General features: G+C 38.4%; 114 protein-coding genes and 1 tRNA gene (1 of these 115 cut by a window edge). 99 read left to right on the top strand and 16 right to left on the bottom strand.

What is annotated here, in order from left to right; translation table 11 throughout:
- Positions 1–130: 130 nt before the first annotated feature.
- From upp to fabZ, 23 genes are all read left to right on the top strand, one after another.
- Complete coding sequence (upp, locus tag MMB68_RS19205; RefSeq protein ID WP_013059810.1) at positions 131–760, top strand: uracil phosphoribosyltransferase; 630 nt, start codon at positions 131–133, stop codon at positions 758–760.
- 22 nt (positions 761–782) lie between these two features.
- Positions 783–1,934, top strand: a complete 1,152-nt coding sequence (gene wecB, locus MMB68_RS19200) for a non-hydrolyzing UDP-N-acetylglucosamine 2-epimerase (RefSeq protein ID WP_277549254.1) — start codon at positions 783–785, stop codon at positions 1,932–1,934.
- Positions 1,935–2,001: 67 nt separating this feature from the next.
- Positions 2,002–4,194 carry a S8 family serine peptidase gene (locus tag MMB68_RS19195; RefSeq protein ID WP_277549253.1) on the top strand — a complete coding sequence of 731 codons (2,193 nt, stop codon included), beginning with the start codon at positions 2,002–2,004 and terminating at the stop codon, positions 4,192–4,194.
- 297 nt (positions 4,195–4,491) lie between these two features.
- Positions 4,492–4,713, top strand: a complete 222-nt coding sequence (locus MMB68_RS19190) for an AtpZ/AtpI family protein (RefSeq protein WP_013059807.1) — start codon at positions 4,492–4,494, stop codon at positions 4,711–4,713.
- A gap of 6 nt (positions 4,714–4,719) precedes the next feature.
- The gene (locus MMB68_RS19185; RefSeq protein ID WP_013059806.1) at positions 4,720–5,091 is read left to right on the top strand and encodes an ATP synthase subunit I; all 372 of its coding nucleotides are present in this window, start codon (positions 4,720–4,722) and stop codon (positions 5,089–5,091) included.
- A gap of 18 nt (positions 5,092–5,109) precedes the next feature.
- A complete protein-coding gene (gene atpB / locus MMB68_RS19180; protein WP_013059805.1) occupies positions 5,110–5,820 on the top strand; it encodes a F0F1 ATP synthase subunit A in 711 nt (236 codons plus the stop codon).
- Between the two features lie 90 nt (positions 5,821–5,910).
- A complete protein-coding gene (gene atpE, locus MMB68_RS19175) occupies positions 5,911–6,123 on the top strand; it encodes a F0F1 ATP synthase subunit C (RefSeq protein ID WP_013059804.1) in 213 nt (70 codons plus the stop codon).
- 102 nt (positions 6,124–6,225) lie between these two features.
- Complete coding sequence (locus MMB68_RS19170) at positions 6,226–6,744, top strand: F0F1 ATP synthase subunit B (protein ID WP_013085463.1); 519 nt, start codon at positions 6,226–6,228, stop codon at positions 6,742–6,744.
- Positions 6,741–7,286: a F0F1 ATP synthase subunit delta gene (locus MMB68_RS19165; protein ID WP_028411987.1), complete on the top strand. Its 546-nt coding sequence runs from the start codon at positions 6,741–6,743 to the stop codon at positions 7,284–7,286. Before MMB68_RS19170 ends, MMB68_RS19165 begins: the two co-directional genes overlap by 4 nt.
- A 15-nt stretch (positions 7,287–7,301) precedes the next feature.
- Positions 7,302–8,810, top strand: a complete 1,509-nt coding sequence (atpA, locus tag MMB68_RS19160; RefSeq protein ID WP_013085461.1) for a F0F1 ATP synthase subunit alpha — start codon at positions 7,302–7,304, stop codon at positions 8,808–8,810.
- Between the two features lie 105 nt (positions 8,811–8,915).
- Complete coding sequence (locus MMB68_RS19155; RefSeq protein ID WP_013059800.1) at positions 8,916–9,773, top strand: F0F1 ATP synthase subunit gamma; 858 nt, start codon at positions 8,916–8,918, stop codon at positions 9,771–9,773.
- A 36-nt stretch (positions 9,774–9,809) separates the two neighbouring features.
- Positions 9,810–11,231, top strand: coding sequence for a F0F1 ATP synthase subunit beta (gene atpD / locus MMB68_RS19150; RefSeq protein ID WP_013059799.1), 1,422 nt, complete (start codon positions 9,810–9,812; stop codon positions 11,229–11,231).
- A gap of 26 nt (positions 11,232–11,257) precedes the next feature.
- Complete coding sequence (locus MMB68_RS19145) at positions 11,258–11,662, top strand: F0F1 ATP synthase subunit epsilon (protein ID WP_028411988.1); 405 nt, start codon at positions 11,258–11,260, stop codon at positions 11,660–11,662.
- Positions 11,663–11,936: 274 nt separating this feature from the next.
- Positions 11,937–12,173 carry a DUF1146 family protein gene (locus tag MMB68_RS19140; RefSeq protein ID WP_013059797.1) on the top strand — a complete coding sequence of 79 codons (237 nt, stop codon included), beginning with the start codon at positions 11,937–11,939 and terminating at the stop codon, positions 12,171–12,173.
- Between the two features lie 160 nt (positions 12,174–12,333).
- Positions 12,334–13,074, top strand: coding sequence for a YwmB family TATA-box binding protein (locus tag MMB68_RS19135; RefSeq protein ID WP_028411989.1), 741 nt, complete (start codon positions 12,334–12,336; stop codon positions 13,072–13,074).
- Between the two features lie 31 nt (positions 13,075–13,105).
- Positions 13,106–14,410, top strand: coding sequence for a UDP-N-acetylglucosamine 1-carboxyvinyltransferase (gene murA, locus MMB68_RS19130; RefSeq protein ID WP_028411990.1), 1,305 nt, complete (start codon positions 13,106–13,108; stop codon positions 14,408–14,410).
- A 161-nt stretch (positions 14,411–14,571) separates the two neighbouring features.
- Positions 14,572–15,594, top strand: coding sequence for a stage II sporulation protein D (gene spoIID, locus MMB68_RS19125; protein ID WP_277549252.1), 1,023 nt, complete (start codon positions 14,572–14,574; stop codon positions 15,592–15,594).
- Positions 15,595–15,755: 161 nt separating this feature from the next.
- The gene (gene spoIIQ, locus MMB68_RS19120) at positions 15,756–16,586 is read left to right on the top strand and encodes a stage II sporulation protein SpoIIQ (RefSeq protein WP_016765919.1); all 831 of its coding nucleotides are present in this window, start codon (positions 15,756–15,758) and stop codon (positions 16,584–16,586) included.
- Positions 16,587–16,861: 275 nt separating this feature from the next.
- Positions 16,862–17,125, top strand: a complete 264-nt coding sequence (gene spoIIID / locus MMB68_RS19115) for a sporulation transcriptional regulator SpoIIID (protein ID WP_013059792.1) — start codon at positions 16,862–16,864, stop codon at positions 17,123–17,125.
- 186 nt (positions 17,126–17,311) lie between these two features.
- Positions 17,312–18,313 carry a rod shape-determining protein gene (gene mreB / locus MMB68_RS19110; protein ID WP_013059791.1) on the top strand — a complete coding sequence of 334 codons (1,002 nt, stop codon included), beginning with the start codon at positions 17,312–17,314 and terminating at the stop codon, positions 18,311–18,313.
- 110 nt (positions 18,314–18,423) lie between these two features.
- Complete coding sequence (locus tag MMB68_RS19105; RefSeq protein ID WP_221785868.1) at positions 18,424–19,248, top strand: flagellar hook-basal body protein; 825 nt, start codon at positions 18,424–18,426, stop codon at positions 19,246–19,248.
- Positions 19,249–19,271: 23 nt separating this feature from the next.
- A complete protein-coding gene (locus tag MMB68_RS19100) occupies positions 19,272–20,093 on the top strand; it encodes a flagellar hook-basal body protein (protein ID WP_221785867.1) in 822 nt (273 codons plus the stop codon).
- Positions 20,094–20,176: 83 nt separating this feature from the next.
- A complete protein-coding gene (fabZ, locus tag MMB68_RS19095; protein WP_013059788.1) occupies positions 20,177–20,611 on the top strand; it encodes a 3-hydroxyacyl-ACP dehydratase FabZ in 435 nt (144 codons plus the stop codon).
- A 29-nt stretch (positions 20,612–20,640) separates the two neighbouring features.
- Here the strand turns inward: fabZ and MMB68_RS19090 are convergent, their stop codons facing one another.
- A complete protein-coding gene (locus MMB68_RS19090) occupies positions 20,641–21,063 on the bottom strand; it encodes a helix-turn-helix domain-containing protein (RefSeq protein ID WP_277549251.1) in 423 nt (140 codons plus the stop codon).
- Between the two features lie 523 nt (positions 21,064–21,586).
- A complete protein-coding gene (locus MMB68_RS19085; protein WP_221785865.1) occupies positions 21,587–22,024 on the bottom strand; it encodes a YwpF-like family protein in 438 nt (145 codons plus the stop codon).
- Between the two features lie 96 nt (positions 22,025–22,120).
- On the opposite strand from MMB68_RS19085, the gene ssb reads away from it, so the two are divergent.
- Entirely contained in the window at positions 22,121–22,483 is a 363-nt protein-coding gene (ssb, locus tag MMB68_RS19080) for a single-stranded DNA-binding protein (RefSeq protein WP_221785864.1), read from the top strand.
- Positions 22,484–23,019: 536 nt separating this feature from the next.
- Here the strand turns inward: ssb and MMB68_RS19075 are convergent.
- From MMB68_RS19075 to MMB68_RS19065, 3 genes are all read right to left on the bottom strand, one after another.
- Positions 23,020–24,066 carry a C40 family peptidase gene (locus tag MMB68_RS19075; RefSeq protein ID WP_221785863.1) on the bottom strand — a complete coding sequence of 349 codons (1,047 nt, stop codon included), beginning with the start codon at positions 24,064–24,066 and terminating at the stop codon, positions 23,020–23,022.
- Between the two features lie 297 nt (positions 24,067–24,363).
- Positions 24,364–26,994 (bottom strand): DEAD/DEAH box helicase, encoded by a 2,631-nt coding sequence (locus MMB68_RS19070; protein WP_221785862.1) that lies wholly within the window; start codon positions 26,992–26,994, stop codon positions 24,364–24,366.
- Positions 26,987–28,549, bottom strand: a complete 1,563-nt coding sequence (locus tag MMB68_RS19065; protein WP_221785861.1) for a replication initiation protein — start codon at positions 28,547–28,549, stop codon at positions 26,987–26,989. The genes MMB68_RS19070 and MMB68_RS19065 overlap by 8 nt, the downstream gene beginning before the upstream one ends.
- A gap of 241 nt (positions 28,550–28,790) precedes the next feature.
- On the opposite strand from MMB68_RS19065, the gene galU reads away from it, so the two are divergent.
- The 3 genes from galU to MMB68_RS19050 all read left to right on the top strand — a co-directional run bounded on the left by galU (position 28,791) and on the right by MMB68_RS19050 (position 31,978).
- Positions 28,791–29,675 carry a UTP--glucose-1-phosphate uridylyltransferase GalU gene (gene galU, locus MMB68_RS19060; protein WP_029319374.1) on the top strand — a complete coding sequence of 295 codons (885 nt, stop codon included), beginning with the start codon at positions 28,791–28,793 and terminating at the stop codon, positions 29,673–29,675.
- A 245-nt stretch (positions 29,676–29,920) separates the two neighbouring features.
- The gene (locus MMB68_RS19055; RefSeq protein ID WP_014457779.1) at positions 29,921–31,204 is read left to right on the top strand and encodes a nucleotide sugar dehydrogenase; all 1,284 of its coding nucleotides are present in this window, start codon (positions 29,921–29,923) and stop codon (positions 31,202–31,204) included.
- A gap of 66 nt (positions 31,205–31,270) precedes the next feature.
- Entirely contained in the window at positions 31,271–31,978 is a 708-nt protein-coding gene (locus MMB68_RS19050) for a WecB/TagA/CpsF family glycosyltransferase (RefSeq protein ID WP_277549250.1), read from the top strand.
- 36 nt (positions 31,979–32,014) lie between these two features.
- Here MMB68_RS19050 and MMB68_RS19045 read toward each other — a convergent pair whose 3' ends face one another.
- Together MMB68_RS19045 and MMB68_RS19040 are read right to left on the bottom strand one after the other, a co-directional pair.
- Positions 32,015–33,544: a flotillin family protein gene (locus MMB68_RS19045; protein ID WP_221785859.1), complete on the bottom strand. Its 1,530-nt coding sequence runs from the start codon at positions 33,542–33,544 to the stop codon at positions 32,015–32,017.
- 20 nt (positions 33,545–33,564) lie between these two features.
- Positions 33,565–34,098 carry an NfeD family membrane protein gene (locus MMB68_RS19040; RefSeq protein WP_013059777.1) on the bottom strand — a complete coding sequence of 178 codons (534 nt, stop codon included), beginning with the start codon at positions 34,096–34,098 and terminating at the stop codon, positions 33,565–33,567.
- Between the two features lie 628 nt (positions 34,099–34,726).
- On the opposite strand from MMB68_RS19040, the gene MMB68_RS19035 reads away from it, so the two are divergent.
- Positions 34,727–35,779, top strand: a complete 1,053-nt coding sequence (locus MMB68_RS19035; RefSeq protein WP_153252761.1) for a glycosyltransferase family 4 protein — start codon at positions 34,727–34,729, stop codon at positions 35,777–35,779.
- Between the two features lie 38 nt (positions 35,780–35,817).
- Here MMB68_RS19035 and MMB68_RS19030 read toward each other — a convergent pair whose 3' ends face one another.
- Both MMB68_RS19030 and MMB68_RS19025 read right to left on the bottom strand, forming a co-directional pair.
- Entirely contained in the window at positions 35,818–36,816 is a 999-nt protein-coding gene (locus MMB68_RS19030; RefSeq protein ID WP_221785858.1) for an LCP family protein, read from the bottom strand.
- 196 nt (positions 36,817–37,012) lie between these two features.
- The gene (locus MMB68_RS19025; protein WP_221785857.1) at positions 37,013–37,648 is read right to left on the bottom strand and encodes a YigZ family protein; all 636 of its coding nucleotides are present in this window, start codon (positions 37,646–37,648) and stop codon (positions 37,013–37,015) included.
- Between the two features lie 439 nt (positions 37,649–38,087).
- Here MMB68_RS19025 and MMB68_RS19020 point away from each other — a divergent pair, with 439 nt between their 5' ends.
- The 15 genes from MMB68_RS19020 to cudC all read left to right on the top strand — a co-directional run bounded on the left by MMB68_RS19020 (position 38,088) and on the right by cudC (position 49,978).
- On the top strand, positions 38,088–39,236 hold the full coding sequence (locus tag MMB68_RS19020; RefSeq protein WP_025752518.1) for a sensor histidine kinase: 1,149 nt from the start codon (positions 38,088–38,090) through the stop codon (positions 39,234–39,236).
- 77 nt (positions 39,237–39,313) lie between these two features.
- A complete protein-coding gene (locus MMB68_RS19015; RefSeq protein WP_013059772.1) occupies positions 39,314–39,997 on the top strand; it encodes a response regulator in 684 nt (227 codons plus the stop codon).
- A 423-nt stretch (positions 39,998–40,420) separates the two neighbouring features.
- Entirely contained in the window at positions 40,421–40,852 is a 432-nt protein-coding gene (gene fliS / locus MMB68_RS19010; RefSeq protein ID WP_221785936.1) for a flagellar export chaperone FliS, read from the top strand.
- A gap of 119 nt (positions 40,853–40,971) precedes the next feature.
- Positions 40,972–41,409: a YaaR family protein gene (locus MMB68_RS19005; protein ID WP_221785856.1), complete on the top strand. Its 438-nt coding sequence runs from the start codon at positions 40,972–40,974 to the stop codon at positions 41,407–41,409.
- 106 nt (positions 41,410–41,515) lie between these two features.
- Complete coding sequence (locus MMB68_RS19000) at positions 41,516–42,361, top strand: DegV family protein (RefSeq protein WP_221785855.1); 846 nt, start codon at positions 41,516–41,518, stop codon at positions 42,359–42,361.
- Between the two features lie 79 nt (positions 42,362–42,440).
- Positions 42,441–43,949 (top strand): ATP-dependent helicase ComFA, encoded by a 1,509-nt coding sequence (locus MMB68_RS18995; protein WP_260507026.1) that lies wholly within the window; start codon positions 42,441–42,443, stop codon positions 43,947–43,949.
- Positions 43,950–44,140: 191 nt separating this feature from the next.
- A complete protein-coding gene (locus tag MMB68_RS18990; protein ID WP_260507025.1) occupies positions 44,141–44,638 on the top strand; it encodes a ComF family protein in 498 nt (165 codons plus the stop codon).
- A gap of 61 nt (positions 44,639–44,699) precedes the next feature.
- On the top strand, positions 44,700–45,113 hold the full coding sequence (locus MMB68_RS18985) for a TIGR03826 family flagellar region protein (protein ID WP_221785853.1): 414 nt from the start codon (positions 44,700–44,702) through the stop codon (positions 45,111–45,113).
- Positions 45,114–45,272: 159 nt separating this feature from the next.
- Positions 45,273–45,527: a flagellar biosynthesis anti-sigma factor FlgM gene (gene flgM / locus MMB68_RS18980; protein WP_014457790.1), complete on the top strand. Its 255-nt coding sequence runs from the start codon at positions 45,273–45,275 to the stop codon at positions 45,525–45,527.
- 21 nt (positions 45,528–45,548) lie between these two features.
- Positions 45,549–46,010 carry a flagellar protein FlgN gene (locus MMB68_RS18975; protein ID WP_223260217.1) on the top strand — a complete coding sequence of 154 codons (462 nt, stop codon included), beginning with the start codon at positions 45,549–45,551 and terminating at the stop codon, positions 46,008–46,010.
- An 18-nt stretch (positions 46,011–46,028) separates the two neighbouring features.
- Positions 46,029–47,552, top strand: coding sequence for a flagellar hook-associated protein FlgK (flgK, locus tag MMB68_RS18970; protein WP_221785852.1), 1,524 nt, complete (start codon positions 46,029–46,031; stop codon positions 47,550–47,552).
- Positions 47,553–47,554: 2 nt separating this feature from the next.
- On the top strand, positions 47,555–48,436 hold the full coding sequence (gene flgL / locus MMB68_RS18965) for a flagellar hook-associated protein FlgL (RefSeq protein WP_221785851.1): 882 nt from the start codon (positions 47,555–47,557) through the stop codon (positions 48,434–48,436).
- 81 nt (positions 48,437–48,517) lie between these two features.
- On the top strand, positions 48,518–48,940 hold the full coding sequence (gene fliW, locus MMB68_RS18960; RefSeq protein WP_221785850.1) for a flagellar assembly protein FliW: 423 nt from the start codon (positions 48,518–48,520) through the stop codon (positions 48,938–48,940).
- 24 nt (positions 48,941–48,964) lie between these two features.
- On the top strand, positions 48,965–49,195 hold the full coding sequence (gene csrA, locus MMB68_RS18955) for a carbon storage regulator CsrA (protein WP_013085431.1): 231 nt from the start codon (positions 48,965–48,967) through the stop codon (positions 49,193–49,195).
- Positions 49,196–49,423: 228 nt separating this feature from the next.
- Entirely contained in the window at positions 49,424–49,978 is a 555-nt protein-coding gene (cudC, locus tag MMB68_RS18950; RefSeq protein WP_221785849.1) for a choline uptake/conversion transcriptional regulator CudC, read from the top strand.
- A 42-nt stretch (positions 49,979–50,020) separates the two neighbouring features.
- Here cudC and MMB68_RS18945 read toward each other — a convergent pair whose 3' ends face one another.
- Both MMB68_RS18945 and betB read right to left on the bottom strand, forming a co-directional pair.
- On the bottom strand, positions 50,021–51,223 hold the full coding sequence (locus MMB68_RS18945; RefSeq protein ID WP_057239926.1) for an iron-containing alcohol dehydrogenase: 1,203 nt from the start codon (positions 51,221–51,223) through the stop codon (positions 50,021–50,023).
- A 21-nt stretch (positions 51,224–51,244) separates the two neighbouring features.
- A complete protein-coding gene (gene betB / locus MMB68_RS18940; RefSeq protein WP_176526477.1) occupies positions 51,245–52,735 on the bottom strand; it encodes a betaine-aldehyde dehydrogenase in 1,491 nt (496 codons plus the stop codon).
- Positions 52,736–53,363: 628 nt separating this feature from the next.
- Here betB and MMB68_RS18935 point away from each other — a divergent pair.
- Entirely contained in the window at positions 53,364–55,076 is a 1,713-nt protein-coding gene (locus tag MMB68_RS18935; RefSeq protein WP_221785848.1) for a high affinity choline transporter 1, read from the top strand.
- Between the two features lie 37 nt (positions 55,077–55,113).
- Here the strand turns inward: MMB68_RS18935 and MMB68_RS18930 are convergent, their stop codons facing one another.
- Positions 55,114–56,511, bottom strand: a complete 1,398-nt coding sequence (locus MMB68_RS18930) for an amino acid permease (RefSeq protein WP_013059755.1) — start codon at positions 56,509–56,511, stop codon at positions 55,114–55,116.
- A 331-nt stretch (positions 56,512–56,842) separates the two neighbouring features.
- On the opposite strand from MMB68_RS18930, the gene MMB68_RS18925 reads away from it, so the two are divergent.
- The 5 genes from MMB68_RS18925 to hpf all read left to right on the top strand — a co-directional run bounded on the left by MMB68_RS18925 (position 56,843) and on the right by hpf (position 61,022).
- Positions 56,843–57,523 carry a YpmS family protein gene (locus MMB68_RS18925; protein ID WP_221785847.1) on the top strand — a complete coding sequence of 227 codons (681 nt, stop codon included), beginning with the start codon at positions 56,843–56,845 and terminating at the stop codon, positions 57,521–57,523.
- A gap of 202 nt (positions 57,524–57,725) precedes the next feature.
- Positions 57,726–59,522, top strand: a complete 1,797-nt coding sequence (gene fliD, locus MMB68_RS18920; protein WP_221785846.1) for a flagellar filament capping protein FliD — start codon at positions 57,726–57,728, stop codon at positions 59,520–59,522.
- Between the two features lie 16 nt (positions 59,523–59,538).
- The gene (gene fliS, locus MMB68_RS18915) at positions 59,539–59,940 is read left to right on the top strand and encodes a flagellar export chaperone FliS (RefSeq protein WP_216888984.1); all 402 of its coding nucleotides are present in this window, start codon (positions 59,539–59,541) and stop codon (positions 59,938–59,940) included.
- Positions 59,941–59,942: 2 nt separating this feature from the next.
- Positions 59,943–60,281 carry a flagellar protein FliT gene (fliT, locus tag MMB68_RS18910; protein WP_221785845.1) on the top strand — a complete coding sequence of 113 codons (339 nt, stop codon included), beginning with the start codon at positions 59,943–59,945 and terminating at the stop codon, positions 60,279–60,281.
- A gap of 189 nt (positions 60,282–60,470) precedes the next feature.
- Positions 60,471–61,022, top strand: coding sequence for a ribosome hibernation-promoting factor, HPF/YfiA family (hpf, locus tag MMB68_RS18905; protein ID WP_013059750.1), 552 nt, complete (start codon positions 60,471–60,473; stop codon positions 61,020–61,022).
- 71 nt (positions 61,023–61,093) lie between these two features.
- On the opposite strand, the gene MMB68_RS18900 is transcribed toward hpf, so the two are convergent.
- On the bottom strand, positions 61,094–61,498 hold the full coding sequence (locus MMB68_RS18900) for a GNAT family N-acetyltransferase (protein ID WP_277549263.1): 405 nt from the start codon (positions 61,496–61,498) through the stop codon (positions 61,094–61,096).
- 226 nt (positions 61,499–61,724) lie between these two features.
- On the opposite strand from MMB68_RS18900, the gene secA reads away from it, so the two are divergent.
- The 6 genes from secA (at position 61,725) to cccB (ending at position 68,938) form a co-directional block, all read left to right on the top strand.
- On the top strand, positions 61,725–64,241 hold the full coding sequence (gene secA, locus MMB68_RS18895; protein WP_013059748.1) for a preprotein translocase subunit SecA: 2,517 nt from the start codon (positions 61,725–61,727) through the stop codon (positions 64,239–64,241).
- A gap of 99 nt (positions 64,242–64,340) precedes the next feature.
- Positions 64,341–65,439, top strand: a protein-coding gene (gene prfB, locus MMB68_RS18890; RefSeq protein WP_115655064.1) for a peptide chain release factor 2 whose coding sequence is annotated in 2 segments (ribosomal slippage) — positions 64,341–64,403 and positions 64,405–65,439 — 1,098 coding nt in all. Because the reading frame shifts where the segments join, the coding sequence is not laid out codon by codon here.
- A 305-nt stretch (positions 65,440–65,744) separates the two neighbouring features.
- A complete protein-coding gene (locus MMB68_RS18885) occupies positions 65,745–67,478 on the top strand; it encodes an alkaline phosphatase D family protein (protein WP_372452300.1) in 1,734 nt (577 codons plus the stop codon).
- Between the two features lie 26 nt (positions 67,479–67,504).
- Complete coding sequence (locus MMB68_RS18880) at positions 67,505–67,723, top strand: twin-arginine translocase TatA/TatE family subunit (RefSeq protein ID WP_016765885.1); 219 nt, start codon at positions 67,505–67,507, stop codon at positions 67,721–67,723.
- Between the two features lie 59 nt (positions 67,724–67,782).
- Complete coding sequence (gene tatC, locus MMB68_RS18875) at positions 67,783–68,499, top strand: twin-arginine translocase subunit TatC (RefSeq protein ID WP_221785843.1); 717 nt, start codon at positions 67,783–67,785, stop codon at positions 68,497–68,499.
- Between the two features lie 124 nt (positions 68,500–68,623).
- Positions 68,624–68,938 (top strand): cytochrome c551, encoded by a 315-nt coding sequence (gene cccB, locus MMB68_RS18870; protein WP_221785842.1) that lies wholly within the window; start codon positions 68,624–68,626, stop codon positions 68,936–68,938.
- A gap of 25 nt (positions 68,939–68,963) precedes the next feature.
- Here the strand turns inward: cccB and MMB68_RS18865 are convergent, their stop codons facing one another.
- Entirely contained in the window at positions 68,964–69,500 is a 537-nt protein-coding gene (locus MMB68_RS18865) for a flavodoxin family protein (protein WP_221785841.1), read from the bottom strand.
- A 338-nt stretch (positions 69,501–69,838) separates the two neighbouring features.
- On the opposite strand from MMB68_RS18865, the gene ftsE reads away from it, so the two are divergent.
- From ftsE to MMB68_RS18830, 7 genes are all read left to right on the top strand, one after another.
- On the top strand, positions 69,839–70,525 hold the full coding sequence (gene ftsE / locus MMB68_RS18860; RefSeq protein ID WP_014457812.1) for a cell division ATP-binding protein FtsE: 687 nt from the start codon (positions 69,839–69,841) through the stop codon (positions 70,523–70,525).
- Positions 70,515–71,405, top strand: coding sequence for a permease-like cell division protein FtsX (gene ftsX, locus MMB68_RS18855; RefSeq protein ID WP_014457813.1), 891 nt, complete (start codon positions 70,515–70,517; stop codon positions 71,403–71,405). Before ftsE ends, ftsX begins: the two co-directional genes overlap by 11 nt.
- Before the next feature lie 160 nt (positions 71,406–71,565).
- On the top strand, positions 71,566–72,774 hold the full coding sequence (locus tag MMB68_RS18850) for a murein hydrolase activator EnvC family protein (RefSeq protein WP_221785840.1): 1,209 nt from the start codon (positions 71,566–71,568) through the stop codon (positions 72,772–72,774).
- Positions 72,775–72,947: 173 nt separating this feature from the next.
- Positions 72,948–74,387: a S41 family peptidase gene (locus tag MMB68_RS18845; RefSeq protein ID WP_013059738.1), complete on the top strand. Its 1,440-nt coding sequence runs from the start codon at positions 72,948–72,950 to the stop codon at positions 74,385–74,387.
- Between the two features lie 162 nt (positions 74,388–74,549).
- Positions 74,550–75,740 carry a PDZ domain-containing protein gene (locus MMB68_RS18840; RefSeq protein ID WP_221785839.1) on the top strand — a complete coding sequence of 397 codons (1,191 nt, stop codon included), beginning with the start codon at positions 74,550–74,552 and terminating at the stop codon, positions 75,738–75,740.
- A gap of 26 nt (positions 75,741–75,766) precedes the next feature.
- Complete coding sequence (locus MMB68_RS18835; protein ID WP_013059736.1) at positions 75,767–75,991, top strand: DUF2198 family protein; 225 nt, start codon at positions 75,767–75,769, stop codon at positions 75,989–75,991.
- Between the two features lie 316 nt (positions 75,992–76,307).
- Positions 76,308–77,222 carry a proline dehydrogenase gene (locus tag MMB68_RS18830; protein ID WP_277549262.1) on the top strand — a complete coding sequence of 305 codons (915 nt, stop codon included), beginning with the start codon at positions 76,308–76,310 and terminating at the stop codon, positions 77,220–77,222.
- Positions 77,223–77,286: 64 nt separating this feature from the next.
- Here the strand turns inward: MMB68_RS18830 and MMB68_RS18825 are convergent, their stop codons facing one another.
- Entirely contained in the window at positions 77,287–78,948 is a 1,662-nt protein-coding gene (locus tag MMB68_RS18825) for a sigma-54 interaction domain-containing protein (protein WP_277549249.1), read from the bottom strand.
- Positions 78,949–79,284: 336 nt separating this feature from the next.
- Here MMB68_RS18825 and uvrB point away from each other — a divergent pair, with 336 nt between their 5' ends.
- From uvrB to MMB68_RS18700, 25 genes are all read left to right on the top strand, one after another.
- The gene (uvrB, locus tag MMB68_RS18820) at positions 79,285–81,264 is read left to right on the top strand and encodes an excinuclease ABC subunit UvrB (RefSeq protein WP_055991626.1); all 1,980 of its coding nucleotides are present in this window, start codon (positions 79,285–79,287) and stop codon (positions 81,262–81,264) included.
- Positions 81,265–81,270: 6 nt separating this feature from the next.
- Positions 81,271–84,147, top strand: a complete 2,877-nt coding sequence (gene uvrA / locus MMB68_RS18815; RefSeq protein ID WP_277549248.1) for an excinuclease ABC subunit UvrA — start codon at positions 81,271–81,273, stop codon at positions 84,145–84,147.
- A gap of 87 nt (positions 84,148–84,234) precedes the next feature.
- Positions 84,235–84,546 carry a hypothetical protein gene (locus MMB68_RS18810; protein ID WP_221785836.1) on the top strand — a complete coding sequence of 104 codons (312 nt, stop codon included), beginning with the start codon at positions 84,235–84,237 and terminating at the stop codon, positions 84,544–84,546.
- A 39-nt stretch (positions 84,547–84,585) separates the two neighbouring features.
- Entirely contained in the window at positions 84,586–85,677 is a 1,092-nt protein-coding gene (locus tag MMB68_RS18805; RefSeq protein ID WP_057244835.1) for a DUF4097 family beta strand repeat-containing protein, read from the top strand.
- Positions 85,678–85,718: 41 nt separating this feature from the next.
- Positions 85,719–85,913 (top strand): PspC domain-containing protein, encoded by a 195-nt coding sequence (locus tag MMB68_RS18800; RefSeq protein ID WP_013059728.1) that lies wholly within the window; start codon positions 85,719–85,721, stop codon positions 85,911–85,913.
- A gap of 2 nt (positions 85,914–85,915) precedes the next feature.
- Positions 85,916–86,281, top strand: coding sequence for a phage holin family protein (locus MMB68_RS18795; RefSeq protein WP_221785835.1), 366 nt, complete (start codon positions 85,916–85,918; stop codon positions 86,279–86,281).
- A 191-nt stretch (positions 86,282–86,472) separates the two neighbouring features.
- Positions 86,473–87,408, top strand: a complete 936-nt coding sequence (gene hprK, locus MMB68_RS18790) for an HPr(Ser) kinase/phosphatase (protein WP_013085404.1) — start codon at positions 86,473–86,475, stop codon at positions 87,406–87,408.
- A 16-nt stretch (positions 87,409–87,424) separates the two neighbouring features.
- Positions 87,425–88,258 carry a prolipoprotein diacylglyceryl transferase gene (gene lgt / locus MMB68_RS18785; RefSeq protein WP_221785834.1) on the top strand — a complete coding sequence of 278 codons (834 nt, stop codon included), beginning with the start codon at positions 87,425–87,427 and terminating at the stop codon, positions 88,256–88,258.
- Positions 88,259–88,318: 60 nt separating this feature from the next.
- The gene (gene ppaX, locus MMB68_RS18780) at positions 88,319–88,966 is read left to right on the top strand and encodes a pyrophosphatase PpaX (RefSeq protein WP_071269862.1); all 648 of its coding nucleotides are present in this window, start codon (positions 88,319–88,321) and stop codon (positions 88,964–88,966) included.
- A complete protein-coding gene (locus MMB68_RS18775; RefSeq protein WP_144633527.1) occupies positions 88,963–89,490 on the top strand; it encodes an acyltransferase in 528 nt (175 codons plus the stop codon). The genes ppaX and MMB68_RS18775 overlap by 4 nt, the downstream gene beginning before the upstream one ends.
- 183 nt (positions 89,491–89,673) lie before the next feature.
- A complete protein-coding gene (locus MMB68_RS18770) occupies positions 89,674–90,855 on the top strand; it encodes an ATP phosphoribosyltransferase regulatory subunit (protein WP_043977360.1) in 1,182 nt (393 codons plus the stop codon).
- Positions 90,855–91,487 (top strand): ATP phosphoribosyltransferase, encoded by a 633-nt coding sequence (hisG, locus tag MMB68_RS18765; RefSeq protein WP_013059721.1) that lies wholly within the window; start codon positions 90,855–90,857, stop codon positions 91,485–91,487. The genes MMB68_RS18770 and hisG overlap by 1 nt, the downstream gene beginning before the upstream one ends.
- Before the next feature lie 15 nt (positions 91,488–91,502).
- Complete coding sequence (gene hisD, locus MMB68_RS18760) at positions 91,503–92,771, top strand: histidinol dehydrogenase (protein WP_264408671.1); 1,269 nt, start codon at positions 91,503–91,505, stop codon at positions 92,769–92,771.
- A gap of 75 nt (positions 92,772–92,846) precedes the next feature.
- On the top strand, positions 92,847–93,431 hold the full coding sequence (gene hisB, locus MMB68_RS18755; protein ID WP_277549247.1) for an imidazoleglycerol-phosphate dehydratase HisB: 585 nt from the start codon (positions 92,847–92,849) through the stop codon (positions 93,429–93,431).
- Complete coding sequence (hisH, locus tag MMB68_RS18750; protein ID WP_221785832.1) at positions 93,432–94,079, top strand: imidazole glycerol phosphate synthase subunit HisH; 648 nt, start codon at positions 93,432–93,434, stop codon at positions 94,077–94,079.
- A complete protein-coding gene (gene hisA / locus MMB68_RS18745; protein WP_221785831.1) occupies positions 94,066–94,800 on the top strand; it encodes a 1-(5-phosphoribosyl)-5-[(5-phosphoribosylamino)methylideneamino]imidazole-4-carboxamide isomerase in 735 nt (244 codons plus the stop codon). The genes hisH and hisA overlap by 14 nt, the downstream gene beginning before the upstream one ends.
- A complete protein-coding gene (gene hisF, locus MMB68_RS18740; RefSeq protein WP_221785830.1) occupies positions 94,800–95,558 on the top strand; it encodes an imidazole glycerol phosphate synthase subunit HisF in 759 nt (252 codons plus the stop codon). Before hisA ends, hisF begins: the two co-directional genes overlap by 1 nt.
- Positions 95,555–96,178 carry a bifunctional phosphoribosyl-AMP cyclohydrolase/phosphoribosyl-ATP diphosphatase HisIE gene (gene hisIE, locus MMB68_RS18735; protein ID WP_013059715.1) on the top strand — a complete coding sequence of 208 codons (624 nt, stop codon included), beginning with the start codon at positions 95,555–95,557 and terminating at the stop codon, positions 96,176–96,178. The genes hisF and hisIE overlap by 4 nt, the downstream gene beginning before the upstream one ends.
- A 181-nt stretch (positions 96,179–96,359) precedes the next feature.
- The gene (locus MMB68_RS18730) at positions 96,360–97,862 is read left to right on the top strand and encodes a tetratricopeptide repeat protein (protein WP_264408670.1); all 1,503 of its coding nucleotides are present in this window, start codon (positions 96,360–96,362) and stop codon (positions 97,860–97,862) included.
- Positions 97,863–97,973: 111 nt separating this feature from the next.
- The gene (gene trxB / locus MMB68_RS18725) at positions 97,974–98,927 is read left to right on the top strand and encodes a thioredoxin-disulfide reductase (RefSeq protein WP_013059713.1); all 954 of its coding nucleotides are present in this window, start codon (positions 97,974–97,976) and stop codon (positions 98,925–98,927) included.
- Between the two features lie 303 nt (positions 98,928–99,230).
- The gene (locus MMB68_RS18720) at positions 99,231–99,689 is read left to right on the top strand and encodes an 8-oxo-dGTP diphosphatase (RefSeq protein WP_013059712.1); all 459 of its coding nucleotides are present in this window, start codon (positions 99,231–99,233) and stop codon (positions 99,687–99,689) included.
- Between the two features lie 41 nt (positions 99,690–99,730).
- Positions 99,731–100,624 carry an RNase adapter RapZ gene (rapZ, locus tag MMB68_RS18715; protein ID WP_013059711.1) on the top strand — a complete coding sequence of 298 codons (894 nt, stop codon included), beginning with the start codon at positions 99,731–99,733 and terminating at the stop codon, positions 100,622–100,624.
- Complete coding sequence (locus MMB68_RS18710; protein WP_013085391.1) at positions 100,621–101,607, top strand: gluconeogenesis factor YvcK family protein; 987 nt, start codon at positions 100,621–100,623, stop codon at positions 101,605–101,607. Before rapZ ends, MMB68_RS18710 begins: the two co-directional genes overlap by 4 nt.
- 33 nt (positions 101,608–101,640) lie before the next feature.
- The gene (gene whiA, locus MMB68_RS18705; RefSeq protein ID WP_013085390.1) at positions 101,641–102,585 is read left to right on the top strand and encodes a DNA-binding protein WhiA; all 945 of its coding nucleotides are present in this window, start codon (positions 101,641–101,643) and stop codon (positions 102,583–102,585) included.
- 25 nt (positions 102,586–102,610) lie between these two features.
- Complete coding sequence (locus tag MMB68_RS18700) at positions 102,611–102,868, top strand: HPr family phosphocarrier protein (protein ID WP_025752593.1); 258 nt, start codon at positions 102,611–102,613, stop codon at positions 102,866–102,868.
- Between the two features lie 33 nt (positions 102,869–102,901).
- On the opposite strand, the gene clpP is transcribed toward MMB68_RS18700, so the two are convergent.
- On the bottom strand, positions 102,902–103,489 hold the full coding sequence (clpP, locus tag MMB68_RS18695; protein WP_013059707.1) for an ATP-dependent Clp endopeptidase proteolytic subunit ClpP: 588 nt from the start codon (positions 103,487–103,489) through the stop codon (positions 102,902–102,904).
- A gap of 220 nt (positions 103,490–103,709) precedes the next feature.
- On the opposite strand from clpP, the gene MMB68_RS18690 reads away from it, so the two are divergent.
- From MMB68_RS18690 to MMB68_RS18635, 12 genes are all read left to right on the top strand, one after another.
- Positions 103,710–103,781: transfer RNA gene (locus MMB68_RS18690), tRNA-Arg, on the top strand.
- 201 nt (positions 103,782–103,982) lie between these two features.
- Complete coding sequence (locus MMB68_RS18685) at positions 103,983–104,657, top strand: hypothetical protein (RefSeq protein WP_221785828.1); 675 nt, start codon at positions 103,983–103,985, stop codon at positions 104,655–104,657.
- Between the two features lie 286 nt (positions 104,658–104,943).
- A complete protein-coding gene (rpoN, locus tag MMB68_RS18680) occupies positions 104,944–106,254 on the top strand; it encodes an RNA polymerase factor sigma-54 (protein WP_028409645.1) in 1,311 nt (436 codons plus the stop codon).
- Positions 106,255–106,266: 12 nt separating this feature from the next.
- Positions 106,267–106,515 (top strand): glutaredoxin family protein, encoded by a 249-nt coding sequence (locus MMB68_RS18675; protein WP_221785827.1) that lies wholly within the window; start codon positions 106,267–106,269, stop codon positions 106,513–106,515.
- Positions 106,516–106,648: 133 nt separating this feature from the next.
- Positions 106,649–107,677 (top strand): sugar-binding transcriptional regulator, encoded by a 1,029-nt coding sequence (locus MMB68_RS18670; RefSeq protein WP_221785826.1) that lies wholly within the window; start codon positions 106,649–106,651, stop codon positions 107,675–107,677.
- Positions 107,678–107,723: 46 nt separating this feature from the next.
- The gene (gene gap / locus MMB68_RS18665; protein ID WP_013059702.1) at positions 107,724–108,731 is read left to right on the top strand and encodes a type I glyceraldehyde-3-phosphate dehydrogenase; all 1,008 of its coding nucleotides are present in this window, start codon (positions 107,724–107,726) and stop codon (positions 108,729–108,731) included.
- A 309-nt stretch (positions 108,732–109,040) separates the two neighbouring features.
- Entirely contained in the window at positions 109,041–110,225 is a 1,185-nt protein-coding gene (locus MMB68_RS18660; RefSeq protein ID WP_217028886.1) for a phosphoglycerate kinase, read from the top strand.
- Between the two features lie 175 nt (positions 110,226–110,400).
- Positions 110,401–111,156 carry a triose-phosphate isomerase gene (gene tpiA, locus MMB68_RS18655; RefSeq protein WP_013085385.1) on the top strand — a complete coding sequence of 252 codons (756 nt, stop codon included), beginning with the start codon at positions 110,401–110,403 and terminating at the stop codon, positions 111,154–111,156.
- On the top strand, positions 111,156–112,688 hold the full coding sequence (gene gpmI / locus MMB68_RS18650; RefSeq protein WP_116074735.1) for a 2,3-bisphosphoglycerate-independent phosphoglycerate mutase: 1,533 nt from the start codon (positions 111,156–111,158) through the stop codon (positions 112,686–112,688). The genes tpiA and gpmI overlap by 1 nt, the downstream gene beginning before the upstream one ends.
- Positions 112,689–112,712: 24 nt before the next feature.
- A complete protein-coding gene (gene eno / locus MMB68_RS18645) occupies positions 112,713–114,008 on the top strand; it encodes a phosphopyruvate hydratase (RefSeq protein WP_221785825.1) in 1,296 nt (431 codons plus the stop codon).
- A gap of 209 nt (positions 114,009–114,217) precedes the next feature.
- Positions 114,218–114,451, top strand: a complete 234-nt coding sequence (secG, locus tag MMB68_RS18640) for a preprotein translocase subunit SecG (protein WP_014457843.1) — start codon at positions 114,218–114,220, stop codon at positions 114,449–114,451.
- Positions 114,452–114,718: 267 nt separating this feature from the next.
- Positions 114,719–115,343, top strand: the 5' portion of a protein-coding gene (locus MMB68_RS18635; protein WP_221785824.1) for an alpha/beta hydrolase. 116 nt of this gene lie beyond the right edge of the window; only the first 625 of its 741 coding nucleotides appear in the window; its start codon is at positions 114,719–114,721; its stop codon lies off the right edge, out of view.

Genomic DNA, 115,343 nt, shown 5'->3' with positions numbered 1-115,343 from the left:
ACTTTTTTCTGTAAAATGAATGCAATGTATAAATTTAATTAGCAAGAGATATGTTTTTACTAGTACGTACCATTCAATTCGTTGAATGGTATTTTAATGTGTACATCTTTATATATAAGGAGAGATATCAATGGGCAAAGTATACGTATTTGATCACCCGCTTATTCAACACAAATTAACTTACATACGCGATGTAAAAACGGGAACGAAAGAGTTTCGTGAATTAGTTGATGAAGTGGCAAGCTTAATGGCTTTTGAAGCGACACGTGATTTACCGCTAGAAGACGTTGAAATTGAAACACCGGTTTGCAAAACAAAGTCAAAAGTTATTGCAGGGAAAAAGCTTGGTATCGTTCCAATTCTTCGTGCTGGTATCGGCATGGTAGATGGATTTTTAAAACTAATGCCAGCTGCTAAAGTTGGACACGTTGGCTTATATCGTGATCCAGAAACATTACAGCCTGTTGAATATTATGTAAAGCTGCCTAATGATGTAGAAGAGCGTGACTTTATTGTAGTAGATCCTATGCTTGCAACGGGAGGGTCAGCTGTAGAAGCAATCAACTCTCTTAAAAAAAGAGGCGCTAAAAACATTAAATTTATGTGTTTAATTGCTGCGCCTGAAGGCGTGGAAATCGTAAAAGAAGCACACCCTGACGTAGATATTTACATTGCGGCATTAGATGAAAAATTAAATGACCATGGATATATTGTTCCAGGTTTAGGTGATGCAGGGGATCGTTTATTCGGTACAAAATAATTTGTAGATTCGGGTGATGAACATGAAGCAGCCAATTAAAGTAATGACGATATTCGGGACAAGACCAGAAGCAATTAAAATGGCCCCTCTAGTGCTAGAGCTTAAAAAGCGACCGGAGGAGTTCGAAGCGATTGTTACAGTAACGGCTCAGCACCGTGAAATGTTAGACCAAGTATTGAGCATTTTTGACATTCAGCCTGACTATGATCTTAACATTATGAAAGATCGCCAAACCCTTATGGACGTAACGACTAGAGGATTAGAAGGTTTGGACGACGTAATGAAAAAAGTAAAGCCGGACATCGTACTTGTACACGGAGATACGACTACGACGTTTATTGCCGGACTGGCAGCTTTTTATAATCAAATTCAGGTGGGACATGTTGAAGCAGGTCTGCGCACATGGAATAAATATTCTCCATATCCGGAAGAAATGAACCGTCAGCTTACAGGCGTTCTCGCTGATTTGCACTTTGCTCCGACAGATAAGTCTGCAGCTAATTTGCAAGCGGAGAATAAAAAAGAAGAGCGAATCTTTGTGACTGGAAACACAGCTATCGATGCGTTAAAAACGACAGTAAAAAAGACATATGAGCATGAAGTGTTAACGAAATTGGGAGATGATCGTCTTATTTTATTAACGGCGCATCGTCGAGAAAATTTAGGCGAACCAATGAAAAATATGTTCCGTGCTGTTAAACGTATTGTGGATGAACATGAAGATGTGCAAGTTGTGTATCCTGTTCATTTGAATCCGGTAGTTAGAGAAACAGCAAACGATATCTTAGGAAATGACCCACGCATTCATTTAATTGAACCGTTAGATGTAATTGACTTCCATAACTTCGCTGAGCGCGCTCATATTATTTTGACAGATTCGGGCGGTGTTCAAGAAGAAGCTCCTTCATTAGGCGTACCTGTATTGGTACTTCGTGATACAACAGAGCGACCGGAAGGAATTGAAGCAGGAACGCTCAAACTAGCAGGCACGGAAGAAGAAACGATTTATACGCTAGCAAAAGAGCTGTTAATAGATGAAGACGTATATAAGCAAATGTCACAAGCATCGAATCCTTACGGAGACGGCTTAGCTTCTAAACGCATTTGTGATGCTATTAGCTACTATTTCAACCGCCGTGAAAACAGACCGGAAGCTTTTAATCCGCTTTCGTAAGATTTCTAAACACCTTTCACATGAAAAGCGTCTCTTTGAGACACGATAGTGTGAGAGGTGTTTTTTTATGTGGATTAAATGGTTAATGATTAGCTTTATATTGGGAAGTGGAGGAGGGCAAATGTCGCTCAATCCGACATTTCCTTCTATAAAACAAGAAATGAATCATCAGGAAAAATCAATCATTGTGATGATTAAAAAAGAAAAATTCACGAAATTTAAAAGTCAGCTACAAAAAAATTATCCTAATATAAAGATTAAGAGCGAATTTCACACAGTGTTTACAGGACTTTCATTAAACGGCTCCATCTCGGATTTGGAAAAACTATCTCAGAATCCATCTATTATTAGTTCACATTCTATTAAAAACTATCAGGTTACAGAAGAAAATAGCGTAACGTTCATTGGCTCAGAACAGGTAAGAGGCTTGTTTGATACTCACAATCAGCGCTTAACAGGAAAAGGGATCAAAGTAGGCGTTATCGATACGGGGGTTGATTATTCTCACCCTGATTTAAAACAAACCTACAGAGGGGGTTACGATGTAATAGATGAAGATTATGAGCCGATGGAAACCACTCGTGAGCAAGGAGAACCGACTCTGCACGGTACTCATGTAGCTGGTATTATTGCAGCGAATGGGAATATTAAAGGCGTAGCACCCCAAGCGGAAATCTATGCATACCGAGCTCTTGGACCTGGAGGAGCTGGAACGTCTGAAAGTGTTATTCTAGCTATCGAAAAAGCAATTCAAGATGATGTAGATATTATTAATTTATCATTGGGAAATGATGTGAATGGCCCTGATTTACCAACAAGCTTAGCGTTAGATCGAGCTGTTGAAAAAGGAATTGTAACGGTTACATCCAGCGGCAATTCAGGTCCAGGTTTATGGACCGTGGGCTCTCCAGGTACAGCGGGAAAAGCTATTTCTGTTGGCGCTTCTGTTTCCCCGACAACAGTTCAATTTCTAACAATCGGATTTAATAAAGACAAAATTATGATGGCGCCAGTAGAAGGGTCTCGTCCATGGACGTTTAATCAAACGCTGCGTGTAATAAATGAACAATACTCCAAAGAGCAAAAGCATGCGTTGGGTAACGTCATTTTGCTAAAAGCAGAAGGAAATGCGGTTGAAAAAAAGATTAAACAAGCTGAACAGGCTGGAGCAAAAGCTGTTCTTTTATATAGCCCGACTGAAAAAAGCATAATCGGTAAACTACAAGAGTCAGTAAATATTCCAGTGATATGGGTAAGTAAAAAAAGCGGTGATACCATTAATCAACACATTCAGTCTCAACAGCCATACTTACGCACTGGCAAGCAAGTGGTGCAAGACTTGCTCACATCTTTCAGTTCAAGAGGGCCTGTAACGACTACTTGGGGAATCAAGCCGGACGTCGTCGCACCTGGTTACTTCATTAATAGTACAGTTCCTGGGGGATATGAACGCATGCATGGAACAAGTATGGCTGCGCCCCATGTAACTGGAGCGTGCGCTCTTATTTTACAAGCTCACCCCAACTGGTCTCCTGAACAAGTCAAAGCTTCATTGATGAACACAAGTAAAGTAATGCAGCAGCTAAATGGCCAAACGTATCGTGTATATGAACAAGGAGCCGGGAGAATTCAAATAGCAAAAGCTGTCACAGCAGACTCTTTATTTTATCCATCTTCTTTATCTTTCGGTATTTTTACGCGCCCATCAAAGAAAGTCTTATCATTTAAAATTGATAACCAGTCTGATAAAGCAAAAACGTATCGCTTAAACGTTCCAAAAAGGGATGAAGGAGTGAACTGGGATGTTCCATTACCCGTCACAGTGCAGCCCCATCAGACAAAAGAAATAGCTGTCACTTTATCGGTGCAGCCCCGTTTTAAAAATAAAGGTATATATGACGGATATTTGGAAATAAATGATTCACGTGAAACATTTTCGCTTCCTTATATGTACATGGTTAGCATTCCAGATTATCCTCGTGTCATGGGATTGCAAGTAGCAGCGGAAAAAGAGAAAAATACGTATAGCTATGAACTGTTTTTGCCTGAAGGAGCAGATCAGTTAGGCGTTGCTCTTTTTGATAAGCAGTCTTTACAGTTTGTATCGTATTTAGATGTTGACGTTGATGTAGAAAGAGGCATGAGAAAACGAAAAATAACGATTGATGAATCGCTTGTACCAGGGTCGTACCAAATATTTGCATTTGTGAAAAAGCATAGACAAGAGCAGGTTGTACACAGTACAATAACGATTGAATGAACCTCTTTAAATGTTTTCATTTGAAGAGGTTTTATGTGTGGCAGAAATGTGAACAATAAGAAGAGATTGTGAAGTTTTTAGCTTAAACACATTGACATTAAATATACGCTATTGTATGCTTACAGGGAATATAAATGATAAGGTTTTCAACCTGTGAAAACCGTTGATATTTCTGCGTATTTTATTAGCTGTTTTTACCTTTTTTAGCAATTTTTTTTGCCTTTCTATCATATATTGAGCTATAAAAACGATAGAGAATTCGGAAAAAAGAAAATTTTGCAAAAGGGGTATGAGCTTATGAAAGATCGCAACCGTCATCCTTTGCAAGCGATGGCATTAGTGTCAATCATTCTATCACAGTTAGCAGGTTCAGTCTTAATTGGCTTATTCTCTGGAAGATGGGCTGATCAATGGCTTGACACCGAACCACTATTTTTGATTTTAGGCCTTCTTTTAGGGCTAGCAGCAGGTGTTTTTATGATGCTGCGGACAGTCCACCATTTTTTTTCAGGAGATTAATAATTCATGCAGGATTTGCAGCACGTTTTTCCAAGACTTCGTTCATACATATTGTATTTGTTAGCATTATACGTTCTCGGCTGGGGATTTACAAGTTATAAGGCTGTTTTTGCAGGTTTAATTTTAGGAACCGCCCTGAGTTTGTATAATTTGTGGAACTTAGTAAGAAAGTTTGAGCAGTTTGGACAGGCGTTGGATGAGGGGAAAAAGCCCCGTTCAATTGGGACTGTTGTAAGATTTGCAACAGCTGCTCTCGCAGTTGTGATTACCATCTCTTATCCAAAAACCTTTCATATTATTAGTGTAGTTGTGGGATTAATGACGTATTATGTTGTCATTATCATAGATTTAGTTGTTCAAAATATGCGTAGAAGATAGAAAGAGAGGTGAACACAGTTGGGTCATGAATCACCAACTATAGAGTTTCTAGGCCTTACTTTTAGTCAAAGTAACTTGCTTATGGTTACCGTAGCTTCTGTTATTGTATTCTTAATTGCAGTTTTATGTACTCGTACTCTTGCTATGAAGCCAAGCGGTGCACAAAACTTTATTGAATGGGTCTTAGATTTTGTTAAAGGACTCGTTAATAGCAATATGGATTGGAAAACAGGTGGCCGCTTTTTGACGCTAGGTGTAACTTTACTTATGTACATTTTTGTGTCAAATATGTTGGGTCTTCCATTTGCCATCGTGATTGACCATAACTTATGGTGGAAATCGCCAACCGCTGATCCAGCAATTACGCTGACGTTAGCCGTTATGGTAGTTGTACTATCACATTATTATGGTATTAAAATGCGAGGTTTCTCTGCATACACGAAAGATTACTTCAAGCCAATGGCATTTTTATTCCCGCTTAAGATTATCGAGGAGTTTGCCAATACGTTAACGCTTGGCCTTCGTCTTTACGGTAATATTTATGCTGGGGAAATTTTGTTAAGCTTGCTAGCTGGTTTAGCAACAACAGGCTTCCTAGGTACAATTGGAGCTGCTATCCCAATGCTTTTATGGCAAGGATTCAGTATTTTTGTAGGCGCAATTCAGGCCTTCATTTTCACAATGTTAACGATGGTTTATTTATCTCACAAAGTGAGTAGCGACCATTAATTTATAAAGCTTTGTTCAAGTAATACCCAATTTGGACAAAACAAAACTTAGTTAAACAAAATCATATATATTAAGGGAGGACTTTATAAAATGGGTTTAATAGCATCTGCAATTGCGATTGGTTTAGCGGCACTAGGTGCTGGTATTGGTAACGGTCTTATCGTTTCTAAGACGATTGAAGGCACAGCTCGCCAACCAGAAGCACGTGGTACATTAACTTCAATGATGTTCGTTGGGGTTGCCTTAGTTGAGGCGCTTCCAATTATCGCCGTAGTTATTGCATTCATGGTACAAGGTAAATAATAATGTGTTACATGTGGCGAAGATCATTCAAAAGAACCTTCGCCATTACTTTATGTCTTTAAGAAGTAAATTATATATGTGGAGTCTCTGAAGGGAGTGAACATGGCCGTGTCGAACATGTTTGTGTTAGGAGCAGCAGGCATTAATGGTGGAGATATTCTTTTCCAATTAGTGATGTTCCTTATCCTACTTGCGTTACTTCAAAAATTCGCGTTTGGTCCTGTAATGGGAATCATGAAAAAACGTGAAGAGCATATTGCCGGTGAGATTGATGAAGCAGAAAAGCAAAATGAGGAAGCGAAGAAGCTTGTTGAAGAGCAGCGTGAAATCTTAAAGCAATCTCGTCAAGAAGTGCAAGTAATGATGGAAAACGCTAGAAAGTCTGCAGAAGATAAAAAAGAAGAAATCATTGCAGCAGCACGCGAAGAGTCTGAGCGTCTAAAAGCTGCAGCAAAACAAGAAATCGAACAGCAAAAAGATCAAGCAGTTGCTGCGTTACGTGAGCAAGTTGCTTCATTATCTGTTTTAATTGCGTCGAAAGTTATTGAAAAAGAACTTTCTGAACAAGATCAAGAGAAGTTAATTCATGAATATATCCAAGAAGTAGGGGATGTACGATGAGTCAACCAGCTGTAGCCAAGCGCTATGCACTAGCTCTTTTTCAATTAGCAACAGAAAAACAGATGATCGATGAAATGCAAGACCAGCTACAAATCGTTGAAGAGGTGTTTGCTAAAACACCTGAATTAATGGATGTATTAACTCATCCAAAAATTACAATTGAGCGAAAAAAACAGTTTGTAAGTGAGGCATTTGCTGAACTTTCACCAACTGTTCAACATACGGTTCTTCTATTATTAGAGCGTCACCGCATTCAAATTGTTAGCCAAATGGTGCAAGAGTATCGTTTCCTAGCGAACGAAGTACGTGGCGTGGCAGACGCAACTGTTTATTCTGTCAAACCTTTAAGCGCAGATGAGAAACGAGCAATCTCGCAATCATTTGCTTCAAAAGTTGGAAAACATACGTTAAATATTTCAAATGTAGTAGATAAAAGCCTAATCGGCGGCGTGAAGCTTCGCATTGGTAATCGTATCTATGATGGCAGCATTAGCAGCAAATTAGAAACGATCCACCGAGGACTTCTTGCACACAGATCGTAGATAGGGGTGAAATTCATGAGCATCAAAGCTGAAGAAATTAGTGCGCTGATCAAGCAGCAAATTGAAAACTATCAGTCTGAGATTAAAGTGAGTGATGTAGGTACTGTTATCCAAGTTGGGGATGGTATCGCACGTGCTCATGGCCTCGACAATGTCATGGCTGGAGAACTGGTTGAATTTTCAAATGGTGTCATGGGAATGGCACAAAACTTAGAAGAAAACAATGTAGGTATCATTATTTTAGGACCATATACAGAAATTCGTGAAGGTGACGAAGTTCGCCGTACAGGACGCATCATGGAAGTTCCAGTAGGAGAGCAGTTAATCGGTCGTGTTGTTAACTCATTAGGTCAGCCAGTAGACGGCTTAGGCCCGGTAGAAACAACAAAAACACGTCCAATTGAAGGTGCTGCACCTGGCGTTATGGATCGTAAATCAGTACATGAGCCGCTTCAAACAGGTATCAAGGCGATTGACGCACTTGTGCCGATCGGCCGTGGACAGCGTGAGTTAATTATCGGTGACCGTCAAACGGGTAAAACATCGGTAGCAATCGATACAATCTTAAACCAAAAAGATCAAGATATGGTATGTATCTATGTAGCGATTGGCCAAAAAGAATCAACAGTTCGTAACGTAGTAGAGACATTACGTAAACACGGTGCTCTAGATTACACAATCGTTGTAACAGCATCAGCTTCACAACCAGCTCCACTATTATTCTTAGCACCATACGCTGGAGTAACAATGGGTGAAGAGTTTATGTATAACGGTAAGCACGTACTTGTTATTTACGATGACTTAACAAAACAAGCATCAGCTTATCGTGAACTTTCATTACTATTACGCCGTCCTCCAGGTCGTGAAGCGTACCCAGGGGATGTATTCTATCTGCACTCTCGTTTATTAGAGCGTGCGGCAAAGTTATCGGACGCAAAAGGTGGAGGTTCATTAACAGCTCTTCCATTTATTGAAACGCAAGCAGGAGACGTATCTGCTTATATCCCAACGAACGTAATTTCGATTACAGACGGACAAATTTTCTTACAGTCAGATCTATTCTTCTCAGGCGTACGTCCTGCGATTAATGCTGGTCTTTCTGTATCACGTGTAGGGGGATCTGCACAAATTAAAGCGATGAAAAAGGTAGCAGGTACACTGCGTCTAGACCTTGCATCTTATCGTGAGCTTGAATCGTTTGCTCAGTTCGGTTCTGATCTTGACCAAGCAACTCAAGCAAAATTAAATCGAGGAGCGCGTACAGTTGAAATCTTAAAACAAGGTTTACACAAACCGCTTCGCGTAGAAAAACAAGTAGCTGTGCTTTACGCATTAACAAAAGGCTTCTTAGATGATGTTCCAGTATCAGATATTACACGCTTTGAAGACGAGTACTTAACATGGTTAGAATCAAACCGTAAAGAAGTACTTGAATCAATCCGTACAACTGGTGGCCTTCCTGAAGCTGGCGTATTCGAATCAGCACTTGAAGAATTCAAGAAAACATTTATTGCATCTGAATAATATATTGTCAGCATGGTATGTTAAGACAATCTTTCAATAAGGTGAAGGTGAACATTTGTTCACCTTTCATACCACGTGATCTTCTAAAACAAGGTGGTGAAACCTTTGGCATCATTACGTGATATACAAACTCGAATCACATCGACGAAAAAAACGAGCCAGATTACGAAAGCAATGGAAATGGTTTCAGCTGCAAAGCTGAATAGAGCGGAACAAAATGCAAAATCGTTTGTTCCATATATGGAAAAAATTCAAGAGGTAGTCTCAAGTGTAGCCCTAGGCAGCAGAGGCGCTTCACATCCAATGTTAACTGCGCGCAGCGTGAAGAAGACTGGTTATATCGTAATCACTTCAGATCGCGGTCTAGCAGGAGCATATAACAGTAATATTTTGCGAAAAGTATCTCAAGCTATTGAAGAACGCCATCAATCACCTGATGAATACGGTGTGATTGCAATTGGACGAGTAGGGAGAGATTTCTTCGTAAAACGCGGTATTCCGGTTTTGCTTGAAATCACAGGCTTAGCAGATCAGCCAGCTTTTGCTGACATTCAAGGAATTGCTTCACAAACAGTTCAAATGTTTGCGGACGGTACGTTTGATGAACTTTACTTATACTACAATCACTTTATCAATACGATTTCACAAGAAGTGACGGAGAAGAAGCTATTGCCTCTAACAGATCTTCAACCTTCTGGTAAACTTGTTGGTTATGAATTTGAACCATCACAAGAAGAGATTTTAGAAGTATTACTTCCTCAGTATGCAGAGAGTTTAATTTACGGCGGCCTACTTGATGGAAAAGCAAGTGAGCATGCTGCTCGTATGACAGCGATGAAAAGTGCAACAGACAATGCAAAAGATCTTATCAATAATCTTACATTGTCATATAACCGTGCACGTCAAGCGGCAATTACCCAGGAAATTACGGAAATTGTTGGCGGAGCGGCAGCGTTAGAATAGAAAGTTTAATGGAAAAGCAAGTTAGGAGGGAACACGATGACAAAAGGACGCGTTACTCAAATCATGGGTCCAGTTGTAGACGTAAAGTTTGACAACGGACACCTTCCGGCAATTTATAACGCCCTTAAAATTTCACATAAACCGAGCAGTGCAAGTGAAGTTGCAATCGAATTAACATTAGAAGTTGCGATTCACTTAGGTGATAACACAGTTCGTACAGTAGCAATGTCATCCACTGACGGCTTAGTTCGTGGATTAGAAGTAGAAGATACAGGTGCAGCAATCTCAGTACCAGTTGGTGACGTTACGTTAGGTCGTGTATTTAACGTATTAGGTGAAAAAATCGACTTAGACGCCCCAATCGATGCAGGTGCACGTCGTGATCCGATCCACCGTCAAGCACCAAAGTTCGAAAATCTATCTACACAAGCTGAAATTCTTGAAACAGGTATTAAAGTAGTAGACTTATTAGCTCCTTACATTAAAGGTGGAAAAATCGGTCTATTCGGTGGTGCCGGTGTAGGTAAAACAGTATTAATTCAAGAGTTAATCAATAACATTGCTCAAGAGCACGGCGGTATTTCGGTATTCGCTGGTGTAGGTGAGCGTACGCGTGAAGGTAATGACTTATACCATGAAATGACAGACTCTGGTGTTATTAAGAAGACGGCTATGGTATTTGGACAAATGAATGAGCCGCCTGGTGCACGTCAGCGTGTTGCATTAACAGGATTAACAATGGCAGAATACTTCCGTGACGAACAAGGTCAAGACGTATTATTCTTTATCGATAATATCTTCCGTTTCACACAAGCGGGTTCAGAAGTATCAGCATTACTTGGCCGTATGCCATCAGCAGTAGGTTATCAGCCAACATTAGCGACAGAAATGGGTCAGCTTCAAGAGCGTATCACGTCAACAAGCGTAGGTTCTGTAACATCGATTCAAGCGATTTACGTACCAGCCGATGACTATACGGATCCAGCTCCAGCGACAACATTTGCTCACTTAGATGCAACAACAAACTTAGAGCGTAAATTATCAGAGATGGGTATTTACCCTGCGGTAGATCCATTAGCATCTACATCTCGCGCTTTATCTCCTGAAATTGTTGGAGAAGAGCACTATGCAATTGCGCGTCAAGTTCAACAAACGTTACAGCGTTATAAAGAGTTACAAGATATCATTGCAATCCTAGGTATGGATGAGTTATCTGATGAAGATAAACTTGTTGTACAACGTGCTCGTCGCGTTCAATTCTTCTTGTCTCAAAACTTCCACGTAGCAGAACAATTTACAGGTCAAAAAGGTTCTTATGTTCCTGTAAAAGAAACTGTTAAAGGATTTAAAGAGATCTTGGAAGGTAAATACGATCATTTACCTGAAGATGCGTTCCGTTTAGTTGGTCGCATTGAAGAAGTTATTGAAAATGCGAAACGTATGGGAGTAGAAGTTTAATTTAAGGGACATAGGAGGTTTTTTAAATGAAGACAATCCATGTCAGTGTAGTGACTCCTGATGGCCCAGTTTACGAATCAGAAGTGGAAATGGTAAGTACCCGAGCACAGAGCGGTGAGCTTGGTATTTTACATGGCCATATTCCGATGGTTGCTCCTTTACAAATTGGAGCCGTCCGCTTGAAGAAAGCAAGCAGTACAGAACTTGTGGCTGTTAGCGGAGGATTTCTTGAAGTAAGACCTGACAAAGTAACAATTCTTGCACAGGCTGCTGAAACAGCTGAAGCGATTGACGTAGCTCGTGCAGAAGAAGCGAAAAAGCGCGCTGAAATGCGCCTTGATAGCAAACAAGACGACGTTGATGTTAAGCGTGCTGAAATTGCCTTAAAACGGGCAGTCAATCGTTTAGATATTAGTCAACGTAAGTTCTAAAAAAAGCCCTCTCAAACGAATGAGAGGGCTTTTTTGCTCTATTATATAAAAGAGGAAGAGCAAATAGCATTCGTCTATGATTATATATTCTATTTAACTAAGCGTATCCGTCTTCTTTATTTTTCTTAATAATGGAAAAGGATCTTAAAATAGGGAATAAAATAAATGTTTTTCATGTTACCGTTTACGAATTTGCATAAGTGTGCTTTAATATGAAAAGAAGAGACGATGATCGTCTCTTCTTTTCATATGGTGTTTAAAAGGAGTGCTTTTATTGTTTGGAGGAATTGAGCAGCAAACGTTACTAACCATGATTTCACATTTGATTTTTATTGTGATTACTTGGTATGCTTTGCAAGGCTTTCAAATTGAAAAGCTGATGAAACCTAATCATGTGTTTCAAGCAAAATTAATGCTTATTTTATTGACCATTACTATTTCATCAACAGTAAGTAATTTCTTTTTGGATTATTTATTTTGGTCACAGCGCATTCCCTCATTTTTTCAATGATTGGCAGGCTATGAGTCTATGATAAAATAGACGTTCATTCGTTGAAGATATACGAATTTATACGCTAATGTATGTCGCTATGTCTAAATATGACGACCCTTTTCATGTATGTATCATCGCCTTCTGGAAAGACTGATGAGTACGGAGAGGGAGTGGCGAAATGTTTAAAAAAATTAGTGTCTTTTTGGCTATTTTCATTACTGGCTTATTCGTATATCATGGAAGTTATGTGAGCAATGCCCAAAACAATGAAACTACTATTGAGAAGATTGTTCACACCTTAAATAAGCAGCATGTTTCGTTAACTGAAGTATCGTTGTATGCAAGAGAAGAAGTAAAAGCTGTTACTGACCAAAAAACCTTTTATTCGCAAGCTGAAAGTATTAAAAGTAATTTTAGAGGTTTTAAATGGGAAGTGAAGAGGGAAAGAGACCTATGGAAAGCAATAGGTACACGCAAAAGTGAAGATGTGAACGAAGTCATTCTGTTAACTTATGCGATCGATGAACACAGCAATGCGTACATATCGTATCATGTAACGGGACAAGGTTTAAAAGAAAAAAATATGACCCATTTTCAAAATGTATTTCAGACAAATTATGAAAAAATTTTCCTGTCAGAACCCATAATTTTCTCTTGTGCAACAGGGGAAATCAATGATAAGATGGAAAGTGTTTTGTCTGTTGAAATTCAAGACCTATTACGAGCTTTCAATGCTAAACCAGTGGAATCTCTAGTGGAAGAGTCATTTACCTCTGTTTCAGCATATACTGGACTGTGGAAAGAAGCTCTTCAAACGAAAAAGCAGGAAATGAACTTACAAATTGCATTACGCAAGACAAGAATGGGCGGTCAAACAACCATAGTTGTTGGCACACCTATCATTACGTCTGAATATTAATATAGAGAAAATGGACGCGGAGGGGAATACCTTGGAAAAAATCATCGTCCGCGGTGGAAATAGATTAAGCGGTACAGTTAAAGTTGAAGGAGCAAAAAATGCCGTTTTACCTATTATCACTGCAACCTTATTAGCTAGTGAAGGAAAAACAATTCTAAATGATGTACCAGCTCTCTCCGATGTATTTACGATTGGCGAAGTTTTAAGACATCTGAATGCAGAAGTAGATTTTGAAACAAATCGTGTAGTTGTAGATGCATCAAGAGAGTTAAAAACAGATGCACCTTTTGAATATGTAAGAAAAATGCGCGCTTCAGTACTTGTAATGGGTCCTTTATTGGCGCGTATGGGTGAGGCTCGTGTAGCTTTACCTGGTGGATGTGCGATTGGATCAAGACCGATTGATCAGCACCTTAAAGGCTTTGAAGCAATGGGTGCTAAAGTTCAAGTAGGAAATGGTTTTATTGATGCAAAAGTTGAAGGAAGACTAAAAGGTGCTAAAATTTATTTAGACTTCCCAAGTGTAGGTGCCACAGAAAATATTATGATGGCAGCAGCATTAGCGGAAGGCACTACAATTATGGAAAACGTAGCAAAAGAACCTGAAATTGTCGACTTAGCAAACTTCTTAAACGCAATGGGCGCTAAAGTTCGCGGTGCAGGAACTGGTACGATCCGTATTGAAGGTGTTAATAAATTATATGGTGCAGAACATGCAATTATTCCAGATCGTATCGAAGCTGGAACATTCATGGTAGCAGCAGCTATTACAGGTGGAAACGTACTTGTACGCGGTGCAGTAGCAGAGCACATCAGTTCACTTGTTGCTAAAATGGAAGAAATGGGTGTTGAAATTACTGAAGAAGGCGACGGCTTACGTGTTGTAGGACCTGAAAAGCTAAAATCAGTAGATATTAAAACAATGCCTCATCCAGGGTTCCCTACGGATATGCAATCTCAAATGATGGCATTATTATTAGCAGCAGAAGGCACAAGTATGATTACAGAAACAGTTTTTGAAAACCGCTTTATGCACGTAGAAGAGTTTCGCCGCATGAACGCTGATATTAAAATTGAAGGACGCTCTGTTATTATTAACGGACCTTCTCAACTACAAGGCGCTGAAGTAGCAGCAACAGATCTTCGTGCAGCAGCAGCGTTAACATTAGCAGGACTTGTAGCAGACGGTTATACGCGTGTAACGGAATTAAAACACCTTGATCGTGGTTATGTAAATTTCCACAATAAATTAGCCGCTTTAGGCGCTGATATTGAACGTGTAAATGACGAAACAAAGCAGGTAGAACAAACTCAACAGGCTTCAGACGTCAAGTAAATATGTCATAAAAAAGCATCTCATAGCGAGATGCTTTTTTTGTCGTTGGACGACCCTTATGGCCGGTTTGCTGTCATAAAAGGTTGTCCACCTCCATACATATGGAATATAGGGATATAGGTGTTCCTTGTCAAAATAATAGATATGGAGGCTAGGCGTTCATGAAACAAGCAAAGCCAATCGTCGTACTAGGAGTCATCTTTTTTTTCGTTGTGTTACTCATCCCAACACTTCTCGTTGTTCCTTTTACTGAAAAGACAGATGGAAAGCTACATGAAAATGTCAAACAGACCCCAAAAACCGAAAAACTACAAAAAGTGACAGCGTCTCCTCTTGATGTCAGTGTTTATCGTACGGAAACGAAAAAAGTAGAAAAACTGCCGCTCGAAGACTATCTTGTAGGGGTAGTAGCAGCTGAAATGCCTGCTACTTTTGAACTTGAAGCACTTAAGGCTCAAAGTTTGGCAGCCAGAACCTATATTGTGCAAACTATGATGAATGGAAATAGTCATCTTCCCCAAGGAGCGGATGTGACTGATACCGTAGAGTACCAAGTATATTTAAATAAAGATGAGCTAAGAAGCGGATGGAACAAAGACTATGATTGGAAAATCAAAAAAATTCAAGAAGCAGTGAAGGACACCCAAGGTCAAATTCTTACGTATAAAAATAAGCCAATTAATGCTACGTTCTTTTCTACCAGCAATGGTTACACTGAAAATTCAGAAGCGTATTGGAAGAATTCCATTCCTTATCTAAAAAGTGTAGCTAGTCCATGGGATAAAAAGTCTCCTGAATTTACAAATCAGAAAGTAATGTCTGTTGCTAGCTTTGAACAGAGGCTTGGAGTGAAATTAACAAACAGTGGATCAGTAGGTGAAATCGTCTCTAGAACACCGGGGCAGCGCGTAGATTACGTAAAGATAAACGGTAAAGAACTGTCGGGAAAAGATGTTCGGGAAAAACTGGATTTATCGTCAGCCGACTTTCATTGGACAAAAAAAGGGAATGAAATTATCATCAATACAAAAGGATATGGACATGGTATTGGGATGAGTCAGTACGGAGCAAATGGTATGGCACTGGAAGGAAAAACGTATAAAGATATTGTTACTCATTATTATACAGGTGTTGCGATTACTCCTAACGATCAGTTTGTTGCACAATTGACAGCTAAACGCTAATTCAACGACCCTTATAGCAGGGTCTTTTTTATGTTTTTCACTTTTTTTAAATAAAATGTATATTTTAGATTCATCTGTTGAAAAATAATCGAAAAAAATTTTTTATCGCTGTGTATATATTCATTCAATTGTGTTCAGACTGATTGCTGAGGTGATGATATATGAGAGAGGAAGAAAAGAAACGTACTTCTCCAAAATCGAAAGTTCAAAAATTAGTTAGAAAGCGTTGGGTGTTCCCGGCTATCTATTTAGCGAGTGCAGCAATTATTCTTACAGCAGTCCTTTGGTTTCAAGCTAATGGAAATGATATTAGCAAAGAAGACAAAAGCGGCTATAGCCAAGACGGTACGGCTTATCGAGACGACGCTGTAGAGGTAAATGCTTCGCTTGAAAATTTAAAAATGCCAGTTGCTAGTGAAGCATCAGCTATCGTGAAAAAGCCTTTCTACGACGATCAAGCATCTGAAAAACAGCAAGAAGAAGCACTAGTTTTCTACAACAATACGTATCATCCAAACACAGGTGTTGACTTAGCTGTTAAGGGAGATAAATCATTTGATGTTGTAGCAGCAGCTAGCGGTACAGTAACAAAAGCAACAAAAGATCCTTTACTAGGTTATGTAGTAGAAATTGATCACAAAGACGGTTTAGTCACACAGTATCAATCTCTTGAGAAAGCTGATGTAGAAGTAGGAGATATTGTTAAACAAGGCCAAACGATCGCAAAAGCTGGAAAAAGCTTATATAATCAAGAAGCAAAAACACATGTGCATTTTGAAGTTCGTAAAGATGGTGTAGCAATTAATCCAAGCAGTTATTTTGGAAAATCTGTTAGTTCTATCAAAGAAGTCAAAGCAGCTGAAGTGACAGAACCAAAAGACGACTCTTCTTCTGAAGAATCAAAGGATAGCGAAAAATCATCTGATGAAAAGACTAAAGAAGATAAAGATTCAAAACACCCTTCAACAGATACGTCTAAACCAAATGCATAAAGCAAGGCTATAAATACGAAAAGAAGCTTGGCAAAACCGAGCTTCTTTTTTTATGAAATTTTTTAAAATGGGATGCATTATGTTAAAAAAATAAATAAAAAACACTAAATTTTCAAAAAAATATAAGAAATCACTTGTCCTTACTGACTTTTCTAGCATATATCTGCACACAAGCTAATAAACTGTTACAAACCTATAAAGAGAATGTTAGAAAAGGGATAATATATACATTCCCTTGGATACTTCTCATATCCAATTTGGGGAGGGCGAGTAGTGTGCACGATTACATCAAAGAGAGAACTATCAAGATTGGAAAGTATATTGTAGAAACAAAGAAAACAGTTCGTGTAATTGCGAAAGAATTTGGCGTTTCGAAAAGTACTGTCCATAAAGATTTAACAGAGCGTCTACCAGAAATAAATCCTGAGTTAGCAAATGAAGTAAAAGAAATTCTTGATTATCATAAATCTATTCGGCATTTGCGTGGAGGAGAAGCAACAAAATTAAAGTACAAAAAGGAAGAAGAAACTGTAAAATGAAAAAATGCCCAATATTGCCTTTTTTATAGAGGTAGTATAGGGCATTTTATTTTTTGGATAAAATAGGTATATAATAAATATTTTTGCTAATAACAACATACATATACAAATTGTGATAAAATAGTAAATTAGGAAAAAAGAATGGGTATCATGCAAAGATATGTAAATAGAAGGAGGATTTAAGGTATGTTAGCAAAAGACATTGGTATCGATTTAGGTACAGCTAACGTCTTAATTCACGTTAAAGGCAAAGGAATTGTGTTAAATGAACCGTCTGTTGTGGCGATTGATAAAAATACAAATAGAGTGCTAGCAGTAGGGGAAGAAGCGAGACGTATGGTAGGAAGAACGCCCAGTAATATTATTGCCATTCGTCCACTAAAAGATGGTGTTATCGCTGACTTCGAAATTACAGAGTCTATGCTCAAACACTTTATTAACAAATTAAATGTAAAAGGTTTTTTATCCAAGCCTCGCATTTTAATTTGTTGTCCAACAAATATTACCTCTGTTGAACAAAAAGCCATTCGCGAAGCTGCTGAAAAAAGCGGTGGAAAAACCATTTATTTGGAAGAAGAACCAAAAGTCGCGGCTATTGGCGCTGGAATGGATATCTTTCAGCCGAGCGGAAATATGGTCGTAGATATTGGTGGAGGTACAACCGATGTGGCCGTCCTTTCAATGGGCGATATCGTAACAGCAGCTTCTATTAAGATGGCTGGTGATCGTTTTGATGCCGAAATTTTGCAGTACATTAAGCAAAAATATAAGCTCTTAATCGGAGAGCGTACAGCAGAAGAAATTAAAGTGAAAATTGGTACGGTGTTTCCTAAAGCTCGTAATGAAGAGCTGGACATTCGTGGGCGAGACATGGTTTCAGGCCTCCCTCGTACAGTTACTGTTTATTCTGAAGAAGTGGAGGAGGCACTTAGAGAGTCTGTCAGCGTCATTGTACAAGCTTCGAAAAGTGTATTAGAGCGTACACCTCCCGAACTTTCTGCCGATATTATAGACAGAGGCGTTATTTTAACTGGCGGTGGAGCATTGCTTCACGGTATGGACCAGCTGTTAGCGGAAGAATTAAAGGTGCCTGTGCTAATTGCAGAAAATCCAATGGGTTGTGTAGCTGTTGGAACAGGTATTATGCTCGATAATATTGATAAACTATCTCGTCGCAATATTGTTTAAATAAAGACTCCTCTATTGGCTCGTTTCATACAGAGGAGTCTCTTCTTTTATTTATTATACTCTGTGAGCTGGCTATAACGAACAACGTTTACTTGTAAGGAGGATGAAGTATGTTTAAAGGGTTTTACACGGCAGCAGCGGGTATGCTGTCTCAGCAGCGTCAAACTGACTTATTAACGAATAACATAGCAAATGCTAATACGCCAGGATTTAAAGCAGATCAAGGTACGTTAAAGGCATTTCCTGATATGTTACTGCAGCGAATGGAATCTGAAGATTTACCTACTGACCGTAGCATCTCTGTTCAGAACAAAAAAGATATAGGTGCGATTAATACGGGCGTGTATATGCAAGAAACAGTTCCAAATTTTACACAAGGTGATTTTCAGCAAACGTCTCAATCAACTGATATTGCATTGATGGAGCAAAATATGCCTACAAAAGAGGGCGGATTATTCTTTGTGGTAAAAAGCCCTGATAATACGCCTCAATATACAAGAAACAGTAATTTTACATTAGATGAAGAAGGTTTTTTAACTACGTCTACCGGAGCTTATGTATTAAATACAAATAATCAGCCAATTCAACTAAAAAGTGAAAACTTTACAGTTGATTCACAGGGTAACGTAACAGAAAATAATCAGCAGATTGCACAAATCGGTATTGCTTATGCTAGTGACTTACAAACGATTAAAAAGGCAGGGAATGGATTATATGAAACCCTTAACAATCAGCCCCTGCCTTCAGCACGGAATAATCCAGGAGTTTCTTATCAGTTAAAGCAAGGATTTGTTGAACGTTCCAATGTAGATGCTGCTCAAAGTATGACTGATTTACTGACGGCTTACAGAGCTTTTGAAGCAAATCAAAAAATAATGCAAGCTTATGATAGAAGCATGGATAAAGCGGCAAATGAAATTGGGCGTGTGCGCTAAAAGCAACAGGGGAGATGAGAAGGATGAACCGTACAATGATAACAGCGGCTAATACGATGGGACAGCTGCAGCAGCAGCTTGATGTCATTGGTCATAATCTATCTAATACAAATACGACAGGATATAAATCAAGAGATGCTTCATTTAATGATATGCTGTATCAACAAGTAAACAATCAAGAAGATAAAGGAACAGAAAAGCGGCTTACGCCAGCCGGAATTCGGCAAGGTACAGGCGCTTATTTAGATCAAACGAGCTTGAATATGACGCAAGGTGCTTTTCAGAACACAGATAAACTATTAGACGTAGCTGCATCAAATCCAAACGTTTATTTTCAAGTTGCCGTAAACGATTCCCAACAGCCTGTACAATATACGCGAGATGGTTCTTTTCATCTTAGCCCTGAAGGCCCGAACAATGTTAAATTAGTAAACGGTTCTGGTCAGGATGTGCTGGGGGAAAATGGTCAAGCTATTATTTTCAGTAACGCGTTCAAAGATATACAAATTGATGGAAGTGGAACGATAACAGTTACTACGAATACAGGCGTTGACCAGTTTACCCTTGGGTTAACAAATGTCCAAAAACCGCAGGTGCTAGAAGCTAAAGGAGAAAATCTATTTGCCTTTCCAGCTGGGATGAACCAACCGAATATGTTTACAGATTTGACTGGGAAAGCTCGAGGAACAGCAGGCGTAGAGCAAGGGAAATTGGAACAGTCAAATGTAGATTTGAGCAAAGAACTCACTGATATGTCCATTGCTCAACGTGCGTATCAATTTAATTCCCGCTCTATTTCAATTGCAGATCAAATGATGGGCTTGGTGAATGGAATCAGAGCTTAAGCAAGTAGTTGCTTCTCAATTGAGCATTCTGTATATTGATAATAGTATCGTATGTTACATGCGGTTTGAAAGGAGACTTATTTATGCTTGATATTGAACAAATTAAAGAAATTATTCCACACCGATATCCATTTTTATTGGTCGATCGTATTTTAGAAGTGGAAGAGGGAAAAAAAGCAGTTGGTTTAAAAAACGTATCTGCCAATGAAGAATTTTTTAACGGGCATTTCCCTGACTATCCTGTGATGCCAGGGGTTTTAATTGTAGAAGCTTTGGCTCAGGTAGGAGCAGTAGCTATGCTAAAAAAAGAAGAAAACCAAGGACGTTTAGCATTTTTTGCAGGCATTGACAACTGCCGTTTTAAAAAGCAAGTAAGACCCGGTGATCAACTGCGTTTAGAGGTTGAAATTGTACGTGCGCGTGGATCTATTGGCAAAGGAAAAGGTATCGCAACTGTAGATGGAGAGTTAGTCTGCGAAACAGATATTATGTTTGCTTTAGGCGATAAAAAAGAATAGTACATAAGAGCTGCTGATGCAGCTTTTTTTTATTGGCGCTGCAAAGCAGAAAAAAGTTTCTTTAATAAAGGTATAATATCCGTTAGCAACTCTTTTTGAAGAGTTGGTGACAGAGATGAAAATTGTAAGAGCACATGTTTCAATAAGGGCTGTTTATCTATGAGGGTTAAAATGGTATAGTCTTGTGAATCCGATTCACGTTTTCTTGTTAAGTAAAGAAGTTGGAAGTCATGTAAATAATCTTGTTTATAAGAGGAAGGCTCAATAAGTTGGTCCAGCGTAATTTGAAAACAATTACATAGAGATAGAAAATCAAAAATGGAAGGTGTTTGTTTCGAACATTCCCATTTTGAAATAGTTGTACGAGAAACATTCAACTGATTTGCTAATTCTTCTTGTGAAAACCCTCCTTTTAGTCTGAAATGTTTAATTTTTTCTCCCAAATTTTTCATATGCATCACCTGATTTCGTAAAGATAAGTATATGTCTTATTGTTCGAATGTAGTTCATGTTCTTTGTAACATGCTGAATTTGCACAATATGAAACATATACACTTTACCTTCTGTAATAAAGGGAATAAAACCTGTTTTTATTTCTTTTTTTTCTCTAAAAAGATTCATTTTTCTGCATAGATATAAAAAAAAGAACAAAAATAGAGGTTTTTATAGTAAAAAAATCCTATTTTTTGTTCGGTATATTGAAAAAAATGGTTGAATAACGGGGAAAAATGCATTAATATACGAATTACAAAGAAAAAGGAGTGAAAAAATGACAAATTTTTATTTGAAAAGGCAAGGCGCTCGCATAAGAGATAATCGCTTCAAACGTTCTAGGTGTGCTCATTTATTTTTAGGAAAAAAAGAAAGGTACCTCTCCAGTGAGTTCTCTTTTCTTTACCCTTCTCATGGACCAACGAAAAAGACCGCAAACAATAATCCTCTCTTTTAAATCCAGACACCTTGAGATGACTTGACTTATTTTTTAGATGTACTTTTTATCGGTCTGTTTCGAAGCTGCAGTTTGAACTGTTGAAGTAAATCTTGACCTGATAACCCTTGGTTAATTAAATCCTCTAAGAGCATTTCAGCATAATGGAGTCTCCGTTCTTTTAAAACACCTTTCATCAACAAACTAATACGATTTTCACCAATTGAAGTGATGGAAGCCACGGTAGCTATAAAGGTAGCCGGATCATTTGTTTCTTTCGTAATTTTAGCTTCTACCGTCACTTTTCGTTTATCTTTCAACAAAACATGAAATTCATCGTACCATTTCTTATCGATAACTGCTTCTAAAATCCAGTTATTTTCGCCGTCTTCTTTATTAATAATAAGGCCATTAGTTAGTGAGACAGACTGACGTTTTTCTTGATCATCAACCAATTGAAATGACACAAGTTTAAATGTTTTCATTGATGTTTCCTCCTTTACGTAAATAGTAGGTTATCCATATTATAACATGAATGAGCTTAAAGATTCCCATTATTCAATCAGTTGGAGTGGTAGGCTATGATTAACCATATTGTTCTTGTAGGAAGACTGACAAAAAAACCTGAGCTTCGATATACCCATGAAGGGATTGCAGTATCTACTATTACTTTAGCAATTAATCGAACGTTTCGAAATGTTGAAGGTGAATATGATGCTGATTTTGTCAACATTACTCTGTGGAGAAAAAATGCAGAAAATACGGCTGCTTACTGTGATAAAGGAGCGGTTATAGGTGTGGTAGGGCGTGTACAAACGCGCACATTTGAAAATAATCTTCAGCAACGAGTATATATGACCGACGTTGTGGCTGATGCTGTTAAGTTTTTAAGTGGAAAGCCATCCAGTTCTTCTTCATTTGATTCAAATCAACAAGAAGAATAAAGTTATCTAGCATGAAAGGGGGTGATTAATTCAGCTAAGGTTCTAAGTCCTCTTATCTATCATAATAGAAGATAGATCCTCTTTAAGAGCAAGGCTCTTTCTATATTCTCAAGAGAGAAAATTAAAGTATTTACTATCCCCGAACTATTCCTCTATTTCAGCCGTTAAATCATTTAACGGTTTTTTTCTGTATATAAGAAATTGAGACGTAACTGAATCAATGCAATTTAAAGACAAACAAATGGGATGAGCTAGTATAGGTCACTTGTTACACCACTGTTGATTTCCGTGCAAGACTTCGCTTTCCGCAGGCGGCCGATGAGCCTCCTCGTCACTTGCGCACGGTCTCATCTATTCTGCTTTTCTCGCAGGAGTCTTCGCTTTGCCCTCCACTTAACAGCTAGAAGCACCTACACATATGAAACCTACGTCTACCCTACCAATGAAAAGATCCGAACGAGTTTGATTCTCCATCAAGAATTAAACTCGTTCGGATCTTCCTTCAACTAACATAATTTTGTTTCAGCTTCTATCAATTATTTAGAAAATCTTTTTGCACCTAAGTAGCGCTTGCTCCAGTAGCTGTTATCTAAGCTTGCAATGGTTACACCCGTAGAAGATCCAGCATGAATAAATTGACGATTACCAAGGTAAATGCCCATATGTGTAGGACCGCTAGAATATGTATTAAAAAACACTAAGTCTCCAGGCTGTGGATTACTCACGGGTGTTGATACACTCCAATAACCAGCCGTCGTATAGCGCGTTGTAGAAATTTGTTGTTTCGTTACGTAATAAATGAATCCGCTGCAGTCAAAACCAGAAGGAGTTGTACCACCCCATTTGTAAGGAACACCTATATAACGTTTTGCATCTGAAATCATTTGCGATACATTTAATGTTCCGTTAGAAGTTGAAGGTGTAGATGTACTTGGTTTTGTTGTTGGCGTAGTTGTTTGGCTGCTTTTTGATACCTTTAATTGTTGATTTACATAAATCGTATTAGACGTTAATCCGTTTATTTGTTTTAGCTCACTGATGCTCATGTGAAATGTCGAAGCTATTTTAGATAGGCTATCTCCACGCTGAACTTTGTAAGTTCCGTTTGCATCCTTAGAAGGAGTTTCTGCTGGTTTACTCGTAGTTGGAGTTGATGCGCTATTGCTTCCATTTACTTTTAACGTTTGGTTAATATAAATAATGTTAGAAGAAAGAGCGTTCAAACGTTTTAATTCTTCTACGCTCATATTAAAACGAGTAGCAACTTTCCAAAGGGTATCGCCGCTTTGAACTTTATAGGTTGAACCAGTAGCAGGAGCTGAAGGCTTTTCTTCCTTATTAGATGGTTGAGAGGTTGAAGCAGAAGGAATCGATAACGTTTGTCCTACACGAATTGTATTTGAAGATAACTTATTTACGCTTTTTAAAGCTTCTACCGTTGTATGGTATTTGGTAGATAATGACCAAAGTGTATCTCCAGCTTTCACTTGAACAGTTGAAGCAGATGCTTCAGCTGAAGCTTGATATAAAAATGTCCCGCCAACAATGGCGCCTAGAGATAAAGCGAGCTGCCTTTTTTTCATCAATAAATCCCCCTAATTATGTAAATATTTCGTGTTTATTTTTCCAATATGTCTATTAAATTACAAAAATATTATATGTATAAATATGCTGGAATTTAAAGAGAAAGTAAAGGGTCTTTTTCGCTATAAAAATACCTTTTTATTCAAAAAACGCTATTTATTGTGCTTTTTGTATCTTTATTAGTAGCTGTAGAATGATTTACACTTATTTTTTTGTGTCGAATGATCTAATAAAAAAAGAGGACAAGTAAAAAAGTCCTCTTTTTAGTAACGTTTTAACACATTTTATAATTTTTCTTATTCATTTCTGTACGCAAGAAGCTCTTGTAGTTCTTTATTAGAAAGTTCTGTTACCCATTGATCTCCTTGGATGAGTTCATTGTTTAGATGTTGTTTTTGATTGATCACTTCATCAATTTTTTCTTCAATCGTTCCTCTTGTAATAAACTTATGAACATGAACAAATTTATTCTGCCCAATTCGATGAGCCCGATCGGTTGCTTGGTTTTCAACGGCTGGGTTCCACCATCGGTCAAAATGAATAACGTGATTTGCAGCTGTTAAATTCAATCCAGTTCCACCTGCGCGAAGAGAAAGGATAAAGATGGCTTTTTTTCTTGCTTGAAATTGAGCAACCATTTCATCTCTTTGTTCTTTTGACAAACTTCCGTGAAGAAATAAAACCGGCTCGTTGATTTCTTTTTCTAAGGTTCTTTGCAGCATGAGTCCTGTTTCAATATATTGAGTAAAGATTAAACAGCTTTCTTGCTGTGTGCGAATGCTCTCTACGAGTTCAATAATCTTTTCACTCTTATGAGATCGCCTTACCGTTTGTTTAGATGGACTTTCCTTTAAGTACAAAGCTGGATGATTGCATAATAATTTTAGCTTATTTAGTGTTTGCAAAATCATGCCTTTTCGTTCAAATCCTGTTTTTTCCTCTGTTTCTTGAAGCATTCCTTGAACTAGCTCTTGGTAAAGTGAAGCTTGTTCCGCTGTCAGCGGGATATATTCTTTTTGTTCTTGTTTATCAGGCAGTGAGCGGGCGATGTTTTTATCTTGTTTTGTTCTTCTCAATAAGAAAGGTTGAATGAGTGCTTTAAGCTCAACAGCTCGTTCAGGTTTCTCGCCTTTTTCAATGCCGGCTACAAATCGGTTTTTAAATGAATTGATTGTTCCTAAGTAACCAGGATTGATGAATTCAAATAATGACCATAGTTCCAGCAGACGGTTTTCAATTGGAGTTCCAGTAAGCGCAATTTTGTGTCTTCCTTGCAGCTGACGGATGGCTCTCGCCTGTTTAGTCTGCGGGTTTTTAACATGTTGTGCTTCGTCTAAGGAAATGCTGTTCCACATAAACCCTTTCAACAATTCGACATCTAAAAGAGCAACTTGATAAGTCGTGATCACAACGTCAGTACTTTCACATATCTTCTCAAATGCGTATCCGTTGGTTCTTTTCGGTCCGTAATGAACATGAACACGAAGAGAAGGGGAAAATTTTTGTAATTCTTTTTCCCAGTTTCCAATTAAAGAAGTTGGGCAAACGATAAGAGAAGGAGAGCTATGTAACTGATGAATATTTGTTAAATAACTAATCAATTGAATGGTTTTACCTAGCCCCATGTCATCTGCTAGACATCCTCCTAAGTTAAACTTTCTTAGAAACATGAGCCAATTCAAACCTTGCTGCTGATAAGGTCTTAATGCACCTTTAAATTCAGAGGAAGGCAGCACTTCCGGCAGCCGTTCTAAATCCGTTAAGGATGTAATAAATGATTGAAAGGAAGCGGGGAGTTGGAACTCAACTTTTACCTCTTCTTCATCAGTTTTACTGTCTGCCAAGTAGGTTAGCTTCGTTTTTAAAATTTCATGAATTGAGACGCCTTTTTTACTAGCTTCTTTAACAATTTTCTGCGCTTGTTTAATTAATCTAGAATCCAGTCTAATCCACTGTCCGTTAATAGATAATAATCGGCGTTTTTGTTCGACTAATTTCCGAAACTCTTCTTCTGAGAAAGTTTGATCGCCAATAGAAAATGACCAGCGGAAGCTGCTGATAGCTTGTTTACCAAACAATGCAGATGAAGTATTTTCTATAGCGCCAGATACTTTTATGGTGGCTTTTTTTAATGATTCCCACCAGCTTGGCAAATGGATAGAGACGCCTTGTTTAATCAATGCTGCACTATCTTGAGTTAGAAATTCCCATACTTCCTCATCTGTTAGGACAGACTGAATAAACGCTCCTTTTTGGTATAAAGTAGGAGCCAATGTTTTCCATCGTTCGTGTTCGTAAGCGATATATGACTCGTAGTGATTCCACTCTTTAGGAAGCGTTCTTCCCAGCATAAAAGGTTCTTTAGCTTCATCGTGGGGAATCACGAATGTTTCAGCCGTCCATACATCTCCATCGGTCGCTGGCTCTACAATACGCAATGAAAGGTCAAAGGGAGGATTATAGCTCTCGCCTTCTATGCTTATTAAAAAGTCCTTTCCTTCTTTTTTTAATAGGCTCTCTTTAATTTGTGCTCGCCACTCTTGCTCATCAGCTTGTGAAAGCGATCCAGTCATTTGTTTTTTTAAAGGAAGAGAATGAAATTTCCCTTGGATAATCCTCTTTGTCATATCGACTGCAATTTGCTGATAAGCTTCCGCTGAAGCGGACAAAGCCGGTTTCAACACATGCTGTTGAATAGGTAATTGTATGAAAGTGAACATTTGCCATGCAGAAAGAAGAATTCCTTTTTTTCCATTAATCTCAACCTGTGTAGCTTCGCTTCCGTAATAGGTCTGTTCATGCCATAGAAACAGCGCATCTTTCCATGTATCAGGGAGCAAAATTTGGCCGCTAGGTGATACACAGTAGAGAAAAAAGTCACCGTGTACAGGTTCGACTTCAAGTGTTAAATGAAACAAATCAAACATTCAGTAAATCTCCTTTTTCTAATAGTTGTTGAAACGCGCGCTGTTTCTTCGTTTTTATCGCTAATTCTTCCATATAATGTTCCCATAGTAGAGAGCGATTCATTTGTAGATAAAGTCTCTTTAATTCTTGTAAGTAGATATAGGCTTCTTGATAACTGCTTTTCTTTTTTTCATAAATCAGCTTTGAAATCATTTGATGATAAAGAGGAATAACCAGCTTTTCATCTTTTTGTTTTAAGGCTTCTATCGTTTGCTCGTCATATTTGATACTGTCATATTGAAGAAGCACCTGTAATTCAACCCACTTTTTCAATTGGTCAGAAGCATATAGAAAATCACTGTATTCAATAAAACTATAGGGAAGTAATGTTTGCAATGCTTCAGTATACAAAGTTTGGTCGTTCGTTAAGTCTTTATAGTGCTGAAATAAATTTACAATCATGGAGACCATGTTTCGGCTTCCTTGATAAGTAGTCGGAACGGTGCGTACGTAATCTCCTATATAGGTCATTATATAAGAGCCCCACTGAGCAAAGCGGTCAGTTTCTTTTTCGTGCAATAAATCATTTAACCAAGGAATAAGATAGGGAATCATTTGTAGTGTTTCATCGCTCAAACGTTCTTTTGCTTCGCCATCTTTTTCTTGAAGGAATAAAAGATAGGAAAGAGCTGTATTGTTTATAAAAGAACCGTGCTTAGCTTTTAATTCGCTTTCCTCAGTTTTTCGCCACTTTTCTAACGTGAAGATTTTTTGCCAAATAACGCGATAAATCTCAATACGTTCATATTGTAAAGGCATATCTTTATGCAATAATTCTCGGATGTATGGGATGCTGTCCTTTACAATAGATAATGCATCTCCATCGTATTTCATTTGCTTTAATGAATCAGCGGTAGCATAAATTTCATTTGTTATTTTGTAGACGTGACTATATACAAATGATTCCTCGATGTTAGTAGAAAGCTGATGTGCCTGTAATTGAGCTGATAGTTTATAGAATGTATGAACCGCTCCATACATACAAAATAAAGCATAAAGCAATGGATGCTCAGGAGCCTTTTTCACTAAAGAACGGTAATAGTACTGATAATATTCGTGATAAATGGAACGGTCATTTTCGTTCCGCCCCTGCATAAAAAGCGTATACTGCTCCTCAAAAGTTTGTCTCCACTCTTGAAAAGTTGCCTTCGGCTTTTTTAACACTTGTTTGGCAGATAGCATAGTCAAAGCTGCTTTTTCATGGTTTCGCCATTCTTTGAATAGGGGCGCAAGCGGTTCTATTAATGAATACATATAAAAAAACGCTGCAAAGCAGTGTTCACAAAATCCGTTATACTGACAAGAACAGGTACTTTCAGGGAGCAGCTGCTTGTTTAGTTCAACATAAAACGAATCGATTTTAACGTTTAATATCTGTTCATCATTGTGCAAAATGAAGAATGAATGGGTACGGTAAAGGTCTAGTCCTGCTTGGGCATTCGTACGATAGCGTGCATCACTGTACGGGAAATGATGTATAAATTGGTGCTGTAAGTGATCTGAAAACGAACTCATAATCCCATTCCTTTCTATACATAAGTGGAGCATAAAATTATATTTATAAGTGATTAATTTTCTTTTCATTATAAATGATAAAAATAGAATTATACAAAATCTTTTGTTATGATAAAGCAGAATCCAACATGACTCTTTATAAAAAGAAATGGATTCAACATGACTTTGTGTACATACTCAATCGCAGACTTACTATACTATAACCAATAAGCACGATTGACATTGACAGGAGGAAAAGTAAGTGAAAATTCGTAAAGCTATTATTCCAGCAGCTGGATTAGGGACACGCTTTTTGCCGGCTACAAAAGCACAGCCTAAAGAAATGCTGCCAATTGTAGATAAACCAACGATTCAATACATTGTGGAAGAAGCAGTAGCATCAGGTATTGAAGATATTCTAATTGTAAGCGGTCGCGGAAAACGAGCAATCGAAGACCATTTTGATAAATCATATGAGTTAGAAGAAACATTAGCCGCAAAGGAAAAGTGGGACATGCTCGAAGAAGTGCAGGGAATTTCGAATTTGGCTAATGTTCACTACATTCGTCAAAAGGAACCTAAAGGATTAGGTCATGCCATTCACTGTGCAAGAAGTTTTATCGGAGATGAACCTTTTGCTGTTATGCTAGGCGATGATGTAGTTCAATCAGAAACACCTTGTTTGAAACAGTTAATGGACGTATACGAAAAATATGAATGCGCTGTAGTTGGTGTACAAGAGGTGCCTAGAAAAGAAACTTCAAAGTACGGAATTGTAGGTCCTAAAGGAGAGCCTCTTGAAAAAGGATTATTAGACGTAGAAACGCTCGTTGAAAAACCGAATCCAGAAGAGGCCCCTTCAGGCTATGCAATTATGGGGCGCTATATTTTAACACCGGAAATTTTTGATATCTTAAGCAGAGAAGAGATTGGCGCAGGAGGAGAAATTCAATTAACAGATGCTATTTTACGTCTGAATGAATTCCAACGTGTTCTTGCTTATTATTTTGAAGGAAAACGTTATGATGTTGGAGATAAATTTGGATTTATTAAAGCAACAATTGATTTAGCTCTGCAAAGAGAACCGCTGCGAGAAGAGTTAGTGAGCTATTTTAGAGAAATTGTCGAAAAAGAAGGGCATATGTAAAATATATTTACTAAGGGAACTATTGGGAATCATGGAGATTTTCAATAGTTCTTTTGGGTTAGAGCCCGTTGTACAAAAGATGGTTATATCGTTTATTGATGAATTCTCATAAAATGTTACATAATAATAAGTAAAAGAAATTATTTCATGTTTTTATATAAATGCTATCATGAAATGACATTTTTCGATATAATATCAGATAGGTTTTATTTATTAAGCATGTCATATAAAGGAGATTTTCTGCAATGACAAAGAAATTGTGTGTAGTTGGTTTAGGATATATAGGTTTACCGACAGCTGTTATGTTTGCCAATCACGGCCTATATGTACATGGTGTCGACGTAAATGAAAAAGCAGTAGAATTAATTAAAAATAAGCAGCTTCATATAGAAGAAAACGGCTTACAAGAACGTTTAGAATCAGCAGTTGACAACGGCCACTTCACGGTAGGCACAACAGCTGAAGAGGCGGATATTTTTATTATTGCTGTACCATCACCAATTAATGAAGATAAAACGGCAAACTTGAACTATGTTCGAGAAGCGACAAAATCAATTGTTCCTTACGTTCGTAAAGGAAATTTAGTTATTTTAGAATCCACAGTTCCTCCGCGTACAGTAGAAGACGTTATGCTACCTGTGCTAAAAGAAACTGGTTTAGAATTAGGCAGTGAGTTATTTGTTTCTCACTCACCTGAACGTGTTATTCCAGGAAAGGTATTTGAGGAACTAGTAAATAATGACCGTATTGTCGGTGGTATTAACGAAGAGTCCAGTCGCTTGACTGTTGAGCTTTATAAAACATTTGTAAAAGGAAATATTCACGTAACGGATGCTACAACAGCTGAAATGGTGAAAGTAATTGAAAACACATATCGTGATGTGAACATTGCCTTTGCAAACGAGCTGGCAAAAATCAGTGAAAAAATTGGTGTAAATGCGTGGGAAGCGATTAAATTAGCGAACTATCATCCACGTGTAAACATCCACTTACCAGGTCCTGGTGTAGGCGGCCACTGTATTGCTGTTGACCCTTGGTTCTTAACGGAGCTTCAGCCAGAACTTGCGAAAATTATTTCTCTTTCTCGTCAGACAAATGATTCAATGCCTGAATATACAGCGTTAAAAACGAAAAGCCTACTAGATGAAAAGGGCATTCAACATGGACGTGTAGCTGTTTTAGGTTTAGCTTTTAAAGGAAATATTGATGATATGCGTGAAAGTCCATCAACGGATGTGCTTCATCACTTAGAAAAGCTAGGTGTTGATTACACAGCATTTGATCCTCATATCAAAGAGAATAAAATCGAACGTCAAACGCAAAGTTTGGATGAAGCTGTTGCACATGCGGATGTGATTCTTATTTTAACAGATCATAATGAGTTCAAAGAGCTTCTTCCATCAGCTGTTGAAAATCATATGCGTACAAAAGTTATTTTTGATACGAAAAACTGCATTCAGCGTGATCAATGGAAAGCAGCAGGCTTTGACGTAGTGTTACTTGGTGATTCAAAAGTTTCTACTTTATAAAAAGACGGGCTGAACAGCCTGTCTTTCGTTTGTAAAAAACTAAAAAATCAACATACGGGTGATTTAATGAAGGAAAACATCTTAGGAATAGACGTTTGTAGCGACACGTACGATGAGCTAGCGGTAAAGTTACTTCAGGATATAGATAAAGGCCGAAAATCATTTATTGTAGCAATCAACCCTGAAAAAATTATGAAAGCACAAGAAGACAAGGAATTAAAGTTACTATTAAACCAGGCGACTTATCAAATTCCAGATGGAATCGGTGTGATTTTAGCTTCAAAGCTCAAAAAGGGACGTATTCGTGAGCGTGTAACGGGTATTGATATGATGCTGAAGCTGTGCAAAGAAGCAACAAATAACGGTAAAAGAATTTTTTTATACGGAGCCAAGCCTGGCATTGCAGATGAAGCCAAAGCTAAGTTGGAAGAGATGTTTCCAGGGATTTTAATTGTTGGAACATTAGATGGCTATGAAAAAAATGAAGAAGTCATTGAACGTACGATTAATGATTCAGGAGCAGAAATTGTGTTTGTCGCTTTAGGCAGTCCAGCGCAAGAAAATTGGATTATTGCTCATAAAGAGAAACTTAATCCTTCTGTTTATCAAGGCGTAGGCGGCTCGTTTGATGTTATTTCAGGACGCTTGAACCGGGCACCGGCTGTTTTTCAAAAATTTGGTTTAGAGTGGCTTTATCGACTCTTAAAAGAACCATGGAGATGGAAGCGTCAGTTAGAATTGCCTAGGTTTCTTCTTAGAGTGTTAAGAGGTTAAAAAAGCATGCGGATTATATCCGCATGCTTTTTATTTTTAGATATCTTCTTTTTTGTTTTGTTGCTTGATTTCATCCGTTAGTTCGTGCAAGCTTTGTCGCACATTTCCTTTTCCAGAAAAGTTTTCAATCAATTCCTTTACATCTATACCTGAGGATGCTTTCAGCGATTCTTGAAGAGAAGACATTAAGTTTGTTGCATAACCAGTCACTTTATTAGCTCCGCTGCTTTCACCGTTGCCTCCTGTATCCACAACCGTAATTTTATCAATATTTGCTAAAGGACTTGCAACTTGTTTTGCATATTCAGGAAGCATTTTGATAATCATATCTAAAATAGCCGCTTGACCAAACTGCTCGAATGCTTCCGCAACTTTTTGTTTAGCTTCTGCTTCTGCTAAACCTTTTAAGCGGATAATATCAGCTTCAGATTCACCTTGGGCACGCTGAGCGTCAGCTTTTGCTAAACCATCAATTCGAACGCGTTCAGCTTCAGCTTTAGCCATTGCTTCAATTCGATATTTGTTGGCGTCTGCTTCAGCAAGCTGTTTTGCTTTTTCAGCTTCTGCGGATTGCTCAACAGAGTAACGATCTGCATCTGCTTTCTTCTTTACTTCAGAATCGTATTGACGTTCACGACGAAGAATTTCTTTTTCTTCTAATTCAATTTGTTTCTGGCGTTCAATAATGCGGATTTGCATTTCTTGTTCTGTTACATCTTGTTTTGCGCGAGCCGTTTCTAGATCATATGCTTGGTCAGCACGAGCTTTGGCAATATCTTGTTCGCGACGATATTCAGCGGTTTTTAACTGATTCATCTTTTCAGCTTCCGCGATTTCTGTATTTCGCTCAAGCTCCGCTTTTTGGGCATCTTTATGAGCCTCAGCACGCTTGATTCTTGTTTCTTTTTCAGCTTCAGCTGTTGCAATGTCAGCATCTCGCTTAACTTGAGCAATACGAGGTTTCCCTAGAGATTCTAGATAGCCGTTCTTATCCCGAACGTCTTTAATTGTAAACGATACAATAATTAACCCCATTTTAGCTAGATCTTGTGAAGCTACGCGCTGTACTTCTTGAGAGAATTTTTCACGGTTTTTATAAATTTCTTCTACCGTCATAGAACCAAGAATCGAGCGAAGGTGACCTTCTAAGACTTCTCTAGCTTCGGTTTCACGATCTTCTTTTGCTTTGCCTAAAAACTGCTCAGCGGCCGTTGCAATTTCTGAAATAGAACCTCCAATTTTGATGATTGATACCCCATCAGCCATAACAGGAACACCTTGTTCTGTATATACTTCAGGTGTAGATACTTCCAGTTTGCTTGACAGCAAGCTCAGAGGCTCAGCCTGCTGAAAAACTGGCAGCACAAACGTACCGCCGCCGCGAACAATTTTAATGCGGTTTCCGGATTCATCGACGTGCACGTTTTTATTTCCTAGATAGCTTCCTGTTACAATTAACGCTTCATCCGGACCTGCTGTACGGTATTTTGTAATAAATACGGCAATCAGCGCAATTAATAAAAAAACAACAATTCCAACGACAACTAATATAGGTGTTGAAAACATAAAACTCCCCCTAATACTATTTATAATGAGTGATTGGTCATAACTTCTTCATAAATCACAACGAGTGCGTTGCCCCTTTGTATATCTACAACAAGCACTTTGCTGCCTAAAGGTATAGCAGTGTTTTTAAAGCTGGCAGCGGGTTTGGAGATAGTGCCGCTAACCCCTTCGATAAATACTTCTCCATAACCATCTGCAGGAACGGAAGTAATAATGGTACCAAGTCTTCCTTTTAACGAATCTTCAGTAAAAGCAAGAGATTCTTCAGCCGATGATAAAGGAATTAATACAAAAACGTTGAGCAAAATAACGAGTAGAAGGGCAATAAGAGCGGAAATTGAAATAATCCAATAATTTTGCAATGACGTATAGGTGAACAAATATCCACTGGCACTAAAGAATGTTAAAAAAGAAAAAAGAAGAGTGGGGTTAAAAAAAGGTATCGCTTCAGATAATCCATCTAACAAATCGCTAAATAAAATGTATAAGAAGGTGAGACTTCCGCAGATAATTAATCCATACAAATACACTGTTTGAACAGATAGACCAAACATAGTTCATTCAACACCCCCTTTATGTAAGATAATTGATGCTGTTTCTACTATGTATTACGAACCGTATCGAAAAAAGTTTCATTTTTTTGATTAAATTCCTTTTTTGTTTAATTTTACCTCTGTCTATTTCATTATATTTTAACTTTTAAATGATATAAGATAAGGACAACGATTCAGTGAATGTGGTTTGAAGTAGTGGACATGCATAGGTCAAAAGTTTGTTCATATAATGAGTGGGGCTATGTGAAATAAAAATAAAGGTTTAAATATGCTTAATAAAAAGGAAAAAGAGTTAGAGATGACGAATAAATTAGACGAAAAGGGGGGAGTTCGCTTATATTTTAATAAAGTATAGTAAAGAAAATGTTCTACATAAAACAACCACATAACAATAAAGTAAATCAGCTGTTTATACACCAAAAAATACAGTTTTTTTCTATTGATAGTTTGTAAATGTGCTAATTTTTGAGAATAAATTTCTATTTAAGTAGTAGAATCATTGTGATATAATCCATTTTGGGAATAAGTAAGTAATTATTGTGATACGCAATTTGAAATACTATCCAATTATATAAAGTTGGATACATTTTTTATGGTTTTGGTTAACATAAACCTGAGGAGGGTCTCCATGCTATATTTGACCTTGTTTATTTGTTTTATTACATCTATTCTGATCACTCCGCTGGTTAAGAAGCTGGCGTTTAAAATAGGTGCAACGGATAAACCAAATCAACGAAAAGTTCATCAAAAAATTATGCCTCGCCTTGGAGGTTTGGCGATATTTTTTAGTTTTCTTATTGGATACCTCGTTTTACAGCCTGACAGTAAATATGCGCTGCCGATTTTAATCGGAAGCATCATTATCATCATTACCGGTGTCTTGGATGATATGATTGAGCTATCCGCTAAAATCAAATTAGGCGGTCAGCTAATAGCGACATTAATTGTTGTTGTATACGGTGGAGTCCAAATTGACTTCATTAACTTGCCGTTTGGCGGAAAATTAGAATTCGGAATGTTAAGTATTCCAATTACGGTATTATGGATTGTAGGAATTACCAATGCTATTAATTTAATTGATGGATTGGATGGATTAGCTGCCGGCGTTTCCTCTATTGTATTGATTACCATCTCGGGTATGGCTATTATGATGGGCAATGTGTTTGTGACAAGCATGGGTTTCATCGTATTGGGAAGTACGCTCGGATTTTTGTTTTACAACTTTCACCCCGCTAAGATTTTCATGGGTGATACCGGTGCACTATTTTTAGGCTATATGATTTCTGTATTGTCTCTGTTAGGCTTTAAAAATGTAGCGGTCATTTCCTTCATTGTTCCAGTTATCATTTTAGGGGTGCCAATTTCAGATACATTCTTTGCTATTATTCGCCGAATCGTAAAAAATCAACCGCTATCGGCTCCTGATAAATCCCATTTGCATCATTGTTTGTTGCGCTTAGGGTACAGCCATAGACAAACGGTTTTAATTATTTATGGAATGAGTGCGATATTTGGTTTAGCGGCAGTTATCTTCTCAAAGGTACAAACAATGTGGGGGTCTTTTCTTGTACTAGCTATCCTCCTTGTAGCGATTGAAATTATCGTTGAAAAGATAGGGCTAGTTGATAAGACATACAGGCCAATCCTCAATATGGTTCGTGGGCTTCGTTTGAAAAATTAATTAAAAAGACCTCTTGGATATCCAAGAGGTCTTTTTAATTATTCTGTTGTATCTGAAGTTGATTCAATGCCTAAGTGCTTGCGGAGCTTTTCACTTACTTTTTCCACTGAATCATTATCTAGTTTGAAGTAGTAAACGCCGTTAATTTTTTCATCACTACCGTTTAAGTTAATGGTTTCAATATCAACTTTTTTCGAAGCATAATCATAAAACGAAAGCATTTCACCAAACATTAAGTTCGTTTTCATATTATCGCCGACCGCTTCAATAAGATTGCCATATTTATTTAAGGACCCGATGGATGCAGCTTTTTTAATCATAGCTTCGATCAACTGCTGTTGTCTTTTTCCACGCTCAATATCGTTGTCTTGTTTTCGTGTTCGAGCAACGGCTAATGCTTCTTCACCGTTTAAATGTTGATTTCCTGGTTTTAAGACAATGGCATTATGACGATCTTTTGAGTCCTTTTCACTCATCGCATAAGGTACATCAAAATCGATTCCTCCAAGTGAGTCTACAATGTCTGTGAAAGCTTTAAAATTCACTTTAACATAGTAATCAACAGGAACATTAAACAGCTGTTCTACCGTTTCTACAGTTGCTTTTGGACCTCCGTAAGCATGCGCATGAGTAATTTTATCTTTTTTGTTCACTTCAGGTATATAAACCCGCGAATCTCGAGGTATGCTTACAAGCTTTACGGTTTTATTTGTTTCGTTAAAGGTTGCCAAAATTAAAGCATCTGTACGGGCTGAATTTCCGAATTTCCTGGTTTCACTATCATCTACGCCCATAAATAAAATGGATATATCATCTTTTTTGGGATCGATTTTACGATCACGCATAGGAGAATTATCGCGATCTCCGAGTCCTTCATAAGAATCAGAAGCTACTGTTTTAGCTTTAACAAATAAATAAGAGCCATAAGCGGTTGCAGAAAGCCCTAAAATAAGGATAGGTAACAGAAAAAATGTAAAAAGCCTTCGTTTTCTTTTCCGTTTGTTTACTCTTTTTTGAAAACGTCTATATTGAGCCATACGGTTTCTCCTTTTATTCGTATATTCGAACACTTATTGTGACACTTAGTATGTGTTATAAATTGGAATGTATGAATCAAACTCGTCAAAGCTATGCATCTGTACGAGGTTTTTTACTCATTGACAAGTAGCGCAACCATCAGAATAGTTGCGCTATTTATCAATTGTACAATGTTTTTTAATGAGAGTAAATAATTCATTCTACATCTTCTTCTAAATAGGTCGTCTCACCTGCTCGAATATCTGCTTGGCCGTTTGTTAGCTCGGTCATCCATTCAGTAAATGCTTCTGTTTGAGCTTCCTCTACAAATGTTTCAATCTCTACCATATCTGCGTAGTGGATTTCTTTTAATAGATAAACGGAACTGCGAAGCTCATTTTCTAATTTTCCAAGCCATGTATAGTCGACGGTTGTATGCATAACCGCCATGAGAGTTCGTTTCACTGTACCTAGTTCATTTAACGCTTCGGAAACAGATTTCCCATATGCGCGCACCAAGCCACCTGCGCCCAATTTAATGCCTCCGAAATAGCGCGTAACGACGACCACCGTATCTTTTAAGCCTCTTTTTTTGAGCACTTCTAACATTGGTACGCCTGCTGTTCCACTTGGTTCTCCATCATCGTTTGCTTTTTGAAATTGATCTCGTTCTCCAATTAGGTAAGCTGAACAGTTATGAGTAGCACTCCAGTGCTGTTTTTTAATGTCTTGGATAAATTGCTGAGCTTCTTCCTCAGTTGTTACACGTTTCATATGACAAATGAATCTAGATTTTTGAATAGTGATTTCATGTGAACCTTCTTGTTTTACGGTATAATATTGTGATAACAATCAAAAAATCCTCCTTAGCGTTATAAATAGAAGAAAAACGGGTATTTACGTACTGTTTACTTGCTATTAGTATAAAATGTTTATGAAAAGACATCAATTAATCAAATTCAATATCACTTGAACAAGCTATACAGAATATACGTTATAATAAAAGAGTGTGCAGGCTTGTATAGCTAAATAATGAAATGATTTAAACAGGCAGTTAGTCACTGTTGAAGAGTGAGCGTAAATGGTAATCTATTCAAATAACGCGAGTCAAGCGTCGATTGATGTCGAGTTTGAGGGTACTAAAAACAACCGTTACTTTTTGGATATAAAAAGTCAGATAGGGAGAAAATATGGATCTTATCCTCACAATTCAGATAGGTCATACGAATACTATATATAGCATGAACGTATAGACATTTCTCCGAATGTGAGTATAGTTTGGGGTGAGTAAATGTCGAAACATAAATTAACAAGCAAGGCACTTGATGAAATTTTTGAGAAGATTATTGGCACAGTGGGAGATAGTAAAAATGAAGTCTATCGCCTTTCTGAAGATGCCAGACAAGAATATCAGCAAATTAAAGAAGAGTTAGAAGTGTTAAAAGGAAAAGTTCTTGAGACGATAGAGCAAGGCGATAAATTGGAAACTCAGGCAAGGTTGGCTCGAAAGCGTTTGTCAGATGTGAGCAGACATTTTCAAATTTATTCAGAGCCTGAAGTAAAAGATGCTTATGAAAAAGCACACGAGTTACAAACCAAGCTGTTGATGAATCAGCAAAGCGAATATCAGCTGCGTAATCGTCGAGATGAACTAGAAAGACGCTTGCTTACATTGGAAGAAACGATTAAACGTGCAGATCACTTAGTAGGTCAAATTTCCGTTGTGTTAAATTATTTAACAAGTGATTTAAAACAAGTAGGGGAAATAGTAGAAGATGCTATTCAAAAAGAGTATTTTGGCTTTCGAATTATTGAAGCTCAGGAAGAGGAACGGAAACGTTTGTCAAGAGAGATTCATGACGGCCCAGCTCAAATGCTTGCAAATGTTATGATGAGATCGGAATTAATTGACCGAATTTACCGGGAACGTAGTGCAAAAGAAGCAATGGAGGAAATTCGGGATTTACGAAAAATGGTTCGTTCTGCCCTATACGAAGTGCGTCGAATTATATATGATTTAAGACCGATGGCACTTGACGACTTAGGTCTAATTCCGACGCTGCGTAAATATCTTGATACAATCGAAGATTATAACGAAGGCAAGCCTCGGATTACGTTTATTTCCATTGGACAAGAGAAGCGAACTGCTTCAAAATTGGAAGTAGCACTGTTTCGTCTAGTGCAAGAAGCTGTAACGAACGCATTAAAACATGCAGACGCGACGGAAATCCAAGTGAAGATAGAGTTTAACAATGAACACGCTATTTTGCTTGTCAAAGATGACGGCTGCGGTTTTGATCAAGAAGAGAAAAAAGAGAATTCGTTCGGCTTAATAGGAATGAAAGAGCGTGTTGATTTATTAGATGGGACTATTTCTGTTCATTCGAAAATTAACCAAGGCACGCTTGTTATGATTAAAGTACCGATTATAGCCGCTTAAAAAGGCAGAGATATGTATATAAATAGGGGTCAATATAGAGTAAAACATTTGTTGTTCGATTTGGGGAGGAATCAAACATGCAGACAAGAATTATCATAATCGACGATCACCAATTATTCCGTGAAGGAGTAAAAAGAATTTTAGATTTCGAAAAAGATTTTGAAGTAGTTGCAGAAGGTGACGACGGTAGCGAAGTTATTGACCTTGTAGAAGAACATCAACCTGATGTTGTAATCATGGATATTAACATGCCGGCTGTAAATGGTGTAGAAGCTACGAAAAAGCTTGTAGAAGTAAATCCGGACGCTAAAGTTATTATTTTATCTATCCATGACGATGAGACATATGTAACTCATGCCTTACAAACAGGGGCACGAGGCTATCTGCTAAAAGAAATGGATGCGGATGCGTTAATTGAAGCGGTGAAAGTAGTTGCAGAAGGTGGTTCATATTTACACCCTAAAGTAACACATAGTTTAGTAAAAGAGTACCGTCGACTAGCAGCTCAAGGACAATCGTCTTCTTATCCGCACGAACCAATTGAGATTCGCCGTCCACTACATTTGTTAACACGTCGTGAGTGCGAAGTGCTACAACTGTTAGCTGATGGTAAAAGTAACCGAGGAATCGGAGAAGCATTATATATTAGTGAAAAAACCGTTAAAAACCATGTAAGTAATATTTTGCAAAAAATGAATGTAAATGATCGTACTCAAGCTGTTGTTGTGGCAATCAAAAACGGTTGGGTAGAAGTAAGATAAGTTCAAAAGTCCGATATACCACTAGGTATATCGGACTTTTTTTTTCTTTTTATAACTTCTTTTGAAATTGTAGGTAAAAAGTCATGTTTAATGAGAGAGGGAAACAACCGATAAGTTAAGGAGAGAAAATATCTTTTAGGAAGGAAAAGGATGATACCTTTACACATTTACTCGTCCTTTAACTTCACTTAACCATAAAGGAAATCTTAAGGGTCCTACAACCTTCGACGAAAGCATCCATACCTCAAAACAATGTCCATCAAGTTGATGCATGCTCTTGTAAAAAAAGGTCTTTAATACATTCGGATACATATGAGGTCGTAGAAGAATTTATTCAAACCTCAACGGGTGTCCTTTAAAAAATTTAAAAGTTAGCTTTTAGTGGAATAAATAGAAAACTGATTTAAAGAAGACAAGAAGGTGATGAAGCTGAATTTTATAACGGAAGAATTAATCTATCATAAATCTCCGCAAGAGCTAACAGCTATGATGTATGAAAAATTTATTCAAAATATTGATGACGCTGTTATAGCAATTCAACACAGCGATTATTTTACAGCGAATGAAAAAATTAAACAGTGCAACGATATTTTATATCGGCTAGGAATTGGTTTAACATATCAAGCAGGTATCATTGCAGAGCAGTTAGATATCTTATACAACTATATGTCTGAGCGATTAATTAGGGCTAATTTTAAAAAAGATACGTTTATTTTATGTGAAGTTCAACAAATGATGAAGAAGCTTTCTAACGCTTGGAATGAAGTGTTAAAAGCGACGCCTAAAGTTACCTCTTCGCTCCGAAAAAACAAGCTGTCTTCTTATGAACAGCACATAAGTATCATTCTTAGCTAAAGGATAATCATCACATCCACGCATCAGATGCCTCTCGAAACTTTCAGCTAATCAAGCTAGCGCATCTAAAAGTCTAAATTGAATGGATTGTATACTAACAGAGAAAGGAGAGATACATAGTGGAGGTACAGCGAATTAACAGTCTTTCTTCTTCCGTGAATCTCATTAGAGAAAAAGAAGTAAGTGGTTCGGTTTCATTTACAGGAGTAATGGCCAAGAAACAAAAAGAACTAACTCATGAACATTTAACTCAAGTGATAAATAAAATTGAAGAACAGGGAAAGCAGTTAGTGAAAAGTCAAACTATTGATTCTTTGCGGAAATACAAGACGCTTGTGAAGCAGTTTATGAACGAAGTCGTTAAAAATGGTTTTGAACTTCATGAAGAAAGAGGATTTAATCATAGAGGAACGACTAAAGTATATAAGTTAGTGAAAGAAGTGGATACGAAACTAGTTGACTTGACAAATGATATCCTTCGAAAAGAAAAAGACAGTTTAAATTTACTCAAGCGGGTTGGAGAAATTCAAGGTTTGTTAATTAATATGTATACGTGAGGGAGCTTTTACTAATAGGTAAACCTCTCGTTACATGCATTTTAATCCTAAATGTTGTAGAATAGAGTGAAATTATTTTATATAACAAAGGATGGATCCCTATCTTATGAAAACAGCAATTATTACAGATAGTACCGCCTATATATCAGAGGAAATTCGATCAAACTATCATATACATATGGTACCGCTAAGCGTTATTTTCGGTGAAGAAACATATCGTGAAGAAGTAGATATGACTGCAGATCAATATTTTGAAAAAATTAAAGAAGCAAAAAATCTTCCAACCACTTCTCAGCCTGCTATCGGAGAATTTGTAGAGTTGTTTGAACAGTTAAAACGAGATCAATTCGATGCTGCTATCGTTATTACGTTATCTAGTGGAATTAGTGGAACGTATCAGGGTGCTTTGACAGCAGGTAGCATGGTAGAAGACTTTGATGTGCACGTATTTGATTCAGAAATCAGCTGTATGGTTCAAGGCTTTTATGCGATTGAAGGAGCCGAGATGGTCGGATTAAATAAACATCCTGACGAAATCATTGCCCGTTTTGAAGAGATGAAACTATCAATGCGTGCGTATTTTATGGTAGATGATTTATCTCACTTGCAGCGTGGAGGTCGCCTAAATGCTGCTCAGGCTATTATCGGAAGTCTGCTTCAAGTAAAGCCCGTGCTCCATTTTGAATCTAAAAAAATTGTTCCGTTTGAAAAAATTCGTACGCGTAAGCGAGCATTAAAACGAATCACCGAGCTTCTTGATGAGGATGCAAAAGAAAACGTACCTATGAAAGCTGTAGTTATTCATTCTAATCGTGAAAATGAAGCAAAAGAAATTCAACGAGACTTAGAACAAGAATATCCTCATATTGAATGGAGTCTTTCTTATTTTGGCGCTGTCATTGGCACGCATTTAGGTGAAGGTGCCATCGGTATAGGCTGGTATAAAAAGTAACTGAAAACCAAATCATTTGATTTGGTTTTTTTGCAGGAAAAAACACCTTTTTTTGCGTATATAGATGTGTACGATAAACATGGAAAGGAATGAAGATATGCTTTTTACTGTTAAACAAGAATTGCTAAATCCCGTTCAAGTACCTAGCCCAGCTGCTTTTCCTCTCTCAAAAATCAATACGTGGAGAACTCCACCTTTAAATCCTTCATATCCCTACTCTTTAGATCTTCAGCGCTCTCTAAGCGGAAAGCAGCTTCTACTAACCCAGATTCCCTATCCTTTATCTCTCATTCATGAACATTATCTAAACGGATATATTTCCTATCAAAAAGCACTTACCCAAAAAGAAAACGGATATAAATGCAACCGGTGTGGAAGTGATAGCCCCTTTTATTTTGCTTCATTTCCATGCAGTAGATGTCACCAGGACTGCTACTATTGCCGAGCATGTATCGTAATGGGCAAAGTAAGTGAGTGTACACCCTTTATAAACTGGGAAGGACCAGCAAGTAATGTCATGCCAAAAAGCAGCGTGATGAATTGGAAAGGAACGCTGTCTAAAGCTCAAGAACGTGCTTCAAATGAACTCATTCAAGCTATCAAAAAGGATGAAGAGCTGTTAGTTTGGGCTGTTTGCGGAGCAGGAAAAACGGAAATTTTATTTAAAGGTATTGAAGCAGCGTTGAACAGCGGAAAGAAAGTCTGTATTGCTACTCCAAGAACAGATGTAGTGATTGAGTTAAAGCCAAGAATTCAATCGGCATTTCCGGATATGTCTGTGCTGGCTATGTATGGAGGCAGCGAAGACCGTTTTCATGAATCCTCTCTTATTATTTCCACCACTCATCAACTTCTGCATTATTATCAAGCATTCGATGTGCTGATTATTGACGAAGTAGATGCATTCCCGTATTCGACAGAGCCTATGCTGCACTATGCTGTTGCAAAAGCAGCTAAACACGCTGCATCAAAGATTTATTTAACAGCGACTCCAAGTGAATCATTAAAAAAAGACGTTGAGCAAGGAAAAAAACAAGTAGTTAAAATTCCAGCCCGCTATCACCGAATGCTTATTCCTGTTCCTCGGTTTGAATGGTGTGGCAATTGGAAGAAAAAAATGAAAACAGATACTTTGCCTGCTAATGTTGAGAAATGGCTGAAAAAAAGAATAGATGAAGGGAAACAATGTTTTATCTTCGTCCCGCAAATTAAGTGGATTGCTCCGATCACAGACATGATTCGAAAGCTGACCGAAAAGGTAGACGGTGTCCATGCTGAAGATTCCCAGCGAAAAGAAAAAGTAATGAAATTTAGAGAAGGGCAGCTAGTTATTCTAGTAACGACAACAATATTAGAGCGAGGCGTAACGGTTCCCAACATAGATGTTGCAGTATTGGGAGCAGAAGAAACGATTTTTACTGAAAGTGCTCTTGTTCAGATTTCAGGAAGAGTAGGGAGGAGTGCTCAATTTCCAACGGGCGACGTGGTCTTTTTTCATTATGGGCAATCTCTGTCTATGCGAAAAGCAAAAGAACATATTAAATATATGAATGCTCTAGCTTGTAAAGAAGGGCTGATTGATCAATGACAATATGTCTGATTTGTTTTGAACCTCTTGTCTCTTCATTCGATTGGAGGTCATTGTTAAAACCTTCTTCAATGGACAGGATTTGCACTGTTTGCTTGCAAAGATGCTCTATCATTAGCAGTAGCATTTGCAGGGGGTGCGGCCGCTCCCTTGCAGACCTGGCTCCTTCTCATTATGAGCTAGACACATGTATGGACTGTCAGAAGTGGAATAATGCTTCTTTTTCTAACCGTTCTCTTTATACGTACAATGATTTTATGCAAAGCATAATAGAACGTTTTAAATTTCAAGGAGATTATGAAATTATCCAAGCATTCAAGGAGCAGTGGTATAAGTTCTATAAAAAAGAATGTAATCCAAAAGCTATACTAGTTCCTATACCTTTAACGGACGAAAGATTATATGAGAGAGGGTTTAACCAATCCTTAGCGCTAGCTGAGCTTCTCAGTGACAATATAGAAATACCTCTTATTCGCTGTTCAGGAACAAAGCAATCAAAGAAAAATAGGCGAAGTCGGCTGACAGAAAGGCTGGAATTTAAAGTAGTCGATTCCTCAAGGGTTACGAATCAAGAATTTCTCTTAATTGATGACATTTATACAACGGGAGCAACCGTGCGCCAAGCGGCAAATTGTTTGCAGGAAGCTGGGGCACGTTCGGTTCGTTCGCTCACTTTAATTCGTGCATGAAGATGTATAATTTCAAACTTTGACCGATAGTAAAATAAAAAACAAATGAGGAGTTTCGAATATGGGAACGTTAGATAATTGCAGGGAATGCGGTCATTTATTTGTAAAAAATGGATCAATAAACATGTGTAAATCATGTTTTGACAAAGAAGAAGCTCTGTTTCAACGTGTTTCTTCATTCTTGAAGAAAAGAGCAAATCGTACAGCAACGACTTACGAAGTGATGAAAGAAACGGGCGTTTCAGATTCGTTAATTCATCAATTTATTCGACAAGGTCGCTTAGTACTAACTAATTTTCCAAATATAAGCTATCCATGCATGCAATGCAACGCTCAGATTCGAGAAGGGAAACTTTGTCATTCATGCTCTCAAGAAATTAAACATGGGTTAGAAAAGCATAATCGTGAGATGATTCGTTCAAATGAAGAGCCGACGCGTCCCACCTATCGTTCTAACGAAAGGAAAAAAGAGTAAAAGTGTGCTGAGTGTTTGCAGGTTCTCTATCTATAGACCTATGTTTAAGGTGGACTGTGAAAATGGTCTCAACTTCCTTGCCGATGCTAAAGGTTTGGGTGGAAATTCCGATATAATGAATAGAGATAACGGATACAAATATAAAAAGAGGTGAGAGAGATGAAGATTAACCCATCGAACTTATTTGGAATAAATCCGTACAAAAAACAATCAGAAAAAACAGAACAGGTCTCTAAAAAGAATCCACAAGATCAGATTCATATTTCATCTGAGGCGAAGAAACTTCAGGGAAATGAACCATCTCCAGAAAGACTTGAAAAATTGGAGAAACTAAAACAGCAAATTAACAGCGGAACATACGAAATTAACGGAAAAGAAATTGCTAAAAGTATTGTAGATTTCTATAAAAAATAAAAGGACTGACATTGATTGAACGTGCAAGAAATTCAAACGATACTAGAAAAACAAGTAACGCTTCACAAAAGTTTGTCTGTCATTGTTAAAGAGAAAACGAATTTTATTATTAAACAAGATGTAAAGGCATTGACGGCTTCTTTGCAAAAAGAGCAATCTCATATAGCTGCTATTTCTGCACTGGAAACAAAACGTGTAGAAGCGATGGAAAAAAGCGGGCATGCTGCTCGCTCTATTGAAGAAATAGCAGGCTCATTCTCTGAATACTCCATCTTGATACCCTTTCAAAAACAGCTAATAGATATCATTCAAGATATAAAGTATGCAAATGACTTGAACAATCAGCTGCTCACACAGTCTTTGCAGCTGATTCATACCGAACTAGACCTTCTTGTTCCATCGAAACGAGAGGATTCGTTCAATTACACAAAAACAAATAATAGATCGTTTCAGTCCAACTCTATTTTTAATTCGAAGGTATAAAGAACGGAGGAAAGCAGAATGAGTTCAACATTTCATGGTTTGCAGGTGGCTAAACGAGGAATGGATGCCCAACAAGCGGCTCTTTACACGATTGGCCATAACGTATCTAATGCAAATACGCCGGGCTATACGCGTCAGCGAGTAAGTTTAGAAACGTTCCCAGCTTATCCAGCCCCAGGGATGAATCAGACTGGAACTGCGGGTCAAATAGGAATGGGAGTAGAAGCCAGCACGGTAGAGCGAATACGTGATACATTTTTAGATACCCAGTATCGAGATGAAACCATTAAAGTGGGGTATTGGGATGCACGCGCTGGTGCTCTTGAAAAAATGGAGGAAATTATGAATGAACCTACTGAAGATGGACTTTCAGCTGTTTTTAATCAATTTTTTGAGTCCATTCAAGATGTAGCTTCACACCCTTCAGAAGCAGGAGCCAGGTCTGTTATTATTGAACGAGCTGAAGCAGTAGGCGATACTTTCTCTTATTTATCTACTTCTCTAAAAACGATTCAAGGTGATTTACAAAACGAGCGTGACGTAGCCGTAACGCAAGTGAATTCTTTGCTAGAGCAAATAAATAACGTGAACCAACAGATACAAAACGTAGAACCGAATGGCTATTTGCCTAATGATTTGTATGATGAAAGAGATCGGCTGCTAGATGAGATTTCTAAATTTATGCCGGTTTCTTTAGAGTATACAAAAAGCAGCGGAAACGCTTCTGCAACGTCAGAAGGAGTGGTAACGGTTCAGCTTCAAACGTCTCAAGGGCCTATTACTCTTTTAGATGGGAAAACTCATCAAGTAAATGCCATCAGTTTGACAACAAATCAAGATTCCTATGTAACGGAAATTCATATAGGGGATGAGATACGAAATCCCGAGTCATTTCCTCAAGGAAAACTTAAAGGGTTAATTGAGGCTTCTGGATATATAGATAATAGTGGTGATAAAACAGGTGTTTACGCTTCAATGATTAATGATTTAGATGAAATGGCATATGAATTTGTGAACTGGTTTAATGATAAGCACCAACAAGGTGTCACGCTAGATGGTGAAACTGGTATGTCCTTTTTTAATGAGATTTCTCAGAAAGAAGGAGCTGCAACTAGAATTGTTATTGCTGATAAAATCAAACAAAACACAAACAATATTGCTGCTGCTTCTTCGGCCTCCTCTGGAGATGATGGAACTGGCCGCAAAGGAGATGGACAAAATGCTCAGCTATTGTCTCAATTTCGTCAAAAGGTGCTTATTAATTCCGGGAATCAAGCTGTTTCCCTAGATGGCTTTTATCAATCTGTTATTGGCCAAATGTCAGTAGATGCTCAACAAGCCAACCGCTTAAAAAGTAATTCAGAAACTCTCCAGGGAGCTGTGGAGCAAAGGCGCCAGTCTACCAGTGCAGTTTCATTAGATGAAGAGATGACCAATATGATTCAGTTTCAGCATGCATATAACGCTAGTGCCCGTATGGTGACTATGATTGATGAAATGCTTGATAAAATTGTAAACGGTCTTGGAACTGGAGGAAGGTAAAGATGCGTGTCACACAAGGAATGTTAGCGGCTAATTCGTTAAAACAGATTAGCAATAGCTATAATAAGCTGGAAACACTTCAAAACCAATTATCAACGGGGAAGAAAATTACTCGTCCTTCAGATGATCCGGTAGTGGCTACTAAAGGAATGGCTTATCGTTCTAATCTTTCTGAAGTAAATCAATATAAACGTAATTTAACAGAAGCTCAGTCTTGGTTTGATAGTTCAGAATCTGGACTTGAACAAGTCAACTCTATTCTTCAGCGCACCAAAGAGCTGGTTGTGCAGGGGTTAAACGGTACGAATGAAAGTGATGACCGCCAAGCAATTGCACGTGAAATTGAACAGTTAAAGCTGGATTATATGCAAGTAGGCAATACGCAGGTGGCAGGAAACTATATCTTTAACGGTGTAAATGTAGGAGCAGCGCCTATAAGTGAGAATGCAAGCGGTATGATAGAATCGAATATTAACCTGGATCCTTTTTCAGTTGAAGTCTCAAAAGGTATCCAGCTGAGAGTCAATATTCACCCTGAAAACATTTTCGGACAAGGTGCATTCGACTTAATGAACAATGTTCAAACAGCTTTTGAGCAAAATGATGTAAACTCACTAAAAGATCTTTCTACACAGGTAGACACGCAGCTGTCTACGCTATTAGCGGAGCGATCTGAATTGGGAGCAAGAAGCAATCGGCTTGAGCTGATCGAAAACCGCCTTGATTCACAGGAAATTACAGCTACTAAGATGCTTTCAAATAATGAAGATGCAGATATTGAAAAAGTCATTACGGATTTAACCGTACAAGAAAGCGCGCATCGTGCTGCTTTGGGAGTAGGGGCTCAAATTATTCAGCCTACGCTGCTAGATTTCTTGCGTTAAAAAGTTCCTTCTAAACAGAAGGAGCTTTTTTACAATGAAAAAAGATAACAAGAAAAAATCAATTAGCAAAGGTGTGATGAGATGAAAATTTCAACAAGCTATCATGGAGATATAGAAATAGATAATCAGCAAACACTGACATTCAATCAAGGGATTCCAGGTTTTTTGGATGAAACTGAATTTGTTATTTTACCACTTCCGGAAGCCGAAGCTTTCCAAGTTCTGCAGTCTATTCAAACCAAAGAACTCGCTTTTATTATCACGGATCCATTTCAGTTTTTTTTAGATTATGATTTTCAACTAGAACCTCAGGAAATTGAAAAGCTTCAATTACAACAAACGGAAGATGCAGCTGTTTACGTAATGCTTACGATGTCAGATTCTGTGGAAAAGATAACGGCTAATTTGCAGGCTCCTGTTATTATTAATACAAAGCAACAGCTTGCTAAACAAGTGATTTTAATGAATACAGCTTATGAAACGAAGCACAGATTATTTGAGTAAGAGGAATAGATAAGGAGTGAGTCCATGCTTGTTTTAACACGAAAGTTAAATGAAACAATCAAAATAGGTGATGAAATTGAAGTGACCGTCCTTGCAGTTAATGGTGATCAAGTAAAGTTAGGAATTCAAGCTCCAAAGTCTGTAGATATTCATAGACAAGAGATTTATGAAGAAATACGTAACGAAAATAAAAGTGCTTCTCAAATTACACTGCATGCTATTGATATGCTGAAACAATTACCAAAAAAGAAATAAAACGATCAGTTTGAAAATAATCAAAAATATACGGTATAAATAATATCTAAATCGGGAAAGATAAACATATAGTATTCCCCACTATGTCTTAAGCCTTTCTCTTCAAGAGAAAGGCTTCTTTTTTATCAAAAAAATTGAACTGAATTTCTGTTTTTTTCCTTTTTATCGTGTATCATTAAATTTATTAAGTATAATTCAAATAAATTTAACAAAAGAGGAGAAGAGTAAATGAGTGATGTTCAAGAGTATCATGATTTATTAAAAGAAGCGGAAGATGTGGTTGTCAGCGCTTTAGCTGATACGATGGATTTATATGGGGTCACACCTTCAGTAGGAAGGCTGTATGGTATGCTTTATTTTATGGATGAGCCTGTTACATTAGATCAAATGAGTGAAGAATTGGGTATGAGTAAACCAACGATGAGTACATCCATTCGTTCACTGCAAAATATTGATATGGTTCACAAAGTGTGGAAAAAAGGTGTTCGAAAAGACTTATATGAAGCAGAAAAAGATTTTTCAAAGTCCTTTTTTTCATTTTTCTGTAAGAAGTGGCAAAGAGAAATTTCAGTTAATTTAGAGGCAATCGAAGAAGCGGAAAACAAGCTGCAGATTCTTTTAAACGATGAGAATGTACCTGAGGAGATCACAGTAAAAGCAAAGCGTAATTTAACGCAGATTAAAGAGTCAAAACAGTATTATTATTTCTTGAAAAAAGTAGTGAAAGTTTTTGACGACCGAAGAATCATTGATATTTTAAATGAAGAATTAGCGAAAGAGTAAATAAAAAAGGCTGTTGAAAAATCAACAGCCTTTTTATTATTTTTACACGGTTAACGGTGTAGCTTCAAAACAGCGGTTATAAATCCATTCGTAACTTTTTACCGTTAAATCACGAGGGTTACCAACTGTTTGTGGATCATTAAATGCTTCTTGAGCTAAGCGAGAAACGGCTTCTTTTGGAACACCTTGTTCTTCTAAAGAAGGGATTTGTACATCTTTAACTAGTTGATATACTTCACGAACAGCTGCTTGAGCTGCTTCTTCAAGCGTTAATTCATGTGTATTAACTCCTAAAGCTTGAGCTATACGCGCAAATTTTTCAGGCTCGCCCATCCAGTTATATTCCATTACAGGACCTAGCATAGCTGCTACGCAAGGGCCATGGGCAATTGGATAAATGCCTCCTAATGTTTGTGCCATCGCGTGAGCTGCTCCTGCAGATTCACTTCCATATGAAAGGCCAGCAAGCATAGCCGCATGCGCCATTCCATAGCGTGCTTCGATGTCCTGTCCATTTGCAACTGCACGTCGTAAGTATTTTCCAACGTACTCAATAGCCAATAAAGCAACAGAGTCTGTCATTGGTTGTGCAAAGTGACATGTATAACATTCAATTGCATGAGCTAATGCGTCAATTCCTGTACCGGCCGTAATATGTGAAGGCATAGATACGTGCAGTTCTGGATCAATAATTGTTAAGTGAGCAGCAATTAAAGGTCCACCTGTATTAAACTTAAACTCACGAACAGGATCTGTAATGACAGCCCATTGTGTGACTTCACTTCCTGTACCCGCAGTTGTAGGAATGGTTGTTAAAGGAGGAATACGTTTTGTTAAAGGTTTTTTTCCTTCAGCTGCTTCATAATCTAAGACGGGAGCATTATGAGCTACTTCTACACCAATAGCTTTTGCCGTATCCATTGAGCTTCCGCCTCCAACAGCTACTAGTCCGTTGCATCCATTTTCTTTGTACATTTTTGTGCCGTCTGCTACTACGTGAATAGAAGGGTTGGCTTCTACTTGGTCAAATAAAACAACGTCTACGTCCGCTTCTTTTAAACTAGCGATTACAGGGTCTGCTAAGCCTACTTTTTTTACACCAGGATCTGTTACTAGTAAAACCTTAGATACACCTAGGTTTTTTACTTCTTCTCCAGTATGCTTAACAGCACCAATTCCATGTTTTACAACCGTTGGCATCTCAAAACTTTTTAAACGTTCCATTCTTTCAAATCGCATAAACATCTTTACATTCCCCCTTGAATTTTATTGAAACCAGCGCATTGGCTGTGGATTTGTATTCGTATAAATATGTTTAATTTCCGTATATTCTTCTAGCCCAATGTGGCTAAGCTCTCTTCCAATCCCAGATTGCTTATATCCTCCCCAAGGAGCCTGCGGGAAGTAGGGATGATAATCGTTAATCCAAGTTGTTCCCATACGGAGTGCTTTTACTACACGTTCAGCTCGATTCATATCACTTGTCCAAACGGCTCCAGCTAATCCATAGATTGTATCGTTAGCAAGTGCCACCGCTTCTTCTTCGGTGCTGAAGCGCTCAATGGTCATAATTGGACCAAATGACTCTTCTTGGACAACTTTCATATCTCCATGACAGTCTGTAAAAATAGTTGGTTCAATGAATAAACCTTTTTGTAAAGACTCTTGAGTTGGACGCTTGCCGCCTAAAATAAGGGAAGCACCTTCTTGTTTGCCAAGCTCAATGTAATGCTCTACTTTAGCTAGGTGCTCTTTTGAGATAACAGGTCCCATTTGAGTGGCTTCATCCATGCCATCTCCTAGCTTAATTTTTTTTGCTTGTTCAATAACTGCTGAAACAAATTTATCGTGAATATCATCTTGAACGAGTAATCTCGCACCAGCTGAACAAACTTGGCCGGCATGAAAGAAGACCGCATTTAATGCATAGTCAACCGCAGTGTCAAAGTCAGCGTCAGCAAAGACGATATTCGGATTTTTTCCACCGAGTTCAAGAGCAATTTTTTTAAAGTTGCCTGCGGCAGCCTGCATGACTTTACGTCCAGATACACCGCCACCTGTAAAGGAAACTAAATCTACTAAGTGACTTTCTGCCATTTCTTGTCCAACAGTCGCACCCGGGCCGAGTACAATGTTAATGACGCCTGCTGGAAAGCCAACTCTTTCAAAAATTTTCATCATATGAATAGTTGTTAAAGGGGTGATTTCGCTTGGTTTAATAACAATTGTATTCCCAGCAGCAAGTGCCGGAGCCAATTTCCAAGAGGCTTGCAATAAAGGGTAATTCCAAGGAGTAATTTGGCTGCATACACCTACAGGTTCGCGGACAACGCGGCTAACAGAATCGGGATTAGGTGACTCAATCATCTGTCCACCATCTTTATCTGCTAATCCAGCATAGTATTGAAAGACATCAGCAATCCCATCCATGTCTGCTAGGCTTTCAACGAGGGTTTTTCCAGTATTTAAGGTTTCGAGTTTAGCGAGTTCTTCTCGATCATTACGAATTTCTTCCGCTACTTTAAATAGTAAAGAACCTCTTTGGGCCGCTGTAAATTTAGACCATTCACCTGCATCAAAAGCTTTTCTAGCTGCTTCAATAGCTTCTACAGTATCAGCACGATTTCCTTCTGTAACAACAGCGATAACCTCTTGATTAAAAGGATTTATAATCTCTCTTTTCTCGCCGCTGCGTGCTTCAACCCATTCGCCGTTTATGTGCATTTTTTCAAGCGTAAGTGTTTGTTCCAATAGCATCGACCTCCAAATAATAGAATTTGTTAAATTTATATTTAACGTTCTTAACAATTCGAATTATAGCATCGGTTATTTAATTTAGTCAAATCCTAAAACTCTAAATGTTCTGAATTCATTAGAGTATCTTCTCTGTAAGAGACTAATCATTCGGATATTAAGAAAAAATTTAATAAAAAGTGATAAAAAATCACTGATTGCTATGTCCCTTGATACCAAAGGTTTTTTTGTGTATGTGCTATGAGAATATTATTCTTTTTTTATATGAAAACACTCAAACTTTTTTGACAATATCCTAAACATTCAGATATATTAACCATAGTACTATATCTGCTTGCATACAAACCTTGAAAAACAAAGGATTTTGAATGTGGAAATTAAGAAAGGAGTTTAGATGGAAGATGAAAATAATTATGATTTCTTAGCAAAATATTAAAAAAGGTCAATTTAAATTATTTTAATATAATTATATAAACGTAATTTCTCCCCTTCGCATTGGTATTTATAATCCAACTATTTATATTTTATTCTAAAAAATCTATTTTTAGGTTTAATTGTATGCTGGTAGGAAAAAGGAATAGAGGACAATTATGTCTTTAGATTTCTTTATCAATTTAAAGGATGTGAGACGATGCAAAATGCTAAAAAGCCATTTCGTTCAGACACACAACAAGCCAGGCCTGAAAAGTCGAATGAGACTTCTGACTTTTCAGGGAAATCAAAGAGGAACAACCGTCTACTAACCCCCTTATGGACAACTATTATAGGATTTTCCATCTTTATGGTTGTCGCATTTATCTATTCTCTCTATAATCCAGATCTCTATTGGCCAGGCCTCATTTTAATGTTCATTATGTATGGTGTTATTTATTTTATTGGTGCTCGAGCCGCTGCAAGTAAAAAAGGAAAATCAGATGATATGCTTGTTGCAGGAAGATCTATGCCGCTATGGATTTCAATGTTCACAATGACCGCCACTTGGGTAGGTGGAGGGTATATTGCTGGAACGGCCGAAACCGTTTATTCCTCAGGGCTGACATGGACTCAAGCGCCATGGTGTTATTCAATCAGCTTGATTTTAGGCGGTATCTTTTTTGCTAGAAAGATGAGAAGGTTTGAGTTTATGACAATGCTCGACCCTTTAGAATCTCGTTTCGGTAAGAAAATGGCTACGGTTCTTTATTTTCCAGCTATACTGGGAGAGCTGTTTTGGAGCGCAGCTATCTTAACTGCTTTAGGAACAACATTCGGTGTGATTTTAGGCCTCAGTTTTTCAATTTCCATCATTCTTTCCGCACTTATTGCCATTGCATACACCGTGATTGGCGGCTTGTGGGCAGTAGCACATACCGATATCTTACAGCTTTCTATTATGTTTTTAGGACTATTTCTGGTGCTTCCCTTTGCATTTTCGAATACGGGAGGAGTGGGAGCTGTTTTTTCTACTTATTCAGAAGGCATGACTGGTTCTCTTCATTTATTTCCTCCATTAAAAGGCTGGGAAGATCCGAAATGGGGAAATACATATTGGCAATGGTGGGATAGCACATTCTTACTTATTTTTGGTGGTATTCCATGGCAAATTTATTTTCAGCGCGTGTTATCTGCTAAAAATGAAAAAGCAGCAATGTGGCTATCTATTACAGCCGGCATCTTTTGCGCGCTAGCGGCATTGCCTCCAGCTTTAATAGGAATGATAGGTTATAGTGCAGACTGGTCTTCATTTGGAGCGTCAAGCCCTGAGAGCGCGTCCATGATTTTAACGTATGTATTTAAATACTTAACGCCTGATTTAGTAGGAGCGATTGCGCTTGGAGGACTAGCTGCTGCCGTCATGGCTGCAGTAGCAGCTTCGTTACTTTCAGCTTCGGGAATGGCAGCCTGGAACGTGTATCGTCCGATTGTAAAACCAAATGCGACACAGGCGCAGTTAGATAAAGTTATTAAACGTTCAATCATTATTATTGGAACCGGAGCAACTCTAATTGCTTTAAACTCTGAGAGTGTTTACTCTTTATGGTATTTATCAGGGGACCTAGTGTATTGCATACTTTTTCCGCAGTTGGTTTGTGCTTTATTCTTTAAAGGAGCTAACTGGTACGGATCTTTGGCTGGGTTCATTGTGTCTCTTGTTCTGCGAATTGGTGGAGGAGAACCATTGCTTCATTTAAAGGCACTGCTTCCGTACCCGATGATTGAAGACGGAGTGGTCATGTTTCCGTTTCGTACATTTGCGATGGTAGGCGGGTTGTTAACTATTTTTATCGTTTCTTACACGACGCGACGTATTTGCCCTCCTCAGCCGCTTCGAAATCTTCATCGTGACATATCGGTTGAGAAATAATCAAAAGCAAAATAAAAAAGCCGCAGATGCGGCTTTTTTATTTTGCAATATTTTCTGACTCGGAAAATTGATCGTCAGGTCGCTTGTTGTTTGTTTTTTTGATGAACGAGTATGAAAGAAGAACCACAGCGGTTAATCCAAGAGTTAAGAAAAACTGTGAGCGCATCGAATCGATAAATGCCATTGATAAGAAGATTACGGTAATAACAGCAATTGTTACGTATGTTAAATACGGGAACAACCACATTTTCATCCCTTTAATTGGCTGGTTTGCTCGATTCATTTTCTTGCGCAGGCGTAAATGAGAAATAGCGATAGCTAAGTACACAATAAGAGCAATGGCTCCTGATGCATTAACTAAGAATAAAAAGAGTTTATCCGGCGAAACGAAGCTAAAGATAGCACATACATATGCAGCAGCTGTGCTAATCCATACGGCTCTTGCCGGCACGCCTGATTTGCTTACTTTTGCTAAAGCGCGAGGAGCTTGTCCTTTTTGAGCTAATGATAAAATCATTCGTGAGTTCGTATACAAAGCAGAGTTCAAGCAAGACAAAACGGATACTAATACGACTAAATTCATAATTTGTGCAGCTGCTGGAATATTGACCATTTCTAACATTGTTACATATGGACTTTTTAGTAAATCAGCTGAGTTCCAAGGTAAAAGAGTTACTAAAATAGCAACTGAACCAATATAGAAAATTAAAATTCGCCATACGACACTGCGAATAGCAGTTGTGATAGCTTTTGCTGGATTTTCTGATTCACTAGCTGCAATAGCCGCAATTTCAGCTCCAAAATAAGAGAAAATAACGGTAATAACTCCTAAAAAGATAGAGTTCGTACCTTTTGGCATAAAGCCTCCGTGGCCCGTTAAATTAGCTAGACCAGGTGAAGATGTACCTGGGATCAATCCGAAAATAATAGCTAAACCGATTCCCATAAAGGCAACGATTGCCACAATTTTAATCATAGCAAACCAATATTCAAATTCTCCAAATGATTTGACAGAGAACAAGTTTGTTAAAGTTAATGCAAAGGTTAAAATTAAGCTTAAAAGCCAAATTGGTACGGAAGGGAGCCATTCATGAACAATTGCTCCTCCTGCAGTGGCTTCAATCGCAATGACAATTAGCCAGAAAAACCAGTAAAGCCATCCAACAGCATAACCTGCCCACGCGCCAATTCCTTGCTGAGCATATGTTGCAAATGAGCCTTTATCTGGGTTTACCATAGCCATTTCACCGAGCATACGCATCAATAGAACGACTAGCAGTCCGGCTGCTGCATATGAAACTACTGCTGCTGGGCCTGTTGCGTTAATAACGGATCCGCTTCCTACAAACAAGCCGGCTCCGATAATACCTGCAATGGAAATCATGGAAACGTGACGTTGCTTTAACTTTCCGTGTGATTCTGTTTTGTTTCCCATCGTATTCACTCCTTTAAAATTATCGAAAGACTATTAGAAAATAAAGTAAATTCTGAAAATATAAATAGAAATTCCTCCCCTTACCTTTATAATAAGCAAGAAGTATGCCAATTATCAAATTCCTATAAAAATCGACTTTAAGTTACTAAAATTGACGCATTTTGAGTCGGAAAAGACTCGTTTTATTCACTATAGACTTATTCACCATTTGGGATGTCGGGTATATACGTACATTTTATACAAGTTTTCGACATACATCTTATTTATCTTGTATGATAAAAGAGAAATCGGTATTATATTCCAATAAGAATGTTTGAGAGGGTGCGTGTGTTTGAGAAAATTTATAGCTGTTATTTTTCTATTTATTATCCTTTTAGTTGGGTTGTATTTTTTCATTAGTCCAGTCAGAAATATTGAAAAACTTGATCAGACTGCTTCATTATCTTCACTGGCACAAGAAAAGTCCGCTCATGCGACGTCGCTAGAACTGAACGGAGGCTCTCCTATTTTAGGGTACCGATTAAGCGAGAGCGATGTTAATGATTATTTGCGCAGCTACCTTTACGAAAATGATGAAACGGTTGACGGAGCAGAAGCCGAGTTGCTTCCAGAACATATAAAATTTTATATTAATAAACATGTAGTATCTTTTATGGAATCACAGTTTGTAGTTGACGTAACACCAAATGCCGAAAATGGAAAGCTTGTTTTAAAGGTGAATAGCGTGCATCTAGGAAGAATGCCGATTCCGATGTCTCTTGTATGGGATCGCTTAAATATTAATAAGGCTTCTGATGTCACGGTCGATAAAGAAATGAATGAAATTACTCTGCTCAATAATTTGCCAGATTCCATTTCGTTTGAGCAAGCAGATACAACGGATGAATATATAAATTTATCTGCCTCTGTAACCATTGATTCGTTACGAGATATTATAAATCTAGCACCATACCTTATTCCTAAGGATATTCAAAGGAATTTATCCCAGAAATTGAACTTGTTTGGCCAATAATAAAAAGCTCACTTATTGTAGAAAAATAAGTGAGCTTTTTCTATCTTACACCATTTGACCTATGAAAAAAATGTTTGTTTTACCGATACAAAATAGAGAAGTGTTGAACCTATGAACGAATAAGGAAATTCGAAAAAATGTACTCATATTTTATGGCTAACAGTTGATGAATAGATGAATAAAAAAACGGTGGTGATGGTAAGTGGTAAGAGTAAGTGGGTTAGCAAGCGGAATGGATATTGATCAAATCGTCAGTGATTTAATGAAGGCTGAACGTATGCCTATTGATAAAATGAAAAAACAAAAGCAAACGTTAGAGTGGCAGCGAGATGATTATCGCTCTATGAATTTGCTGTTATCAGAATTTAATAATCTTGCTTTTAATATGACCTTGCAGTCTTCTTATTCGTCTAAAACAGTATCTTCAGCAGATGAAACGAAAGTAAAAGCAGCAGCTACTTCCTCAGCAGCAAATGCCTCTTATACTCTTTCAAACGTGACAATGGCGACTGCTGCGCAAAATATCAGTAGTGGGAAAATTTCAGAAGGCACTATTGACCCTACTAAAAGTTTATGGGAGCAAAAAACCTTGCTTGGCAGTGCGTGGAGTGGAAAAGAGGTCAAGCAACCTGATATTACAATAAGTGCTGATACAAAGACTGCCAAGTTATCCAAAGGAGCCATTTTTGAGGGAAGCCTGCCTTCTTCTATTCAAGTGAAAAATGGGGAATCTTCTCAAGAATTTAATATAAAAACTACAGGCGATCCTACTTTAATAGGAGAGAATGATGTATTCGTTAATATGAATACGGGCGAAATGACATTCGGTTCCACGTTAGCAAACGGTAGCACTGTTCAAGGATTTACGTATAAGCAAAATGTCCTCCAGTTTTCTATTACAACGTATGACAGCAATGGAAAAGCAACAGGAGATAAGGAAGACGGCAGTATGTCATTTGAATTTGATGGTTCAGCGTCATTAAATACTGTTTTGACCCAACTTAGTAATTCAAAAGTAGGTATTTCAGCCTTTTACGATGAAGGAACAGATAAAGTTGTCTTTACTCGCAAAGACACAGGAGATTTGTCAAAAACCGGTGGTGCAGGCGGTCAAAAGATGGTGTTCTCAGGAGAGTTTTTAACAAGTTTCTTAAAATTAAATACTCAAAAAGAAACCGGCGGAACAGATGCAAAATTTACGCTAAACGGTCTAGAAACAACTCGTAAGTCCAATACATTTACAACGGGAGGCGTTACCTATACTCTCCAAAACAATTTTACAGGAGATGTGCGCGTTAACGTAAGCAATGATACGCAGAAAGTATTTGATACAATTAAAGATTTTGTGACCAAATACAATGAACTAATTGAAAAGATTAACGGAAAGATTACGGAAGAAAGAGACCGGAACTATCAGCCTTTGACTGATGAAGAAAGAGAAAAACTAACGGATAAACAAGCTGAGCAGTGGGATGATAAGGCGAAAAGCGGTTTGTTAAAAGGAGACTCAATTTTATCAAGCGGTCTAAACCAAATGCGTTCTAACTGGTATGCCTCTGTATCAGGAGTGAGCGGAGCATTTTCGCAGCTAACCGACATCGGTATTTCAACTAGTGCAAACTATAGCGATCGAGGCAAGCTAGTAATAGAAGGTGACGGGACTAAATTAAAAGAAGCAATTGAAAAAGATCCGCAGTCTGTCATGGACTTATTTATGAAAAGTGGAAGTACAACAAGTGAAAAAGGGATTGTACGACGTTTACGAGATACGATTACTCAAACCGTATCCAAAGTTGAGCAGCGCGCTGGCCGTTCAACATGGACAAGTGAACAATTTTTGCTGGGGCGGAATTTAAAAAGCGTAAACAGCCAAATCACTAGTTTTGAAAGCAGGCTCACACAGGTAGAGGACCGGTATTATCGTCAGTTTACAGCAATGGAAAAAGCCATTCAAAATGCAAATGCTCAAAGCGCGCAGTTATCGCAATATTTTAGTTAAGAAGGAGTGAACGTTTATGGCAGCAAATAATCCGTATCAAGCGTATCAGCAAGGAGCTGTTCAGACTGCTTCCCCAGGAGAGTTAACGCTTATGCTGTATAACGGATGTTTAAAATTTATTAAGCTTGCACGAACAGGCATACAGGAAAAAAATATTGAGCTGAAAAATACGAATCTGTTAAAAGCACAAAATATTATTCAAGAATTAATGATTACCCTTGATACAAACGTGCAAGTTGCTAAGTCTATGATGACTATGTATGACTATATTAACCAGTGTTTAATTGAAGCAAATACAAAAAATGACACAGCAAGCTTGGATGAAGCCGAACAATATGTAACAGAATTTCGCGATACATGGAAGCAAGTTGTGCAGCTTCACCGCCAGCAAGTCCATGGAAGCGGCGGTCAAGCATAAATATGATTAACGACCTATATCAGCTAACGGATGAGATTTATCGGCTTATTCAAACATTTTCTGACAAAAATCGAGAAGAAGGTATTCAAAAGTTAGAGTATCTTCTATTAAAAAGAAGTGACCTCATAGAGAAACTGCCGCCAAAAAGTAGGGATAATGAATCGATGGGTAAGAAAATTGTCGAAATGAATAAGGAAATTGATCAAAAGCTGATCTTAATTCGGCATCAAATTATGGTAGATCTCCGTTTGTTAAAAGCGAAAAAAAAGCATAATAACAGCTATGTAAACCCTTACGAAACAAAAACGTTTGACGGGATGTTTTACGATAAAAAAAATTAATTTTGTGTAAAAAAATACAACCCTTCTTCTTATGAAGAAGGTCTATTTTTTTGGTTTTTTCATAAACTTTTCTCAGGTTCCAAAAATTTTCACTAAATTTTCTAAAAATTTTAATAGTTTAGGAAGGGATTGTGTCGGGTATTGTAGAAATGTAGAGGTATAGCAATGGATTAAAGGAGGAGTTCGAACATGATGTATAACATTCGCGGTGAAAACATTGAGGTGACTCCAGCAATTAGGGAATACGTAGAGAAAAAGCTTGGTAAGTTAGAGCGTTATTTCGACGAAACACCAACTGCTGACGTAAATGTAAACTTAAAAGTCTACAATAACGATCAAAAAATAGAAGTCACAATCCCAATGAATGATCTCGTATTGAGAGCTGAAGAGACACACAGTGATTTATACGCAGCTGTCGATCTTGTCCTAGATAAATTAGAGCGTCAAATTCGTAAACATAAAACAAAAGTAAATCGAAAAATGCGTGAAAAAGGCGCTGAGAAGTATCTGTTCGCAGCATTAGAAAGCGAAGCGAACGTAGCTGTTGCAACTGAAGAAGATGAATTAGAGCTAGTTCGTACAAAACGATTTAATTTAAAACCAATGGATAGCGAAGAGGCTATTTTGCAAATGAATATGTTAGGACATAGTTTCTTTGTATTTACAAATGCTGAAACAAATATTACGAACGTTGTGTACCGAAGAAAAGATGGACGATATGGATTGATTGAACCAAACTAAGACTATAGGCTCTCTTAAACAAGAGAAGTAAAGAAAAAGCAGCGTGCCTCCGCACGCTGCTTTTTAGCTGCTTAAAAAAATAGTTCCATGACTACATAGCACGTAGAAGATTTGGTGAATACACGCGCCGTTTTTTTCACGTTGAACGCCTGATAAAAAGAGACTTTATTTTCTCGTGCGTTACACCAGATCTTTCGTACCCCAAGGTTCTTGGCTTTGAGAAAAACTTCCTCTAATAGACGACTGCCATATCCTTTTCCTTGTTCTTCCTTGAGAGTAGCAAATTTTCGAAATTGAGCTTCATCACCTGTTATAAATAAGGAAACAACTGATTTTAACTCTCCTTCTTCAAACAGTCCATAGTGAATGCCTGATGGATCATCTTTCAGCTGAATATAACTGAAATCTTTATCAGGCCACATGACGGTATGTCGGAATTCCCAAGCTTGTTCTTTTGTAATTGATTGAACGTTTATTCTACATTCCCCTTTTCTATTGTAAGAGTGAGGAAGGGGGAATCACAATAGAAAATAACTCGTTAATAGAGTAGTACTCGCAAAGAGACAGACGAAAAAGGGTACAAGTTGCTACTTGTTTAGCTGCAATGTTACAATTTTACTCAGAATGTTTTATAATGAAAGATACAGATATGAATGAAAATAGTATAAAATGTACTGATTATAAATAGAGGAGCGTTTTAATATGCTTGGATTATTTAAAAAAGTGTTTGACGGCAATCAACGCCAAATCGGCCGTTTAGAAAAAATGGCAGACCAAATTGATGCGTTAGGTCCTGAAATAGCGTCTTTAACTGACGATCAGCTTCGTGAAAAAACAGCTGAATTTCAACAACGCTACCAAAATGGCGAATCGCTCGATAACCTATTAGATGAAGCTTTTGCGGTTGTACGTGAAGCGGCGAAACGTGTGTTAGGCATGTATCCGTACAAAGTTCAGCTAATGGGAGGTATTTCTCTGCATGAAGGGAATATCTCGGAAATGAAAACGGGTGAAGGTAAAACGTTGACAGCTACTATGCCTGTATACTTAAATGCTATTACAGGAAAAGGTGTACATGTAGTAACAGTCAATGAATACTTAGCAAGCCGTGACGCTAGTGAAATGGGTCGTTTATATGAATTCCTAGGCTTGAAAGTAGGATTAAACTTAAACCATTTAACGCGTGAAGAAAAACAAGAAGCATATGCCGCGGATATTACGTATAGTACAAATAATGAACTAGGATTTGACTATTTACGTGATAACATGGTGCTTTACAAAGAACAAATGGTTCAACGTCCGCTTCATTTTGCTGTAATTGATGAAGTTGACTCTATCTTAATTGATGAAGCACGTACGCCGCTTATTATATCCGGCAGCGCGCAGAAATCGACTGCTCTTTATATTCAAGCTAATGCATTCGTTCGCACGCTTGATAAAGAAACCGATTTTACTTTTGATATCAAAACAAAAAGCGTTCAGCTAACCGAAGAAGGTATGTCAAAAGCAGAGCGCGCATTTGGCATTGAAAACTTATTTGATATTTCACACGTAGCGCTAAACCATCACATCAATCAAGCGCTCAAAGCACATGTAACGATGCAAAATGATGTGGATTATGTAATTGATGAAGATCAAGTGGTAATCGTTGACCAATTTACTGGTCGTTTAATGAAAGGAAGACGTTTTAGCGACGGCTTGCATCAAGCTATCGAAGCTAAAGAGAATGTTGAGATTCAAAATGAAAGCATGACGTTAGCTACGATCACATTCCAAAACTACTTCCGTATGTATGAAAAATTATCAGGTATGACGGGTACAGCTAAAACGGAAGAAGAAGAATTCCGTAATATTTACAATATGCACGTTGTTGTTATTCCGACAAACAAGCCAATTTCACGTGATGATAAAGCAGATTTAATTTATAAGTCAATGGAAGGCAAGTTTAATGCGGTAGTAGAAGATATTGCCGAGCGCCACGCAAAAGGACAGCCTGTTCTTGTTGGTACAGTTGCGATCGAAACATCTGAAGTTTTATCAGCGTTATTAAAGAAAAAAGGCATTCGCCATCACGTGTTAAATGCAAAACAGCATGAGCGTGAAGCGGATATTATCGAGAATGCGGGTCACAAAGGTGCGGTAACAATCGCAACAAATATGGCCGGTCGTGGTACGGATATTAAACTAGGTGAAGGTGTCGTTGAAGCTGGCGGTCTTGCTGTAATTGGTACAGAGCGTCATGAATCACGCCGTATTGATAATCAGCTCCGCGGACGTGCCGGACGTCAAGGGGATCCAGGGGTATCTCAATTCTATCTATCCATGGAAGATGAATTAATGCGCCGATTTGGTTCAGATAATATGATGGCAATGATGGATCGTCTTGGTATGGATGACTCACAGCCAATTCAAAGTAAAATTGTAACAAGAGCTGTTGAATCCGCTCAAAAACGTGTTGAAGGTAATAACTTTGATGCGCGTAAACAATTGCTTCAATATGATGACGTGCTTCGTCAACAGCGTGAAGTTATTTACAAACAGCGCTTTGAAGTGCTTGATTCAGACAATCTGCGTGCGATTGTAGAACGTATGATTGAATCAACGCTACAGCGTGTGGTTGAAGTAAACACACCGCGTGAAGAATTAGAAGAAGAATGGAATTTACAAGCGATTATTGATTACGTAAATGCTAATGTTCTTGAGGAAGGCGAAGTTACAGAAGAAGATCTTCGCCGTAAAGAGCCTGAAGAAATGGTAGAACTGCTGGTAGATCATGCAAAAGCTCGTTATAATGAAAAAGAAGAGCAGCTCCCTGAGGAACAAATGCGTGAATTTGAAAAAGTTGTTGTTCTTAGAGCAGTTGATTCTAAATGGATGGATCATATTGATACGATGGATCAGCTTCGCCAAGGTATCCACCTTCGTGCGTACGGCCAAACAGATCCTCTTCGCGAATATCAAATGGAAGGTTTTGCGATGTTTGAAAATATGATTGCAACCATTGAAGAAGAAGTGACGAAGTATATCATGAAAGCAGAAATTAACAACAACCTTGAGCGTCAAGAAGTAGCGCAAGGTCAGGCGGCTGTTCATCCAAAAGAAGGAGACGCGCCGGCTAAGAAGAAGCCAAAAGTAAATGCGATAGAAGTTGGCCGAAATGATCCTTGTATCTGCGGAAGTGGCAAAAAGTATAAAAACTGCTGCGGTAAAGAATCATAAAGTAAGAGTCAATTAGTATAGAATGAACTAGTACAGGAAGGAAATGAGTCTTCTCATTTCCTTCCTGTGCGTCAAAAATAAAATAGAGGTGTTCAACTCATGGATTTAGTAGAAATTAAGCAAGAACTTGACAAAACAGCTAAGCGATTAGCGGACTTTAGGGGGTCTCTTTGACCTCGATACAAAACAAGCTCGTATCGATGAATTAGATGAGACTATGGCTGATCCAAATTTTTGGAATGACCAGCAGGCAGCTCAGACTGTTATTAATGAAGCCAATGGTTTGAAAGATGCAGTAAATCAATTTAACCACTTGGATGAAACATATGAAAATTTACAAGTGTCTTATGAACTTGTAAAAGAAGAATACGATGAAGATTTAGCAGAAGAACTAGTTAGTGAATTAAAAGAGCTTATATCAGGCATGAATGACTTTGAATTACAGCTGCTTTTAAGCGAGCCTTATGATAAAAATAATGCCATTTTAGAACTGCACCCAGGTGCTGGTGGAACAGAATCACAGGATTGGGGTTCAATGTTACTACGTATGTATACGCGCTGGGCGGAGAAAAAAGGTTTCAAAGTAGAAACGCTTGATTACTTACCTGGAGATGAAGCTGGTATTAAAAGTGTAACGCTTTTAATTAAAGGTCATAATGCGTACGGGTATTTAAAAGCTGAAAAAGGCGTTCATCGTCTCGTTCGTATTTCTCCGTTTGATTCATCAGGCCGTCGCCATACGTCATTCGTATCGTGCGACATAATGCCGGAATTTAACGATGAAATTTCAATTGATATTCGTACGGAAGATTTGAAGGTTGATACGTATCGTGCAAGCGGTGCCGGAGGTCAGCATATCAATACAACAGATTCAGCTGTTCGTATTACTCACCTCCCAACTAATGTAGTCGTATCTTGTCAGACGGAACGTTCACAAATTAAAAACCGTGAGCAAGCAATGAAGATGTTAAAATCTAAGTTGTATCAATTAGAAATTGAAAAGCAGCAAGAACAGCTAGCTGAAATTCGCGGAGAACAAAAAGATATTGGATGGGGAAGTCAAATTCGTTCGTACGTATTCCATCCGTATTCATTAGTAAAAGATCACCGCACAAATACGGAAGTCGGAAACACGCAAAGCGTAATGGATGGAGATCTAGATCCGTTTATCGATGCGTATTTACGTTCTCATATTTAATCAAAAGGCAGCATACTTAGGTATGCTGCCTTTTTTTAGTTGTTAGGACTTTGTAAAATTTGGATGAAGAAAAACGAGCGTAAAGAACTATTGTTAAAAAGAAAATTAAGAAAATACAGAAATTTAAAGGTTACTGTCGTCAGTTCGCTTATTTTGTCAATGAAATAAAATGGTTAAAAATACCTGTTTTGCGATAAGAGCTTCTTTACAATCCTTTATACCCCTTTTACAAACAGAATTTATAATTTGAGTTAAATCATTAGGAAGGGGCATGTGCAGTGGAAAATAAATCGTTAAACGAATTAATAGAGCAAGTGAAACAGAATAGCTTTTCTTCGCGTAAAGGATTTGATAGACGGCGTTTTTTACAAGGAGCTGGAAAAGTAGCGGGAGTATCACTTGGCTTAACAATTGCTCAGTCTATCGGTTTAAATGCAGTAGAAGTTTCAGCTGCAGCGCCTAAATTTTCAAGTTATCCGTTCACTCTAGGCGTCGCATCAGGAGATCCTTTAGCAGATAGTATTGTTCTTTGGACAAGATTAGCACCAGACCCGTTGAATGGCGGGGGAATGCCTAATCAACCCGTTCCAGTAAAATGGGAGCTTGCCGAAGATGAAGACTTTCATCGAATTGTCAAACGTGGAACAGAAGTGGCTAGACCTGAACTTGCTCATTCTGTTCACGTTGATGTAAAAGGATTAAAGCCGAGTCATATTTATTATTATCGATTTAAAAGCGGTCATGAGTTAAGCCCGGTTGGAAAAACAAAAACACTTCCTTCAGCAAATGCAGAAGTAGCCAGCATGACGTTTGCATTCGCTTCGTGTCAGCAATATGAACATGGGTACTTTACAGCTTATGAACATATGGTTAAAGAACAATTAGATTTTGTCGTTCATTTGGGTGATTACATCTATGAATATGGACCAAACGAGTACGTGGCTGCAAGCGGAAACGTTCGTACCCACAGCAGCGCAGAAATTCAAACGCTGCAAGACTATCGAAACAGGCATGCTCAGTACAGGTCAGATGCCAATTTGAAGTCTGCTCATGCTGCTTTTCCGTGGATTGTGACGTGGGATGATCATGAAGTAGAAAATAATTATGCAAATGTAATTCCTGAAAAAGGCCAATCAGTAGAAGCATTTATCCAACGCCGCGCGGCAGCTTATCAAGCTTATTACGAACACATGCCTTTGCGTCAAACATCCTTGCCTCACGGAACGGATATGAGATTGTATCGTGATTTTTCATATGGCAAACTAGCTTCTTTTCAAGTGTTGGATACGCGTCAGTACAGAGATGATCAAGCAAACGGAGACGGAACAAAGCCGCAAACGCCAGAATCTCTTGATCCCAAACGTACGCTATTGGGGAATGAACAAGAAAAATGGCTATTTACTAATCTTGAAAAGTCAGCGTGTCATTGGAACGTACTGGCTCAACAAATTTTCTTTGCACCAAGAAAATTTGGAACGGCTGCTAAGCCTACATACAGCATGGATGCATGGGATGGGTATACGGCGAATCGTCAGCGCGTCATTGATTTTATTGAACAGAAAAAGTTGGACAACGTCATTGTATTAACTGGAGATGTACACGCTAACTGGGCTTCTAACTTATACGCGGATTTTGCTAACCTTAATTCAAGAATTATTGGTGCAGAGTTCATCGGCACCTCCATCACTTCCGGAGGGAACGGAGCAGATAAACGAGCTGATACGGATAAAATTTTAAGTCAAAATCCACACCTCACATTTTTTAATGATTACAGAGGATATGTAAGGTGTACGGTAACTCCTGATATGTGGCAAGCCGATTATCGCGTTGTGCCTTTTGTAACAGAGCCTGGTGCAGAAATTTCAACTCGAGCTTCCTTTCAATACAAAAAAGATGGAAAAGGTATGAGGGAAGTTGAAGTAAATAACGTACCGCGTGGACTAAAGATTTCTAAGGAAGTAGAGGAAGATCGGATGCGGGCACACGGGAAAGCACATGAAAAACAAGAGTTGAAAAAGAAAGAAAAAGTCCAGCAGTAAACTGAGTAAGAAAAAGGAGGTCAAATATGTTTTCTAATATTGGAATCCCTGGTTTGGTTATTATTTTAGTCATTGCCTTAATAATTTTTGGACCGTCTAAGCTGCCGGAAGTTGGAAGAGCGTTTGGACGAACATTAACTGAATTTAAAGGAGCAGCAAAAGGGCTCGTATCAGATGATGAAAGTGTTAAAGAAAAGCAGACCGCAACCGTTTCTGAACAAAAAGGGAATGAATCCACATCGTAAGTAAGGAAATAGACGAGGAAACTCGTCTATTTCTACTTGTCAGAAAGGAGAGAAAGACAATGGGAGAAATGAGCTTGATGGAGCACCTTGAAGAATTGCGTGTTCGTATTATTAAAACACTTTGTGCATTTGTAGTTTTACTTATTGTCAGTTTTGTATTTGTACAAGATATTTATCAGTGGCTAGTGAAAGATTTGGACGGCAAGCTTGCGGTACTTGGACCAAGTGAAATCGTATGGATTTATATGGTGATTGCATTTGTTTTTGCGCTTGCTTTTACACTTCCGGTAGCTGCTTATCAAGTATTTCGGTTTGTTTCACCCGGGTTAAAAAAGGAAGAATATAAGGTTCTGATTACCTTCATTCCATTCTTTTTTCTTTTGTTTGTAAGCGGGCTGGGATTCGGTTATTTTGTTTTATTTCCAATGGTTTTAGCATTTTTAATGGGCCTGTCGAATGATCATTTTTCACTAATGTTTACGGCGGAGCATTATTTCCGTTTTATGCTTAATCTGTGTTTACCGTTTGGGTTTTTATTTGAAATGCCTTTAGTTGTTCTATTCTTAACGCGCTTAGGGGTTTTAAACCCTTTAAGATTAGCTAAAGCAAGGAAGCTCTCTTATTTTGCTTTAATTGTGATATCCGTACTTATTACTCCTCCTGATTTTATTTCGGATATTTTAGTCATTGTCCCGCTTCTGCTTTTATATGAGCTCAGTGTGACAATTTCACGCGTAGTATACAAAAAACGTTTAGGAAACGAATCAATTGCTTAATCGTATACATAAGTGTGATGAGAGAATTCATGAAATTGAAACAAAGTCCTTGTAAACAGAGTGTTTTAAACATTCTGGAGTAGGTTATAATAGAGTGAAAACTCTACAGCAAGGGGGAAAAGGCTTGAAAAAAGTATTACTGACGTTAACAATCGGTCTAGCGCTTGTTTTGTCCGCGTGCGGCGGAGGAAGCTCTAAAAATGAATCTGCTGGTAAATCTTCAGCGAGTGCAGAAGACATTGTGAAGAAAAACTGTACAGGCTGTCACGGAGTAGATTTAGGAGGAGCGAATGGACCAAGCTTGCAGCATGTAGGCAGCAAGCACTCAGAAGCTGAAATTGAAAACATTATTAACAATGGTCAAGGCGGTATGCCAAAAGGACTAATTAATGAAGAAGATGCAAAAAAAGTTGCCGCTTGGCTGGCAAAGAAAAAATAAGACGGGTATCCGTCTTATTTTTGTGTTAAAGCTGCTTTAATTCTTGGTTTAAGACAATGGCTTGCTGTTGAGCTTTGACATCTTTTGCTATGTCTCCAGGTGCATTGGCTTCTCCAATGATGTATCCGCTAAAGGAAGAGCCAATAAAATCGACAATGTATTGAAATTGCATAATAAGAGGAAGAGCTTTTACAGATGCGCCTGTGCCCCCCACTACTAATACATACACGCGCTTATTTTTCATTTGTTCTTTAAAGTTGATTGTCGAATCTCTAAGACTTTCAGACCAACGATCCACAAAGTTCTTCATTAATCCGCTCATACCGTACCAGTAAAGAGGCGTAACAAATAAAATAGTGTCGTGCGCTGCCATCTTTTTCGCTATATCATAATAATCATCTTGTTGATTGGTAAACCCAAGTTCATCGTGACGCATATCAGTAATGGGGTTAATGGTGTGCCGGCGCAAGTAAACTTCTTCCGTATTGATATCCTTTAAGACTGCTTTAGCTAATTCCTCCGTATTTCCGTTTTCTCGTGAACTTCCATAAATGGTGATCATGTTATCTCTCCTCATCGTTTTTCTTATCTATCATACCTTGTTTGTAAAAAAAGTAGACATGAATGTGCTTTGTCTAACGACATTTGTAAAAAATGAACAGCAAAAAACAACAGAATTAAAAATAAGGATAAATTCTCATACCCTGCTAAAAATATCCTACTTATGTCATATTTGAAATAAAAATGTAATATTTTTGAGGCTTATTTTCACGAAGAGTGATGTTATAATGAGAAAGCGCGTGAGAAGAGTCGAATTTTTGGTTTGAATTGTAGAGTTTTGTCGTATTTTGACAAGTTTTACATAGTATTAAAATAACACACTTGATTAGGTGATTACTTATGATTGAAATGCAAAATGTATATAAAACGTATCCGAACGGTGTAAAAGCAATCAATGGCATTAGCATCAAGATTAATCAAGGTGAGTTTGCTTATATCGTAGGACCAAGTGGAGCAGGAAAATCCACTTTTATTAAAATGATGTATCGTGAAGAAAAGCCTTCTTCAGGAAATATCATTGTAAACGGTGCAAATGTAGCAAAAATAAAAGATAGCAAAGTTCCTATCTTTAGACGTCATATTGGGGTAGTCTTTCAAGATTTCAAGCTGCTTCCAAAATTAACGGTCTATGAAAATATTGCTTTTGCACTAGAAGTAATTGAGCAAAGTCCCGAAGAAATTAAAAAGCGAGTGCTAGAGGTGCTAGAGCTTGTTAAGTTAAAGGGTAAAATGGATTCTTTCCCTGATGAATTATCTGGAGGCGAGCAGCAGCGTGTGTCTATTGCGCGTTCAATTGTGAATAGTCCTAAGGTGGTCATCGCCGACGAACCGACAGGGAATCTTGATCCGGAGACTTCGTGGGAAATCATGGATATCTTTGAGGAGATTAATAAACGCGGTACGACTATTTTAATGGCAACGCATAACCGTGAAATTGTAAATACAATTCGAAAGCGCGTAATTGCGATTGAAAATGGAAATGTTGTGCGCGATGAAGTAAGAGGTGAATACGGATATGAAGGCTAGGACATTCGGTCGCCACTTACGTGAAGGATCTAAAAGTTTAGGAAGAAACGGCTGGATGACATTCGCATCTGCAAGTGCTGTTACCGTGACGCTCTTGCTTGTAGGCGTATTTTTTATGTTGATGATGAATTTAAACCACATTGCTAAATTGATTGAAAATGATGTGGAAATTCGCGTTCACGTTGATGCTGCAGCGACAGCAGATGATCGAAAAGCAATGAAAGAAAAGCTAGATGCAATTAAGCAAGTTGATACGGTGACATTTTCTTCTAAAGATAAAGAGTTAAAAGATTTAATTAATAGTATGGGTGATGAAGGACAAGCTTTTGAACCGTTTGAACAGCAAAACCCATTAAATGATGTATTTGTTGTTAAAACAAAAGAGCCGACTGATGTCGCAAAAGTAGCTAAACAAATTGAGAAATATCCGTATGCAGCAAAAGTTCAATACGGACAAGATCAAGTTGAAAAGTTATTTAAAGTGCTGAAAGTAGCTCGTAATATCGGAGTAGTGCTGATTTTAGGGCTTCTATTTACAGCGATGTTCCTCATTTCAAATACAATTAAAATTACGATTGTAGCTCGCCGTGAAGAGATTGAAATTATGCGCTTAGTTGGAGCTACAAACTCCTTTATTCGCTGGCCGTTCTTTATTGAAGGTCTGTTTTTAGGAGTGCTTGGTTCTATTGTGCCAATTGCAGTTATTATCGGTGTGTACAGCGTTTTATATAATGAAGTTCAACCTAAGTTTGATGGATTCTTTGAACTTTTACCTGCCTTTCCATTCGTGCTTCAAGTGTCGCTATTATTACTAGTGATCGGCGGTCTAATTGGGATGTGGGGAAGTACATTATCCATCCGTAAGTTCTTACGAAAATAAGAATAGATTTTTAACATAATAGATTACAACAACCTCACATTTGATGTTTATCAAATGTGAGGTTGTTGTGTAATTACACATAAAAATAGAAAAAAGTGCTAATGGGGGTCTTGCTAATGCCCGTTTATACGGGGAAATATGTGCAGATGGGGAGAAACAAATGACACGTAAGACATTAGTAATGACAGCAGCAGTTTTAGTTGGACTAAGTGCGGCTTGGATAGGTAATGAAAAAATTGCTTATGCAGAAAGTGCCAGCACTACTAAACTCAGTGATTTAGAGAAAAAAAGTGATGATGTGAACCAAAATATTAATCAAAATAAAGAGAAATTAAAAGAGGTTCAAGAAAAGCAAAAAAACGAAGAAGCTGAGATTGCGCGCTTGGATTCAGAGGTCGGACAAACGAATGCAGATATCCGCAGCCGTGAATCTGAAGTAGAAAAAGCAAAGCAAGACATCGAAAAGCTGAAAAGCGAGATTGACGTTGTAAAAAAACGAATTGAAAAACGAAATGAGCTATTAAAAAAACGTGCTCGTGCTTTACAAGAAAATGGCGGGTCTGTGGATTACATAGATGTACTGCTAGGCTCTGAAAGCTTCGGAGACTTTATTAGCAGAGTGAGTGCGGTTTCGACAATTGTAGGGGCTGACCGCGATTTGTTAATGCAGCATGAAGCCGATAAAAAGGCAAAAGAAGAGAAAGAAACAAAAGTTCAAAACAAGCTAACGGAAGTAAATCAAGCGCTTGAAGAGCTTAAAAATCTTCGTGCGCAGCTGCAAAAACAAGTGGATGAAAAGAATCAGCTCATGCAAACGCTCAAAGATCAGGAAAAAGAATTTAATGAAGAAGCAGTTGGATTAGAAGAGCAAGCTTCTATTTTAGCTGATCAAAAAAATGCAGCACAAGCTCAACAGCAAGAAATTGAAACAGCCGGGGCAACAGAGGAGGCACCCCCTGTTACAAGCGGGTCGTTTATGAGGCCGGCAAAGGGCCCGGTAACATCTCATTTTGGGTATCGAGAAACGTTTGGAAGAGGACACTACGGTATTGATATTGGAAAGCGAGGAGAAAGTGTGCCAGTTGTAGCCGCAGCAAGCGGAAAGGTAATTAGAGCATATCATTCTTCTTCTTTTGGTAATGCCGTATTTATTCGTCACAATGTAGAAGGTCAGACGTGGGTTACAGTTTATGCTCATTTAGAGAGCTACAGCGTCTCAAGCGGTCAATCTATCAATAAAGGTCAACAATTAGGTTATATAGGGAACACAGGACGTTCGTTTGGTGCTCACCTGCATTTTGAATTGCATAAAGGCGATTGGAAAGGCAAAAGTTCCGCTGTAAACCCTGAAAGTTATATTAAATTTTAAGTTCCTAGCATACGTGGTACAAGCTCAACATATAGTTTAACAAAAAGGCATCGCACTTGATTTGTGTGGTGCCTTTTGCTACAAATAACACATGCATCCTTTTTATTACATAGTTTTGGTTGTATCTATTATAATAAGAAGAGATGGCTTAAGGTTGAGGAGGATGAAAGAACTTGAATCGGAAAATCGTTGCACTATTAATGGCACTCTCCTTAGTTGTTGGAGCAGCAGGTACATATTTTGGCATTCAGTATGCAAATGCTGGAACGGTCAGTACCCCCCTTACAACTTCTTCAAATGATAGTAAAGTGGAAAAGGAAGAGCTAGACAAGATCAAGCAAGCTTATGAACTGATATCTTCAAAATATTACAAAGATGTAGATGACAAAAAATTATTAGATGGCGCAATCCAAGGAATGGTACAAACCTTAGGAGACCCTCACTCATCTTACATGGATAAGAAAACGGCACAGCAATTCACGCAGTCTCTTGATTCATCGTTTGAGGGAATTGGCGCTGAAGTAAGCATGGTAGATGGAAAAGTAACAATCGTAGCTCCGTTTAAACAATCTCCTGCGGAAAAAGCAGGATTAAAACCAAATGATCAGATTTTAAAGATCGATGGTAAAAGTATCGCGGGTCTGGAATTGAATGAAGCAGTATTAAAAATTCGCGGTAAAAAAGGCTCTACCGTGACATTAGATGTTCAACGACCGGGCGTGAAAGAAACGATGAAAGTAAAAGTTGTAAGAGATGAGATTCCAATTGAAACCGTCTATTCTTCTGTTAAAAATGTAAACAATAAAAAAATTGGCTACATGGAAATTACGTCATTCTCTGAATCAACGGGAGACGAATTTACGAAACAGTTGAAAAAACTTGAAAATAAAAATATTGATGGCTTAGTTCTAGACGTTCGGGGAAATCCTGGTGGCTATTTAACGAGCGTTGAAAAAATGCTTGATAAATTAGTAACGAATAAAAAGCCATATATCCAAATTGAAGATCGTAACGGTGAACGTCAAAAAGTGGTTTCTTCAATGAAAAAGCAAAAGGATTATCCAATTGTGGCCTTAATTGATGGAGGAAGTGCATCCGCTTCTGAAATTCTTGCCGGGGCATTAAAAGAAGCAGGAGGATACAAGCTAGTTGGTGAAAAATCCTATGGAAAAGGAACGGTTCAACAAGCTGTTCCAATGGAAGACGGCAGTAATTTAAAATTAACGTTCTATAAATGGCTAACGCCTGATGGAAACTGGATTAACGAAAAAGGTATAAAACCAACAGTAGAAGTCAAGCAGCCGGATTATTATTATGCAAATCCAATTCAAGTTGATAAAAAGCCATTAACACGTGATATGACAGGTGACCAAGTTAAGAATGCTCAAGTGATGCTAAAAGGCCTTGGCTTTGAACCTGGACGTACAGACGGATATTTTAGTAAAGAGACAGAAACAGCTGTAACTGCATTCCAAAAAGCCAATAAGCAAAAAGCTACAGGTGAAATCGATGAAGATACAGCAGCGCTTTTACAAACAAAACTTCTAGAAAAAATTAAATCAAAAGATGAAGATCGTCAGCTTCAAACGGCTTTAAAGCTAGCTAGTCAATAAGAAGTAGAAAAAGTTCCGTGCTTTTCCAAAGCGCGGAACTTTTTTAGTAAAAACAACATTGTCGGTTAGTGATGCATTTTGATAAAATAAAGAAGCCTATGATACATAACAATCAATCGTAAATGTTGTAATAAAAATGTGAAAAATACAGGTGGTGAAAAAATGGATTTTGCATTAGAGCTCTTAAAAGGTATCGGGCGTTTGTTTTTACATCCGTTAACTTATTTATTTCTGCTCGTCTCGTTTTTTGTAGGTCTTTCTCGCGTCAAGAGAGAGCGTCAGAATTTTCATGTTCGCGTGTTTGATTTTATTTTAGAAGCAAAATATTTATTTTTTCCAGGTATCATTATTGGGTTGATTTTATCCGTTGTTACCGTGTTGCTAGGTGTCTATGTATCTATAGGAATGATTGTACTTGTAGCTGTTTTAACTTTTATCATAAGCGGCCCTTGGACGTTTAAATGGCTTTCTCCTTCTTACACCGTAGGACTGGCTGTGCTTGCAACCTTGCTTATTCCGGCATCTGGTTTCGGTGAAGGATTTATTCAAACGTGGTCTGTGCAAGCCCATAACGCAGATCTACCTTCCCTGACTATTTTAATGTCTCTGCTTGTATTAGCAGAAGGATATTTAATTTGGAAATTTGGAGCAAAAGGTACGTCTCCAGCCATTGTGAAAAGTAAAAGAGGGCAGGAAATTGGGGCTCATTACTCTCAAAAATTATGGGTAGTCCCGCTTTTTGTCTTAATTCCAGGCAGCGCCATTACGTCTGTGTTTCCATGGTGGCCTGTGTTATCTATTGACGGAACATCATTTAGCTTGTTTTTTGTTCCTTTTGCTATCGGTTTTTATCAGCGAATTCAAAGTATGGTGCCGTTTAAATCTATTGAATTTACCGGTAAGCGTGTATTAGCATTAGGCGTGGGATTAACGATCATTACGATTGCTGCCATTTTTTATCCTCTTGCCGCTGTAGCTGTTGTTATTCTAGCGATCATAGGAAGAGAGTCGATTCGTTTGCAACAGCGTCGAAGCGATGAAAAAGCGCCCGCACTATTTACTAAGCGCACACAAGGTTTGGTTGTATTAGGAATCATCCCTCATTCTCCGGCAGAGAAAATGGGTTTGAAAGTAGGAGAAGTGATTATTAAGGTAAATGGAATCGCTGTATCTGAAGTCCATAAATTTTATGAAGCATTACAAGTTAATAACCGTGCTTTTTGTAAGCTAGAAGTTATTGACGAAAATGGAGAAGTTCGCTTTACTCAGCGAGCATTGTATGACAACGAACATCATGAACTAGGTATTTTGTTTGTACACAATTATACAAAACGTGATTCACAAGCTGGTTAAAAGACGGATAAAAAGGAGAAATGTTTGTGGAAGTCAAAACGATTGCCGCAGTTTTTCTACCCGCCATATTGCTTGTTCTGTTTGCTAGAGTAACATATAACTTATATGTTGCCACAGCGCTGACGCTTTTGTTGATAGCTGTTTCTGTATATAAAGGGTACGCAGATTATCCGCTTATTATTTTAATAGATTTACTTTCAGCAGCCATCGGTTTTATATATGCAAAAAGCATGCTAGCAGCTGGAAAATAAAGATTGTTGGTTTGATGATAAGTTAATCGCTTGTTATTAAACTGTACACAAAAGCTCTCTGCACAACGTGGAGAGCTTTTTTATGTAAAAAAATGAGTTAGAACTTATAACAATATTGTTCCGGTTCATTTAACGAGCGAGTATAATCAAATTAATTAGACAAATATGTTTATGAATGAAATATTTTAAACACTTATGTATAAATTCATTTAAATAGGTGTACAGAAATGTGAGAAGGGTATAGAAAAATAAAATTATTAATCTGAAAATTTAGTTTATTTTTTGATTTTAAAAAATAAAAGGAGGTTTAGGATTGATGGAAGTATTAATGAGAACGATGTTTCAGTCGCTTGGCAAAAATCATTCAATGAACAAATTAGCTAAAAAGTATGGATTGAGGATGGGGGCAGCTCGTTTTGTTGCTGGAGACTCAACCGAATCAGCAATTCAAACATCTAAGGAGCTTAACAATAGTGGAAAAGTTGTTACACTCGATTATTTAGGAGAATTTGTTTTTACAGAAGAGGAAGCCAGGTTGTCTACTGCCATGTGCATTCAGACACTAGAAGCCATTGCAGAATCGGGAGTTCAATCAAATTTATCATTAAAGATGACTTCTTTAGGGTTGGATATTAGCAAAGAGCTTTGTATGGAAAATATGCGCAGAATTTTACACATGGCCAGAATGAATAATATTTTTGTTCGAATTGATATGGAAGACTACTTGCACTGCCAAATCTCCCTTGATATGTATAAAGAATTACGCAAAGAGTTCGATAATGTTGGAATTGTGATTCAAGCGTATCTTTATCGTACAGAACAAGATATGAATGACTTACATCAATATCAAGCCAATTTACGTCTAGTAAAAGGAGCTTATAAAGAATCACCAGAAGTATCATTTCCAGAAAAGAAAGACGTAGATGAAAACTATAAAAAAATCATTAAAATGCATTTATTAAATGGTCACTATACAGCTGTAGCAAGTCATGATGAAGAAATGATTCAGTACACAAAACGATTAGTAAGAGAAAATGGTATTTCAAATGACCAATTTGAGTTCCAAATGCTTTATGGAATTTGCGTAGAGCTGCAGGATCGTCTAGTAAAAGAAGGATATAAAGTAAGGGTTTATGTTCCTTACGGCATTGATTGGTTTGGGTATTTCATGAGACGCCTAGCCGAACGCCCTGCCAATGTATGGTTCGTATTAAAAAATTTCTCCAAATAAGTTCAGTCAAAGAAACATAAAAAATTCGACACAAGTACTCTGAGCTTCGTGTCGAATTTTTTAATTAGTTTAATCCGTATTCTTTGATTTTGTTATAAAGGGTGCCGCGTGAAATGCCAAGCAGATCTGCTGCTGCACTTTTATTTCCATAGGTTTTTTGAAGAGTCTCTTCTATTAGCCTAGCTTCTTGAAGAGACTCTTCTTCTTTTTGAACTTCTGTGAAAGAACTTGCATCTTTCAGATTGTCAGGTAGGTGCGTAAGGGTAATCAACGACTGATCGCTTAGAAAAATCATTCGTTCAATCGTATTTCTCAGCTCGCGAATATTGCCTGGCCAATCGTATTGCATAAAGGCTTCGAGAACTTCAGAGCTAATGAAAGGAGCCTTCTTTTTATACTTCTTGCTGAATTCCTGTACAAATTGCTGAGTCAATGCTTCGATGTCTTCTTTATGGTCTCGAAGCGGCGGAATAATAATGTTGATGACGGTCAGCAGATAGTAAAGATTTTCATGGAATTCACCGGCTTTTAGCAACTCTTCCAAAGGCGTCGTGGTAGAGGCTATAATTCGGGTTTGAACTTGAATTTCTTCCGTGCCTCCAACGTGATAAAAGGATCGTTCTTCCAAGTAACGGAGAAACTTAACTTGAATTTCAAGAGGCATTTTATCAATTTCTTCAATAAATAAAGTCCCGTTGTGAGCCTGCTCCAGTTTTCCCGCAATGGTTGTTGGATCTTCTGAAAAGACATCTTTTTGATGACCAAAGAGCTCAATTTCCAGGAGTCCCGATGGAATAGTGGCGCAATTTAAAGATAAAAAAGGTTCTTTATGTTTAGATCCCCCGTAGTGGATGGCCTGAGCCAGCATTTCTTTCCCAGAACCAGGTTCTCCTGTTAATAAAATAGGCATATCTGTAGATGCCACTTTTTTGGCAATGTCAACGGCTTGCTTAATTTCAGGACTGATACCCGCGAAAGAAGAAAATGGATTATCTTTTGGAATGAGAAGAGACACATCAATTTCTTCATTTAATCTTACAATATTGGTAATGTCGTGTTCAGTTGCGACTCCACCTATGACTCGATTGTTTCTTATAATAGGAGATGCATTGATGAGCACGTGAGTTTGTTCATTAGGACGATGATACGTTCCGCGTACAGGGCGCCCTTCATTTAGAATCGTATGTAGAATGATTGATTCATCTTTGAAATGCTCTCCGATTTTTCTACCCATAATATCATCTCTCTGAATCTTATACGTATGTTCCGCAGCAGTGTTCCACAAGATTACATTTCCTTCATTATCGACCGCTGTCACTGCATCATTAATGGTTTCTGCCAATGTATCAAAATAGGAAGCTAATATCTCATTTTGGCTATGCAAATGTGTAATCCACTGTGAAGGTGTTACAAGTCCTATTGTGGTTTCTTGGTTTTCTGCTTGAATGAGGACTGGTCTGTTCCAGTTTGTGTTGGCTTGTAAATTGGCTAACGTAGAAGTAGAAGATGAAGGCCAATTTGTATCCGTTATTACTTTTTTTATGGAAGATGCCTCGTCATGACCCGTTAACAGGTATCGTTCATCTTTTTGTATTACATAAAAGGTACTTGCTGTGACTACAACGAAGTCATAGTTTGAAAGTTCAGATTTCACTTTAGCTAAAGAAGTTGATTCTTCAACTGTTATAAAGGAGTTATTTATAAGAACTTGATCAACGCTTGCCATACTAAACCCCTCTCAGTACATATTTTTTATACTGTATCATAATTTAGAAATTGGCGCAAAAGCCTATCTTTTTCAAACAATTACGCAGCTTACTTTCTTTTATTGCTTTCATCCAAAGAGTTGTATTCCCTTCGAAAAGGGTAGTATAAGAATTTAGTGGGTAATAAAGTAACAGGGTAAAAAATAAAAACAAACAAACACTATATAAGATTAATACTCATTAGTTTCATTTATGATTATAAAGTGATAAAATACGAATATCAGTTCGTGTTTTCGGTTTTTACATATCGTAATAAAAAATAGATAAAACAAGAAAATGGAAACGGAGGCCTTCATTTGAAAGATCAGTTTGAATTAGTATCCCCATATCAACCGCAAGGTGATCAGCCAAAGGCAATTGAAAAGATTGTGAAAGGAATTAAAGAAGGTAAGCAGCATCAAGTTTTGTTAGGTGCTACAGGAACGGGAAAAACCTTCACCATGTCTAATGTTATTAAGGAAATAAATAAGCCGACATTAATTATGGCTCATAACAAAACGCTTGCTGGTCAATTGTACAGTGAGTTTAAAGAGTTTTTCCCTAATAACGCAGTTGAATACTTTGTCAGTTACTACGATTACTATCAGCCTGAAGCTTATGTACCTCAAACAGATACATTTATTGAAAAAGATGCAAGCATTAATGATGAAATTGATAAACTTCGGCACTCGGCAACTTCTGCTCTTTTTGAACGAAAAGATGTCATTATTATTGCCAGCGTGTCCTGTATTTATGGATTAGGGTCTCCGGAAGAATACAAAGAAATGGTCGTATCTCTTCGAGTAGGAATGGAAAAAGAGCGGAATCAGCTGCTTCGTACGCTAGTGGATGTACAGTACGAAAGAAACGATATTGACTTTAAGCGCGGAACGTTTCGCGTTCGCGGCGATGTTGTGGAGATTTTTCCTGTATCTCGAGATGAACACTGTATTCGCGTCGAGTTTTTCGGAGATGAAATTGACCGCATTCGAGAAGTTGACGCTCTAACAGGAGAAATTATTGGAGATCGTGAACATGTAGCTATCTTCCCGGCATCCCACTTTGTCACGAGAGAAGAAAAAATGCGTGTTGCTATTCAAAACATTGAAAAAGAATTAGAAGAACAGCTAGAGAAGCTAAAAGAAGCAGGAAAGCTTTTAGAAGCGCAGCGCTTGGAGCAGCGCACGCGCTACGATCTAGAAATGATGAGAGAGATGGGCTTTTGTTCGGGAATCGAGAACTACTCTCGTCATTTAACGCTTCGTCCAGCTGGTTCTACACCTTATACACTGCTGGACTTCTTCCCGGAAGATTTCCTTCTTGTTGTGGATGAATCACACGTTACGATTCCTCAAGTTAGAGGAATGTATAATGGAGACCAAGCGCGTAAACAAGTATTAGTAGACCATGGTTTCCGCCTGCCGTCTGCATTAGATAACCGCCCGCTTAAATTTGATGAATTTGAACAGCATATTAACCAAATTGTTCATGTTTCTGCAACACCAGGTCCTTACGAACTTGAGAAGGCACCTGATGTGATTGAACAAATTATCCGTCCAACGGGATTATTGGATCCAAATATTGAAGTTCGACCAATTGAAGGACAGATTGATGATTTAATTGGAGAAATTCACGACCGGATTAAGCGAAATGAACGAGTGCTCGTTACGACGTTAACAAAGAAAATGTCTGAGGATTTAACGAACTACTTAAAAGAAATTGGCATTAAAGTTCAATACCTTCACTCTGAGGTGAAGACGCTCGAGCGTATTGAAATTATCCGAGAGCTGCGGCTTGGAAAATATGATGTGCTTGTAGGAATTAACTTACTTCGTGAAGGTTTAGATATTCCGGAAGTTTCGTTAGTAACCATATTAGATGCCGACAAAGAAGGATTCTTGCGTTCAGAACGATCGCTTATTCAAACCATCGGACGTGCTGCGCGAAATGCTAATGGACATGTCATTATGTATGCAGATCGCATCACAAACTCCATGGACATTGCTATCAATGAGACCAAGCGTCGTAGAAGTATTCAAGAAGCTTACAATGAAGAGCATGGTATTACACCGACAACGATTCAAAAAGAAGTTCGAGGCTCAATTCGTGCAACAGTAGTAGCAGAAGATACAGAAACGTATGAAGAAGCACCGGCATTTGATAAGCTCAACAAAAAAGAAAAAGCAAAGCTCGTAGAAGAAATGGAACAAGAAATGAAAGAAGCAGCCAAAGCGCTTAACTTTGAACGCGCAGCTGAGCTTCGTGACTTGATTCTAGAATTAAAAGCGGAAGGGTGATAAAACATGGCGATGGAAAAAATCGTGGTAAAAGGTGCACGAGCCCACAATTTGAAAAATATCGATATTGAAATCCCGCGAGACAAATTAGTGGTATTAACAGGGTTATCAGGTTCTGGTAAATCTTCTTTGGCTTTTGATACAATCTATGCAGAAGGACAAAGACGTTATGTCGAGTCGCTTTCGGCATATGCAAGACAGTTTTTAGGTCAAATGGATAAGCCCGATGTAGATTCAATCGAAGGATTGTCGCCTGCTATTTCAATCGATCAAAAAACAACGAGCCGAAATCCTCGTTCAACCGTCGGAACTGTGACCGAAATCTATGACTATTTGCGCCTTTTGTTTGCTCGTGTAGGAAAGCCGATTTGTCCTAATCATGGAATTGAAATTACATCTCAAACGATTGAGCAAATGGTAGATAGAATTTTAGAATACCCTGAACGCACAAAACTTCAAGTACTGGCACCTGTGGTATCTGGACGAAAAGGTACCCATGTAAAAGTGTTAGAAGATATTAAAAAGGAAGGGTACGTTCGCATTCGAGTAGACGGAGAAATGCGTGAAATAACAGAAGAAATTGAACTGGAAAAAAACAAAAAGCACTCCATTGAAGTAGTGATTGATCGCGTTGTTGTAAAAAAAGGTGTAGCCGCTCGTTTGTCGGACTCTTTGGAATCAGCTCTTCGCCTTGGAGAAGGGAAAGTAATTATTGATGTGATAGGTGAAGAAGAACTGCTTTTTAGTGAGCATCATGCTTGTCCAAAATGTGGTTTCTCCATTGGAGAACTTGAGCCCCGCATGTTTTCATTTAATAGTCCGTACGGGGCGTGTCCAACGTGTGACGGGTTAGGAACGAAATTGGAAGTGGATAAAGATTTAGTTATTCCTAACTATGACTTAACGCTTCGTCAGCACGCAATTGCACCTTGGGAGCCAACAAGTTCTCAATACTATCCGCAGCTGCTTGAAGCCGTATGTACACATTACGGCATCGATATGGACGTGCCGGTGCGAGATATCCCGGAACATTTATTTGATAAAGTATTATATGGCAGCGGTAAAGAAAAAATTTACTTTCGCTATGAAAATGATTTTGGCCAAGTAAGAGAAAATCATATCGAATTTGAAGGCGTGCTTCGGAACGTAGAGCGCCGTTATCATGAAACAAGTTCAGATTATATCCGTGAGCAAATGGAAAAGTACATGGCTCAGCAAGCTTGTCCAAAATGTAAAGGAAATCGCTTAAAGCGTGAAAGCTTAGCGGTGCTTATTGACGAAAAGCATATAGGAGATACAACCCGCTTCTCCGTAAAAGAAGCATATGATTTTTTTGAAAGTCTCAGCCTATCTGAAAAAGACATGAAGATTGCGGATATGATACTGCGTGAAATTCGTGAGCGTCTAAGCTTTCTCATTAACGTGGGACTTGATTACTTAACATTAAACCGCTCTGCTGGAACTCTCTCAGGAGGAGAAGCACAGCGGATTCGTTTAGCTACTCAAATTGGTTCTCGTTTGACGGGGGTTCTTTATATTTTAGATGAACCTTCTATCGGTCTTCATCAGCGTGACAATGATCGCTTAATTCGCACGATGCAAGATATGCGCGATATTGGAAATACGTTGATTGTTGTAGAACATGACGAAGATACGATGATGGCAGCTGATTATTTAATTGATATCGGACCAGGAGCTGGCGTACACGGGGGTGCTGTTGTTTCTCAAGGTACGCCTCAGGAAGTGATGGAGGATGAAAACTCTTTAACGGGTCAATATCTATCAGGAGAGAAGTTTATTCCTCTTCCAGCGGAAAGACGGTCAATAGATAAAGATCGAATGATTGAAATTATAGGAGCAAAAGAAAACAATTTAAAAAATGTAAAAGCAAAGCTTCCGTTAGGTATGTTCACGGCTGTTACAGGTGTATCTGGATCAGGTAAGAGTACGCTAGTAAATGATATCCTTCATAAATCATTGGCGCAAAAGCTGCATAAAGCAAAAAGCAAAGCAGGAGAACATAAAGAAATCAAAGGCATTGAACACTTAGATAAAGTCATTGATATTGATCAGTCTCCCATAGGCCGTACGCCTCGTTCGAACCCTGCAACGTATACAGGTGTATTCGATGACATCCGAGATGTATTTGCCCAAACAAACGAAGCAAAAGTGCGTGGATATAAAAAAGGTCGTTTTAGCTTTAACGTGAAAGGCGGCCGCTGTGAAGCTTGTCGAGGAGACGGTATTATTAAAATTGAAATGCATTTCTTGCCAGATGTATACGTCCCTTGTGAAGTCTGCCACGGCAAACGATATAACCGTGAAACTTTAGAAGTGAAATACAAAGATCAAAATATTTCAGATGTGTTGGATATGACCGTTGAAGACGCGCTTCACTTCTTTGAAAATATTCCAAAGATTAAGCGCAAGCTGCAGACAATTTACGATGTAGGACTTGGCTATATCACGCTTGGACAGCCGGCTACTACTTTATCTGGTGGAGAGGCACAGCGTGTAAAGTTAGCTTCAGAGCTTCACCGCCGCTCAACAGGAAGAACGCTGTACATTTTAGACGAACCGACTACCGGTCTTCATGTCGATGATATTGCACGATTATTAAAAGTGCTCCAGCGTTTAGTTGAAAATGGAGATACGGTTCTATTGATCGAACATAATTTAGACGTCATCAAAGCTGCTGATTACCTGCTTGATTTAGGACCTGAAGGTGGAGATAAAGGCGGACAAATTGTGGCTACGGGTACGCCAGAAGAAGTGTCAAAAGTAAAAGAATCCTATACGGGTCATTATTTGAAGCCAATTTTAGAACGTGACCGCAAGCGTATGGAGAAAAAAGTTGAAAAAGCAGAGGCATTAACTCGTTAAAAGACACCAGCATTGGTGTCTTTTTTATAAAGAATGAAACTTTTTAACTCATTAAACCGTAATACATGATATAAGGAGCTGATTATTATGGAAGGAAATCGCATACTATCTTCCTTAAATTATTTTAGCGTTTTCTTTGCACCATTTTTATTACCTATTATTATTTATTTTGTTGTTCATAACATAGAAGTAAAGGAACATGCAAAAACTGCATTTTTGTCACATTTATTACCTATCGCTACAGCGATCTTATTCTTATTTTTCTTGCTTCCTGCTCTTACTGGCTCTAGTGGAACGGTATTTATTCTTTTAATTGTAGCTTTAGTTATTGTTTCTTTAGTTAATGTTGTTGTGTTTGTATGGAATATTGTAAAAGGGATACAAATATTAAGCAGATAGAAAGTTAAATGACTAAAACGTAAAGAGGAGATGGAACGTATGAGTGAAAAGCGCAAACAAATTTTACAGATGGTAGAAGAAGGGAAACTTAGCGTAGATGAGGCTTTAACTTTGCTAAATTCACTGGAAAAAGACTCAGCTAATGATTCTTCCTATGCTACGCCTGATAAAGCTGAGCTATCCCCTTATGTAGGAGGAAAACAGAAAAAAACGTACGCTTCTAAGTCATCTCAAAGCTCTTTAAAGGAAAAATTATTTACATTTGTAGATCAAACGGTAAAAAAAGTAAAAGAAGGAGATTTAGATTTTAACTTTGGTCCTTCGATTGACGTTCAGCACATCTTTCAACAATCAGAAGCATATATTCAAGAGATTGACGTAGATTTAGCAAATGGAAGCGTTCAACTCCGCCCTTGGGGGAGTACAGAAGTACGAATAGAATGTGAAGCTGCTATCTACAAAGTAGAGAATTCGGATGAAGCGCGCCGCACTTTCTTGCAGCATACGGCATTTTCCATCGAAAATGGCAAATTGCGCTTTGCAATTCAGCAAAAGCAAATGAAGGTGAAAGCGATTATTTATATTCCAGAAATGGAATATGAACGCGTCAAGCTCCGTATGTTTAATGGTTCAATCGATGGGGAAAGACTAAGCGTACGAGACCTGAAAGCCAAAACAGCTAATGGTACCATCCGCTTTTACGATGTGAACAGCCATTCTCTTGAAATGGAGACATCAAACGGGCATATGGAACTTTCTCGAATACTCGCTTCGAAATGTGAGCTTGAAACAATCAATGGAACGGTTAAATTTGATGGAGATACAAAAAAGATTGATGTTCAGACATTTAACGGAGATATTGATACGTATTTAAAAGGAGAGCGCATTGAAAAAGCATTTTTCAAAACGACTACAGGAAGCATTACGCTCTATACGCCGCCTCATCTCTCCGTTGATGGAGATTTGAAATCTAACTTTGGGAATTTTACGTGTACACTTCCTGAGATGGAAATAGTAGATGAGAAAAAAGAAACGGTGATGAAACAACTTCGTTTCAAAGCAAATGTCGCTTCGCCGAAAGGCTATAAATTGTTAGCTGAATCCAAAACGGGCTCAATTGTTATAAAATAGAAAACGCTTGTTTTAGTAAAAAAACAAAGGAGATGATTAACGTGCGAAAGTTGTATCGTTCGCGAACAAATCGCAAGCTTGCGGGTGTTATCGGCGGTATTTCTCAGTATATCGGAATAGATGCTTCACTACTCCGCGTATTGTTTATCATCAGTTTATTTTTTACAGTAGGTACTCCGGTCATTTTATATATGATTTTTGTGTTTTTAGTTCCAAATGAAGAAGGAGATTTCTAAAGATGTTATTGCGTGGAATCATTAGTATTTTAATCAATGCCCTCGTATTAATCGTAATTGCAGGTTATATCGACACTTTCCACTTGGAATCAGTCAGTGCAGCTATTATCGCCAGCTTGATTCTATCTATTTTGAACGTGTTTGTTAAGCCAATTTTAGTTTTACTTACCCTGCCGGTGACATTTCTTACGCTTGGGCTGTTTTTATTCGTCATTAATGCCATTACGCTGATGATTACACAAAGTGTTATGGGAGATTCTTTTAATATTGACGGGTTTGGTACAGCACTTTTAGCCTCAGTAATTATGTCGCTTTTAAATGCGCTTATTCAACGAGTGATTGTTGAACCGCTTCAAAATAGAAGATAACTTTCTTGCAATATTTAATTTTCTAAAAAAGATGGTAAGGCGATGCAGCCTATGCCATCTTTTTTTTCTTTTCTTTCCGTATTAATGATAAAATAAAATGGCTAGTAGAACCAAACGCGACATAAAAGCGAGAGTTGGATATACTGTAGACATGAACAGATATATGACTGTTCATAAAAGGAGGATGCACGGTGGTTAAAGTACGTACAAAAGACATCATTGAGAAATTTAAATTAGAGCTTATTAGCGGAGAAGAAGGAATCGACCGCCCTATTTCAACAAGTGATATTTCACGTCCAGGTATTGAAATGGCAGGTTATTTTACATATTACCCAGCAGAACGTATCCAGCTGTTAGGTAAAACAGAACTATCATTTTTTAAACAATTAGATGATGAACAAAAAAAAGTTCGAATGGAAAAGATGTGTACAGATATCACGCCGGCTATCATTGTTTCGCGCGAAATGGATGTACCGAAAGAACTTATCGAAGCTTCAGAGCGTGAATCAGTTCCTGTGCTGCGTTCAAGCTTTAAAACAACGCGACTTTCCAGCCATTTAACGAATTTTCTTGAAAGCCGGCTAGCACCTACTACTGCCATGCACGGCGTATTAGTTGATATATACGGAATTGGTGTATTAATCATGGGGAAAAGCGGCGTTGGTAAAAGTGAAACAGCTCTAGAGCTTGTTAAGAGGGGACATCGTCTAGTAGCCGATGACTGTGTGGAAATCCGTCAAGAAGATCAAGACACGCTTGTAGGAAATGCGCCTGGTTTAATCGAGCATTTGCTTGAAATTCGAGGACTAGGGATCATCAATGTGATGACGCTATTCGGCGCAGGAGCTGTACGAAGCTATAAGCGAATTTCACTTGTTATTCAGTTAGAGACATGGGATCAGCAGAAACATTATGATCGCCTTGGTTTAGAAGAAGATAAAATGAAAATTATTGATACAGACGTTACAAAAATTACATTGCCAGTACGTCCGGGACGAAACTTAGCTGTTATCATTGAAGTGGCGGCAATGAACTTCCGCTTAAAGCGTATGGGTATTAACGCAGCAGAACAATTTTCCGCGCGTCTAACAGATGTAATTGAAGAAGGAGATCGTGAAGATTTATAAGAAAGGGTGTTAACTTGTGGAAGCAACTATTCAGCCGTTAGATCGCGTGTTCCTTGAAATTGGCCCTCTAACGGTCTACTGGTACGGCGTAATTATCGGTGCAGGTGTTCTATTAGGTCTTTATATTGCGACAAGAGAAAGCGTAAGAAGAGGCTTATCAAAAGATACATTTGTTGATCTTATCTTATTTGCTGTGCCAATAGCTATTATTTGTGCACGAATTTATTATGTATCCTTTGAATGGGGATACTATTCAAAGCATTTAAATGAAATACCTCAGATTTGGCAAGGTGGGATTGCCATTCATGGTGGCTTAATCGGAGGCGTATTAACTGCCATTGTATATTCGAAAGTAAAAAAGATTTCATTTTGGAAGCTGGCTGATATTGCTGCGCCTAGTTTAATCCTTGGCCAAGCCATTGGGCGCTGGGGCAACTTTATGAATCAAGAGGCACACGGGGGGCCGGTTACCCGTGCTTTTTTAGAAGGGTTGCATCTTCCAAATTTTATTATTAACCAAATGTATATTAACGGTACATATTATCATCCTACGTTTTTATACGAATCATTATGGGATTTTGCCGGATTTATCCTGTTGATGGTACTTCGCCGCACCAGTCTGCGAAAAGGAGAAATTTTCTTATCTTATTTAATCTGGTACTCAGTTGGACGCTTCTTTGTAGAAGGGCTTCGCACGGATAGTTTAATGCTGACGCATACACTCAGAATCGCTCAAGTTGTTTCACTTGTACTGATTGTAATAGCCATTATTTTAATTATTGTCCGCCGCGTGACGGGAATGAGTAAACAGAAATACTTAGAGAATGAAGAAGCACAATCTAAGGTGTAAATGAAGAAAAGCTACAAGATTTACACAAACTTGATTTGACGCAAGGGAAGGAAATGAATAATGACGATTAATACGGTTTTGTTTGATTTAGACGGTACGTTAATTGATACCAATGAATTAATTATTGCCTCGTTTACTCATACGCTTAATCACTATTATCCTGAACAATATACTCGTGAAGATATTTTACAGTTTATGGGACCTCCTTTATACGACACGTTTGTAGAAATGGATAAAACGAAAGTAAACGAAATGATTGAGATGTATCGCACGCATAATCTAGCTAATCATGATTTGCTTGTTAAAGAATTTGAAGGCGTTCTTGAAACAGTTAAATGGCTGCACGAGCAGAATTATAAATTAGGTATTGTCACAACAAAGCAAAGAAATACGGTCATGATGGGGCTTAAGTTAACAAAGTTAGACCAGTTCTTTGATACGATTGTCGCAATTGAAGACGTAACAAATGCAAAGCCGCATCCTGAGCCAGTAGAAAAAGCACTGAAGCTGCTTGATGCTAAACCTGAAGAAGCACTGATGGTGGGAGATAACCATCACGACATCGTTTCTGGCCAAAGAGCTTATACGAAAACAGCTGGAGTTGCTTGGAGTGCAAAAGGAAGAGATCATATCGCTTCTTATAATCCTGATATTATTTTAGAAAATATGACGGATTTAATTGATATATTAAAAGGAGAACGTCAGTGAGAAAAACGACGCGCTATCCGGTTAAAGGAGCTAATTCCCTTTGGCATGTCTATAAGACCGTGCCTTTTTGGAAAGTAGTGCGCAACTTCCTAATCATTCAATGCGCTCGCTATACGCCTTTTCTTTCGATGAAAAACTGGCTGTATAAAACGTGCTTAGGGATGAAAGTAGGGCCTCATACATCCTTTGCCCTTATGGTGATGCTCGATATTATGTTTCCTGAAAAAATACAAGTAGGACGCAATACGGTCATTGGATACAATACGACTATTCTCGCTCATGAATATCTGATAACGGAATATCGTCTTGGAGATGTCATCATTGGGGATGAAGTGATGATTGGAGCAAATAGCACCATCCTTCCAGGTGTAACAATCGGCAATGAAGCGGTTGTAGCAGCTGGAACGGTGGTTCATAAAGATGTAGCACCCGGTTTCTTTGTTGGAGGTAACCCTATGCGTGTCATCTATACAAAAGAAGAAATGGAAAAGCGCAGGGAAGCAGAACCTAAAGCCACAACTTAGCAAGAACTAAGCTGTGGTTTTTTTTGTAAATTTGAACAGCTGGCGGTTGACGGCTGACTTTATCGGGTGTAAACTATCAATAACTTTAATTTGTTATTTCGCTAATACATTAGCGTGATAAAGTAAAAACAACCTATCAATGGTTCCTTAATAGATAAAATCAAGCTTAAAGGACGTGTCGGAATGTCAAAGTTATTTATGTTTGAAAAACCCCTTGGAATGAGAGATACCCTGCCAGCTCTTTTTGAAAGAAAAAAACAAGTTCGCAATCAGCTGGCAGATGAAATCAGCAGCTGGGGCTATCAATATATGGCAACGCCTACGGTGGAATATTACGAGACGGTAGGAAGCGCATCAGCTATTTTAGATCAACAATTGTTTAAACTTTTAGATAAAGAAGGGCATACGCTTGTGCTGCGACCGGATGTAACAACGCCATTTGCACGTGTGGCCGCTTCAAAACTTTTAAATAATTCTCCTTTGCGCTTAGCTTATGAAGCAAATGTATTCCGAGCTCAGCAGCGTGAGGGCGGCCGCCCGGCGGAGTTTGAACAAATAGGCGTTGAGCTAATTGGAGATGCTACGATGAGCAGCGATGCTGAAGTCATTGCTCTCATGATCGGCGCATTAAAAAGAGCGGGACTTAAATCATTTAAAGTGGCAATTGGCCACATAGGGTTTGTTAATTCGCTTTTTTTAGAAATTGTCGGAAATGAAGAACGTGCTAACGTGCTTCGCCGCTTTTTATATGAGAAAAATTACGTGGGTTATCGTAATCATGTAAAAGATTTGAATCTATCTTCTATTGATAAACAGCGTCTCCTTCAGCTGCTTAACCTGCGCGGAGATGAAAAGAAGATTGAAGAAGCGGTTGAACTAGTTGAAAACGAAGCTGGTAAAAAAGCAGCAGGTGATTTGAAAAAGCTATGGAATATGCTTGATGCGTACGGTGTAACGGATGAGATTAAAATTGATTTTAACTTAGTCAGTCATATGAGCTATTACACAGGTATTTTATTTGAAGTCTTTGCTGAAAACGTTGGTTTCCATATCGGTAATGGAGGACGTTATGACCAGCTTCTTGAAAAATTTGCGTCTAAAACACCAGCTACAGGATTTGGAATTCAGCTCGACCGCTTAATTGAAGCGCTGGGCGAAGAAGTATATGAGCCTTCAGCAGTATACGGCATATTATATAGCCAGGAGCGTTTAGATGAGGCATTAGCTTTAGCTGCTGAACAGCGCAAGCAAGGATATCGGGTAGTGACTCAGGAGATTGCAGGCGTTGATGATGTTGATGTATTTACTGCACAGTTTGAAGAAGTCACGTTTCTAATTGGAAAACGAGGCAAGGGGGGACAATAATGAGTGAACTATTAACAATTGCAATGCCAAAAGGACGTATTTTTGAAGAAGCAGCTGAACTTTTGCGTCAAGCAGACTTTCAATTGCCGCCAGAATTTGACGATTCGCGCAAGCTGATTGTAGACATTCCTGAAGAGAACATGCGCTTTATTTTAGCAAAACCAATGGACGTTACTACTTACGTAGAATACGGGGTAGCGGATCTTGGTATTGCAGGTAAAGACGTAATGTTAGAAGAAGAACGAGATGTCTATGAGCTGTTGGATTTAAATATTAGTAAATGTCATCTGGCCGTTGCCGGTTTGCCTAATGCTAAAAAATCAGAAATTGCTCAAAAAGTGGCAACCAAATATCCAAATGTAGCGTCTACTTATTTCAGGGAGCAAGGAGAGCAAGTAGAAATTATTAAATTGAATGGTTCCATTGAATTAGCGCCTTTAATCGGCCTGGCTGATCGGATCGTTGATATTGTATCAACGGGACAAACACTAAAAGAGAACGGACTTGTTGAATTGGAGCACATTGAAGATATTACATCGCGTTTGATTGTGAACCCTGTGAGCTATCGTTTAAAAGACGAACGAATTGATGATTTAGTGAATCGTTTAGCCCAAGTGGTTCAACCTGTATAAAAGAGGTGACATACATTGAAAATTACACGTGTAACAGAACAAGTGAGCTTAAAACGTACGATTGATCAAGGGACGAGTGCTCAAAGAGAAATTGTCGTAAATATTTTAAAGCAGGTGCAAGAGCAAAAAGACGAAGCTTTAAAAAGGTATACAGCACAATTTGACGGCGTTGAGCTTTCTTCTTTACTTGTGACAGAACAAGAAAAGAAGCGTGCTTATGAGCTGGTTGATGCAGATATGCTGTCAATCATTCGTGAAGCGGCTGACAACATTCGTGATTACCACGAAAGAATGGTCGAGCAGTCTTGGATGACAACAAAAGAAGACGGCACCATTTTAGGTCAGAAAGTAACGCCTTTAGATGCAGTAGGTGTTTATGTACCGGGAGGCCTTGCGGCGTATCCTTCTTCCGTTTTAATGAATGTTATTCCTGCGCAAGTGGCAGGGGTAAAACGTATTGTGATGGTTTCACCTCCAGGAAAAGACGGCGCGCTGCCTGCTGGAGTAGTGGTAGCAGCGAATGAGCTTGGGGTCGAAGAGATTTATAAAGTAGGGGGAGCTCAAGCGATAGGAGCACTTGCCTATGGAACAGAAACAATTAAACCTGTCGATAAAATTGTAGGGCCTGGTAATATCTTTGTTGCATTAGCGAAAAGAGAAGTATATGGATTAGTAGACATTGACTCAATTGCTGGACCTAGTGAAATTGTCGTACTAGCAGACGAAACGGCTAAGCCGAACGAAGTGGCAGCTGATTTATTGTCTCAAGCAGAACATGACAAATTAGCTTCAAGCATTTTAGTAACGCCTTCTATGAAATTAGCCGAAGCTGTTAAAGAAGAAGTAGAAAGACAAGTAGAATCTTTACCTCGTAAAGAAATTGCAAAACCTTCTATTGATAACCATGGTGCTATTTATGTGACAGGGTCATTAGAAGAAGCGGTTGAAGCTGTTAATCAATTAGCTCCTGAGCATTTAGAAATTATGACTGAAAGTCCGCTTGAACTTTTAGGTTCCATTCGTCATGCCGGTGCTATTTTTCTAGGAAGATACAGCTCAGAACCTGTTGGCGATTATTTCGCGGGCCCAAACCATGTTCTTCCAACCAATGGGACAGCGAAATTCTCAAGTCCTTTATCAGTTGATTCATTTGTGAAGAAGTCTAGTATCATTTCATACAGCCAACAAGCCCTGCAGAAAAATGTCTCGAAAATCGCAGCGTTTGCTCGTTTAGAAGGGCTAGAAGCTCATGCAAGGGCGGTTGAAGAACGCTTTAAAAAATAAGGTGGAGATTAAAAGAAAAGAGTAGAAATGTTCTTTTCTTTACTTATTACATGCACAGTTGAAAGGAGTTTCACAATGAGAGAGTCAAGTATTAAACGTACAACAAACGAAACGGATATTGCATTAGCGATTGGAATCGATGGAGAAGGAAAAGCGAACATTGATACAGGCGTTCCTTTTTTAAATCATATGCTCGATTTATTTACAAAACACGGACAATTTAACCTTGATGTAAAAGCAGATGGAGACACGGAGATAGATGATCACCATACAACGGAAGATATCGGTATTTGCCTTGGTCAAACGTTCAAACAAGCGCTCGGTGATAAAAAAGGAATTAAGCGCTATGGAAATGCTTTTGTACCAATGGATGACGCGTTGGCTCAAGTTGTAGTGGATTTAAGCAATCGTCCTCATTTTGAATTTAAAGGTGACATTCCCGCGTCGCGCGTCGGTACATTTGATACAGAACTTGTGTATGAATTTTTATGGAAATTTGCATTAGAATCTCGCATGAATGTACATGTAATTGTACACTACGGTAAAAATACACACCACATTATTGAAGCGGTATTTAAGGCTTTAGCACGTGCTTTGGACGAAGCGACAACGATTGATCCGCGTGTCAAAGGTGTGCCTTCGACGAAAGGGATGTTGTAAATGATTGGAATTATCGACTATGGGATGGGCAACTTATACAGCGTAAGTAAAGCTCTTGAACGATTAAACTATGACTATATTATCTCCGCAGATCCGGCAGAACTAAGAAAGGCAAAAGGGCTGATCCTTCCCGGAGTTGGAGCATTCAAAGATGCGATGGAACAGCTGAATCAAACAAAGCTGACGGACTTTATTAAAGAAGAAGTAGCAAAAGGAATGCCTTTGCTTGGAATTTGTTTAGGTATGCAGCTTTTATTTGAAGAAAGCGATGAGAACGGCGTAACAAAAGGGCTGGAACTGTTAAAAGGAAGAGTCGAGCGTATTCCCGGCATTACTGCCGAAGGACAGACATATAAAGTTCCGCATATGGGCTGGAACTCTTTAGATTTTCATCAGCCGTCTGCTCTGCTTGATGGAATCAGTGAAGGACACGTGTACTTTGTTCACTCTTATTACGTAAAAACAAATGACCAAGACGTGCTTTTAGCAACAAGTCCTTATGACGTTGAAGTTCCAGCAGTTGTTGGAAAAGAACACGTATTTGGTACTCAATTCCACCCTGAAAAAAGCAGTGAAATCGGAATGCAAATGCTGCAAAATTATGCAAACTTCGTAGAGAAAAGGAGCCCATCGTATGAGCAAATTTGAAATATATCCAGCCATTGATATGCGCGGAGGAAAGTGCGTCCGTTTGCTTCAAGGAGATTACACAAAAGAAACGGTGTACGGAGATTCTCCGGTAGATATGGCCACACAATTCGCAAGTGAAGGCGCTCAGTGGATTCACATGGTTGATTTAGACGGCGCAAAAGCGGCCAAGCGCGTGAATGATGAATTTGTGCTAGGCGTGAAAAAGAAATTAAATGTACGTGTGCAAATTGGAGGAGGCATTCGCTCAGAAGCTGATGTTGCTTACTATTTAGAAAACGGAATTGACCGCGTTATTTTAGGAAGTGCAGCTATTTCTAATCCTGAATTTGTGAAAAAAATGCTGAAGGAATATGGTGCACGTATTGCTATTGGTATTGATGCACGTGATGGCTATGTTGCGACGGAAGGCTGGGTGGAAACATCTACAATCAAAGCGACAGAACTAGGAAAAGAATTGGCTAATGCTGGTGCGCAAACATTTATTTTCACGGATATTTCTACGGATGGCATGCTGTCTGGTCCTAATGTGGAAGGGATTGTTGAAATGGCTAAGGCTACGGGAAAAGGTGTGATTGCATCAGGTGGAGTTAGTAAACTTGCTGATCTAGATGCACTAAAGAAATATGAAGCTGACGGCGTTATTGGTGCGATTGTAGGAAAAGCACTTTATACAAATAAGTTTACAGTAGCTGAAGCACTTCAAGAGGTGAAAGCGTAATGATTACAAAACGAATCATTCCTTGTTTAGATGTAAAGGACGGCCGTGTGGTAAAAGGAGTTCAGTTTGTGGAACTTCGAGATGCAGGAGATCCTGTAGAGTTGGCGAAATTTTACGATGAAGAAGGCGCAGACGAATTAGTCTTTTTAGATATCTCTGCTTCTCATGAAGGACGCAAAACAATGGTACATGTTGTAGAAGAAGTAGCATCTCATCTAGCGATTCCTTTTACGGTGGGCGGAGGAATTAATGCATTAGAAGATATGAAGAGAATGCTTCGTGCTGGTGCAGACAAAGTGTCATTAAATACAGCGGCCGTACTCAATCCAGCACTGATTACAGAAGGGTCCGACTTTTTTGGGGCTCAGTGTATTGTGGTAGCCATCGATGCTAAGTACGATGAAAGTTTACAATCATGGCGAGTCTATACACACGGAGGCCGCAACGCAACGGACTGGGAAGTAATCGACTGGGCAAGAGAAGCAGTGAAGCGCGGTGCGGGTGAGATCTTGTTAACGAGTATGGATAAAGACGGCGAAAAGTCAGGGTTTGACTTAGCATTAACCAAAGCAGTTAGCCAAGCGGTGAGTGTTCCTGTTATTGCTTCTGGCGGCGCAGGAAATGGTCAACATTTTGTCGATGCGTTTGAAAAAGGAGAAGCTGACGCGGCTTTGGCGGCTTCGATCTTTCACTATAAAGAAACATCTGTAAAAGAAATTAAAAGCTATGCAAAACAACAAGGAGTGAGCATTCGATGACGATTGAAAACATTAAATTCAACAGTGATGGACTTGTACCAGCTATTGTACAAGATGCTGTGAGCAAAGAAGTTTTAACATTGGCTTATATGAACGAAGAATCACTTCAAAAATCAATTGATACACGTGAAACGTGGTTTTACAGCCGTTCTCGACAAGAGTTGTGGCACAAAGGCGCAACCTCAGGAAATACACAAAAGATTGTAAGCATGGCATATGACTGTGATGCTGATTCTCTTGTTGTAAAAGTGGAGCCTCAAGGTCCTGCTTGTCATACGGGGGCTTACAGCTGTTTTAATGAAACAATTCTTGGTGAAAATAAACAAAATGATAATCGGTTTGCTATTATTAATGAGCTAGAAGAAGTAATCGCTAAGCGTGAAGCTGAAATGCCAGAAGGAGCTTATACGACGTACTTGTTTGATAAAGGCGTAGATAAAATCCTCAAAAAAGTAGGAGAAGAAGCTGGTGAAGTCATTATTGCAGCAAAAAATCGTGACCATGATGAGCTGAAGTGGGAAGTTGCAGATTTATTGTACCACGTACTTGTTTTACTTCGTGAGCAAAAGCTGCCTTTAGACGATGTCCTATCAGTATTAAAAGAGCGTCACTCTAGCTAATAGCTACATAGTGAAAAGAGAGAAGGAGTTGTCTCATTTTAGATAAAAGAGGCAAAACCTTCTCTTATTTGCGTCAAGAAACGACTGCTTGCAGGCTCCTTTTTTGAATAGAGGTATTAAACTTCTTGGCAAATGTGATATACTACGAACGTCGAAATTATCAACTTATTTGGAGGGCTTAATGGAAAAACACTCAAAAGTAATTCAAAAAATGGCACAAGTAATTCCATTTTCGCAAACGGGTGACTTCTATTTCGAAAAAGCGCTGCAGGCGTTTGAAGAAGAGGAGTCAGATAAAGCGCTCAAGTATTTAACGCGTGCAAACAAAGAAAATGCCCGTAATCCACAGCTTCTTACAAACGTTGGAGTAGCTTTAACGGAGCGGGGAGATTATCAAGATGCCAACGAGCTTTTTCTCCATGTGATTCATCATATGGACGATACATTAGGAAGCTGTTACTACTATATAGCCAACAGCTATGCGCATCTTGGACTGTTTGAAGAATCAAAAAAATACGCGATGTATTACATTGAGCATTTTCCAAATGGTGACCTCTTTCGATCGGCTACAGATCTGTTAGATTTACTATCAATTGATGTGGATGAAGAAGATGAAGAGCCTAAAAGTCAGCTAGGCGACATGCTGATTATAAAACAAGAACAAGCAAAAAGACTGCTTGAAGCAACGAATTTTGAAGAAGCAGTGGATTTGTTAACTGAAATAATTGATGAGTATCCAGAATTCTGGTCTGCATATAATAATTTAGCGTTAGCTTATTTTTATTTAAATAAAATTGATGAGGCAATGGATTTGCTGAATGAAGTATTGGAGAAAAACCCTGGAAATCTTCATGCGTTATGCAATCAGCTGATTTTCTATTATTATTGCCATAAGCAAAAAGAAGTTGAGGAGCTTACAGACGGGCTTAGCCGCGTTTATCCGATGTCCTTTGAACACCGCTATAAGCTTGGAGCAACATTTGCGTTGATTGGTCAATACAAACTATCATACAGATGGTTAAAAAAGCTTTATACACAAGGATTTCAAGGAGACAACTCATTTCATTATTGGCTCTCATATGCCTCTTACTATACTGGACGTGAAGCGTTCGCTAAAGAAATGTGGAAGCTGGCATTGGAAGACGTTCCTGATAAAGAAGGAGAGGAGCCTTGGCGCATCAGTCAAAAAGCTGCGAAGGTTTTTCAATCGAAAGTGGATGTTACAGCGAAAAAGAAATGTGCAACAAAAAATGTTCATGATCAGCTTTACAGTCTGTATATGGCGAAGAAGCTTCCTGAACAACAGCGTCTGCTTCTTTTAGAAGAAATCAAGTCGTCCATACATATGAGTACACTTTTAGATGAAGTATATACGTATGTATGGCAGGATAAACACCATGTGATTTTTGAGGTGGCAGATGTTATTGAGCTGGAGATGGAATCGCAGACTGAAAGTGATATCCAGGATCTTTTAAGCTTTTGGTTTTATGTATATGTACAGGTATATAAACAATCCTATGATTTTCAGCATGTGAACGTAAATGCATGGGCCGCAGCCGTCACATATATATGGGCGAAAGAACAAAACCAGTCTATTACTCAAGCCGATGCGGCAAAACAATATTCCATTTCCGCTGCAACAGTGAGAAAGTACAGTAAAATTGTGAATACGTTATTAAATTGAGCAAAAAAATAGACGATAATAGGAAGAACATATTAGGATAGTGGTAACGAAATAATTATCCATAAATTTGGAATCAACTACGAAGGAATTTCCTAAAAGGAGTGTAAAGAAATGACAGAAGAAAAAATTTATGATGTCATTATTATTGGGGCAGGCCCAGCAGGTATGACTGCTGCCGTATATACATCTCGTGCAGATTTATCAACACTAATGATTGAACGAGGAATTCCAGGCGGTCAAATGGCTAATACGGAAGATGTAGAAAACTATCCAGGTTATGATCATATCCTTGGTCCTGACCTTTCTAACAAAATGTTTGAGCATGCAAAAAAATTCGGTGCGGAATATGCGTACGGTGATATTAAAGAAATCATCGACGGAGAAGAATACAAGACAGTTCGTGCAGGCAGCAAAGAATATAAAACACGTTCAGTAATCGTTGCTACTGGTGCTGAATATAAAAAATTAGGTGCGCCAGGAGAAAAAGAACTAGGCGGCCGCGGCGTATCTTATTGTGCGGTATGTGACGGCGCATTCTTTAAGGGCAAAGAGCTAGTCGTTGTAGGCGGTGGAGACTCTGCGGTTGAAGAAGGCGTATATTTAACACGCTTCGCAACAAAAGTAACAATTATTCACCGACGCGATGAGCTTCGCGCGCAGAAAATCCTACAGCAGCGTGCATTTGATAACGAAAAAGTTGACTTTATTTGGAATACAACGGTCAAAGAAGTAAATGAAAAAGACGGTAAAGTAGGCAGCGTAACGTTAGTAGACACAAAAACAGGTGAAGAGCGCGAGTTCGGTGCGGACGGCGTATTCATTTATGTTGGAATGGTTCCACTAACAAAACCATTCGAAAGCCTAAACATCACGAATAAAGAAGGATATATTGAAACGAACGAGCAAATGGAAACAAAAGTACCAGGTGTGTTCGCAGCTGGAGACGTTCGTGAAAAGGCTCTTCGTCAAATTGTAACAGCTACAGGCGATGGCAGCATTGCTGCTCAAGCGGCTCAGCACTATGTAGAAGAGTTAAAAGAAAAGTTAAAAGCTATTCAGCAATAAGGCTGAAATCAATCTTTTACAAAACGTAATTCGGTTTTAACTGTTCTGTAACACCTGTGAAACATTGATGGGTTACTATATAGATAGTAATTGACCCCCTTTTATAAAATATATGTATGTCGGGCATAGGACGTGTTCCTATGCCTCTTTTTTGTGACTATAACAGATTGAATTTACGTATATAACAGCAATGGATTATTTTCAGAAAATTTAGTAATAGTTAGTTCATCTCCGTTGTGAGAGAAGTTTGTTTCGTAGTATAATAAAAGAAAATGTCAGTATACATATGATGAGGTGGAAAACATGCAAAGGGTCACAAATTGTGTATTAATGAAAGATGATAAAGTATTGTTGCTTCAAAAGCCACGAAGAAACTGGTGGGTGGCCCCGGGTGGGAAAATGGAGCAAGGAGAATCTGTAAAAGACTCTGTTGTAAGAGAATTTCGTGAAGAAACGGGAATTTATTTGAAAAATCCCACTGTAAAAGGTATCTTTACTTTTACGATGAAAGAAAACGATCAAATTTCATCTGAATGGATGATGTTTACTTTTTTTGCTACAGATTTTGATGGGACAAATGTGCTAGAATCAGAAGAAGGCAAACTCGGTTGGCATAATTTGAGTGAAGTAAGTGAATTGCCGATGGCACCGGGAGATCATCACATTATCGATTATGTAGCAAAAGGGTCGGGTGTTATTTATGGCAACTTTACGTATACAACGGATTTCGAGTTATTATCTTATCGAATTGATCCTTGTTAATGATAAATAGACATGTTTGCATAGATTGAGGGGGATGGAAAATGAGTACTGGGTCTGTAAGCGATATTCAATTAGTGATTATTACTGGAATGTCAGGTGCAGGGAAAACAGTAGCAATTCAGAGTTTTGAAGATTTAGGGTTCTTTTGTGTAGATAATTTACCCCCTACATTGCTACCGAAATTTTTAGAACTCATGAAAGAGTCAGGGAATAAAATGAATAAAGTTGCTCTTGTTATGGACTTGCGAGGCAGAGAGTTTTTTGAAAGCCTGTTTGAAGCATTAGATAACATGAGTGAAACAACGTGGGTCACGCCACAAATTTTATTTTTAGATGCAAAAGATTCTGTATTGGTGACGCGCTACAAAGAAACGAGACGTTCACATCCGCTAGCTCCTTCGGGTTTACCTTTAGAAGGAATTGGTATGGAGCGCGAGCTTCTTGAGGAGTTAAAGGGAAGAGCTCAGCTTATTTATGAGACGTCAGAGTTAAAACCAAGAGAGCTTAGAGAAAAAATTTTAACTCAGTTTTCGTCGCACGCTTCACAGGTTTTTACTGTTAATGTGATGTCGTTTGGTTTTAAATACGGGGTGCCTATTGACGCTGATTTAGTCTTTGATGTGCGCTTTTTGCCAAACCCTCACTACATTGACCATATGCGTCCGAAAACGGGGCTTGAAGAAGAGGTTTCTTCTTACGTATTAAAATGGACGGAAACTCAAAAGTTCATTGAAAAAGTAGTAGACTTACTTTCGTTTATGCTTCCACAGTACAAGCGAGAAGGTAAAAGCCAGCTGGTTATTGCTATAGGATGCACAGGCGGACAGCATCGCTCCGTCACACTAGCTGAATATTTAGGTCACCATTTCCAGAATGAATACAAAACTCATATTTCTCATCGTGACATTGAGAGGAGAAAGGAAAATCATAGATGAGCAGTGAACAGCTTCCAAAAGTTGTCGTCATTGGGGGAGGAACGGGTTTACCAGTGCTGTTAAGAGGGTTGAAGGAATACCCTCTTGATCTTACAGCCATCGTAACCGTAGCAGACGACGGGGGAAGTTCTGGCCGATTGCGCGATGAACTTGAAATCCCTGCTCCTGGTGATATTCGAAATGTGCTAGTTGCTTTATCTGATGTAGAACCACTAGTTGAAGAGCTTTTTCAGCATCGATTTGATACAGGAAATGAGCTTACAGGCCATTCTCTTGGCAATTTGTTGCTTGCAGCTATGACGTCTATTACTGGCGATTTTGTGCATGCTATACGAGAAATGAGCAAAGTACTAAACGTCAGAGGGAAAGTACTTCCAGCAGCTAATCAAAGTGTGGTGCTGCATGCAGAGATGCAAGATGGATCCATCGTAACAGGTGAATCTAAAATTCCAGAAGTTAATAAAAAAATTAATAAAGTATTTTTATCGCCCGCCGATGTGAAACCGCTTGTCGAGACAATAAAAGCGATTCGACGAGCTGATTTAATTGTGTTGGGGCCCGGAAGTCTTTATACAAGTATTTTGCCGAATTTACTGGTGCAAGATATTTGTAACGAGCTTTGTTCGACAAAAGCAAAGAAAGTGTACGTATGCAACGTGATGACGCAGCCGGGTGAGACATTGGGCTTTAAGGCAAGTGATCATATTAAAGCGCTTTACAATCATATGCCGTGTGCATTTTTAGATGCGATTATCGTCAATAATGCACCTATTCCAGCACCTTTGAAAAAGAAATATCAAGTAGAGCAGGCTCAGCCTGTAGAATATGATCGTGAAGTATTGCTAAAATTAGGGTTAGAAGTGATTGAAGATCAAATTATTCAGTATGACGGCAGCGTAATTAGGCATGATACAAAAAAAGTAGCAAAGCTTGTGTATTCTATGCTGACATCGCTGCAAGGTAAAGCGAATACGGGTGTTTAACACTATTTCCGTATGTAGATTGGAGGTGAAGTTATGTCATTTGCATCAGAAACAAAAAAAGAGTTAACGAATTTAGAAGTCAAAGATTGCTGTGCAAAAGCAGAGCTTTCTGCATTAATTCGAATGAATGGTTCACTTTCTTTTTCGAATAAAAAATTCACGGTTGATGTTCAAACAGAAAACGCAGCGATTGCTCGGCGCATTTATGTCCTGCTTAAGAAAAATTATGATGTGTCAGTAGAACTGCTTGTGCGTAAGAAAATGCGGTTGAAGAAAAACAATGTGTATATTGTTCGATTAGTAGAAAAAACGAGAATGCTTTTGGAAGACTTGAAAATTGTAGAAGAAGGATTCACGTTTACACATCGTATTTCACCAGAGCTAGTACAAAAAAAATGCTGTAAGCGATCCTACTTAAGAGGCGCATTTTTAGCGGGCGGTTCTATTAATAACCCAGAGACATCATCGTACCATCTTGAAATCTTTTCATTGTATGAAGAGCACAACGAAGCTTTATGCAATTTAATGAACGAATTTCAATTGAATAGTAAAACATTAGAACGGAAAAAAGGCTATATTAACTATTTGAAAGAAGCTGAAAAAATTACGGAGTTTCTAAATATCATTGGAGCCCATAACGCTCTGTTACGGTTTGAGGATGTAAGAATCGTCCGAGATATGCGAAATTCCGTTAATCGCTTAGTTAATTGTGAAACAGCTAACTTAAATAAAACGATCGGAGCGGCTATTCGTCAAGTGGAAAACATTCGTTATATTGATGAAACAGCTGGATTAGACATCTTACCAGAAAAGCTAAGAGAAATTGCTCGTTTGCGTGTGGAATACCAAGACGTTACGTTAAAGGAGCTTGGTGAGATGGTATCTGGAGGTCAAATTAGCAAATCGGGCATTAACCATCGGTTGCGTAAAATTGACCAAATAGCAGACAAGCTTCGCGCCGGTCAGCCAGTCACATAAGGGGAATTGCAAGGGGGAGGATTTTATCATGGAAAAACAAGTAGAAGTAAAATTAAAAACGGGATTACAAGCTCGTGTTGCAGCACTGTTTGTGCAAGAAGCAACTCGTTTTACATCTGATGTGTACTTGAAGAAAGATGAGAAAATAGTCAACGCTAAAAGTATCATGGGGTTAATGAGCTTAGCGATTAATAATGGTTCTCTCATTACGCTCATTGTTGAAGGGGTAGATGAAAAAGAAGCAATGGATGCGTTAGTAGCTTACGTAGAGAACGATGCATAAAAAAGCCTTTCCCGCTGCGGGAAAGGCTTTTTTTTATTTAGGGTCGTTTTCTAATACTTTGTCAATTAGACCGTATTCTAAAGCGCGTTCAGCAGTCATGAAATTATCACGATCTGTATCACGTTGTAGCACTTCTAACGGTTGACCTGTACGCTCAGCTAAAATTGAATTTAGTTTTTCGCGTAAGAATAGAATACGTTTTGCCGCAATTTCGATTTCAGTAGCTTGTCCTTGAGCACCACCAAGAGGTTGATGAATCATTACTTCGCTGTTTGGAAGAGCAAAACGTTTGCCCTTTTCACCAGCAGCCAGTAAGAAAGCACCCATTGATGCAGCCATACCGATACAAATTGTAGAAACTTTTGGCTTAATGAATTGCATCGTATCGTAGATAGCCATTCCAGCTGTAATAGAGCCACCTGGACTGTTGATATAAAGTGAGATATCTTTTTCTGGGTCTTCAGCAGCTAAGAATAGAAGCTGAGAAACGATTGAGTTAGCTACATTATCGTCAATAGCACTACCTAAAATAATAATGCGGTCTTTTAATAAACGTGAATAAATGTCATAAGCACGTTCACCACGGTTTGTTTGTTCAATAACTGTAGGAATTAAGTTCATATTAAATTCCTCCTTAACAAGAATAATTTGTTATGTACCTATAATACACGTATGGTCAATAAAGGTCAAACAAAAGAACCTCTACTACACATATTCGCTTAAAAGACTATGTATTCCTCTTTGACATTATTAAAATTTTTCCCCCTTCTAAAAAAAATAAACGTAGTATTCTATTGAAAAGAGAAGTTTTCTCTCCTATAATGGAAGTTGTGACAAATATGCCCTCGTAGTGTAGTGGATAGCACAAGAGATTCCGGTTCTCTTAGGGTGGGTTCGAATCCTGTCGAGGGCGTCTTAAAACGTTGCGGATTACGCAACGTTTTTTATTTTGAGTAAAAAGGCTCATATTCTCAAAAAATAATATTTATTTTTCTCCTCTAACCCTTTATACGCGCAAGGAAGCAAGAAATTAATTCCATTGTACCGGTTGCAGAATTTGTCAGAATACTATAAAACAGTATATAAGGAAAAGAAACACGGAGGAGGAATAAATATGAAATATGTGAACAAACTTTTCATTGTCAGTGCATCGGTAGCACTATTGCTGTCTGCATGCGGGACGAACGAAGATTCTGCTCAGCCAAAGTCTAATGATCAAGCAGAAAATGTTCAGCAGGATAAGGCTTCTAAATCTGATCAAACATCAGGCGCTGCAAAAGAAGATTCGAAAAAAGATGCGGATTCTTCCGAGGTCTCAGCCAAACCTTCAGGAAGTCAATCATCAACTAGCAAAACAGCGGAAGATGGACAGTCAACGTCTTCTTCAGAAACAAAATTAACAAAAAGCCCAGAACAAGATTATTCTATTCAAGTAATGGACGGTTATAAACTAACGGGTGAAGAACCAGGAAAAGATGCGTTAGTATTAACTTCAGATGATTCTCAATTTATGCGTATTGAAATGCTTTCATCAGAAGCATCGCTGGACGACGCTGCTCAATCTGTTAAACAAACGGCAACAGCAGTTAATAAAAATGCAGCAGAGAAAAAGAATCTTGAAGAGAATGGAATCTTCAAAGATTCTGTTTGGTATGAAGCCACATCTGGCGATCATACGGTAAAGGCCGTGCTGGTTAAAGGAAAGAAACCAATGAAGCTAACCATCTTCACGAAAAATGACGAAGAAAACTTGAACAAGTTTATGCAAATGGCACAAACCATTCAATAAGCAATTTTTCTATATATTATACACATGCAGAGAATTCGACATGACGAAGAAAACGTCATGTCGGATTATTACTTGGATCATGTGGCTGGTGTGAATTATAATGAAAAGTTATAAAAGTGCATAGCTCTATTACTTTTTTGATGGTTAGTAAGTAAAAATAGGATGAAGCGCTTCGTTAACAAAGGTTGACGGAGATTTTTTGATGAAAAAATTACATATAAAAAATAGTTACATGCTCTTTGAAAGCGTTTTTATAGTAAAATAGATGAAGGGGAGGGGAGAAATAATGGAGATTGGATTATTTCAGCAGCAGTCGTTAAAGCTGACGATGTCAAAAGAATTATCACAAGCTATTTCTCTTTTACAATATTCATCGATGGATATTGTAGCGTTTTTACATGAGCAGGCGCTTCAAAATCCGCTTATAGATTTTTCAGAGCTGCCCGTCTATACATCTCACAATCAAAAAAATCATGCAACTTCTGATTCAACAGATTATATGAGCAGTATACCAGCTCCTAAAGAAACGCTGTACGAACATTTAATGAATCAATCCGCATTATTAAAGTTAGATGAATGTGAGCAGGCAGCCGTTGAGTTTGTTATTAATAGCCTGGATGATGCTGGCTATTTGCATGATGAGTTAATTATACTTGCTAACCAGCTTGGTCAAGATCAAGAGCAGGTTGAAAAGGCTCTCCAGCTTGTGCAGCAGATGGACCCGGCAGGAGTAGGGGCGAGAAGTTTACAAGAGTGCTTAATGCTTCAATTAAAAAGAAGTAATCAATGGACAGAAAAAATAGAGCAAATTTTGACACATCATTTTGAGGAATTTGCGTATAAAAAATGGATGAAAATCTCAAAGTTATGTCAAATCTCACTTGAAGCTCTTCAACAATTACATGAACAGATTAAGAAATTAAATCCTCGTCCTGGATCATTTTATATGAAGTCCAATGAACGATTCATTGTACCGGATTTTATTGTAAAAATTGAAGATGGAAATGTCGTTGCTTATGCAAATGAGGATTTGGAACCTCGCCTTTCAGTGAATGAACAATACAAACTTCAGCTGAAAAACAGGCAAAACCAAGAAATGTTTTCTTATTTACAAGAGAAATATCGTGAATTCCAATGGATTATGAAAAGTTTACACACACGCAAAGATACATTAAACGCATTAATGAATACCTTACTCGTTGAACAAGAAGCATTTTTTAAAAAGGGTCCTTCGTATTTGAAGCCCTTAACAATGAAGGAAGTAGCGGAACAAACGTCTGTGCATGAATCAACGATTAGTCGTGCTACTCGGCACAAATATATTCAAACGCCTTTTGGCACTTTTTCAATGAAATCTTTTTTCTCAACTAGTATTCAACTGGGCAACAACGAAGCGACTTCTACAACTCACGTAAAAGAACTGCTTAAAAAGCTAGTATCAGAAGAAAACAAACAGCGTCCGCTTTCAGATCAGCAGTTGGCTAACGTCTTGCAAAGCAATTATAACGTTACTATTTCAAGAAGAACGGTAGCCAAATACCGAGATCAATTAAACGTTTTACCATCCAGCCAACGAAAACTTTTTGTCACGCAGTAAAGGAGTGAGAATGTGGAAGTCGTACTGTATACCAAAAATAGCTGTCATTTATGCGATGATGCAAAGAAGCTGCTTGCAGAGATGCAGTCTGAGTTTCCCTTTCAGCTTATTGAACGAGACATTTACAAAAACGATGAGTGGCTGGAAAAGTATCACCTTGCGATTCCTGTAGTAGAAATGGACGGAGAAGAAGTCGAATATGGAAAAATAACAGGTATTCCATTAAGAAAACGCTTACTTTTAAAAATAGGCAACACATGAGTTGAATAAAGGATTCACTCCTGTTAGAATAGATTTTGTAGCAGGGTGAATTTTTTTTGCGCAAGGTGGGACATAATATGTCTATATGGGACAAAATATGTCCAGCAAGTTTATGCCTTAAGGGGATTTTAACATGCGTTCTTTAATAGAAGTACAACGAAAATTATTACCTGAACTTCTCTCAGTTATGCAAAAGCGCTATCAAATCTTGCAATACATACGTTTAATGCAGCCGATTGGCCGCAGAAACTTAGCTGTAAGCCTTGGGCTAACAGAGCGTGTGTTACGAAGCGAAGTAACATTCTTAAAAGAACAAGATTTGATTGACATTTACCCTAGTGGGATGACGCTTACAAACCAGGGAGAACTACTTCTAGCTGAATTAGAAGAAGTAATGAAGGAAGTTTCAGGACTTCGATTATTGGAAACAACATTAAAAGAGGCGTTTTCTTTATCAGAAGTTGTTGTTGTATCTGGAGATAGTGATCAGTCTCCTTGGGTCAAAAATGAAATGGGTCGAGCATCTGTTTCGTGTATCAAGGAGCGCCTTGTTGGTGAAAAAAATACCGTTGCTGTTACAGGTGGTACAACGCTTGCCGCCGTTGCCGAAATGATGACACCTGATTCAAAACACCCTGATGTACTTTTTGTACCTGCTCGCGGAGGGCTAGGTGAAAATGTACAAAACCAAGCAAACACGATTTGTGCTAAGATGGCTGAAAAGTCCATGAGTCACTATCGCTTGCTTCATGTTCCAGATCAGCTTAGTGATGAAGCATACCGATCCATTATCGGTGAGCCATCTATTAAAGACATGCTTCATTTAATCAAGTCCGCTGGTATGGTTGTTCACGGAATAGGAGACGCTATGACAATGGCAGAACGCCGTAAAACACCACAAGCTGACTTAGAAAAAGTGAAAAATGGACATGCTGTAGGTGAGGCATTTGGATACTATTTTAATCATCAAGGCGAAGTTGTTCATAAAGTTAAAACAGTTGGCATACAACTCGATGATTTAAAGAACAATAAATGTGTTATTGCTGTTGCAGGAGGTTCATCAAAAGCAAAGGCAATTAAAGCGTTTATGCAACAAGCGCATGATTCGATTCTCATTACAGATGAAGGCGCCGCAAAAGAGTTAGTAAGGGATTTTAATTAATCCCTCATATAAAAAAATACTTTTTACATTCAAGGAGGAAATACCCATGGCAGTAAAAATTGGTATTAACGGATTTGGTCGTATCGGCCGTAATGTATTCCGCGCAGCTTTAAAAAATGATAACGTTGAAGTAGTAGCAATCAACGACTTAACAGATGCTAACATGCTTGCTCACCTTTTAAAATATGATTCTGTACACGGAAAATTAGATGCAGAAGTAGTAGTAGATGGTAGCAACTTAGTAGTAAACGGTAAAACAATCGAAATCTCTGCTGAACGTGACCCAGCTCAATTATCTTGGGGCAAACAAGGCGTAGAAATCGTTGTTGAATCTACTGGATTCTTCACAAAACGCGCTGACGCTGCAAAACACTTAGAAGCAGGAGCTAAAAAAGTAATTATCTCTGCTCCAGCATCTGATGAAGACATCACAATCGTAATGGGTGTTAACGAAGACAAATACGATGCAGCTAACCACAACGTAATTTCAAATGCTTCTTGTACAACTAACTGCTTAGCGCCATTTGCTAAAGTGTTAAACGACAAGTTCGGTCTTAAACGCGGAATGATGACAACAGTTCACTCTTACACAAACGACCAACAAATCTTAGACTTACCACACAAAGATTACCGTCGTGCTCGTGCAGCTGCTGAAAACATCATCCCAACTTCAACTGGTGCTGCTAAAGCTGTATCTCTAGTATTACCTGAATTAAAAGGTAAATTAAACGGTGGAGCTATGCGTGTTCCAACTCCAAACGTTTCTTTAGTAGACTTAGTTGCTGAACTTGATAAAGAAGTAACTGTTGAAGATGTAAACAACGCTCTTAAAGAAGCTGCTGAAGGCGATCTTAAAGGTATCCTTGGTTACAGCGAAGAGCCACTAGTATCTGGTGACTACAACGGTAACATCAACTCTTCTACAATCGATGCATTATCTACAATGGTAATGGAAGGTAACATGGTTAAAGTTATCTCTTGGTACGATAACGAGAGCGGATATTCTAACCGTGTAGTAGACCTTGCTCAATACATCGCTGCTAAAGGACTATAAGAATAACTTAAAATTCGCTTCTATTTGATTCAATAAGACAGAAATCGACTAGACTTTCCTTTTTTATTGGATATCTGAAAATAGAACGACTATAATAAGACTTGCTAAGGAAGAGAGGGGCATACCCCCTCTTCCTTGATTTATGTATTGGCTTCTACATGAAAAAGCGTCATAAACAGCTAACTTGAGTTTCACTTTATATAGAAAGGCGCCAATATATAAAATGAAATGTACGTTGGTCTGTGGATTGATGATTACATAGAAGCCTACTTGCTTAGTACCATAAATACTTAAGGAGGCCTTTTAACGATGAACAAAAAAACGTTGAAAGACATCGATGTAAAAGGAAAGCGAGTATTTTGTCGCGTAGACTTTAACGTACCAATGAAAGACGGAAAAGTAACAGACGAAACTCGTATTCGTGCAGCTGTTCCTACTATTCAATATTTAGTAGAACAAGGTGCAAAAGTAATTTTAGCTAGCCATCTTGGACGTCCAAAAGGCGAAGTTGTTGAAGAATTACGTCTAAATGCTGTTGCAGAACGTTTACAAGCTCTTCTTGGTAAAGACGTTGCAAAAGCTGACGAAGCTTTTGGTGAAGAAGTAAAGAAAACAATCGACGGCATGAGCGAAGGCGATGTTTTAGTACTTGAAAACGTACGTTTTTACCCAGGCGAAGAGAAAAACGATCCTGAATTAGCAAAAGCGTTTGCTGAATTAGCAGATGTATACGTAAACGATGCATTCGGTGCAGCTCACCGTGCGCATGCTTCAACAGAAGGAATTGCTCAACACATTCCAGCAGTAGCAGGTTTCTTAATGGAAAAAGAGCTTGATGTGCTTTCAAAAGCATTATCGAACCCAGAACGTCCATTTACTGCAATCGTTGGTGGAGCAAAAGTTAAAGACAAAATCGGTGTAATTGACCACTTGCTTGATAAAGTAGATAACTTAATCATCGGTGGAGGACTTTCTTACACATTTATTAAGGCACTAGGCCATGAAGTAGGTAAATCACTTCTTGAAGAAGACAAGATTGAACTTGCAAAATCTTTCATGGAAAAAGCTAAGAAAAACGGAGTAAACTTCTACATGCCAGTGGACGTGGTAGTAGCAGATGACTTCTCAAATGATGCTAATACTCAAGTTGTATCAATTGAAGATATTCCAAGCGATTGGGAAGGCTTAGACGCAGGACCGAAAACGCGTGAAATCTATGCTGACGTAATCAAAAACTCTAAGTTAGTTATTTGGAATGGACCAATGGGTGTATTTGAATTAGACGCATTTGCTAACGGAACAAAAGCAGTAGCTGAAGCTTTAGCAGAAGCAACTGACACATATTCAGTAATCGGCGGAGGAGATTCTGCAGCAGCTGTTGAAAAATTCAACCTAGCTGATAAAATGAGCCATATTTCTACAGGTGGCGGTGCGTCACTAGAGTTTATGGAAGGTAAAGAACTTCCAGGCGTAGTTGCACTAAACGATAAGTAAGTTTATGTTTCAGTAAGACGGAGGACCGACCTGACGACTGATAATATAAATAATTATCAAGCAGCGAAGAAGGATGACCAAGAGATAAAAGGGACCGAATCACTTTTAACAGCACCCTCTTGGACATCTAACGCGTGAAGTGAAAACCCACAATAAACAAAGGACGGTGTTACACATGCGTAAACCAATTATTGCAGGAAACTGGAAAATGAACAAAGTACTTTCTGAAGCAACTAGCTTTGTTGAAGAAGTAAAAGGAGCAGTACCATCTCCTGAAAGCGTAGATTCAGTAGTATGTGCACCTGCACTATTTTTAGATCGTCTAGTAGAAGCGACTAAAGGCACAGACTTAAAAATTGGTGCACAAAACATGCACTTTGAAGAAAACGGTGCGTTCACTGGAGAAGTGAGCCCTGTTGCATTAGCAGACTTAGGTGTGAACTACGTAATTTTAGGACACTCTGAACGTCGTGAAATGTTTGCTGAAACGGACGAAACAGTAAACCAAAAAACAATTGCTGCATTCAAACACGGCTTAACACCAATCGTTTGCTGCGGTGAAACAAACGAAGAGTACGAACAAGATCAAACAAAAACAGTTGTAGCTAATCAAGTACAAAAAGCATTAGCTGGTCTAACTGATGAGCAAGTAAAACAAACGGTTATCGCATATGAGCCAATCTGGGCAATCGGTACAGGTAAATCTTCAACTGCTGAAGGTGCAAACGAAGTTTGTGCATACATCCGTAGCGTTGTTGCAGAACAATTCTCTCAAGATGTTGCAGATGCTGTACGTATTCAATACGGCGGTAGCGTAAAACCTGCTAATATTAAAGAATATATGTCTCAATCAGACATTGACGGAGCTTTAGTAGGTGGAGCAAGCTTAGAAGCAGATTCTTTCTTACAGCTTTTGGAGGCTGGTAAGTAATGAGTAAAAAGCCAGTAGCATTAATCATCTTAGATGGTTTTGCATTACGCGATGAAGATAAAGGTAATGCGGTAACACATGCAAAAAAACCAAACTTCGACCGTTTCTGGAACGAGTATCCTCATGCTACACTTCAGGCGTCTGGAGAAGCTGTAGGCTTACCAGAAGGCCAAATGGGTAACTCTGAAGTAGGTCACTTAAACATCGGCGCAGGCCGAATTGTGTACCAAAGCTTAACTCGTGTAAACGTAGCAATTCGTGAAGGCGAGTTTGAACAAAACGAAACGCTTCTAGCAGCTGTAAAGCACGCAAAAGAAAAGGGTACAAACCTTCATCTTTTCGGGCTTTTATCTGATGGCGGTGTACACAGTCATATTGAACATCTTTATGCATTATTGCGTCTAGCTAAGAGTGAAGGCTTAGAAAAAGTCTACATTCATGGCTTCTTAGATGGTCGTGACGTAGCACCTCAATCTGCTGAAACGTATTTAAAAGAACTTAATGAAAAAATTGAAGAGTACGGCGTTGGTGAAATTGCAACACTTTCAGGACGTTACTACTCAATGGACCGCGACAAACGCTGGGAGCGCGTAGAGAAATCATACCGCGCAATGGTGTACGGTGAAGGTCCATCATATACAAGCGCTGAAGAGTGCGTAAAAGATTCATATGAAAATGGAATCTATGACGAATTCGTTTTACCTTCTGTTATTACAAAAGAAGACGGATCGCCAGTTGCGACAATTCAAGACGAAGATGCAGTCATTTTCTACAACTTCCGTCCGGATCGCGCAATTCAAATTTCAAATACGTTCGCAAACGAAGATTTCCGCTCATTTGATCGCGGTGAGAAACATCCGAAAAACTTACATTTTGTATGTCTAACTCACTTCAGCGAAACAGTTGACGGATATGTAGCCTTTAAGCCAATCAACTTAGATAATACGCTTGGTGAAGTATTATCTCAAAATAACTTAAAGCAGCTTCGTATTGCTGAAACGGAAAAATATCCTCACGTAACGTTCTTTATGAGCGGTGGACGTGAAGCAGAGTTTCCTGGTGAAACACGTATCTTAATCGATTCACCAAAAGTAGCAACATATGACTTGAAACCTGAGATGAGTGCTTATGAAGTGACGGACGCGTTGCTTGCAGAAATCGAAGGCGATAAGCAGGACGCTATTTTATTAAACTTTGCAAACCCTGATATGGTAGGTCATTCAGGTATGTTAGAACCAACGGTAAAAGCAATTGAAACAGTAGATGAGTGCTTAGGCAAAATTGTAGATGCAATTTTAGCTAAAGGCGGTACAGCAATTATCACAGCAGACCATGGTAATGCTGATGAAGTGATTACACTTGAAGGTAATCCAATGACGGCTCATACAACGAATCCTGTTCCAGTAATTGTAACAAAACAAGGCTTAGAGCTTCGTGAAGACGGTATTCTAGGGGATCTAGCTCCTACAATGCTTACTCTTCTAGATGTAGCACAGCCAAAAGAAATGACAGGTAAAACATTAATTAAATAATTAATTATAAAGGAGAGTTTTAAAATGCCAACAATTCTTGACATTTATGCACGCGAAGTATTAGATTCTCGCGGTAACCCAACAGTTGAAGTGGAAGTATATACTGAATCAGGCGCTTTCGGACGCGCAATCGTACCAAGTGGTGCTTCTACTGGTGAACACGAAGCAGTAGAATTACGCGATGGTGACAAATCTCGCTACCTAGGTAAAGGTGTATTAAAAGCAGTAGAAAACGTAAACGAAATTATCGCTCCTGAATTAGTAGGTATGGACGCAACTGATCAAATCGGTATCGACCGCCTTATGATTGAGCTAGATGGTACGGAAAACAAAGGTAAATTAGGTGCTAACGCTATCCTTGGTGTATCTATGGCAGTAGCTCACGCAGCGGCTGACTTCGTAGGTCTTCCATTATACCGTTATCTTGGTGGATTCAACGCGAAGCAATTACCAACTCCAATGATGAACATCATCAACGGTGGTTCTCATGCTGATAACAACGTTGACTTCCAAGAGTTCATGATTTTACCTGTAGGAGCTCCTACATTCAAAGAAGCAATCCGTATGGGTGCTGAAGTATTCCACGCGTTAAAATCTGTTTTATCTGCAAAAGGCTTAAACACAGCTGTAGGTGACGAAGGTGGATTCGCTCCAAACCTTGGTTCTAACCGTGAAGCATTAGAAGTAATTGTTGAAGCAATCGAAAAAGCTGGCTACAAAGCTGGTCAAGACATCCAATTAGGTATGGACGTTGCTTCTTCTGAATTCTTCAACAAAGAAACTGGTAAATATGACTTAGCAGGCGAAGGCCGTACAGGCGTAACTTCTGCTGAAATGGTAGATTTCTACGAGCAGTTAGTTAACGAATTCCCAATCGTTTCAATCGAAGACGGATTAGACGAAAATGACTGGGATGGTCACAAGCTATTAACTGAGCGCATTGGCGGCAAAGTACAGCTTGTTGGTGACGATCTATTCGTAACAAACACGAAAAAACTTGCTCAAGGTATCGAACAAGGCGTAGGTAACTCTATCCTTATCAAAGTTAACCAAATCGGTACATTAACTGAAACGTTCGAAGCTATCGAAATGGCTAAACGTGCTGGTTACACAGCAGTAGTTTCTCACCGTTCTGGTGAAACTGAAGATGCAACAATCGCTGATATCGCTGTTGCAACAAACGCTGGTCAAATCAAAACTGGTTCTATGAGCCGTACAGATCGTATTGCGAAATACAACCAATTACTACGTATCGAAGACGAGCTAGGTGTTCTAGCTGTATACGATGGCGCTAAATCTTTCTACAACTTAAAAAAATAAGTTGAAAGTATAAAGAAACGGATGACGATTGTCATCCGTTTTTTTACGTTAAAATCCGGTGTATTTCACTGCCATTACTTGTACGAGAGGGTTTTTTATGATAAATTAACTTTAGCGTAGTGCGCGTACTTTATCCCCGGTAATGCCAATCAGAAGGGATGAAGAAACCCCGCTGATTGACTATTACTTGGTGTAGGAGGTGTGTCTTAGTGCATACATTGCTGATTACTTTGCTAGTGATTGTTTCAATTGCTTTGATTGTTGTGGTCGTTTTACAATCAAGTAAAACTACTGGATTATCTGGAGCTATTTCCGGTGGAGCTGAAACGTTATTTGGGAAACAAAAAGCACGTGGAATTGACTTAGTTTTACACCGTTTGACAGTAGTGTTATCTATCTTATTCTTTGCGTTAACACTTGCTGTATCTTATTTCAAACTTTAATATGTTACTGGATAGACTGCCACCTAATGCATATGTACTTGGTGTATACCAACTTATGTATTAGGTGGTTTTTTAATGGGCGTGTTGAATACTTTAATTTCATTTTTAAGTAATGATATAATATAGCTTTAGAAAAAAGTACTAAATATAGTATAAAAGCGTAAAAGTGGATGGCTCCATCTCTTGTTATGTGATGGCCGTCACATAAATACATGTTTTTTTCTATTAGGACTGCAGATATTATAACTAAAAGGAGTTAAATGATATATGAAAATTGCACAACCAAAGCCATTTACATTTGAAGGCGGCGAAAAAGCTGTTTTATTACTTCATGGTTTTACCGGAAATTCTGCTGATGTTCGTATGTTAGGTCGTTTTTTAGAGAAAAAAGGATACACATGCCACGCACCTCATTACAAAGGACATGGCGTAGCGCCTGAAGAACTTGTTCATACTGGTCCAAAAGATTGGTGGAAAGATGTCATGGACGGCTATGATTTTTTGAAAAGCAAAGGTCATGAAAGTATTGCCGCTGTAGGTCTTTCACTAGGTGGCGTATTTTCACTGAAATTAGGTTACACTGTACCTATAAAGGGTATTGTGCCTATGTGCGCCCCTATGTATATAAAGAGTGAAGAAGTCATGTATGAAGGTGTTTTAGCGTATGCACGCGAATATAAAAAGCGTGAAGGTAAATCGTCTGAACAGATTGAACAAGAAATGGAAGAATTCAAGCAAACACCAATGAACACATTAAAGTCTTTACAGGAATTAATCGCTGAAGTGCGAAATTCAGTAGATATGATTTATGCACCGACATTTGTTGTACAAGGTCGTCATGATCATATGATTAATACAGACAGCGCCAATATTATTTATAATAGCGTCGAGT

Origin of the sequence: Priestia sp. Y58 (genome assembly GCF_029522095.1) — a bacterium.
GTDB classification, from domain to species: domain Bacteria; phylum Bacillota; class Bacilli; order Bacillales; family Bacillaceae_H; genus Priestia; species Priestia megaterium_E.
This window is presented reverse-complemented; position numbering and strand designations above follow the sequence as displayed.

Coding starts and splice junctions, on each gene's coding strand:
- upp (WP_013059810.1), top strand. CDS start 131: ATGGGCAAAGTATACGTATTTGATCACCCGCTTATTCAACACAAATTA.
- wecB (WP_277549254.1), top strand. CDS start 783: ATGAAGCAGCCAATTAAAGTAATGACGATATTCGGGACAAGACCAGAA.
- MMB68_RS19195 (WP_277549253.1), top strand. CDS start 2,002: ATGTGGATTAAATGGTTAATGATTAGCTTTATATTGGGAAGTGGAGGA.
- MMB68_RS19190 (WP_013059807.1), top strand. CDS start 4,492: ATGAAAGATCGCAACCGTCATCCTTTGCAAGCGATGGCATTAGTGTCA.
- MMB68_RS19185 (WP_013059806.1), top strand. CDS start 4,720: ATGCAGGATTTGCAGCACGTTTTTCCAAGACTTCGTTCATACATATTG.
- atpE (WP_013059804.1), top strand. CDS start 5,911: ATGGGTTTAATAGCATCTGCAATTGCGATTGGTTTAGCGGCACTAGGT.
- MMB68_RS19170 (WP_013085463.1), top strand. CDS start 6,226: ATGGCCGTGTCGAACATGTTTGTGTTAGGAGCAGCAGGCATTAATGGT.
- MMB68_RS19165 (WP_028411987.1), top strand. CDS start 6,741: ATGAGTCAACCAGCTGTAGCCAAGCGCTATGCACTAGCTCTTTTTCAA.
- atpA (WP_013085461.1), top strand. CDS start 7,302: ATGAGCATCAAAGCTGAAGAAATTAGTGCGCTGATCAAGCAGCAAATT.
- atpD (WP_013059799.1), top strand. CDS start 9,810: ATGACAAAAGGACGCGTTACTCAAATCATGGGTCCAGTTGTAGACGTA.
- MMB68_RS19145 (WP_028411988.1), top strand. CDS start 11,258: ATGAAGACAATCCATGTCAGTGTAGTGACTCCTGATGGCCCAGTTTAC.
- MMB68_RS19135 (WP_028411989.1), top strand. CDS start 12,334: ATGTTTAAAAAAATTAGTGTCTTTTTGGCTATTTTCATTACTGGCTTA.
- spoIID (WP_277549252.1), top strand. CDS start 14,572: ATGAAACAAGCAAAGCCAATCGTCGTACTAGGAGTCATCTTTTTTTTC.
- spoIIQ (WP_016765919.1), top strand. CDS start 15,756: ATGAGAGAGGAAGAAAAGAAACGTACTTCTCCAAAATCGAAAGTTCAA.
- mreB (WP_013059791.1), top strand. CDS start 17,312: ATGTTAGCAAAAGACATTGGTATCGATTTAGGTACAGCTAACGTCTTA.
- MMB68_RS19105 (WP_221785868.1), top strand. CDS start 18,424: ATGTTTAAAGGGTTTTACACGGCAGCAGCGGGTATGCTGTCTCAGCAG.
- MMB68_RS19100 (WP_221785867.1), top strand. CDS start 19,272: ATGAACCGTACAATGATAACAGCGGCTAATACGATGGGACAGCTGCAG.
- fabZ (WP_013059788.1), top strand. CDS start 20,177: ATGCTTGATATTGAACAAATTAAAGAAATTATTCCACACCGATATCCA.
- MMB68_RS19090 (WP_277549251.1), bottom strand. CDS start 21,063: ATGAAAAATTTGGGAGAAAAAATTAAACATTTCAGACTAAAAGGAGGG.
- MMB68_RS19085 (WP_221785865.1), bottom strand. CDS start 22,024: ATGAAAACATTTAAACTTGTGTCATTTCAATTGGTTGATGATCAAGAA.
- ssb (WP_221785864.1), top strand. CDS start 22,121: ATGATTAACCATATTGTTCTTGTAGGAAGACTGACAAAAAAACCTGAG.
- MMB68_RS19075 (WP_221785863.1), bottom strand. CDS start 24,066: ATGAAAAAAAGGCAGCTCGCTTTATCTCTAGGCGCCATTGTTGGCGGG.
- MMB68_RS19070 (WP_221785862.1), bottom strand. CDS start 26,994: ATGTTTGATTTGTTTCATTTAACACTTGAAGTCGAACCTGTACACGGT.
- MMB68_RS19065 (WP_221785861.1), bottom strand. CDS start 28,549: ATGAGTTCGTTTTCAGATCACTTACAGCACCAATTTATACATCATTTC.
- MMB68_RS19055 (WP_014457779.1), top strand. CDS start 29,921: ATGACAAAGAAATTGTGTGTAGTTGGTTTAGGATATATAGGTTTACCG.
- MMB68_RS19050 (WP_277549250.1), top strand. CDS start 31,271: ATGAAGGAAAACATCTTAGGAATAGACGTTTGTAGCGACACGTACGAT.
- MMB68_RS19045 (WP_221785859.1), bottom strand. CDS start 33,544: ATGTTTTCAACACCTATATTAGTTGTCGTTGGAATTGTTGTTTTTTTA.
- MMB68_RS19040 (WP_013059777.1), bottom strand. CDS start 34,098: ATGTTTGGTCTATCTGTTCAAACAGTGTATTTGTATGGATTAATTATC.
- MMB68_RS19035 (WP_153252761.1), top strand. CDS start 34,727: ATGCTATATTTGACCTTGTTTATTTGTTTTATTACATCTATTCTGATC.
- MMB68_RS19030 (WP_221785858.1), bottom strand. CDS start 36,816: ATGGCTCAATATAGACGTTTTCAAAAAAGAGTAAACAAACGGAAAAGA.
- MMB68_RS19020 (WP_025752518.1), top strand. CDS start 38,088: ATGTCGAAACATAAATTAACAAGCAAGGCACTTGATGAAATTTTTGAG.
- MMB68_RS19015 (WP_013059772.1), top strand. CDS start 39,314: ATGCAGACAAGAATTATCATAATCGACGATCACCAATTATTCCGTGAA.
- fliS (WP_221785936.1), top strand. CDS start 40,421: ATGAAGCTGAATTTTATAACGGAAGAATTAATCTATCATAAATCTCCG.
- MMB68_RS19000 (WP_221785855.1), top strand. CDS start 41,516: ATGAAAACAGCAATTATTACAGATAGTACCGCCTATATATCAGAGGAA.
- MMB68_RS18995 (WP_260507026.1), top strand. CDS start 42,441: ATGGAAAGGAATGAAGATATGCTTTTTACTGTTAAACAAGAATTGCTA.
- MMB68_RS18990 (WP_260507025.1), top strand. CDS start 44,141: ATGGACTGTCAGAAGTGGAATAATGCTTCTTTTTCTAACCGTTCTCTT.
- MMB68_RS18985 (WP_221785853.1), top strand. CDS start 44,700: ATGGGAACGTTAGATAATTGCAGGGAATGCGGTCATTTATTTGTAAAA.
- flgM (WP_014457790.1), top strand. CDS start 45,273: ATGAAGATTAACCCATCGAACTTATTTGGAATAAATCCGTACAAAAAA.
- flgK (WP_221785852.1), top strand. CDS start 46,029: ATGAGTTCAACATTTCATGGTTTGCAGGTGGCTAAACGAGGAATGGAT.
- flgL (WP_221785851.1), top strand. CDS start 47,555: ATGCGTGTCACACAAGGAATGTTAGCGGCTAATTCGTTAAAACAGATT.
- fliW (WP_221785850.1), top strand. CDS start 48,518: ATGAAAATTTCAACAAGCTATCATGGAGATATAGAAATAGATAATCAG.
- csrA (WP_013085431.1), top strand. CDS start 48,965: ATGCTTGTTTTAACACGAAAGTTAAATGAAACAATCAAAATAGGTGAT.
- cudC (WP_221785849.1), top strand. CDS start 49,424: ATGAGTGATGTTCAAGAGTATCATGATTTATTAAAAGAAGCGGAAGAT.
- MMB68_RS18945 (WP_057239926.1), bottom strand. CDS start 51,223: ATGTTTATGCGATTTGAAAGAATGGAACGTTTAAAAAGTTTTGAGATG.
- betB (WP_176526477.1), bottom strand. CDS start 52,735: ATGCTATTGGAACAAACACTTACGCTTGAAAAAATGCACATAAACGGC.
- MMB68_RS18935 (WP_221785848.1), top strand. CDS start 53,364: ATGCAAAATGCTAAAAAGCCATTTCGTTCAGACACACAACAAGCCAGG.
- MMB68_RS18930 (WP_013059755.1), bottom strand. CDS start 56,511: ATGGGAAACAAAACAGAATCACACGGAAAGTTAAAGCAACGTCACGTT.
- fliS (WP_216888984.1), top strand. CDS start 59,539: ATGGCAGCAAATAATCCGTATCAAGCGTATCAGCAAGGAGCTGTTCAG.
- fliT (WP_221785845.1), top strand. CDS start 59,943: ATGATTAACGACCTATATCAGCTAACGGATGAGATTTATCGGCTTATT.
- hpf (WP_013059750.1), top strand. CDS start 60,471: ATGATGTATAACATTCGCGGTGAAAACATTGAGGTGACTCCAGCAATT.
- secA (WP_013059748.1), top strand. CDS start 61,725: ATGCTTGGATTATTTAAAAAAGTGTTTGACGGCAATCAACGCCAAATC.
- MMB68_RS18880 (WP_016765885.1), top strand. CDS start 67,505: ATGTTTTCTAATATTGGAATCCCTGGTTTGGTTATTATTTTAGTCATT.
- tatC (WP_221785843.1), top strand. CDS start 67,783: ATGGGAGAAATGAGCTTGATGGAGCACCTTGAAGAATTGCGTGTTCGT.
- MMB68_RS18865 (WP_221785841.1), bottom strand. CDS start 69,500: ATGATCACCATTTATGGAAGTTCACGAGAAAACGGAAATACGGAGGAA.
- ftsE (WP_014457812.1), top strand. CDS start 69,839: ATGATTGAAATGCAAAATGTATATAAAACGTATCCGAACGGTGTAAAA.
- ftsX (WP_014457813.1), top strand. CDS start 70,515: ATGAAGGCTAGGACATTCGGTCGCCACTTACGTGAAGGATCTAAAAGT.
- MMB68_RS18850 (WP_221785840.1), top strand. CDS start 71,566: ATGACACGTAAGACATTAGTAATGACAGCAGCAGTTTTAGTTGGACTA.
- MMB68_RS18840 (WP_221785839.1), top strand. CDS start 74,550: ATGGATTTTGCATTAGAGCTCTTAAAAGGTATCGGGCGTTTGTTTTTA.
- MMB68_RS18830 (WP_277549262.1), top strand. CDS start 76,308: ATGGAAGTATTAATGAGAACGATGTTTCAGTCGCTTGGCAAAAATCAT.
- MMB68_RS18825 (WP_277549249.1), bottom strand. CDS start 78,948: ATGGCAAGCGTTGATCAAGTTCTTATAAATAACTCCTTTATAACAGTT.
- uvrA (WP_277549248.1), top strand. CDS start 81,271: ATGGCGATGGAAAAAATCGTGGTAAAAGGTGCACGAGCCCACAATTTG.
- MMB68_RS18810 (WP_221785836.1), top strand. CDS start 84,235: ATGGAAGGAAATCGCATACTATCTTCCTTAAATTATTTTAGCGTTTTC.
- MMB68_RS18805 (WP_057244835.1), top strand. CDS start 84,586: ATGAGTGAAAAGCGCAAACAAATTTTACAGATGGTAGAAGAAGGGAAA.
- MMB68_RS18795 (WP_221785835.1), top strand. CDS start 85,916: ATGTTATTGCGTGGAATCATTAGTATTTTAATCAATGCCCTCGTATTA.
- ppaX (WP_071269862.1), top strand. CDS start 88,319: ATGACGATTAATACGGTTTTGTTTGATTTAGACGGTACGTTAATTGAT.
- MMB68_RS18770 (WP_043977360.1), top strand. CDS start 89,674: ATGTCAAAGTTATTTATGTTTGAAAAACCCCTTGGAATGAGAGATACC.
- hisG (WP_013059721.1), top strand. CDS start 90,855: ATGAGTGAACTATTAACAATTGCAATGCCAAAAGGACGTATTTTTGAA.
- hisB (WP_277549247.1), top strand. CDS start 92,847: ATGAGAGAGTCAAGTATTAAACGTACAACAAACGAAACGGATATTGCA.
- hisH (WP_221785832.1), top strand. CDS start 93,432: ATGATTGGAATTATCGACTATGGGATGGGCAACTTATACAGCGTAAGT.
- hisA (WP_221785831.1), top strand. CDS start 94,066: ATGAGCAAATTTGAAATATATCCAGCCATTGATATGCGCGGAGGAAAG.
- hisF (WP_221785830.1), top strand. CDS start 94,800: ATGATTACAAAACGAATCATTCCTTGTTTAGATGTAAAGGACGGCCGT.
- hisIE (WP_013059715.1), top strand. CDS start 95,555: ATGACGATTGAAAACATTAAATTCAACAGTGATGGACTTGTACCAGCT.
- MMB68_RS18730 (WP_264408670.1), top strand. CDS start 96,360: ATGGAAAAACACTCAAAAGTAATTCAAAAAATGGCACAAGTAATTCCA.
- trxB (WP_013059713.1), top strand. CDS start 97,974: ATGACAGAAGAAAAAATTTATGATGTCATTATTATTGGGGCAGGCCCA.
- MMB68_RS18720 (WP_013059712.1), top strand. CDS start 99,231: ATGCAAAGGGTCACAAATTGTGTATTAATGAAAGATGATAAAGTATTG.
- rapZ (WP_013059711.1), top strand. CDS start 99,731: ATGAGTACTGGGTCTGTAAGCGATATTCAATTAGTGATTATTACTGGA.
- MMB68_RS18710 (WP_013085391.1), top strand. CDS start 100,621: ATGAGCAGTGAACAGCTTCCAAAAGTTGTCGTCATTGGGGGAGGAACG.
- whiA (WP_013085390.1), top strand. CDS start 101,641: ATGTCATTTGCATCAGAAACAAAAAAAGAGTTAACGAATTTAGAAGTC.
- clpP (WP_013059707.1), bottom strand. CDS start 103,489: ATGAACTTAATTCCTACAGTTATTGAACAAACAAACCGTGGTGAACGT.
- MMB68_RS18685 (WP_221785828.1), top strand. CDS start 103,983: ATGAAATATGTGAACAAACTTTTCATTGTCAGTGCATCGGTAGCACTA.
- rpoN (WP_028409645.1), top strand. CDS start 104,944: ATGGAGATTGGATTATTTCAGCAGCAGTCGTTAAAGCTGACGATGTCA.
- MMB68_RS18670 (WP_221785826.1), top strand. CDS start 106,649: ATGCGTTCTTTAATAGAAGTACAACGAAAATTATTACCTGAACTTCTC.
- gap (WP_013059702.1), top strand. CDS start 107,724: ATGGCAGTAAAAATTGGTATTAACGGATTTGGTCGTATCGGCCGTAAT.
- MMB68_RS18660 (WP_217028886.1), top strand. CDS start 109,041: ATGAACAAAAAAACGTTGAAAGACATCGATGTAAAAGGAAAGCGAGTA.
- tpiA (WP_013085385.1), top strand. CDS start 110,401: ATGCGTAAACCAATTATTGCAGGAAACTGGAAAATGAACAAAGTACTT.
- gpmI (WP_116074735.1), top strand. CDS start 111,156: ATGAGTAAAAAGCCAGTAGCATTAATCATCTTAGATGGTTTTGCATTA.
- eno (WP_221785825.1), top strand. CDS start 112,713: ATGCCAACAATTCTTGACATTTATGCACGCGAAGTATTAGATTCTCGC.